This window comes from Rubrobacter sp. M3-4 (genome assembly GCF_059772285.1).
Map to the genome: position 1 here is coordinate 166,887 of NZ_JCBAJP010000003.1, position 109,204 is coordinate 276,090.

119 protein-coding genes, 2 tRNA genes and 1 riboswitch (2 of these 122 only partly in view) are annotated in these 109,204 nt (G+C 65.6%); of the genes, 40 read left to right on the forward strand and 81 right to left on the reverse strand.

What is annotated here, in order from left to right; genetic code table 11:
* The 24 genes from murA to AC6EKW_RS04860 all read right to left on the reverse strand — a co-directional run.
* A protein-coding gene (murA, locus tag AC6EKW_RS04745; protein ID WP_273887455.1) for a UDP-N-acetylglucosamine 1-carboxyvinyltransferase crosses the window boundary here: on the reverse strand, positions 1-474 show its start. It extends 816 nt beyond the left edge of the window; 474 of the gene's 1,290 nt are visible here — the first part of the coding sequence; the start codon lies at positions 472-474; its stop codon lies beyond the left edge, outside the window.
* 46 nt (positions 475-520) lie between these two features.
* Positions 521-976: an ATP synthase F1 subunit epsilon gene (gene atpC, locus AC6EKW_RS04750; RefSeq protein WP_273887454.1), complete on the reverse strand. Its 456-nt coding sequence runs from the start codon at positions 974-976 to the stop codon at positions 521-523.
* Entirely contained in the window at positions 977-2,482 is a 1,506-nt protein-coding gene (gene atpD, locus AC6EKW_RS04755) for a F0F1 ATP synthase subunit beta (RefSeq protein WP_273887453.1), read from the reverse strand.
* A 21-nt stretch (positions 2,483-2,503) separates the two neighbouring features.
* Positions 2,504-3,367 carry an ATP synthase F1 subunit gamma gene (atpG, locus tag AC6EKW_RS04760; RefSeq protein WP_273887452.1) on the reverse strand — a complete coding sequence of 288 codons (864 nt, stop codon included), beginning with the start codon at positions 3,365-3,367 and terminating at the stop codon, positions 2,504-2,506.
* 3 nt (positions 3,368-3,370) lie between these two features.
* Entirely contained in the window at positions 3,371-4,942 is a 1,572-nt protein-coding gene (gene atpA, locus AC6EKW_RS04765) for a F0F1 ATP synthase subunit alpha (RefSeq protein ID WP_273887451.1), read from the reverse strand.
* Between the two features lie 2 nt (positions 4,943-4,944).
* Entirely contained in the window at positions 4,945-5,484 is a 540-nt protein-coding gene (gene atpH / locus AC6EKW_RS04770; RefSeq protein ID WP_273887450.1) for an ATP synthase F1 subunit delta, read from the reverse strand.
* 1 nt (position 5,485) lies between these two features.
* Positions 5,486-6,010 (reverse strand): F0F1 ATP synthase subunit B, encoded by a 525-nt coding sequence (gene atpF, locus AC6EKW_RS04775; RefSeq protein WP_273887449.1) that lies wholly within the window; start codon positions 6,008-6,010, stop codon positions 5,486-5,488.
* 21 nt (positions 6,011-6,031) lie between these two features.
* Positions 6,032-6,340 carry an ATP synthase F0 subunit C gene (atpE, locus tag AC6EKW_RS04780; protein WP_273887448.1) on the reverse strand — a complete coding sequence of 103 codons (309 nt, stop codon included), beginning with the start codon at positions 6,338-6,340 and terminating at the stop codon, positions 6,032-6,034.
* Between the two features lie 79 nt (positions 6,341-6,419).
* Positions 6,420-7,205 (reverse strand): F0F1 ATP synthase subunit A, encoded by a 786-nt coding sequence (atpB, locus tag AC6EKW_RS04785; protein ID WP_273887447.1) that lies wholly within the window; start codon positions 7,203-7,205, stop codon positions 6,420-6,422.
* Positions 7,202-7,633, reverse strand: a complete 432-nt coding sequence (locus AC6EKW_RS04790; protein ID WP_273887446.1) for a hypothetical protein — start codon at positions 7,631-7,633, stop codon at positions 7,202-7,204. The genes atpB and AC6EKW_RS04790 overlap by 4 nt, the downstream gene beginning before the upstream one ends.
* The gene (locus AC6EKW_RS04795) at positions 7,630-7,827 is read right to left on the reverse strand and encodes an AtpZ/AtpI family protein (RefSeq protein ID WP_273887445.1); all 198 of its coding nucleotides are present in this window, start codon (positions 7,825-7,827) and stop codon (positions 7,630-7,632) included. The genes AC6EKW_RS04790 and AC6EKW_RS04795 overlap by 4 nt, the downstream gene beginning before the upstream one ends.
* 101 nt (positions 7,828-7,928) lie before the next feature.
* Entirely contained in the window at positions 7,929-8,402 is a 474-nt protein-coding gene (locus AC6EKW_RS04800) for a deoxycytidylate deaminase (protein ID WP_273887444.1), read from the reverse strand.
* Positions 8,389-9,024, reverse strand: coding sequence for a uracil phosphoribosyltransferase (upp, locus tag AC6EKW_RS04805; protein WP_273887443.1), 636 nt, complete (start codon positions 9,022-9,024; stop codon positions 8,389-8,391). Before upp ends, AC6EKW_RS04800 begins: the two co-directional genes overlap by 14 nt.
* On the reverse strand, positions 9,017-10,237 hold the full coding sequence (gene glyA, locus AC6EKW_RS04810; RefSeq protein WP_337958736.1) for a serine hydroxymethyltransferase: 1,221 nt from the start codon (positions 10,235-10,237) through the stop codon (positions 9,017-9,019). Before glyA ends, upp begins: the two co-directional genes overlap by 8 nt.
* 142 nt (positions 10,238-10,379) lie before the next feature.
* Positions 10,380-10,958 (reverse strand): L-threonylcarbamoyladenylate synthase, encoded by a 579-nt coding sequence (locus AC6EKW_RS04815; protein WP_498513805.1) that lies wholly within the window; start codon positions 10,956-10,958, stop codon positions 10,380-10,382.
* A complete protein-coding gene (prmC, locus tag AC6EKW_RS04820) occupies positions 10,955-11,821 on the reverse strand; it encodes a peptide chain release factor N(5)-glutamine methyltransferase (protein WP_498513806.1) in 867 nt (288 codons plus the stop codon). Before prmC ends, AC6EKW_RS04815 begins: the two co-directional genes overlap by 4 nt.
* A gap of 2 nt (positions 11,822-11,823) precedes the next feature.
* The gene (gene prfA / locus AC6EKW_RS04825) at positions 11,824-12,918 is read right to left on the reverse strand and encodes a peptide chain release factor 1 (RefSeq protein WP_498513807.1); all 1,095 of its coding nucleotides are present in this window, start codon (positions 12,916-12,918) and stop codon (positions 11,824-11,826) included.
* Between the two features lies 1 nt (position 12,919).
* Complete coding sequence (locus tag AC6EKW_RS04830) at positions 12,920-13,837, reverse strand: DUF1385 domain-containing protein (protein WP_273887439.1); 918 nt, start codon at positions 13,835-13,837, stop codon at positions 12,920-12,922.
* 10 nt (positions 13,838-13,847) lie between these two features.
* Positions 13,848-14,063, reverse strand: coding sequence for a 50S ribosomal protein L31 (gene rpmE, locus AC6EKW_RS04835; RefSeq protein WP_273843275.1), 216 nt, complete (start codon positions 14,061-14,063; stop codon positions 13,848-13,850).
* A gap of 125 nt (positions 14,064-14,188) precedes the next feature.
* Entirely contained in the window at positions 14,189-15,652 is a 1,464-nt protein-coding gene (gene rho, locus AC6EKW_RS04840) for a transcription termination factor Rho (RefSeq protein ID WP_273887438.1), read from the reverse strand.
* Between the two features lie 49 nt (positions 15,653-15,701).
* Complete coding sequence (glpX, locus tag AC6EKW_RS04845) at positions 15,702-16,682, reverse strand: class II fructose-bisphosphatase (protein WP_273887437.1); 981 nt, start codon at positions 16,680-16,682, stop codon at positions 15,702-15,704.
* Positions 16,683-16,869: 187 nt separating this feature from the next.
* Positions 16,870-18,207 carry a 2,3-diphosphoglycerate synthetase gene (locus AC6EKW_RS04850; RefSeq protein ID WP_498513808.1) on the reverse strand — a complete coding sequence of 446 codons (1,338 nt, stop codon included), beginning with the start codon at positions 18,205-18,207 and terminating at the stop codon, positions 16,870-16,872.
* Between the two features lie 9 nt (positions 18,208-18,216).
* Positions 18,217-19,026: a metallophosphoesterase family protein gene (locus AC6EKW_RS04855; RefSeq protein ID WP_273887435.1), complete on the reverse strand. Its 810-nt coding sequence runs from the start codon at positions 19,024-19,026 to the stop codon at positions 18,217-18,219.
* A 62-nt stretch (positions 19,027-19,088) separates the two neighbouring features.
* Positions 19,089-20,465, reverse strand: coding sequence for a sugar porter family MFS transporter (locus tag AC6EKW_RS04860; protein ID WP_498513809.1), 1,377 nt, complete (start codon positions 20,463-20,465; stop codon positions 19,089-19,091).
* A 246-nt stretch (positions 20,466-20,711) separates the two neighbouring features.
* Here AC6EKW_RS04860 and AC6EKW_RS04865 point away from each other — a divergent pair, with 246 nt between their 5' ends.
* Complete coding sequence (locus tag AC6EKW_RS04865) at positions 20,712-20,846, forward strand: hypothetical protein (RefSeq protein WP_273887433.1); 135 nt, start codon at positions 20,712-20,714, stop codon at positions 20,844-20,846.
* On the opposite strand, the gene argS is transcribed toward AC6EKW_RS04865, so the two are convergent.
* The 9 genes from argS to AC6EKW_RS04910 all read right to left on the reverse strand — a co-directional run bounded on the left by argS (position 20,814) and on the right by AC6EKW_RS04910 (position 28,241).
* Positions 20,814-22,451, reverse strand: coding sequence for an arginine--tRNA ligase (gene argS / locus AC6EKW_RS04870; protein ID WP_273887432.1), 1,638 nt, complete (start codon positions 22,449-22,451; stop codon positions 20,814-20,816). The genes AC6EKW_RS04865 and argS overlap by 33 nt on opposite strands.
* Positions 22,441-22,674, reverse strand: coding sequence for a DUF3006 domain-containing protein (locus AC6EKW_RS04875; protein WP_273887431.1), 234 nt, complete (start codon positions 22,672-22,674; stop codon positions 22,441-22,443). The genes argS and AC6EKW_RS04875 overlap by 11 nt, the downstream gene beginning before the upstream one ends.
* 33 nt (positions 22,675-22,707) lie before the next feature.
* On the reverse strand, positions 22,708-24,348 hold the full coding sequence (locus AC6EKW_RS04880) for a sensor histidine kinase (protein WP_498513810.1): 1,641 nt from the start codon (positions 24,346-24,348) through the stop codon (positions 22,708-22,710).
* A gap of 79 nt (positions 24,349-24,427) precedes the next feature.
* Positions 24,428-24,901 carry a 23S rRNA (pseudouridine(1915)-N(3))-methyltransferase RlmH gene (locus AC6EKW_RS04885; protein ID WP_273887429.1) on the reverse strand — a complete coding sequence of 158 codons (474 nt, stop codon included), beginning with the start codon at positions 24,899-24,901 and terminating at the stop codon, positions 24,428-24,430.
* Positions 24,898-25,761 (reverse strand): MBL fold metallo-hydrolase, encoded by an 864-nt coding sequence (locus tag AC6EKW_RS04890; RefSeq protein WP_273887428.1) that lies wholly within the window; start codon positions 25,759-25,761, stop codon positions 24,898-24,900. Before AC6EKW_RS04890 ends, AC6EKW_RS04885 begins: the two co-directional genes overlap by 4 nt.
* A complete protein-coding gene (locus AC6EKW_RS04895; RefSeq protein ID WP_273887427.1) occupies positions 25,758-25,964 on the reverse strand; it encodes a Sec-independent protein translocase subunit TatA/TatB in 207 nt (68 codons plus the stop codon). The genes AC6EKW_RS04890 and AC6EKW_RS04895 overlap by 4 nt, the downstream gene beginning before the upstream one ends.
* Positions 25,965-25,988: 24 nt before the next feature.
* The gene (locus AC6EKW_RS04900) at positions 25,989-26,606 is read right to left on the reverse strand and encodes a class E sortase (protein WP_498513811.1); all 618 of its coding nucleotides are present in this window, start codon (positions 26,604-26,606) and stop codon (positions 25,989-25,991) included.
* Between the two features lie 259 nt (positions 26,607-26,865).
* Positions 26,866-27,561 (reverse strand): ferritin-like domain-containing protein, encoded by a 696-nt coding sequence (locus AC6EKW_RS04905; RefSeq protein WP_273887425.1) that lies wholly within the window; start codon positions 27,559-27,561, stop codon positions 26,866-26,868.
* A 14-nt stretch (positions 27,562-27,575) separates the two neighbouring features.
* Entirely contained in the window at positions 27,576-28,241 is a 666-nt protein-coding gene (locus AC6EKW_RS04910; RefSeq protein WP_273887424.1) for a ferritin-like domain-containing protein, read from the reverse strand.
* A gap of 202 nt (positions 28,242-28,443) precedes the next feature.
* Between AC6EKW_RS04910 and AC6EKW_RS04915 the strand changes: the two genes are divergently transcribed.
* The 4 genes from AC6EKW_RS04915 (at position 28,444) to AC6EKW_RS04930 (ending at position 30,828) form a co-directional block, all read left to right on the forward strand.
* Entirely contained in the window at positions 28,444-29,031 is a 588-nt protein-coding gene (locus tag AC6EKW_RS04915; protein WP_273887423.1) for an RNA polymerase sigma factor, read from the forward strand.
* 5 nt (positions 29,032-29,036) lie between these two features.
* Positions 29,037-29,777, forward strand: a complete 741-nt coding sequence (locus tag AC6EKW_RS04920) for an anti-sigma factor (protein WP_498513875.1) — start codon at positions 29,037-29,039, stop codon at positions 29,775-29,777.
* Between the two features lie 67 nt (positions 29,778-29,844).
* A complete protein-coding gene (locus AC6EKW_RS04925; protein WP_273887422.1) occupies positions 29,845-30,048 on the forward strand; it encodes a dodecin family protein in 204 nt (67 codons plus the stop codon).
* Positions 30,049-30,144: 96 nt separating this feature from the next.
* Positions 30,145-30,828 carry a haloacid dehalogenase type II gene (locus AC6EKW_RS04930; RefSeq protein WP_273887421.1) on the forward strand — a complete coding sequence of 228 codons (684 nt, stop codon included), beginning with the start codon at positions 30,145-30,147 and terminating at the stop codon, positions 30,826-30,828.
* Here AC6EKW_RS04930 and queC read toward each other — a convergent pair.
* The 3 genes from queC to AC6EKW_RS04945 are packed head-to-tail and all read right to left on the reverse strand — an operon-like array spanning position 30,825 to position 33,165.
* Positions 30,825-31,499, reverse strand: a complete 675-nt coding sequence (queC, locus tag AC6EKW_RS04935; RefSeq protein ID WP_273887420.1) for a 7-cyano-7-deazaguanine synthase QueC — start codon at positions 31,497-31,499, stop codon at positions 30,825-30,827. The genes AC6EKW_RS04930 and queC overlap by 4 nt on opposite strands.
* Entirely contained in the window at positions 31,499-32,971 is a 1,473-nt protein-coding gene (locus AC6EKW_RS04940; protein ID WP_420542033.1) for a sodium:solute symporter family protein, read from the reverse strand. The genes queC and AC6EKW_RS04940 overlap by 1 nt, the downstream gene beginning before the upstream one ends.
* Positions 32,968-33,165, reverse strand: coding sequence for a DUF3311 domain-containing protein (locus AC6EKW_RS04945; RefSeq protein WP_273887419.1), 198 nt, complete (start codon positions 33,163-33,165; stop codon positions 32,968-32,970). The genes AC6EKW_RS04940 and AC6EKW_RS04945 overlap by 4 nt, the downstream gene beginning before the upstream one ends.
* 132 nt (positions 33,166-33,297) lie before the next feature.
* On the opposite strand from AC6EKW_RS04945, the gene AC6EKW_RS04950 reads away from it, so the two are divergent.
* Positions 33,298-34,785: a gluconokinase gene (locus tag AC6EKW_RS04950; RefSeq protein ID WP_273887418.1), complete on the forward strand. Its 1,488-nt coding sequence runs from the start codon at positions 33,298-33,300 to the stop codon at positions 34,783-34,785.
* Between the two features lie 38 nt (positions 34,786-34,823).
* Here AC6EKW_RS04950 and AC6EKW_RS04955 read toward each other — a convergent pair whose 3' ends face one another.
* Positions 34,824-36,164 carry a citrate synthase gene (locus AC6EKW_RS04955; RefSeq protein WP_273887417.1) on the reverse strand — a complete coding sequence of 447 codons (1,341 nt, stop codon included), beginning with the start codon at positions 36,162-36,164 and terminating at the stop codon, positions 34,824-34,826.
* 164 nt (positions 36,165-36,328) lie between these two features.
* Between AC6EKW_RS04955 and AC6EKW_RS04960 the strand changes: the two genes are divergently transcribed.
* The gene (locus AC6EKW_RS04960; protein ID WP_273887416.1) at positions 36,329-36,745 is read left to right on the forward strand and encodes a DUF4870 domain-containing protein; all 417 of its coding nucleotides are present in this window, start codon (positions 36,329-36,331) and stop codon (positions 36,743-36,745) included.
* Here AC6EKW_RS04960 and AC6EKW_RS04965 read toward each other — a convergent pair.
* The 4 genes from AC6EKW_RS04965 to AC6EKW_RS04980 are packed head-to-tail and all read right to left on the reverse strand — an operon-like array spanning position 36,742 to position 39,737.
* Positions 36,742-38,133, reverse strand: coding sequence for a hypothetical protein (locus tag AC6EKW_RS04965; RefSeq protein WP_273887415.1), 1,392 nt, complete (start codon positions 38,131-38,133; stop codon positions 36,742-36,744). The genes AC6EKW_RS04960 and AC6EKW_RS04965 overlap by 4 nt on opposite strands.
* 29 nt (positions 38,134-38,162) lie before the next feature.
* A complete protein-coding gene (locus AC6EKW_RS04970; RefSeq protein ID WP_273887414.1) occupies positions 38,163-38,762 on the reverse strand; it encodes a PulJ/GspJ family protein in 600 nt (199 codons plus the stop codon).
* Complete coding sequence (locus AC6EKW_RS04975) at positions 38,759-39,265, reverse strand: type IV pilus modification PilV family protein (RefSeq protein WP_273887413.1); 507 nt, start codon at positions 39,263-39,265, stop codon at positions 38,759-38,761. The genes AC6EKW_RS04970 and AC6EKW_RS04975 overlap by 4 nt, the downstream gene beginning before the upstream one ends.
* A 4-nt stretch (positions 39,266-39,269) precedes the next feature.
* On the reverse strand, positions 39,270-39,737 hold the full coding sequence (locus tag AC6EKW_RS04980) for a pilus assembly FimT family protein (RefSeq protein ID WP_273887412.1): 468 nt from the start codon (positions 39,735-39,737) through the stop codon (positions 39,270-39,272).
* 151 nt (positions 39,738-39,888) lie between these two features.
* Between AC6EKW_RS04980 and AC6EKW_RS04985 the strand changes: the two genes are divergently transcribed.
* Complete coding sequence (locus tag AC6EKW_RS04985) at positions 39,889-40,620, forward strand: potassium channel family protein (RefSeq protein WP_273887411.1); 732 nt, start codon at positions 39,889-39,891, stop codon at positions 40,618-40,620.
* 1 nt (position 40,621) lies between these two features.
* Here AC6EKW_RS04985 and AC6EKW_RS04990 read toward each other — a convergent pair whose 3' ends face one another.
* Entirely contained in the window at positions 40,622-41,227 is a 606-nt protein-coding gene (locus AC6EKW_RS04990; RefSeq protein ID WP_273887410.1) for a pilus assembly FimT family protein, read from the reverse strand.
* Positions 41,228-41,344: 117 nt separating this feature from the next.
* On the opposite strand from AC6EKW_RS04990, the gene AC6EKW_RS04995 reads away from it, so the two are divergent.
* Positions 41,345-41,656 carry a hypothetical protein gene (locus AC6EKW_RS04995; protein ID WP_273887409.1) on the forward strand — a complete coding sequence of 104 codons (312 nt, stop codon included), beginning with the start codon at positions 41,345-41,347 and terminating at the stop codon, positions 41,654-41,656.
* Between the two features lie 73 nt (positions 41,657-41,729).
* Here the strand turns inward: AC6EKW_RS04995 and AC6EKW_RS05000 are convergent, their stop codons facing one another.
* On the reverse strand, positions 41,730-42,113 hold the full coding sequence (locus AC6EKW_RS05000) for a VOC family protein (protein ID WP_273887408.1): 384 nt from the start codon (positions 42,111-42,113) through the stop codon (positions 41,730-41,732).
* Positions 42,114-42,207: 94 nt separating this feature from the next.
* On the opposite strand from AC6EKW_RS05000, the gene AC6EKW_RS05005 reads away from it, so the two are divergent.
* Positions 42,208-43,803: an AarF/UbiB family protein gene (locus tag AC6EKW_RS05005; RefSeq protein ID WP_498513812.1), complete on the forward strand. Its 1,596-nt coding sequence runs from the start codon at positions 42,208-42,210 to the stop codon at positions 43,801-43,803.
* Between the two features lie 57 nt (positions 43,804-43,860).
* Complete coding sequence (locus AC6EKW_RS05010; protein WP_498513813.1) at positions 43,861-44,157, forward strand: ATP-dependent Clp protease adaptor ClpS; 297 nt, start codon at positions 43,861-43,863, stop codon at positions 44,155-44,157.
* On the opposite strand, the gene AC6EKW_RS05015 is transcribed toward AC6EKW_RS05010, so the two are convergent.
* From AC6EKW_RS05015 to AC6EKW_RS05030, 4 genes are all read right to left on the reverse strand, one after another.
* The gene (locus tag AC6EKW_RS05015) at positions 44,154-44,384 is read right to left on the reverse strand and encodes a hypothetical protein (RefSeq protein ID WP_273887405.1); all 231 of its coding nucleotides are present in this window, start codon (positions 44,382-44,384) and stop codon (positions 44,154-44,156) included. The genes AC6EKW_RS05010 and AC6EKW_RS05015 overlap by 4 nt on opposite strands.
* A 196-nt stretch (positions 44,385-44,580) precedes the next feature.
* Positions 44,581-44,937, reverse strand: coding sequence for a hypothetical protein (locus AC6EKW_RS05020; RefSeq protein ID WP_273887404.1), 357 nt, complete (start codon positions 44,935-44,937; stop codon positions 44,581-44,583).
* Between the two features lie 140 nt (positions 44,938-45,077).
* Positions 45,078-45,794, reverse strand: a complete 717-nt coding sequence (locus tag AC6EKW_RS05025) for a methylated-DNA--[protein]-cysteine S-methyltransferase (RefSeq protein WP_273887403.1) — start codon at positions 45,792-45,794, stop codon at positions 45,078-45,080.
* Between the two features lie 49 nt (positions 45,795-45,843).
* On the reverse strand, positions 45,844-46,386 hold the full coding sequence (locus AC6EKW_RS05030) for an RNA polymerase sigma factor (protein WP_273887402.1): 543 nt from the start codon (positions 46,384-46,386) through the stop codon (positions 45,844-45,846).
* A 182-nt stretch (positions 46,387-46,568) separates the two neighbouring features.
* Here AC6EKW_RS05030 and AC6EKW_RS05035 point away from each other — a divergent pair, with 182 nt between their 5' ends.
* Positions 46,569-47,720 carry an aminotransferase class V-fold PLP-dependent enzyme gene (locus AC6EKW_RS05035; RefSeq protein ID WP_273887401.1) on the forward strand — a complete coding sequence of 384 codons (1,152 nt, stop codon included), beginning with the start codon at positions 46,569-46,571 and terminating at the stop codon, positions 47,718-47,720.
* A gap of 7 nt (positions 47,721-47,727) precedes the next feature.
* Here the strand turns inward: AC6EKW_RS05035 and AC6EKW_RS05040 are convergent, their stop codons facing one another.
* The 6 genes from AC6EKW_RS05040 to AC6EKW_RS05065 all read right to left on the reverse strand — a co-directional run bounded on the left by AC6EKW_RS05040 (position 47,728) and on the right by AC6EKW_RS05065 (position 50,308).
* Positions 47,728-48,267 (reverse strand): GNAT family N-acetyltransferase, encoded by a 540-nt coding sequence (locus AC6EKW_RS05040; RefSeq protein ID WP_420542032.1) that lies wholly within the window; start codon positions 48,265-48,267, stop codon positions 47,728-47,730.
* A gap of 5 nt (positions 48,268-48,272) precedes the next feature.
* On the reverse strand, positions 48,273-48,521 hold the full coding sequence (locus AC6EKW_RS05045; RefSeq protein ID WP_273887399.1) for a hypothetical protein: 249 nt from the start codon (positions 48,519-48,521) through the stop codon (positions 48,273-48,275).
* A gap of 69 nt (positions 48,522-48,590) precedes the next feature.
* On the reverse strand, positions 48,591-49,238 hold the full coding sequence (locus AC6EKW_RS05050; RefSeq protein WP_273887398.1) for a hypothetical protein: 648 nt from the start codon (positions 49,236-49,238) through the stop codon (positions 48,591-48,593).
* Between the two features lie 16 nt (positions 49,239-49,254).
* Complete coding sequence (locus AC6EKW_RS05055; protein ID WP_273887396.1) at positions 49,255-49,635, reverse strand: response regulator; 381 nt, start codon at positions 49,633-49,635, stop codon at positions 49,255-49,257.
* Between the two features lie 56 nt (positions 49,636-49,691).
* Positions 49,692-49,916, reverse strand: coding sequence for a hypothetical protein (locus AC6EKW_RS05060; RefSeq protein ID WP_498513814.1), 225 nt, complete (start codon positions 49,914-49,916; stop codon positions 49,692-49,694).
* The gene (locus AC6EKW_RS05065; protein WP_498513815.1) at positions 49,913-50,308 is read right to left on the reverse strand and encodes a roadblock/LC7 domain-containing protein; all 396 of its coding nucleotides are present in this window, start codon (positions 50,306-50,308) and stop codon (positions 49,913-49,915) included. Before AC6EKW_RS05065 ends, AC6EKW_RS05060 begins: the two co-directional genes overlap by 4 nt.
* A 137-nt stretch (positions 50,309-50,445) precedes the next feature.
* Between AC6EKW_RS05065 and AC6EKW_RS05070 the strand changes: the two genes are divergently transcribed.
* Positions 50,446-50,517, forward strand: a tRNA-Val gene (locus AC6EKW_RS05070).
* 107 nt (positions 50,518-50,624) lie between these two features.
* Here the strand turns inward: AC6EKW_RS05070 and AC6EKW_RS05075 are convergent.
* The 3 genes from AC6EKW_RS05075 to AC6EKW_RS05085 are packed head-to-tail and all read right to left on the reverse strand — an operon-like array spanning position 50,625 to position 52,233.
* Complete coding sequence (locus AC6EKW_RS05075) at positions 50,625-50,810, reverse strand: type II toxin-antitoxin system HicA family toxin (protein WP_498513816.1); 186 nt, start codon at positions 50,808-50,810, stop codon at positions 50,625-50,627.
* Complete coding sequence (locus tag AC6EKW_RS05080) at positions 50,807-51,028, reverse strand: type II toxin-antitoxin system HicB family antitoxin (RefSeq protein ID WP_498513817.1); 222 nt, start codon at positions 51,026-51,028, stop codon at positions 50,807-50,809. Before AC6EKW_RS05080 ends, AC6EKW_RS05075 begins: the two co-directional genes overlap by 4 nt.
* 59 nt (positions 51,029-51,087) lie before the next feature.
* Positions 51,088-52,233 carry a tyrosine-type recombinase/integrase gene (locus tag AC6EKW_RS05085; protein WP_498513818.1) on the reverse strand — a complete coding sequence of 382 codons (1,146 nt, stop codon included), beginning with the start codon at positions 52,231-52,233 and terminating at the stop codon, positions 51,088-51,090.
* A gap of 362 nt (positions 52,234-52,595) precedes the next feature.
* Between AC6EKW_RS05085 and AC6EKW_RS05090 the strand changes: the two genes are divergently transcribed.
* Positions 52,596-53,849 carry an IS701 family transposase gene (locus AC6EKW_RS05090; protein ID WP_498513876.1) on the forward strand — a complete coding sequence of 418 codons (1,254 nt, stop codon included), beginning with the start codon at positions 52,596-52,598 and terminating at the stop codon, positions 53,847-53,849.
* Positions 53,850-54,092: 243 nt separating this feature from the next.
* Here the strand turns inward: AC6EKW_RS05090 and AC6EKW_RS05095 are convergent, their stop codons facing one another.
* The 7 genes from AC6EKW_RS05095 to AC6EKW_RS05125 all read right to left on the reverse strand — a co-directional run bounded on the left by AC6EKW_RS05095 (position 54,093) and on the right by AC6EKW_RS05125 (position 58,254).
* Positions 54,093-54,317, reverse strand: a complete 225-nt coding sequence (locus AC6EKW_RS05095; protein ID WP_498513819.1) for a type II toxin-antitoxin system HicA family toxin — start codon at positions 54,315-54,317, stop codon at positions 54,093-54,095.
* A gap of 5 nt (positions 54,318-54,322) precedes the next feature.
* Positions 54,323-54,538, reverse strand: coding sequence for a type II toxin-antitoxin system HicB family antitoxin (locus AC6EKW_RS05100; protein ID WP_273888837.1), 216 nt, complete (start codon positions 54,536-54,538; stop codon positions 54,323-54,325).
* 254 nt (positions 54,539-54,792) lie between these two features.
* Positions 54,793-55,122 (reverse strand): hypothetical protein, encoded by a 330-nt coding sequence (locus AC6EKW_RS05105; protein WP_498513820.1) that lies wholly within the window; start codon positions 55,120-55,122, stop codon positions 54,793-54,795.
* A complete protein-coding gene (locus AC6EKW_RS05110; RefSeq protein WP_273888839.1) occupies positions 55,104-55,427 on the reverse strand; it encodes a hypothetical protein in 324 nt (107 codons plus the stop codon). Before AC6EKW_RS05110 ends, AC6EKW_RS05105 begins: the two co-directional genes overlap by 19 nt.
* Before the next feature lie 54 nt (positions 55,428-55,481).
* Positions 55,482-55,889 carry a TubC N-terminal docking domain-related protein gene (locus AC6EKW_RS05115; protein ID WP_498513877.1) on the reverse strand — a complete coding sequence of 136 codons (408 nt, stop codon included), beginning with the start codon at positions 55,887-55,889 and terminating at the stop codon, positions 55,482-55,484.
* Positions 55,889-57,823, reverse strand: coding sequence for a phage NrS-1 polymerase family protein (locus tag AC6EKW_RS05120; protein ID WP_498513821.1), 1,935 nt, complete (start codon positions 57,821-57,823; stop codon positions 55,889-55,891). The genes AC6EKW_RS05115 and AC6EKW_RS05120 overlap by 1 nt, the downstream gene beginning before the upstream one ends.
* A 230-nt stretch (positions 57,824-58,053) precedes the next feature.
* Positions 58,054-58,254 (reverse strand): helix-turn-helix domain-containing protein, encoded by a 201-nt coding sequence (locus AC6EKW_RS05125; protein ID WP_498513822.1) that lies wholly within the window; start codon positions 58,252-58,254, stop codon positions 58,054-58,056.
* Between the two features lie 81 nt (positions 58,255-58,335).
* On the opposite strand from AC6EKW_RS05125, the gene AC6EKW_RS05130 reads away from it, so the two are divergent.
* The 3 genes from AC6EKW_RS05130 (at position 58,336) to AC6EKW_RS05140 (ending at position 62,847) form a co-directional block, all read left to right on the forward strand.
* A complete protein-coding gene (locus tag AC6EKW_RS05130) occupies positions 58,336-59,373 on the forward strand; it encodes a hypothetical protein (protein WP_498513823.1) in 1,038 nt (345 codons plus the stop codon).
* Positions 59,374-59,719: 346 nt separating this feature from the next.
* Positions 59,720-61,273, forward strand: a complete 1,554-nt coding sequence (locus tag AC6EKW_RS05135) for a glycosyltransferase family 39 protein (protein WP_498513824.1) — start codon at positions 59,720-59,722, stop codon at positions 61,271-61,273.
* Positions 61,270-62,847, forward strand: coding sequence for a protein O-mannosyl-transferase family (locus AC6EKW_RS05140; RefSeq protein ID WP_498513825.1), 1,578 nt, complete (start codon positions 61,270-61,272; stop codon positions 62,845-62,847). Before AC6EKW_RS05135 ends, AC6EKW_RS05140 begins: the two co-directional genes overlap by 4 nt.
* Before the next feature lie 25 nt (positions 62,848-62,872).
* Here AC6EKW_RS05140 and AC6EKW_RS05145 read toward each other — a convergent pair whose 3' ends face one another.
* From AC6EKW_RS05145 to AC6EKW_RS05155, 3 genes are read right to left on the reverse strand one after another with little or no spacing between them, the layout of a single operon-like run.
* Positions 62,873-63,715 carry an ABC transporter permease gene (locus AC6EKW_RS05145; protein WP_498513826.1) on the reverse strand — a complete coding sequence of 281 codons (843 nt, stop codon included), beginning with the start codon at positions 63,713-63,715 and terminating at the stop codon, positions 62,873-62,875.
* Entirely contained in the window at positions 63,672-64,475 is an 804-nt protein-coding gene (locus tag AC6EKW_RS05150) for an ABC transporter ATP-binding protein (RefSeq protein WP_498513827.1), read from the reverse strand. The genes AC6EKW_RS05145 and AC6EKW_RS05150 overlap by 44 nt, the downstream gene beginning before the upstream one ends.
* Positions 64,456-64,914 carry a MarR family winged helix-turn-helix transcriptional regulator gene (locus AC6EKW_RS05155; protein ID WP_273887389.1) on the reverse strand — a complete coding sequence of 153 codons (459 nt, stop codon included), beginning with the start codon at positions 64,912-64,914 and terminating at the stop codon, positions 64,456-64,458. The genes AC6EKW_RS05150 and AC6EKW_RS05155 overlap by 20 nt, the downstream gene beginning before the upstream one ends.
* 117 nt (positions 64,915-65,031) lie before the next feature.
* Here AC6EKW_RS05155 and AC6EKW_RS05160 point away from each other — a divergent pair, with 117 nt between their 5' ends.
* Positions 65,032-65,226: a hypothetical protein gene (locus tag AC6EKW_RS05160; RefSeq protein ID WP_273887388.1), complete on the forward strand. Its 195-nt coding sequence runs from the start codon at positions 65,032-65,034 to the stop codon at positions 65,224-65,226.
* A gap of 12 nt (positions 65,227-65,238) precedes the next feature.
* Here AC6EKW_RS05160 and AC6EKW_RS05165 read toward each other — a convergent pair whose 3' ends face one another.
* Positions 65,239-66,213, reverse strand: a complete 975-nt coding sequence (locus AC6EKW_RS05165; RefSeq protein ID WP_498513878.1) for a quinone oxidoreductase family protein — start codon at positions 66,211-66,213, stop codon at positions 65,239-65,241.
* A 134-nt stretch (positions 66,214-66,347) separates the two neighbouring features.
* On the opposite strand from AC6EKW_RS05165, the gene AC6EKW_RS05170 reads away from it, so the two are divergent.
* Entirely contained in the window at positions 66,348-67,496 is a 1,149-nt protein-coding gene (locus AC6EKW_RS05170) for a CaiB/BaiF CoA transferase family protein (protein ID WP_498513828.1), read from the forward strand.
* Between the two features lie 84 nt (positions 67,497-67,580).
* Positions 67,581-68,285 carry a response regulator gene (locus AC6EKW_RS05175; protein ID WP_498513829.1) on the forward strand — a complete coding sequence of 235 codons (705 nt, stop codon included), beginning with the start codon at positions 67,581-67,583 and terminating at the stop codon, positions 68,283-68,285.
* Here AC6EKW_RS05175 and AC6EKW_RS05180 read toward each other — a convergent pair.
* The 3 genes from AC6EKW_RS05180 to AC6EKW_RS05190 are packed head-to-tail and all read right to left on the reverse strand — an operon-like array spanning position 68,282 to position 69,964.
* The gene (locus AC6EKW_RS05180) at positions 68,282-68,713 is read right to left on the reverse strand and encodes a response regulator (RefSeq protein ID WP_498513830.1); all 432 of its coding nucleotides are present in this window, start codon (positions 68,711-68,713) and stop codon (positions 68,282-68,284) included. The two genes, AC6EKW_RS05175 and AC6EKW_RS05180, sit on opposite strands and share 4 nt — an antisense overlap.
* Positions 68,714-68,718: 5 nt before the next feature.
* Positions 68,719-68,919, reverse strand: coding sequence for a hypothetical protein (locus AC6EKW_RS05185; protein ID WP_273887383.1), 201 nt, complete (start codon positions 68,917-68,919; stop codon positions 68,719-68,721).
* A gap of 16 nt (positions 68,920-68,935) precedes the next feature.
* Entirely contained in the window at positions 68,936-69,964 is a 1,029-nt protein-coding gene (locus AC6EKW_RS05190; RefSeq protein WP_273887382.1) for a glycosyltransferase family 2 protein, read from the reverse strand.
* Between the two features lie 204 nt (positions 69,965-70,168).
* Positions 70,169-70,245, forward strand: a riboswitch (cyclic di-GMP riboswitch).
* Between the two features lie 173 nt (positions 70,246-70,418).
* On the opposite strand from AC6EKW_RS05190, the gene AC6EKW_RS05195 reads away from it, so the two are divergent.
* The gene (locus AC6EKW_RS05195; protein ID WP_273887381.1) at positions 70,419-71,330 is read left to right on the forward strand and encodes a glycoside hydrolase family 26 protein; all 912 of its coding nucleotides are present in this window, start codon (positions 70,419-70,421) and stop codon (positions 71,328-71,330) included.
* Here the strand turns inward: AC6EKW_RS05195 and AC6EKW_RS05200 are convergent.
* Positions 71,327-72,121, reverse strand: coding sequence for a cyclase family protein (locus tag AC6EKW_RS05200; protein ID WP_273887589.1), 795 nt, complete (start codon positions 72,119-72,121; stop codon positions 71,327-71,329). The two genes, AC6EKW_RS05195 and AC6EKW_RS05200, sit on opposite strands and share 4 nt — an antisense overlap.
* A gap of 111 nt (positions 72,122-72,232) precedes the next feature.
* Between AC6EKW_RS05200 and AC6EKW_RS05205 the strand changes: the two genes are divergently transcribed.
* From AC6EKW_RS05205 to AC6EKW_RS05220, 4 genes are all read left to right on the forward strand, one after another.
* Positions 72,233-74,119 carry a helix-turn-helix domain-containing protein gene (locus AC6EKW_RS05205; RefSeq protein WP_498513831.1) on the forward strand — a complete coding sequence of 629 codons (1,887 nt, stop codon included), beginning with the start codon at positions 72,233-72,235 and terminating at the stop codon, positions 74,117-74,119.
* 170 nt (positions 74,120-74,289) lie between these two features.
* Entirely contained in the window at positions 74,290-75,600 is a 1,311-nt protein-coding gene (locus AC6EKW_RS05210) for an MFS transporter (protein WP_273887379.1), read from the forward strand.
* A 32-nt stretch (positions 75,601-75,632) separates the two neighbouring features.
* The gene (locus AC6EKW_RS05215) at positions 75,633-77,615 is read left to right on the forward strand and encodes a hydantoinase/oxoprolinase family protein (RefSeq protein WP_498513832.1); all 1,983 of its coding nucleotides are present in this window, start codon (positions 75,633-75,635) and stop codon (positions 77,613-77,615) included.
* Positions 77,608-79,140: a hydantoinase B/oxoprolinase family protein gene (locus AC6EKW_RS05220; RefSeq protein WP_498513833.1), complete on the forward strand. Its 1,533-nt coding sequence runs from the start codon at positions 77,608-77,610 to the stop codon at positions 79,138-79,140. The genes AC6EKW_RS05215 and AC6EKW_RS05220 overlap by 8 nt, the downstream gene beginning before the upstream one ends.
* Here AC6EKW_RS05220 and AC6EKW_RS05225 read toward each other — a convergent pair.
* On the reverse strand, positions 79,134-80,423 hold the full coding sequence (locus AC6EKW_RS05225; RefSeq protein WP_498513834.1) for a phospholipid carrier-dependent glycosyltransferase: 1,290 nt from the start codon (positions 80,421-80,423) through the stop codon (positions 79,134-79,136). The two genes, AC6EKW_RS05220 and AC6EKW_RS05225, sit on opposite strands and share 7 nt — an antisense overlap.
* Positions 80,424-80,521: 98 nt before the next feature.
* Here AC6EKW_RS05225 and AC6EKW_RS05230 point away from each other — a divergent pair, with 98 nt between their 5' ends.
* From AC6EKW_RS05230 to AC6EKW_RS05260, 7 genes are all read left to right on the forward strand, one after another.
* Complete coding sequence (locus tag AC6EKW_RS05230) at positions 80,522-80,908, forward strand: YkvA family protein (RefSeq protein ID WP_498513835.1); 387 nt, start codon at positions 80,522-80,524, stop codon at positions 80,906-80,908.
* A gap of 27 nt (positions 80,909-80,935) precedes the next feature.
* The gene (gene lspA / locus AC6EKW_RS05235; RefSeq protein ID WP_273887374.1) at positions 80,936-81,496 is read left to right on the forward strand and encodes a signal peptidase II; all 561 of its coding nucleotides are present in this window, start codon (positions 80,936-80,938) and stop codon (positions 81,494-81,496) included.
* A gap of 74 nt (positions 81,497-81,570) precedes the next feature.
* Positions 81,571-83,466: a propionate--CoA ligase gene (locus tag AC6EKW_RS05240; protein ID WP_498513836.1), complete on the forward strand. Its 1,896-nt coding sequence runs from the start codon at positions 81,571-81,573 to the stop codon at positions 83,464-83,466.
* A gap of 12 nt (positions 83,467-83,478) precedes the next feature.
* Positions 83,479-84,384, forward strand: a complete 906-nt coding sequence (gene prpB / locus AC6EKW_RS05245; protein ID WP_498513837.1) for a methylisocitrate lyase — start codon at positions 83,479-83,481, stop codon at positions 84,382-84,384.
* Between the two features lies 1 nt (position 84,385).
* Positions 84,386-85,501: a bifunctional 2-methylcitrate synthase/citrate synthase gene (gene prpC, locus AC6EKW_RS05250; RefSeq protein WP_498513838.1), complete on the forward strand. Its 1,116-nt coding sequence runs from the start codon at positions 84,386-84,388 to the stop codon at positions 85,499-85,501.
* On the forward strand, positions 85,502-86,914 hold the full coding sequence (locus AC6EKW_RS05255; protein ID WP_498513839.1) for a bifunctional 2-methylcitrate dehydratase/aconitate hydratase: 1,413 nt from the start codon (positions 85,502-85,504) through the stop codon (positions 86,912-86,914).
* A gap of 23 nt (positions 86,915-86,937) precedes the next feature.
* Positions 86,938-87,144, forward strand: coding sequence for a DUF5683 domain-containing protein (locus AC6EKW_RS05260; protein WP_273843136.1), 207 nt, complete (start codon positions 86,938-86,940; stop codon positions 87,142-87,144).
* On the opposite strand, the gene AC6EKW_RS05265 is transcribed toward AC6EKW_RS05260, so the two are convergent.
* Positions 87,141-88,070, reverse strand: coding sequence for an acetamidase/formamidase family protein (locus tag AC6EKW_RS05265; protein ID WP_498513840.1), 930 nt, complete (start codon positions 88,068-88,070; stop codon positions 87,141-87,143). The two genes, AC6EKW_RS05260 and AC6EKW_RS05265, sit on opposite strands and share 4 nt — an antisense overlap.
* A 9-nt stretch (positions 88,071-88,079) precedes the next feature.
* A complete protein-coding gene (locus tag AC6EKW_RS05270; RefSeq protein WP_498513841.1) occupies positions 88,080-89,480 on the reverse strand; it encodes an APC family permease in 1,401 nt (466 codons plus the stop codon).
* 157 nt (positions 89,481-89,637) lie between these two features.
* Between AC6EKW_RS05270 and AC6EKW_RS05275 the strand changes: the two genes are divergently transcribed.
* The 7 genes from AC6EKW_RS05275 (at position 89,638) to AC6EKW_RS05305 (ending at position 100,543) form a co-directional block, all read left to right on the forward strand.
* Positions 89,638-90,876 (forward strand): SpoIID/LytB domain-containing protein, encoded by a 1,239-nt coding sequence (locus AC6EKW_RS05275; RefSeq protein WP_498513842.1) that lies wholly within the window; start codon positions 89,638-89,640, stop codon positions 90,874-90,876.
* Positions 90,877-91,114: 238 nt separating this feature from the next.
* Positions 91,115-91,187: transfer RNA gene (locus AC6EKW_RS05280), tRNA-Ala, on the forward strand.
* Between the two features lie 306 nt (positions 91,188-91,493).
* Positions 91,494-94,226: a family 78 glycoside hydrolase catalytic domain gene (locus AC6EKW_RS05285; protein WP_498513843.1), complete on the forward strand. Its 2,733-nt coding sequence runs from the start codon at positions 91,494-91,496 to the stop codon at positions 94,224-94,226.
* Between the two features lie 119 nt (positions 94,227-94,345).
* A complete protein-coding gene (locus AC6EKW_RS05290) occupies positions 94,346-95,725 on the forward strand; it encodes an MFS transporter (protein ID WP_498513844.1) in 1,380 nt (459 codons plus the stop codon).
* 31 nt (positions 95,726-95,756) lie between these two features.
* Complete coding sequence (locus tag AC6EKW_RS05295) at positions 95,757-97,223, forward strand: rhamnulokinase (protein WP_498513845.1); 1,467 nt, start codon at positions 95,757-95,759, stop codon at positions 97,221-97,223.
* The gene (gene rhaI, locus AC6EKW_RS05300; RefSeq protein ID WP_420542031.1) at positions 97,220-98,449 is read left to right on the forward strand and encodes an L-rhamnose isomerase; all 1,230 of its coding nucleotides are present in this window, start codon (positions 97,220-97,222) and stop codon (positions 98,447-98,449) included. Before AC6EKW_RS05295 ends, rhaI begins: the two co-directional genes overlap by 4 nt.
* 18 nt (positions 98,450-98,467) lie before the next feature.
* Positions 98,468-100,543, forward strand: a complete 2,076-nt coding sequence (locus AC6EKW_RS05305) for a bifunctional aldolase/short-chain dehydrogenase (protein WP_498513846.1) — start codon at positions 98,468-98,470, stop codon at positions 100,541-100,543.
* Between the two features lies 1 nt (position 100,544).
* Here the strand turns inward: AC6EKW_RS05305 and AC6EKW_RS05310 are convergent, their stop codons facing one another.
* From AC6EKW_RS05310 to AC6EKW_RS05335, 6 genes are all read right to left on the reverse strand, one after another.
* Positions 100,545-101,354: a DeoR/GlpR family DNA-binding transcription regulator gene (locus AC6EKW_RS05310; RefSeq protein ID WP_273887360.1), complete on the reverse strand. Its 810-nt coding sequence runs from the start codon at positions 101,352-101,354 to the stop codon at positions 100,545-100,547.
* Between the two features lie 135 nt (positions 101,355-101,489).
* Complete coding sequence (locus tag AC6EKW_RS05315; protein WP_273887359.1) at positions 101,490-103,745, reverse strand: hydroxymethylglutaryl-CoA reductase, degradative; 2,256 nt, start codon at positions 103,743-103,745, stop codon at positions 101,490-101,492.
* Positions 103,746-104,807, reverse strand: coding sequence for a mevalonate kinase family protein (locus AC6EKW_RS05320; protein ID WP_273887358.1), 1,062 nt, complete (start codon positions 104,805-104,807; stop codon positions 103,746-103,748). It lies immediately after the preceding gene.
* Positions 104,804-105,811 (reverse strand): diphosphomevalonate decarboxylase, encoded by a 1,008-nt coding sequence (mvaD, locus tag AC6EKW_RS05325; RefSeq protein ID WP_498513847.1) that lies wholly within the window; start codon positions 105,809-105,811, stop codon positions 104,804-104,806. Before mvaD ends, AC6EKW_RS05320 begins: the two co-directional genes overlap by 4 nt.
* A gap of 84 nt (positions 105,812-105,895) precedes the next feature.
* On the reverse strand, positions 105,896-106,888 hold the full coding sequence (locus tag AC6EKW_RS05330) for an NADPH:quinone oxidoreductase family protein (RefSeq protein ID WP_498513848.1): 993 nt from the start codon (positions 106,886-106,888) through the stop codon (positions 105,896-105,898).
* A 108-nt stretch (positions 106,889-106,996) separates the two neighbouring features.
* Positions 106,997-108,628, reverse strand: coding sequence for a long-chain-fatty-acid--CoA ligase (locus AC6EKW_RS05335; protein ID WP_498513849.1), 1,632 nt, complete (start codon positions 108,626-108,628; stop codon positions 106,997-106,999).
* A gap of 104 nt (positions 108,629-108,732) precedes the next feature.
* Here AC6EKW_RS05335 and AC6EKW_RS05340 point away from each other — a divergent pair, with 104 nt between their 5' ends.
* Positions 108,733-109,050, forward strand: coding sequence for a hypothetical protein (locus AC6EKW_RS05340; RefSeq protein ID WP_498513850.1), 318 nt, complete (start codon positions 108,733-108,735; stop codon positions 109,048-109,050).
* Here the strand turns inward: AC6EKW_RS05340 and AC6EKW_RS05345 are convergent.
* On the reverse strand, positions 109,025-109,204 hold the 3' portion of the coding sequence (locus tag AC6EKW_RS05345; RefSeq protein ID WP_273888548.1) for a hypothetical protein. It continues 27 nt past the right edge of the window; 180 of the gene's 207 nt are visible here — the last part of the coding sequence; the start codon falls outside the window, past its right edge; it ends in the stop codon at positions 109,025-109,027. The two genes, AC6EKW_RS05340 and AC6EKW_RS05345, sit on opposite strands and share 26 nt — an antisense overlap.

Sequence of the window (109,204 nt, forward strand, 5' to 3'; positions counted from 1 at the left end):
GAAGACCTCCGCCCCCCGCAGCCCGTGGGGAGCCGAGGCCTTGATGAAGCCGTGATCCAGCTCTATGTCCGCCCCGAGACGCCTGAGCCCGTCGAGGTGGAAATTGAACTTCCTCAACCCCAGATTGCATCCGCCCGGGGCGGAGACCTCCGCCTGCCCGAAGCGGCTCACCAGCGGCCCCAGCACGACCAGGCTGGCCCGCATCTGTCGTACCAGCTCGTACGGGGCGGTGTAGGAGGTTATGCTCCCCCCGTATATCTCCAGCGTGCTCCCGTAGAACTCGGAAGGAGCGCCGAGCTCGTCGAGCACGGCGCGCATCGTCTCCACATCCCTTATGTGCGGAACGTTGTGCAGGACCGTCCGACCGGCGGCGAGCAGCGAGGCCGCCATCAGCTTCAGCGCCAGGTTCTTGGCGCCAGAGACCTCGACCTCTCCGTAAAGCCCGCCGCCGCCCTCGACCACGAATCTCTCCAAGATCGATCCTCCCCTTCCTAGAAGCGCGGTAGCCGGTACCCTGCGGCTACTGCTGCTGTCCGTGCCGGCGCGCCACCAACACCAAGTTCTCCCCCACCTTCCGGCGGCGCTCCATCTCCCGTTCGATCCTCTCCCAGCCCGGCCGTTCGCGGTCCAGACTCTCGAGAGATCTGCTGGCCTCCTCGATCCTGTGCTCCGCGGCCTCTACGTCTATGTCCTCGGGTCGCACCGCCTCCTCGACCAGTATCTGCACCAGGTTCTCGGACATCTTGAAGAACCCGTCGGAGACGGCGAAGATCTTTACCTCCTCCCCCTGTCTTATGCGCACCTCCCCGATCTCGACGGTCGAGATCGTCGGAGCATGCTGCGCCATGACCCCGATGTCGCCGTCGGCGATGCGGGTTATGACGAGGTCGGCCGGCTCGTCGAAGACGACCCTCTCGGGGGTTATGACCCGGCAGTAGAGCTGCCGGCTCTCCTCGCTGCGCTGCTCCTGCGTCACCTAGGCCGCCTCGCCCTCTTTCTCCCGCTCCTCGCCGCTTATCTTCCTGGCCTTCTCGAGCGCCTCGTCGATACCGCCGACCATGTAGAAGGCCTGCTCGGGAAGGTCGTCGTGCTTGCCCTCGACGACCTCCTTGAAGCTCTGTACGTTCTCCTCCAGCTCGACGAACTTGCCCTCCTGGCCGGTGAACTGCTCGGCGACGAACATCGGCTGCGAGAGGAACCGCTGCAGCCTCCGGGCCCTCCCCACGATCATCTTGTCTTCCTCGGAGAGCTCATCGATACCCAGGATCGCGATGATGTCCTGCAGCTCCTTGTAGCGCTGCAGGATGCTCTTCACCTGCTGCGCCACCTGGTAGTGCTCCTCACCGACCACCGCCGGGTCGAGGATGGTCGAGGTCGAGGTCAGCGGGTCGACTGCCGGGTAGATCCCCTGCTCGGTGAGGCTCCTGGTGAGCTCGACCGTGGAGTCGAGGTGGGCGAAGACCGTGAAGGGGGCGGGGTCGGTGTAGTCGTCGGCCGGGACGTAGACCGCCTGGAAGCTGGTTATCGCACCCTTCTTGGTCGAGGTGATCCTCTCCTGCAGGGCCCCCATCTCCGTCCCGAGGGTGGGCTGGTAGCCGACCTCGGAGGGCATCCGGCCCATGAGCGTGGAGACCTCGTTGCCAGCCTGCGCGAAGCGGAAGATGTTGTCCAGGAAGAAGAGGACGTCCTGCCCGAGCTCGTCCCGGAAGTACTCCGAGAGCGTGACGCCGGTGAGCCCGACCCTGAAGCGCGCGCCGGGCGGCTCGTTCATCTGACCGAACACGAGGGCGGTGTTCCCGAGAACGCCGGCCTCCTGCATCTCCAGATAGAGGTCGTTGCCCTCGCGGGTGCGCTCCCCGACGCCGGCGAAGACGCTCGTCCCCTCGTACTGGTAGGCGATGTTGTGGATGAGCTCCTGGATCAGGACCGTCTTCCCGACACCGGCACCGCCGAAGAGCCCGACCTTCCCGCCGCGCCTCACCGGGCACAGGAGGTCGACGACCTTGATGCCGGTGACGAACTGCTCGGCCTGGGTGGAGAGGTCCTCGAAGCGCGGCGCGGGACGGTGGATCGGCCAGCGATCCTCGGCGCCGTCGATGGGCCCCTCCTCGTCGACGGGCTCACCGAGCACGTTGAGCACCCGGCCCAGGACGGCCTTGCCCACCGGTACCGCGACCGGACGGCCGGTGTCCCTGACCTCCACGCCGCGCTTCAGGCCGTCGGTGGGGCCCATCGCCACCGTACGCGCCACGTCGTCGCCGAGGAGCTGCTGTACCTCCAGGGTCAACGTGGTCTTCTCACCCTCTCCGGTGTCCATCTCCAGCGTGAGGGCGTTGTAGATCTCGGGGATCTCCTCCGGCGGGAACCTCACGTCCACCACCGGCCCCTTCACCTCTACGACCCGACCGACGCCGCCTTCCACGTGCCCGTCGGCCTCACCACCGACTCGTTCGCGCCTCTTTTCGTTCCCGTCCTCGGTCATGAGATCACCCTTTCTCGCTACTCATCCGGACGTCAGTGCCTCCGCACCGGCGGCGATCTCGCTTATCTCGCGCGTGATCTGCGCCTGACGCGCCTTGTTCATCTGCAGCGTCAGGGTCTCCACCAGCTCGTTGGCGTTGTCCGTGGCGTTCTTCATCGCGGTCATCCGTGCCCCGTGCTCCCCGGCCGCGCTCTCCAGGAGAGCCTGGAAGACCTGCGTCTCCACGTAGCGCGGGATGAGCTTGCCCAGTATCACGTCCGCGTCTGGAACGAACTCGAAGGGGCTCGACGTACTCCGCTCGCCCTCCTCTTCCTCCGGCGCCGCGGGCAAGAGCCGCATGATCACCGGCCGCTGCACGAGCGCGCTCTGAAAGCGGTTGTAGACGAGATATACCTCATCGGCCTCCTCGCCCTCGAACAGGCGGGTGAGGCTCTGGCCGATCTCCTGCGCGTTCTCGAAGGCCGGTGAATCCGTGAAGCCGCTGAAGGACTCCGCCAGCTCTATCCTGCGGAAGCGGAAGAAGGCGATGCCCTTGCGCCCGCTCACCACCTGCCGGACCGGCACGCTCTGCCTGCGCCGGAAATCCATCGTACGACGGATCACCTGCGCGTTGAAGGCTCCGCACAGGCCGCGGTCGGAGGTGAGCGTCGCGACGGCGATCGCGCCCACCTCCTCCCGGCCGACGAGCAGCGGGTTCTTGCTCCCCGAACTCGCCGCGACGGCCCGCATCATCTCCTCGAAGTTCTCGGCGTAGGGGCGCGACCTCTTCACAGCGGCCTCCGCCTTGCGGAACTTCACCCCGGAGACCGTCTGCAGGGCGTCGGTCATCTTGGAGATGTTCTTTATGGAGGCGATCTGCCTCCTGATGTCCCGGACCGAGGCCAAGCCCTATCCCTCCCCGGAGCCGGCCGAGGAGACCCCAGCTATACCGGTCTCCGGCGGCTCGTAGACCTCGTTGAACTGCGTGATGGCCTCCTTGAGGGCCGCGATGCTCTCGTCGGAGAGGTCCTTCTCCTCGCGGATGGTCCTGAGCAGGTCCGCCTTGCTGTCCCGGAGGTAATTCCTGAAGTTCTCCTCCCAGTCCGGGACGTGCTCGACCTCCACCTCGTCGAGGAAACCGTTGGTCACCGCGAAGATGACCGCGACCTGCTCCTCGACCGGCAGCGGCTGGCGCTCACCCTGCTTGAGGATGCCGAGCGTACGCTGTCCGCGGGCCAGTGTATCCTGGGTGGCTTTGTCCAGATCGCTGCCGAACTGGGCGAAGCTCTCGAGCTCCCGGTACTGGGAGAGGTCGAGCCGCAGGGTGCCGGCGACCTTCTTCATCGCCTTTATCTGGGCAGCGCCGCCGACCCGGCTCACCGAGTTCCCGACGTCTATCGCCGGGCGCTGGTTCGCGTTGAACAGGTCGGTCTCGAGGAAGATCTGCCCGTCGGTTATCGAGATGACGTTCGTCGGGATGTACGCCGAGATGTCCCCGGCTTTGGTCTCGATGATCGGCAGCGCCGTGAGCGACCCACCCCCGCGCTCGTCGGAGAGCCGCGCCGCCCGCTCCAGGAGCCGCGAGTGCAGATAGAAGATGTCGCCGGGGTACGCCTCGCGGCCCGGCGGCCGCCTCAGGAGGAGCATCATCTGCCGGTAGGCCACGGCGTGCTTGGAGAGGTCGTCGTAGATGACGAGCGCGTCCTGCCCCTGGTGCATGAAGTACTCGCCGATGGCGCATCCGGCGTAGGGCGCCAGGTACTGCAGCGTGGCGGCCTGCGAGGCCGAGGCGTTTATGACCGTGGTGTACTCCATAGCCCCGGCGTCCTCGAGCACGCTCACCACCCCCGCGACCGAGGAATCCTTCTGCCCGATGGCCACGTAGATGCACTTGACGTCCTGATCGCGCTGGTTGATGATCGTGTCTATCGCGATCGAGGTCTTCCCCGTCTTGCGGTCGCCGATGATCAGCTCCCGCTGCCCCCTGCCGATGGGGATCATGGAGTCTATCGCCTTGATCCCGGTCTGGAGCGGCTCGTTCACCGGCTGGCGTTCTATGACCCCGGGCGCGATTATCTCCACCGGCCGGGTCTCCTCCGCCTGGATCTCTCCCCTGTCATCGATCGGCTGTCCGAGCGCGTTTATGACCCGGCCGAGCATCCCACTCCCCACGGGTATGCTCACCAGCCGTCCGGTCCGACGTACGACGGACCCTTCCTGGATGTAACGGTCGTCCCCGGCGATGATCGCGCCGACGTTGTCTTCCTCCAGGTTGAGCGCGAGCCCGAGCACCTTCTCACCGCGGACGTCCTCGAACTCGAGCATCTCCTGGTACATCGCGTTGGTGAGGCCGTGCACCCGGGCGATGCCGTCGCCGACCTCCAGAACCTGGCCCACCTCCTCGGTGCGGACCCTGTTCTCGTAATCGGTTATGGCTCCCTTGAGTATCGAGGAGATCTCCTCCGGCCTCAGCCTACCCATCGCTATACAACACTCCTCTCGACCATCGCCTCCCGCAGGCTCTCCAGTTGCCCCCGGAGGCTGCCGTCCATCATCCTGTCACCGAACCTGAAGACCGCTCCACCGATTATCTCCGGGTCCACGCTCGTCCTCAGGATCACCTCCCTGCCCGCGAGTATACCCTCCAGCCTCTCCTTGAGACGCCGGACCGCCCCCTCGGAAAGCTCGATGGCGGTGACGACCTCGACCTCGACGCGCCGGAGGTGCTCCTCGACGAGATCCTCGTAACGGAGCAGGATCTCGGGGAGCAGCTCCTCGCGGTCGTTGTCCACGAGCACCTTGAGGAAGTTGCGGGTGGACCGGCTCATACCCTCGGTCAGGGCGTCTATGACCCGCCGCTTCTCGCGTTTCTCGAGCTGCCCCCCGTAGAAGAAGAGCCTGAGCTCCTCGTTCCCCTCGAGCGCCTCGACCAGCTCCTTCAGATCCCCGAGGACCTCTTCGAGCTCGCCGCGCTCCCGCGCCGCCGCAAATAGCGCCTCTGCGTAAGTAGAGACCGCGCTCAAACTAACCTCCGCTCACCGAGCCGGCGACCTCGGCCTCGAGGTCGTCCAGAGCGGCCTGGATGAGCCTCTCGTGCTCCTCCCGGTCTATCTCGCGCCGCAGCACCTGCTCCGCGGCCTGTATGACCATCTCGGCGACCTCCTGGCGCACCTCACGCAGCGCGGCGTCGCGCTCGCGCCCGATCTCCTCCCGGGCCTGCCGGATTATCCGCTCGGCCTCCTGCCGGGCCTCGGCCTTGGTCCGTTCGCGCTGGGCTTCACCCTGCCTCCTCGCCTCATCCAGGATGCGGCGCGCCTCCTGCCGGGCCTCTTCCATCTGCCTCCGGTACTCCTCGAGGAGCTCCCGCGCCTCTTCCCGGGTCCGCTCGGCTTCCTCGATGGCCTGCTCGATGGCGGCCTGACGGCGCTGTATCTGCTCCCGGAGCACCGGGTAGACGAAACGGTAGAGCAGGATGAGCAGGATGGCGAAGCTCACGAGCTCCCAAAAGACGAGGCTCGTGTTGGTCACATCGAATATTCCGCCGCCCATGCTCCTACCTCCTGCCGAAAGCTAGAGGACGAAGGCGAGGAGTATCGCGAAGACCAGACCGTAGAGGGCGAACGCCTCCACGAGCCCGATACCCAGGAACATGAGCCCCCTGGTCTGCTCGAAAGCCTCCGGCTGCCGGTGGATGCTCGCTATGGTCTGGCCGATCAGATACCCCATCCCGGCCCCCGAACCGATGACCGCCGTCCCGGCGGCGATTCCGGTGCCCAAATACTTGAGCCCCTGGTCGGTGATGTTCGACTGCAGCAGCGCGAGGGTGCCGTCGAACCCTCCCGTCTGGGCTAGCTCAAGGATGCTGGTGGCCGATTCCAACACTTCTCGTCTCCTTTCTCTCGCCCCTCTCAGGGACCTTACATTTGCTGCAAAGTTTGCTCGAAGACAGCCAGGAACTCTATCCCTCTCCGTAGATGGCCAGCTCTATATAGACCTGCGTAAGTATAGCGAATATATATGCCTGGATGACGGCCACGAATATCTCGAATGCATAGAACACCACGGCGAGCGGCACCGAAACCACGGCGAAGTAGATGCCGTAGTAGAGGATGAAGCTGAGGAAGACGAAGATTATGAGGTGCCCCGCTATGATGTTCGCGTAGAGTCGCATGGCCAGCGTGAGGGGTTTCGTGAACTCCTGTATGAGGTGCAAGAACCACAGAGCCGGGGCCATGAGCTTCCCGGACCCTTCCGGCACCCAGCTCTTGAGATACTCACGCAGGCCGTGGCGCTTCACCCCTTCATACTGCGTGAGGATGAAGGTGAGGATGGCAAGCGCACCGGTGAAGGAGAGGTTGCTCGTCACCGGGTAGGTATTGGGGATGAGGGCAATGAGGTTCAATACCAGAAGAAGCACGAAGATCGAAAGGGTGTAGGGAAACCACTTCATCCCCTCGGGACCTATCTGGCCTCCGAGCATCCGCCGACCGAAGCCGTAGGTCTCCTCCACGAGGACCTGGTAGGCGCCGGGGCGGTTCCTCAGAGCCCGGCTCCCGAAGAACAGGAACAGAAAGGTCACGGCCACCCCGATGAACAAAAACCACTCGATCTTGCTGATGGAGAGGTTCAGCGGGCCGATATGGATGGGTATGACCCAGGATTTCTCCGCGCTCGACCAGGTATGGAGGATCTTCTCCCTGACCTGCTCCTGGCTCAGCTTCAAAAGCGACAGCGTTGCCGTCAAACCTTTGCCCTCCGCTCTACTATCTCGCCTGCTGCCTGCCTGCCGGGAGTACGCCTCACCGTACCCCCGGCCACGGCCTGGGGCGCGAGCAAGATGGTCTCAACGAGGTAGACCATCGCAAAGCCCGCGAGCATGGCCACGATCGGCCATGCTCCCAGAAAAGCCGGCATCCCCAGAGCCAGCGCGTCAAACCCGTAGCGTAAGAAGAACGACCCGACCCCGAAGGCCCTCGCGAACCACGAACGTCCGGTCAGCAGGGTTACGGTGAGGGCCGTGGAGATCAGACTCACCAACCCGATACACACACCGTACCCGAAGGCTCCGGCGACCATCCCTCCGTAGACGATCAGCAGCACGACTCCCACCGCGAAAGCCGCGAGAGAGACCCGGAGCGCGTACCAGAGAGCGAGCCGCCACTGAGCGGTCATCTCCCCCCCAGGCCCTTCACGGCCAGGTAGACGTAGTAGAGTGCTCCGGCGAACCCCGCCACCAACCCGAGGATGGTGAAAAGGGGCAGGGTCCCGGCGAGCCCGTCCACGAAAAAACCGCCGGCCGCCAGCGCGACGATCATCGTTACGAAAGCAAACCCAATTCCTATGTATCGGGCATAGTTACCGCCCATATCTGCTTCGAAAGAGCCGTTCTCCGCCATTGGGCAAACTATACCTTACTGGTTATATTGCTGCAAAGAAGCAGAATCGTCATATCGTGAGAAAAATCGGCTCACGACCGCTCCCCGTCGAGCCCGAGCCTGACCATCCTGAGCCCGCCCTCTGCCGCCATCTCCAGCGCCAGGGAGTCCGGGTAGCCCGCGTCGTAGTAGACCTCCTCTATACCGGAGTTCATGATCATCTTGACGCAGAGCAAGCATGGCTGGTGGGTGCAGTAGATCGAGGCCCCGCGCACGCTCACCCCGTGATAGGCGGCCTGGATGATGGCGTTCTGCTCGGCATGGAGCGTCCGCTGGCAGCTCTCCCGGCCGTCGACGACCCGGATCAGACACCCCACCTCGTCGCAGTGGGGCATTCCGGAGGGGCTGCCGTTGTACCCGGTGGTGAGTATCCTGCGGTCGCGCACGACGACCGCGCCGACCGCGAGACGCGGGCAGGTCGAACGGGTGGCGACCTCGTGCGCTATGCGCATGAAGTACTCGTCCCAGGAGGGACGGGTTTGGTGCGAGACTTCAGAGCGTGCCATACAGCCTGTCCCCCGCATCGCCCAGCCCCGGTACTATGAACGCTCTCTCGTCCAGCCCCGGATCCACCGCCGCCGTGTAGAAGGAGACGTCCGGGTGCTCGCGCGTGACCCGCTCTATCCCGGGTACGGCGGCCACGGCGTGCACGCACGAGATCCAGACGGCCCCTTCCTCCTTGAGCTTGGCGAGCGTGGCGGAGAGGCTGCCGCCGGTGGCGAGCATGGGATCGAGCACGACGACGAAGTAGTCTTTCAGGTTGCGCGGAAGGTTCACGTAGTACTCGACCGGCTCGGCGGTCCGCTCGTCCCGGAAGAGCCCCATGAAACCGACCGTGGCCTCCGGCAGCAACGCCAGCGCCCCTTCGAGCATCCCCAGCCCGGCCCGCAACACGGGCACCAGGCAGATGGGTCCCGAGATCTCCTCGACCTCCGTCTCGGCGAGCGGGGTGTGCACCTTCACCGTGCTCGTCGGCATCCGGCGTGTCGCCTCGGCGACCAGGATGAGGGCGAGCTCGTGCATGGCCTGCCGGAACTCCCGGTGTCTGGTGCGCTCGTCCCTGAGAACCGAGAGCTTGTGCCGGCTCAGGGGTAGATCGACGACGTGAAGGTTGGGATGGTCAGACATAGAGAGGATAAGACTCCACGAGCTCCCTGACCCTACCGCGCAACCCATCGGTCTCGCCCCGGGCCGCGGCCACTATGATGTCCGCGATCTCGCGCATCTCCTCCTCGCCCATCCCGCGGGTCGTGACCGCCGCGGTGCCGAGCCGGATGCCGCTGGTCACGGTCGGCGGCTCGGGATCTCCGGGGACCATGTTCTTGTTGCAGGTGATCCCGACGCTTTCGAGCCTGGTCTCGAGCTCCTTGCCGGTAACCCCGCTGCCGCGCAGATCGACGAGCATCAGATGGTTGTCCGTCCCGCCGGAGACGAGCTTCATCCCGCCCTCCATGAGCCTCTCGGCCATGGTCCGGGCGTTCGCCACCACCCGCCGGGCGTAGTCCGCGAACTCGGGCCTCAACGCCTCGCCGAGCGCGACGGCTTTGCCGGCTATGGCGTGCATCAACGGTCCCCCCTGCAGGCCGGGGAAGATCCGGCTGTCGAGCTTCCTGGCGAACTCCTCGCGGCAGAAGACCATACCGCCCCGCCCGCCGCGCAGCGTCTTGTGGGTCGTCGTCGTGACCACCTCGCAGTAGGGGATCGGCGAGGGGTGCACCCCTCCGGCGACCAGCCCGGCGATGTGGGCCATGTCCACCATCAGGTAAGCACCCACCTCGTCGGCGATCTCACGGAAGGCCTCGAAGTGCAGCGTGCGCGGGTAGGCGCTCGCCCCGGCGACTATGAGCCGGGGCCGCTCGCGCCGGGCTATCTCACGCACCTCGTCGTGGTCTATGTAGCCGTCCTCACCCACACCGTAGTGGACGAAGTCGTAGGTTCTGCCGCTGAAGTTGATCTTCATGCCGTGGGTCAGATGCCCGCCGTGGGCGAGGTCCATCGAGAGAACCTTCTCCCCGGGCTCGAGCAACACGGCGTAGGCGGCCTCGTTGGCCTGGCTCCCGGAGTGCGGCTGTACGTTGACGTGCTCGGCACCGAAGAGCTTCTTCGCCCGCTCTATGGCCAAGCTCTCCACCCTGTCCACGTGCTCGCAGCCACCATAGTACCTCTTGCCGGGGTATCCCTCGGCGTACTTGTTGGTCAGCACGGACCCCTGCGCGGCCAGCACCGCCGGCGACGCGAAGTTCTCGCTCGCTATGAGCTCTATCGTGCTCCGCTGGCGCTCGAGCTCCGCGTCCAGAGCTTCCTGAACTTCCGCGTCCACCTCGATGTAAGGCCCGATCAAAGGTTCACCTCCGACTCTCTACCGTGGCCCGCCCCACGCCGCCTGGTGCGTCGAAGACGCGAATCCCGGGCGCTAAGAAGCAGCCTCCGGCACGCACGGTCACAGCCAGCCCGGGAGAGTATAAACACAGCAGGCCCAGCCCTCAAACACGTCCCTCACGGACGAGCCGCTCCAGCTTCTCCTGGTCCAGCTCCCCCGAGGGACGTAGCACCCGCAGGTTCTCCCCCGAGAGATCAACCACCGCAGAAGCCGTACCCCCGCCGGGTTCTCCTTCCACGATGAAGTCGACCTCCTCCAGCACCCGGGGGTCAACCTCCTCGAGCGAGGAGGGCGCAGGCTCTCCAGAGATGTTTGCGCTCGTGGCGTAGACCGGGCCACCATAGGCCTCGAGCAGCCGCTGCACGGTGGGATGGTCCGGGACACGCAGCCCTACCGTCCCACCCCCTGGACGGTCCAGCACGAGCGTGAGGCCTCCAGGCCAGTAGAGCTCGGCGAGCTTCCCGGCGAGCGGGGGAACCCGGACCGCAAGACCGAACGCCTCCCGGGCCGAGCGGCACAGAAGCTGCAACGGCTTGTTCGGATCCCGCCGCTTTATCTCCTGTATCCTGCGCACACCCCTCTCCGTGGCCATGAGCCCGACTACGGTCTCGGTCGGAACGAGCCCGACCTCCCCCCGCCTCAGGTGCTCCACGGCTTCCTCTACCTTTACCTTAGCTTTCATCCCACCTCCCACGCGAAGGCGACCACACGTTCGCTGCCGGCGAGATCACGCTCCACCCCGAGCGGGCGGAAGCCGGCTTTCTCCCCGAGGTCTAACACCTCTTGTGCCTGTCCGTCCCCGATCTCCAGGATCACCCCGGCCCCAGGCGCGAGCAGCTCCGGGATCTCGGCGAAGATCCTCCTGTAGAAGGAGAGGCCGTCCGGACCGCCGTCGAGAGCCTCGGGGGGATCCCACAGGCGTACTTCGGGCATGAGAGCGTCGATCTCCCCGCTCTCCACATAGGGCGGGTTCGAAACGAGAAGGTCGATCCGCCCCGCAAGCTCCTCGAGCCCCCTCGAGAGATCGGCCTGCAGGAATGTCACCTCCACCCCAGAGGAAGCGGCGTTGCGCCGGGCAACCTCGAGCGCCGCAGGAGAGACGTCCGAAGCGTAGACCTCGCATCGGGGCCTCTCCAACGCTACGGAGAGAGCTATCGCCCCCGAACCAGTCCCGAGGTCGAGCACCCTAGCCTCCCCCCCACGCCCGTCGATCCAACGGAGCGCCACCTCGACGACGCTCTCCGTGTCGGCGCGCGGCACGAGCACCGAACCGTCTACTTCAAGCTTAAGTTTACGGAAGTACGCGTAACCGAGGATACGCTGCACGGGCTCACGTCCCCTGCGTCGGGAGATCCAGGAACGGTAGCGATCCAGCAGTTCACCGGAGACCGGGATGTCGCGGGCGGCCACCTCCGACCTTCCGAGCCCGAGGAGCTCTGCAAGGAGTACTTCGGCCGAGACTTCGGGCTCGGGTACGCCCGAGGCCCGCAGTTCCTCCGTCGCCTCTCTGACGAGCCGGCGGCTCGCCACCGTACGGTCGAGCAAGCTCAGCTTCTGGCCCCGGCCGCCTCCTCGGCCAGCCGTTCGGCTCTTTCCTTCGCGGCGAGGGCGTGAGTGAATTCTTCGAGTTCACCGTCGAGCACGGCCTCGAGGTTGTGGGTGGTGAGGTTGACCCGGTGATCCGTAACCCGTCCCTGGGGGAAGTTGTAGGTCCGGACCTTCGCCGAGCGGTCGCCGGTCCCGACCTGAGCGAGCCGCATCGCTCCCTGCCGCTCGCGCTGCTCGCGCAGCTCACGCTCGAGCAGGCGCGAGCGCAGGATCCTCATCGCCTGCTCCTTGTTCTGAAGCTGGCTCTTCTCGTTCTGGCAGGTCACGACGAGGCCGGTCGGCTTGTGCGTGATCCTGACCGCCGAGTCGGTGGTGTTCACGCTCTGGCCACCGGGTCCGGAGGAGCGGTAGACGTCTATCTCGAGGTCGTTCGGGTTTATCTCCACCTCGACCTCCTCGGCCTCCGGGAGGACGGCGACGGTCGCCGTGGAGGTGTGGATGCGCCCCTGGCTCTCGGTCTTCGGAACGCGCTGGACCCGGTGGGTACCTCCCTCGTGCTTGAAGATGGAGTACGCCCGGTCGCCGCTGATCTCCAGCGTGATCTCCTTGTAGCCACCGATCTCCGCCGGGCTCGAAGAGAGAACGCGATGGCTGAAGCCGAGTCGGTCGGCATACCTGGTGTACATCTCGTAGAGCTCGCCGGCGAACAGAGCGGCCTCGTCTCCCCCGGCCCCGGCGCGTATCTCGAGGATGACGTCCTTGTCGTCGTTCGGATCGCGCACTATGAGTTCGGCGCGCACCTCCTCCGCGAGCGCCTCGGCCCTCTCCTCCGCCGCAGCGGCCTCTGCGGCGAAAAACTCCCTCTCCTCGGCGTTCTCCGAAGACTCGACCAGCTCTCTGGCCTCCCGGCTCTCCTTTATGGCCCCGAGCATCGCCTCACAGAGCTCGGCTCCACGCTTCAGACGCGCGTGCTCCTTGGCCACCTCCGCGTACCTGCGTTGATCCGAGTACAGCCCGGGGTCGGACAGCTCCTGCGTGAGCGCCCGGAACCTGCCCAGCGTCTCCTCCGCCAGCTTTACGACCTGCTCGTCCAAATTAGATCACCAGCTTGCTCGTACCATCGTCCACACCGCCGCCTCGCACCTCCCGCTCCATGGAGAGCACCTTCTTGAGCGAGGCCATCGCCACCTCGACCATCTCGTCCGTTGGTTCACGGGTCGTCAGCTTCTGCAGCTGCAGCCCAGGCCATATCAAAACCTTGACCGCAGGGTTATCCTGGTGTCTGGCGCTCCACATTATGAACTCGAAAGCTATACCCGCGACCAACGGTATCACGACTATCCTGCTCGCGACCATCGCGGCCCACCCCTGTATACCGAGCAGCGAGAAAGCCAGGATCGAGAGCACGAGCACGTAGAGGATGAAGCTCGTGCCGCAGCGGACGTGGCTCGTGTCGAGATCCCTCGCGTTCTCGGGGACGAGCTCGTCCCCACGCTCGTAGACCTTTATCGCCTTGTGCTCGGCGCCGTGGTAGGCGAAGAAACGCTTGATGTCGCGGCTCACCGCCGTGATCCCCACCAGGTAGGCCAGGAAGATGGCGATGCGCAAAACCCCTTCTACCAGGTTGAAGACCAGGGGGTTCTCGATCCTCCCTCCGAGGAGCCAGCCTATCCCCTTGGTGCCGAGCACCGGAACGGCCAGGAAGAGCACGACCGCGAGCACGAGCCCGAAGAGCATCGTGCCCGCTATCTCCTTCCTGGAGAGCTCCTGCTCCTCACCGAGCGCGATGTTGGTGGAGAGCGTGAGGGCCCGCATGCCCAGCCACAGGGTCTCGGCCAGAGAGACGAAACCCCTTATCACCGGGAGGCGTAGCAGGCGGCTCCTTCCGGTGACCGAACGGAATCGCTCGGCCTTGATGTCCACCTCCCCGTCGGGCGTCCTGACCGCCACCCCCCAGAAGTTGGGGGAGCGCATCAGGACGCCCTCCATCACCGCCTGCCCGCCGACCCGCATGGTGGCCCCGCTACTTCTTGCTCCGCCGGGCCAGACGATCCTGGAAGCGCTGGACCCTCCCGCCGGAATCGACTATGCGCTGCTTGCCGGTGAAGAAGGGGTGGCAGGCGGAGCACACGTCCACGTGCAGCACCTCCTGCTCGGCGGTCGAACGGGTCTCGAACTCGTTGCCGCAGCTGCACCTCACGATCGTCTTCGTGTAGGCCGGATGGATACCACTCTTCATCTTTTTCCTCCGATCTGCAGGATCTCGTCGAACGACAACTAGTTTAATACTTCCCGGCCAGAAAGCCCGGGAAGGCGGGCCCCCGCGGACGAGAGCGGCGCCTTCCCGACCGCCGAAACGCCCCGCTACCGCACCCGCTGCAGCTCGCGCAGGAACTCGGCGTTGGTGCGGGTCTCCTTGAGCTTCTGGATGAGGAGCTCTATCTTCTGGCTGGTGTCCAGCGCGTTGAGGATGTTCCTGACCTGCCAGACCCTCTGCGCCTCGGCGGGCTCCATCAGGAGCTCCTCCTTGCGGGTTCCGGAATCCTCGATGTTGATAGCCGGGTAGATCCTCTTGTTCGCCAGCTTGCGCTCCAGGTGGAGTTCCATGTTGCCGGTGCCCTTGAACTCCTCGTAGATGACCTCCTCCATGCGGCTGCCGGTCTCCACGAGGGCACTCGCCAGGATCGTGAGCGAGCCGCCGTTCTCGATGTTGCGCGCCGCGCCGAAGAACTTCTTCGGCGGATAGAGCGCGGCCGAATCCACGCCCCCGGAAAGGATACGTCCGCTCGCCGGAGCCGCCAGGTTGTAGGCGCGCGCGAGGCGGGTGAGCGAGTCGAGCAACACCACCACGTCGTCGCCTTCCTCCACGAGCCGCTTGACGCGCTCGAGGACGAGCTCTGCCACGGCGATGTGGTTCTCCGGCGGCTGGTCGAAGGTCGAGGCCACGACCTCCGCCTCGGGCACGCTGCGTCGCCAGTCCGTCGCCTCCTCCGGGCGCTCGTCGGCGAGCAGAACCAGTACTTTCACGTCCGGGTAGTTGGCGATTATGGACTGCGCGATCTGCTTCAGGATCGTGGTCTTGCCCGCCTTCGGCGGTGAGACGATGAGCCCGCGCTGCCCCTTGCCGATCGGAGCGACCAGGTCTATCACCCGCGGGGCGATGTCGTTGGGCTTCCACTCCAACCGCAGTCGCTCCATGGGGTAGAGCGGCGTCAGGTCGTCGAAGTTCGGCCGCTGACGGCCCTTCTGCGGCTCACGGTCGTTTATCTTCTCGATGCGCACCAGCGCCGGGTACTTCTCCCCTTCACGCGCCGGTCGGATCTGCCCGACTATGTAGTCTCCACGCCTGAGGTTGAAACGCTTGATCTGCGAGGTGGAGACGTAGATGTCACCCTTGCTCTGAATGTAACCGCGGGTGCGCAGGAACCCGAACCCGTCGGGCAGGATGTCTAGGACCCCGCTCTGCCTGAGCTTCTCGTCCTTCTCCTCCGGGCGCTGTCCTCCCCGCGGCTGCTTCTGCTCGGGCTCCTTCGGCTTCTCTTCCTTCGGCTTCTCCACGACCGCCGTCTCGGCCTCGCCGAAAGAGTCCTGGACGGGCTCCTTCACGGCGGCGGAGCCGTTCGTCTCGACGCGTACCTCGCCGGTAGCCGCCTCGGGCGGTTTGGTCTCCTCCCGGTCACCGTTCCCCGCCTGCTCGGTAGCAACCTTGTAGATCAGGGCCGCGAGCTCGGATTTGCGGTATTTGCGGTACTTCTCGATGCCAAGCTGGGATGCTATCTGGTGCAGATCGCTCAGCTTCTTGCGTTCAAGAGTGGATATGTCGGCCATTTCTTACCTCTCGTCTAGGACACTTCTAGGACAACTTCATGGTGCGGCTTCAGCGCCGGAAACCCTGCAGCCGGACGTCTGGTCCCAGAACATGGATGGTGTCGATAAATCTTACCATACGGGGCCTGGTGGACATCACCACCGTCTGCGTCCTGGCCCCACCCCGGAAGTACTTCACGCCCTCGAGCGTCTCCCCCGGCGTTATACCCGTGGCTGCAAAGATCACGTCCTCCCCCCGGATGAGATCGTCCAGCGTGAGCTTCTGCTCGGGATCGTCGAGCCCGCACTCCCTGAGCTTCTCGACCTGAGAGCGCTGCGTGGGCCACATCCGCGCCTGCATCTCCCCCCCGAGGCACTTTATGGCCGCGGCGGCGAGGATACCCTCCAGCGCCCCCCCGATCCCGATGACCGCGTCGAGATCCGCCCCCCGCAACCCGACGGCGATGGCCGGGGCGAGGTCTCCCTCGGGGCGGATCTGGATCCTGGCCCCGCTGCGTCGGATCTCCTCGATGAGCCCCTCGTGCCGCTCGCGGTCCAGTATGGCGACGGTTATCTCCGAGGGCTCACGGCCCATCGCCTCCGCGATGGCCCGGACGTTCTCCCCCACCGGGGCGTCTATGTCTATGCGGCCCCGCGCTTGGGGACCGACGATGAGCTTGCTCATGTACATGTCCGGCGTCCGAAGCATCGTGCCCCGCGGAGAGACCGCCACCGCAGTCACCGACCCGGACAGGCCTTTGGTAAGCAACGTCAGCCCTTCGACGGGCTCGACGGCGATGTCCACTTCGGGCCCACCGGCCCCCAGCACGTCGCCGACGGAGAGCACCTCCGGATGCAGCAGCCTCCCCTTGCCCGGCCTCTCCTCCCGGAAGACGACCACTTCGGCGGAGACCTCCGCCTTGTCGATCTCCTCCCTGAAGGTCTTGCTGGCCAGCGTGTAGGCCTCCTCCGGAGAACCGGAACCTTCGAGACGGGCCACTCGCAGCGCAACCTTCTCGGTCACGGTCGCAAACTCGATGGCCCTCATCATCCCCCCGGAATGGGGCTCGACCGCGCTAATAGAGGATCACCCACCTCCCGTGCCCGCCGCGGGTCCCTCGCCGGGACCCCTCTCTCAGTGAGGGCGGGGTATTGCGGAATTCGATACGGAGTATCCCCGCGATCGCAAGACCACAGCGGGATACCTCAGCAACGAAATTATACACCAGAGTATGTCTTCAGCCACTTTTCTTCCCGGTGAAACGCCGGAGAGCCCGCCCGGCGGCATCGAGCAGAACGCGATCCAGCCCCTCCGCCACCGGTTCGTTGTCGCAGTAGTAGACCGGCACCCCCTCCTCCAGCCCCCGTCGCACCACCACGTCCACCGCGGCGGCTTTGATCTCGGTGAGGTAGGCCTCCGCCCCGCGGACGTCTTCGAGGTCTCGCTCGAGCGCCCGCCGGTTGGAGAGGTTCCCGGTGGCCGCGACGACCCTGCAGCCGTAGTTCTCCTCGAGGAACCCAGCGAGCCGGCCGAGCATTTTCCGCGGCGCCGTCGAGACGTAGACCAGCCGCACCCCACGCACGTCCATGGCGGGACGCGGGCGGAAGACCACGGGGACGACCTCGATCTCCGGCTTCACCCTCCGAACCTCCTGCCTGAGCCGCTGCACCCTCTCGGGTGAGGCCAGCGGCTCCTCGGCCATCGTGATCAGCAACACCTCCGAGACGAGCAACCGGTAGGCGCCGAGGAACCCGGTCACGTATTCGGGGTCCTGGTTCGCTCCGGCGACGAGCACCCGCGCCCCCGCCTCCACGGGCGGCAAAGCGGCCCCCGAGCCATCGAAGAGGATGAGGCCCCCCTCGAGCCCGGCGGCTACCCTCGCCCCCTCGATCACGTTGGAGACGAAAGGTGCCCCGGCGAGCCCGCCGCCGCAGCGCCGGCATCCCACCGTCGTCACCCGGCTGAGCGCGGCGGTCTCGTAGCAATCGCTCGCCGCATGCGCCCCCCGCCGCAGCGCCTCGAGAAGATAGTCGCTGCCGATCTCCATCCTCTTCCCATCTATCACCTCCGGGCGCGGGGGCCCCCCGCGTCCCATGGAGACGACGATCGGATCGAACCCCTCCCGCGCCAGAAGCCGGGCGAGATACCCCGTCACCGCGGTCTTCCCGATCCTTTTCCCGGTGCCGATGACCGCCAGCGAAGGCTTCCCAAAGACGGGCTGAAACTCCGGCGGGCGAAGCTCGAAGTCACTGCCCACGTAGCGCGCGCCCGCAGCGAGCACCCTCGAGGCTATCCTCATCCGTTCCCTGTAACCGACCACCGGCTCATCGGAGAGATCGACGACGACGTCCACTTCGTAACGTACGATCGCCTCCCTGACGGCGTCTTCCGGATCCTCCCCGAAGACGAGCGGCATCCCGTAGTCGGTTCCCTCCCCGATCTTCTCCGTCCCCCCGAGCAAGACCGCCGCGACCGGTTCCACGCCGAGGGAGGAGCACACCCTCTCCATCGCCTCCAGCACGACCGGAGGGTAGTGTTCCCCGTCTATGAGGAAGAGCGCCCGCCTCCCGCTCAAGGAGATCCCCTACCGCTCGCCGGAGAGCGCGACCCCCGAGTCTATCTTCTCCTCCCGGCGGTAGTAGGCGTGCGTCCTGGGGTTGAAGTCCACCGCGAGTTCGCGTTCCTTGAACGGATACTTCCTGAAAACCCGCACCCGGCGGTCCTCTATCTCGACCACGTTGTAGCAGGGACGGGTGTTACCCCGCAGCCGGGTGGTCGACGCGGTGCCCGCGTTGACGATGAACATATCCTCGAGCTTCCAGGAATAAGGAACGTGCTTGTGCCCGGAGAGCACGAGGTCCACGCCCACCTCCACCAAGAGCTCCAGGATGTCACCCGCGTCGAAGATGATGTTGCGTTCCCGTCCAGTACCGGGGATGGGCACGAGATGGTGGTGGATCACGAAGATCTTCAACCTGTCGCCAGCCCCGGCGAAGGAGTCGCGGATGAACTCGTAGTGCTCGCGTCCAACCCGGCCGTCGTTCAGATCCGGCTCCGAGGAGTCCACCCCGACCATCACCGCCTCGTCGAAATCCAGGACCGAATACCGCTCCCCGAAGAGACGCTCGAAGTGTACGTAGCCTACGTTGCGCGAGTCGTGGTTACCAGGGATGACCATCACCCTCTCACACCGGAAGCGACGCAAGTAGTCCGCGGCGGTCTCGAACTCCTGCCGGTACCCGGCGTCGGTGAGATCTCCGGAGATCACCACGGCCGTCGGGTCCATCTCGTTGACCTCCAGGATGGTGCGCTCCAGAAGGTCGGGAACGAAGTGCGGGCTCCCGCAGTGGATGTCGCTCACCTGACAGATGACCATCCGCTTGCTCGCGCTCATCTCCTCCCCAGGCCCCTCCTCTCGGGATCACACGGGTGCACCCGGCAGTATACCAGAGCGGCTCAACCCGCCTTATCGACCTCGACGTTGAGCTCCTCCTCTATCTCCTCGAGCGTCTTCCCCCTCGTCTCGGGAACGAGCGCGAGCACGAAGAGGAACGAGACCACCCCCATCCCGGCGAACAACAGCATCGAGAGGCCCTGGCCGAGCCCGGCGAGCATGCTCGGGAAGGTGAGCGAGACCAGGAAGTTGGAGGCCCAGTTCCCCCAGGTCGCGAGCCCCTCCGCGGGCCCGCGCACCCGCAGAGGATAGATCTCCGGGAGCATCACCCAGACCGTCGGGCCCCAGGTGGCCGCGAAGGAGGCTATGTAGACGGCGAGGCAGATTATCGTGATGATCCCGATGGCCCCGCCCTTTATCCCGACCGCGAGCGTGAGGAAACCGAGCACCGCCAGGCTGGCGGTCATCCCGACGCTCCCGGCGAGAAGCAGCCGCTTGCGTCCTATGGTGTCGAGCGTCCTTATCGCGACGAAGGTGAAGAGCACGTTGACGACCCCTATACCGACCTGCGCGAGGATGGAGGCCGAATCTCCGAGGCCGAGCTTGGTCAGGGTGGTCGGCGCGTAGTAGATGATGGTGTTGATCCCGACGAACTGCTGCAGGATCGCGAGCCCGAGCCCGACGATGAGCGCCGGCCGGATCCAGGCTTTGACCAGCTCTCCCCAGCCGGCCTGTTCCCTGGCCCGCCGCTCGGCCTCCTGGATCCCCTCTATCTCCTCCTCGATCCTCTCCTCCCCCCGGGTGCGCCCCAGCACCTGCCGCGCCACGTCGAGCCGTCCGTGGCCGACCAGCCAGCGCGGGGTCTCCGGCATGAAGTACATCCCGACGAAGAGCGCCGCCGCGGGTATCACGGCGAGCCCGAACATCCAGCGCCAGGCCGCGTAGGGGGCGAGCAGGTAATCGACTATGTATGCGACCAGGATTCCCAACGTGATCATGAGCTGGTTGAGCGAGGTGAGCCGACCGCGCACCTCGGCCGGCGAGATCTCCGCGATGTACATCGGCACTATCACCGAGGCGAGTCCGACCCCGATGCCGAGCACGATCCTGAAGAGGACCAGAACGGCGACATCTGGCGACGCAGCGGCCCCTATCGCCCCGATCCCGAAGACGACCCCCGCCAGGAGCGTGAGCCTCCTGCGCCCGAGCCGGTCGGCGAGAGACCCGCACACCAGCGCCCCGATCATGGCCCCGATCAGGATCGCGCTCGTCACCAAGCCCTGCATGAAGGCATCATGCTGGATCCCGAGGTCTTTCTTCAGAAAGAGGAGTGCCCCGGAGATGACCCCGGTGTCATACCCGAAGAGAAGCCCACCAAGCGCACTTATGCCCGACGCCACGTAGACGAAACGTCGTCGGGCCGAAGAACCTTCCGACATCTTCCGACCCCCAGAAACCCGAGTTATTCCTGTCCTCTATGAGGAGGTTAACCCGCCACGCCGCCCGGCATCACATGAAAATCGGACCGGAGGTGAACCGGTTAACCACCCCGTTCCCGGCGAGGCTTGAACGATCCGGGCCCGGATGTAGCCTATACCCTGGTCTCCCGGAAACACTCCCTTCCCGACACCGGTGCGCAATGGGGGAGCGTCGTGCTTCGAACCAGCCTAGAAAGGAGGTACGCCATGACCGTTACGCTGCAGGCCATAAAGCGGCTCAGGAGGATGACCAGGGCTCAGAAGGAGCGCCAGGGCAGGCGCGCCCGCTCCGGGAAGCGGCGCCAGCCGCTACATCCTCTCCGGAGCCTCGACCCCGAGTAGCTCGAGTCCCGACCTCAGGACGTTCTTGGTGGCGGCGCACAGCGCGAGCCGTCGCCCGCGCTCGGCTTCGTCGTCCACGAGCACCCGGTGAACCGTGTAGAAGCGGTGGAAGATGGTCGCGAGCCCCTCGAGGTAGGTCGGTATGGGGTGCACTTCCCGCCTCTCGGCGGCGCTGTGCAGCACCCGCGGGAAGTCGAGCAGCTCGAGGACCAGCAACCTCTCCTCCGGAGCAAGCCCACCGGCTTCGACCTCCCCCACCGACTCCGGATCGAGCCCGGCCCGCCGGAAGATGGATGCGATCCTTGCGTGGGCGTACTGCACGTAGTAGACCGGGTTCTCGTCCGACTGTCGGACGGCGAGGTCGAGGTCGAAGTTCATCTCCGTGCGGTGCGAAGAGCGCACGTAGAAGTACCGCGCGGCGTCGACCCCGACCTCGTCGAGCAACTCCTCCAGGGTCACGAAGTTGCCCGCCCGTTTGCTGACCTTGACCTGCTCTCCTTCCCGTACCAGCTTGACCAGCCGCACGAACTCCACGTCGAGGAAATCTCCGGGCACCCCGAGCGCCGCGAGCCCGGCCCGGATGCGCGGCGGATAACCCGCGTGGTCGGCGCCCAGCACGTCCACCGCCCGCCGGAACCCGCGCTCGAACTTGTCCAGATGGTAGACGAGGTCCGGCGCCATGTAGGTGTAGGAGCCGTCGCTCTTCACGAGCACCCGGTCACGGTCGTCGCCGAAGTTGCTCGAGGCGAGCCACAACGCCCCCTCCTTCTCGTAGGTGTGATCGCTTAGCCTGAGCCGCCGCAGAACATCCTCGATCTTCCCAGAGTCGTAGAGGGACCTCTCGCTGAAGTACCCGTCGAAGTCGACCCGGGAGCGGGCGAGGGTATCCTTTATCTCCCGCATGCACCACCGGACGGCGAAGGCACTGATCTCTTCGAGCGCCTCCCTCCGCGAAAGCTTCAGCAGTTCATCGGCACGCGCTTCGGAAAGATCGCGGGCTATGTCGGCGATGTACTCCCCGCGGTAGAGGGACTCGGGGTCTGAGACGGGCCACTCCTCACCGTAGAGGGCGGCGTAGCGAGCGGCGACGGACTCCCCCAGCAGGCGTATCTGATTGCCTCCGTCGTTGACGTAGTACTCACGGAACACCTTCTTACCGGAGGCGGTGAGTATCCTCGCCAGCGAGTCGCCGTAGGCGGCGTGCCGACCGTGAGCGACGGTCAGCGGACCAGTCGGGTTCGCGCTCACGTACTCCAGTATCACCGGCTCGCCCGAGGGTTCCCTCCTGCCGTAGGAGCCCCCCGCCCGCAGCAGATCCCCAACCTCGCCCCACAGCGCATCGGAGGAAAGCCGGAAGTTCATGAAACCGGGCCCGGCGGCCTCAGCCTCCTCGACGAGGTCACTCTCGAGAGCACCGCACAGCTCCTCCGCCACCTCCCTCGGGTTGCGTCGGAAGACCCTGGCGTTGGCCAGCGCCACGTTGCTGGCATAGTCTCCGTGGCTGGGATCGTTGGGTCTCTCGACGTGCACACCCTCGAGCTCCACGCCGTACACCTGGCGGGCAGCGTCCTCTATGGCCGCAGCGAGCCTCTCCTCAATCTTCATCCCGCTCCCCTCTCCCGAGAAGCTCTTCCATGAGCCTGCGCGCCTCCCCGGCGGCCTTCCGACTCTCCGCCTCGTCCGGTACGAACCGCGCGAGGAGTACGTCCCCCGGAGAACACCCCGGTGGAAGCATCTCCCGCGGCACATCGAAGGTTATGCCGCCCCGCGGGTAGGGCGTCAGTACGGCCCATCCACCGTCCTCGAACCTGTCGATCTGCACGCGCACACGCTTATGGTAGCATCCCGGCGCCGGCTCTCCCTACCGCTGCAGGCGCAGCTGGACGGTGGTCCCGCGCTGAGGTGAGGAGATGACGTCCAGCCCCGCACCGATCTCGGCGGCTCTCAGACGCATCACCCGCATCCCCACCCCCTCACGGACCTTCTCCGGCGAGAACCCGTTTCCGTCGTCGCGCACCCGGACGATGAGCACCGATCCCACGCCCCTGCTCTCGAGCCAGACACGGGCAGCCCCGGCGTGCCTCGCAGCGTTCCACATGGCCTCGCACACGACCCGGCAGACGGCGGCCGCCTCACGAGCCTCGACGCCGTCGAGCGGATCCCGCAGGTCCACGCACACCTCCAGCCCGAAACACTCACACAGATCCTCGGCGAAGCTCCGCAGCACGGCGCCGGGATCGAAAGCCTCCCCGCATCTACCCCGCAGCTCCTCGATGGGGAGCGCCACCTGATAACCGACCTGCCGGGCCTCGAACTCCGCCCGGCGGAGCAAATCCTCCGCCCCATCCCCGTCGCCGCCGGTGAGCGCCACCCGACACTCGACGATCCGCTCGCGCAGTTCCTCTACGCTCCGCTCCAGCGATCCCCGCAGCTCCCGGGAGATCCTCGCCTGCTCCTCCCTCCTCGCCAGCCCGACGGTCTCGGAGCGCACGCCGCGGTTGAGCAGCGTGAGAACGGAGACCCTGAACCCAAAGTAGAGAACGAAAAAGACGCCGCCCCACAAAACATAGCGTGGCGCCGGCGGGTGCAGCGATACCCACCAGATCATAAATGCATACTGCAACGCTGGGGAGAGTGGACCGAACCAGAAGGACAATGTCCTCCAGGAGCTTATCCCCACCTTCCTCGCCCGCCCGGTCAGACCGCCACCATCCCGCGCCCCCCGGAGGGCGGCGAGCCCCAGCAGCACCATCCCGAGGCTCCAGACCACCACGGGAAACGCACCGGGGTTCTCTCCGCCGAGCGGCTGGCCGAAGAAATACGTGAGGTCCGCAACGACCAGCGCGAAGAGAGCTCCCGCCAGCCGTCCGGCGAAGGCGGGCCTCTCATCCCCCGAGAGTACCACCAGCGCGAGGAAGAGCAACCCGAAGTCCGCCACCCCGCCCGCGAAGTTCAGTACGGCTCCCCTCAAGAGATCCTGCGAGGCTCCCTCCAACGCCCGCCCGAGCACGAAGTACCAGCCGAGCAACCCGGCGGAGACCATGACGGCGATCGTGTCCAGCGGGATGAGCGGGAAGATCCCCCTGGTGGTCACGGCGACCAGATACAGTAAGGCGGCAAAAAGTAGAAGGTAAGAGAGCACGTACATCGGATCCCGGGGCACGAACCCGAGCTGGTAGGGGGTGCGGAAGCCGAAGATCTCCCAGACGAGATACCCCAGGATCATGAACCCGATCCCAGAGGAGCAAAGCCCCCAGAACCACCTCCCGAGAGCCGTACCGCTCTTTGCCGACGCCCAACCGCAGGCTCCGAGCGCGAAGAGCGCCGAACAACCGTACAGCGCGGAGAGGAGCGCGATCGTGAGTGGATCCTCGGCCCAGAAAACCTCCGGCAACGCGGCCGCCAGGGTCCACAGGGTGAGGATGAGAACGGAGCTCGGCACCCGACGGGCGCCGCGCACCAAGACGACCGAGGCCCCCCTTTCGGCGCTCCATCCCTTCACGATACCCCGATTCACCTCCCCCCGGGGCCAGTTCGAACCCTGCGGCTTCCATGGTAGGGGGAGGAGAAGCTCTGGTCAACTACCAGTGGTAGCTCTCGCCGCGTTCGATCTTCACCGCCCGGTAGAGCTGTTCGAGCAAGACGACGCGCGCGAGGGCGTGTGGAAGCGTAATGCGCCCGAAGGAGAGCACCAGGTCGGCGCGCTCGAGCACCGCCCCGTCGAGGCCCAGCGGACCGCCGACGACGAAGGCCACGTGGCTCCACCCGGAGAGTCCGAGCGAGGAGAGCCTCCGGGCGAGCTCCTCCGAAGAGAGCTCCCTGCCGCGCTCACGATCAAGGACCACCGTGTACGCACCCTGCGGCAGACGACGCAAGAGACGCCCGGCCTCCGCCGAGAGCACCTCCTCCGGGCTCCGCCGGTTGATATCCTCCTCGCGAACCTCGACGACCTCGACCGCGAAGTACCGGCGAAGCCTACTCAGATACTCCTCACAACCCCCGGCGGCCCACCCCCGGAGCTTCCCGACGGCGACGATGGTGGCCCGACGGATCACCGCCCCACGCCGAAGAGTCGGTCCGTCAGGCCGCGGACGCAACCGTCGTCCGGGTGCCCGGAGCAGGGATCGACCTCGACCCAGGGCGTGGGCCGCCCGCGCATCGCGGCCCGGATCCGGACCCGGCCGTAACCGGCCTCGCGCAGCACCCGGGCGACGGTCCCGCAGGCGCGCGCTGGGGAATTGTTGGTCTCGGAGAGGTGTGCGAGGACGATCTCCGAGAGACCGTGCGGAGCCAGGGCGAGCGCCGCTTCGGCTGCCTGCTGGTTGGAGAGGTGCCCGCTGCCGGAGAGGATCCTGCGCTTGAGTTCCTCGGGATAAGGTCCTCGACGCAGCCACTGCGGGTCGTGATTCGCCTCCAGGACCAGCGCCCGCGCGCCGCTCATCCAGCCGAGGGTCTGCGGCGTCACCTCCCCGAGATCGGTGGCGAAAGCCGCCGAAACCCCCTCCGTACGGAGCCTCAGACCACAGGTCGGGGCGTCGTGGGGCACCTCGAAGTAGGTCGCCTCCACCCCGCAGACCTCGAAGGGCTCCGCTACCTCGACGGACGCGACCCCGGGAGCATCCCAGACGCCACGGGCGGCGTAGACCTGCACCCCGCACTTGCGCACCAGCGAACGGATCCCGGAGGTGTGGTCGGTGTGACCGTGGGTGACGAGGACCGCCTCGACGTCATCGATGCCACGTCCGATACGAGCGAGCAAGCGCTCGACCCTGCGGCAGGACAACCCGGCGTCGACGAGAAAACCGCGTCCCGAGGCCTCGACGTAGGCGACGTTCCCCGAGCTCCCGCTCGAGAGGATGCTCAGGCGCAGCCCCGGTTTCGCGGAGCCCCCGCGGGGAGCCACCTCCCCGCTCAACGCTCTTTCTTCCGGCCGCCCTTCTCCCCGCCGGTGAGCGCGGAGGTGACGCCCGCCCGGAGTTCCTGCCGGTATCGGCTCATCTTCCCGAGCCCGTCTCCCACCCCGCGGGCCAGACGCACCGCACGCCGGGGGCCCACGACGACGAGGACGATGGCGAAGAGGATCAGAAGGTGCAGCGGTTGGAAAAGGTCGGTCACCATGGCGTCAATATATCATCATGGGCCTCATCCCTGGGCCCCCCCGACCATTTCGGCCTGCACTATGATCCGCTTGGTGTAGTGCGGGAGGGTGCAGGTCTGAAGGGTGACGAGAGATTTTCCCGGTACCGGGTTCATCACCTGCACGTTCTCAGGCCCCACGGTCTCCTTCCTCACGACCCGGTAGACGTACTCCCTGCCGGCGGAGTCCTTCAGGATCACCTCGTCTCCATCCGTAAGCTGCGGCAGGTGGTAGAAGAGGTAGAGAGATCCCGTGTTCGGGTATCCGAGGCGGTGGCCGGCGATGTAGACGTTTGCTCCCTTCTGCCAGGGGAACCCCGTCGCCGGCACGTGCACCGCTCCTTCGTCGAGCTTCGCCGGATCGACCGAGTTGTAGACCGGCACATCGTGCAACCCTATCTTCGGGATGGAGAGGTAGAGTTTCTTGTCCTTGGGGCCGCCGGGATCGCGGCCGAAATTGAAAGGCCTGACCGCCGGTATGGCGCCGGCCGACGTCCCGACCGAGATCATCTTCTGCGAAGCGTCGCCGGTCCCTTTCTCGTTCCAGCCCCGATAGCCGGGGAACCCGTCAGGAAGCTTCTTCCTGGAGAGCACCTCTCTGGGATCGGCGGGCTTTACGGTCACGCCTCCCTCAGGAGTAGCACCAGTCGTCTTCCGTGCGGTCTTCCGAACAACGTCTGTGCGCCCGGAGTCTTTCCCGACCTGGTGCCCCGCTTTCGTTGCACGGTGCGAGGCGACACTTTCGCCCGCTCCGGGAGCCTTTCTGGCGACGGGCGTGCTCCCACAACCGGCAAGGGAGAAGATCACGACGAGGAGCAGGACGGCCAATAACGCCGTCCTGCTCCTCCGCATAAGAGAGCCCGGGCTCAAGCCTCTCTCCCCGCTAGACGTGCGCGTTGCGGTACCAGTCTCTGCGCGAACCGCCGCCGGTGTTCATCATCGAGCCCATCCCGAGGAACGGGGCTATCTTGGCGAGCACCTCGTCCTTGGTGAGTGCGGCCGGGAAAGCCTCCAGCGTGGCGGCGGCATTACCCAGCAGGTTGTTCACAGCGACGACGTGCTCGCCCTCCACCCCGGCGATGCTCCCGGCGGCGGCGAGCACGTCGGGGCTCTGTATGGCCGGAGCGGCACCCAGGTAGGCCCCCACACCAACCGGTTCAAAGGTAGCCGCGAGGTTCAGGATGGAGCTCTCGCTCGAGGTAGCCCCCGAGGGGAAGGTGAACTGCGGCTTGGAGACCGGGGTCCCACCGGCGCTCTTGATCAGAGAGATCAGGGCATCCACGTGCGCCTGCTCGTGGTCACGCAGCGCCGTCACCACCTTGAGCGCATCCCCCGAGAGCACCCCAGAGTCGACGGCGTTCTCGTAGAACGTGGCCTCCAGATACTCCAGCGTCAGCGCGAAGTTGGCGATGTCCAGGTCGCTCCCGTAGTTGCTCGTTCCCTGGGCGAAGGCCTTCGGAGCGAGGGCGACCGAGCCCATCACCGCACCCGCCCCGGCGAGACCGGCCAGCTTGAAGAAGTCTCTGCGGCTGCGGGTGCCTTCGAGCACCGCAGCCTCGGTGCCTGTCTGTTCTTTCATTCTCTACCTCCCCTTCAGCCCGTGATCCCGAACGGCTTGACCCTAGACTGAACCGTCTGCAGCGTCAGCGCCTTCTCGAAGGGCACGTTGTTCGGCGGCACGATGCCCTGCAGGATCTTGATCGCATCCCAGTGGCGGCACTCGGCGTTGTGGATCGAGAGGGCCGCCGCCAGATAGTCTTTGTTCTTTATCGCGGGCGCCGCTCCCTGGTACGCCCCGATTCCGGTCGGCTCGAAGGTCGCCGCGAGCTTCAGGAAAGCCCCCGTGTCGCTGAAGGTCCCGTTCGGGAAGGTGAAGTTCGGCGTCTGGGGCACCGGTGCACCGGCCTTCTGCAACGTCGAGGCCAGGGCCTGGGCGTGCGCCATCTCGTTGTCGCGGATGTCGGTTATGAACGTGAGAGCCTCGCCGCTGAATATGCCAGACTTCACTCCCTGGTCGTAGAAGGTCCCCTCCAGTTCCTCGAGCAGGTAGGCGAAGGAGAGGATCTTGACGTCGCCGAGGCCCTGGTAAGTCGTGTACTCCTTGCTCTGTGCCTGGGCCTGCCGCACGGCGACGCCGAAGCCGCCGACGCCCGCAGCAGACAGCGCCGCCCCAACCGCCACGGCGGTCTTCAGGAAGCCGCGGCGCGAGACCTCCCGATCAAGCACCACAGGACCTCCACGGTCCTCGACACCACTCATCCGTAAACGCTCCTTTCCTAATCACCAGCACGGACGTCCATCAAGCCAACCGCTTTTTCTCCGAACCTCAAACCCCCTCAATCGATCTTCACTGTTCTTCACCGGCTCTTACGGAAGCGGGTGGTGCCCGGATCACCAATCCCCCGGAAATTTCCGACGCCGGCGTCTGATCTGGGCATCCGGCACCTGCGTATACTGTGGTATGGGCGACGTCCCGAGAAGATACCTGCTGCTCGCAGACGAAGACCTCATCTCGCTCGCCGCAGCGGGTGACGCCGACGCCTTCGCATGCCTGTACGACCGGCACAGCCGGGCGGCGTACTCGCTCGCCTACCGGATGATGGGTGAGCGACAGGCAGCAGAAGACCTCGTGCAGGAGTCCTTCTTCAAGGCGTGGCGTTCGGCGGGGAGCTACCGGGCGGAGCGCGGCAGCGTGAGGAACTGGCTGCTCACGATCGTCCACAACGGCGGCATAGACCAGCTGCGATCCGCGGCCAGCCGCCGCAGGACCGAGGACCGGGCGCAGGCCGCAACATCCGGTGCGCAACAAAGCGAGGCCTTCACCGAGACCTGGCAGAACACCCAGCGGGAGCAGGTGCGCGAAGCCCTCAAGAGCCTGCCGCCGGAGCAGCTGAAGATACTGGAGCTCGCGTACTTCTCGGGTTATACCCACACGGAGATCGCCGAGCTGCTCGGGCTGCCGCTCGGAACGGTGAAAGGCAGGATGAGGCTGGGCCTCAAGAAGATAAAAGATTACTTCGACGCGAGGGATCTGAGGCTGCCACAGTGAGCGGGATGGAACACGAACGTTTCGAGGAGCTGAAAGAGGCCTACGTCCTCGGCGCGCTCACCGAAGAAGAGCGGCGCGAATTCGAGAGCTACCTGGCTCGCCACCCGGAGAAGCAGGCCGAGATAGAGGAACTCGGCGCGATAGCGGGCCTGCTCGCCCTCTCGCCTCCCGAGCAGGAACCCTCCCCCGAGTTGCGCCGCAGGGTGCTGGCCAGAGTGCGCTCCGAGGCAACCTCCGGCGGCGAAGCGCGCAACGCCCTGAAAGACAGGTTGGGGTGGATCCTTCGTCCGCGCACCCTGGCCGCGGCAGGGGCGGCGCTCGCGGTGGCGGGGCTCCTCGTCTGGAACGGGCTCCTGCAGAGGGAGCTCGGGAACCTCCGGAGCGAGAACCACAACCTGCAGGGACAGGTTGAAAACCTCAAGGCATACGCGATGCGGAGCTCCGGCCCGGCGAAGGGAGCCTCGGCTGAGGTACTCCGGATGAGGAACGGGAAGATGATCCTCACGGCGAGCAACCTGCCGCCCGCCCCAGACGGCAAGACCTATCAGATATGGGTCATAGAGAACGGCACCCCGAAGCCCGCCGGGCTCTTCACGCCGAGCGGTAAGGCGGTCGCCGTCCCCGTTCAGGTCAGGGCAAAGAAAGCCCAGGCGGTCGCCGTCACCATCGAACCGGCCGGAGGATCGAAACGGCCTACCAGCAGCCCCATACTGGTGAGCCACCTCTCAGCTCAAAGTAACGTTTAGTATTTTCTCGGGCGGGTAAGACTCTTTACCCCGAAGGTGGGTGAAGAGCAAGGAGGAGAGGAAAGCCATGTCGGTAGCCAGGGTCACCGAGATCAGCGCGACCTCGCCCGAGAGCTTCGAAGGCGCCATCAGGGAGGGCATAGCCCGCGCCACGAAGACGCTGCGCAACGTGGAGGGCGCCTGGATCAAGGACATGAACGTCACGGTCGAGAACGGCGACATCACCGCCTACAGGGTGAACATGGAGGTGACCTTCGTCCTGGAAGACTGACCGGAACCCCTCCGGACGAGCCCCGACTCCGCCTGAAGGGCCGGGGCTCGCTCCGTTTCGAAGCTGTTATCCTCTCTAGGGCAGCAAGAGATCCCGATGGAGGAGATAGCGATGCCGGAGACCCTGGCTTTCGACATCTACGGAACGCTCGTAGATCCATTGAAGATGGAGGAGAAGCTCGAGCCGTTCGCCGGAGAGAAAGCCGGGCACCTCGCAAAACTCTGGCGTGAGAAGCAGCTCGAATACACCTTTCGGCGGGCGCTGATGCGCCGCTACGAGGATTTCGGGGTCTGTACCCGCCAGGCACTCGCCTTCGCCACGCAGAGCGTGGGCCTCGAGCTCTCGCGAGAGGACGAGAGAAACCTCATCTCCGCTTACCAGAGCCTTCCCGCCTTCGAAGACGCCCTGCCTGGACTCCGGGCGCTGCGTTCGCAGGGGCACGAAATGTCCGCCTTCTCCAACGGCGTGGAGGAGAGTGCACGGAAGGTACTCGAGCAGGCCGGCCTGTTCGAGTACCTCAACACTGTGATAAGCGCCGACGAGGTGAAGAGCTTCAAACCCGACCCGGAGGTCTACCGCCACGCCTGCGAGAGGCTCGGGGGTGCACCGGAAGAGGTGTGGCTCGTCTCCAGCAACCCGTTCGACGTGATCGGAGCGAAGTCCTTCGGGATGCGGGCCGCCTGGGTGCGGCGCGACCCCAAAACGCTCCTCGATCCGTGGGACATCGAGCCGGACCTCGTGGTCCGGGACCTGCTGCACCTCGCAAAAGAGCTGGGTTAGCCCCGGTACTCCGTCGGGTCCTCCACGCCGGCGAGCTCGAACGCCTCCCTGCGCTCGGTGCACGTACCGCACAGCCCGCAGTGGAGCTCGCCCCCCTCGTAGCAGCTCCAGGTCTCCTCGAAGGGCACGCCGAGGGAAGCCCCGATCCCTACTATCTCCGCCTTGGTCTTGCGGATGAAAGGCGTGTACAGGCGCAATCCCGGATACCCCAGCCCTTCTATCGCCCGGAGCTCCATCTCCTCGAAGCTCCGGACGAACTCCGGGCGGCAGTCCGGGTAGACGGGGTGGTCGCCCGCGTGCATCGCCGCCGCCACCAGCACCGAGCCCCGCGCCACCGCGGCTCCGTAGGCCACGGACAAAAAGATCGCGTTGCGGTTCGGCACGACCGTCACGGACATGCTCTCCTCGTCGTAGCGACCGTGGGGGACTTCGACCTCGTCGGTTAGCGCCGAGCCCGAGAGCAACCTCCCGACTCCGGAGAGGTCCACGACGTCGAAGGAGGCCCCGAGCCGCTCCGCGCAGCGACGGGCGTACTCGAGCTCCTTTCCGTGCCGCTGTCCGTAGTCGAAGGAGAGCAGATGCAGCGAGTAGCCCTCGTCCGCGAGAAGATGGGCCAGCGTCACCGAGTCCAGCCCGCCGCTCACCACGGCGAGCGCCTCACCCCGCTCCATCACGTCGTCGGTGCCGAGGACCGGGCGACGAAGGGACGGGTCGCCAGGCTCACACCGACCGTAACTATCGCGTTGGCGACGAGCGCCACCACCCCGTTGTTTATATCGGCGAGCGCCGGCGGGAGGAAGGGCAGAAGGTCACCGGTCCCGAGCCCGCCCACGGTCGCGTAGGTAACGATGGCCACCCCGACGATGATCCCGGCCGCCGCCCCCCACTTGTTCACGAAGTTGTTCGGCAGGAGGCTCGAGATCAGGGACGGGAAGAGCTGGGTGACGAAGCTGTACCCGAGGAGCAGCAGGATCACGATGGTCTTGCCGCTGTTGATCGTGAAGTACCAGGCGACCAGAGCCACGACGGGAACGAGCGCCTTGGCCAGCCGGTTCACCCGCTCCTCGCTCGCGGAGGGTACGAACGCCCGGTAGACGTTCTTAGAGAGGATCGTCGCCGAGGTCATCAGGAGCATCGAGCCCGGCACGAGCGCGGTGAGGAGCCCCGCCGCCCCGATGAGCCCGACGAGCCATGGGTCGAAGGAGCTCCGGGAGAGCCTGAGCAGGGCCAGGTCCACCTGGTCTCCCTTGAGACCCGGCACCGCCAGGATCGCAGCGAAACCCACTAAAAAGACGAAGAGCAGGATGAGCTGGTAGAGCGGCAGGTAGACCGCGTTGCGCCGGAAGACGCGCGCTTCCCTGGCCGAGAAGATCGAACCGAACGTGTGCGGCCACATGTAGAAGCCGAGGGCGGTCAGGAGGACCGTCGAGACGAACCAGACGACGTTGTATCCCGTGTGCGGCAACGCGAGGAAGCCCGGATCGTGCTGCTGTATCCTGTGGAACATCTCCCCCATCCCGCCGTAGAGTTTCAGGGGGAAGTAGATCCCGAGGAAGACCGCCACCGAGAGGACCATTATGTCCTTTATCACGGCGGTCCACGCCGAGCCGCGGATGCCGCTGATCATGACGTAGAGCGTCACCGCCGCCGCCCCGATGGTTATGGCCACGTTCGAGGAGATCGCGCCGTAGGAGGCGACCGAGACTATGAGCCCGAGTCCCTTGAGCTGTAACACCAGATACGATGGCACCATCGCGACCACCGCGACGATCGAGACGAGCACGCCCAGGGAGCGGCTCTCGTACTTGCTCGCGAAGAAGTCCGCCTGGGAGTGCAGCCGTTTCTCCCTGCCGTAGCGCCAGATCGCGGGCAGGAGCCAGTAAGAGATGACGTAAGCCAGCGACCCGTAGGAGAGGATGTAGAACGCCGGCCCGCCCTCCCCGTAGGCCCAGCCGCTCCCGCCCAGGAAGGTGAACGTCGTGTAGATCTCCCCGGCCAAAAGCAAAAAGACGAAGATCGTCCCGAAACCCCGCCCACCGACGGCCCACTGCTCGAGGTCCATGTCCTTGCCGCGCCGGGCGCGGATGCCCAGGTAGATCGCGAGCAGCAAAAAGACCAGTATGATCGCGAGCGCCACGTTCAACGCTCTTCCTCCCTGTTCTGCGGGTCGAGCCTGTAGATGATCGCCATCACCACCGAGGTCAGGACGACCCACAGCACGATCCAGAACAGTATGAACGGCATCCCGAGCACGAAAGGCTCGATTCGGTTGGCGAAGAATATGCCACCGAGTATCCCGATGAACGGCACCAGGGCCAGCAGATACAGCGGCCTCAAGGAAACGACCTCCCCCCGTCTCTCTCGTACGGCCTTCCAACGGGGATTCTACATCCGGAGCCGCCGGAGTTGAACGGGGCACCGTGCTGCTAAACTGATCTGCAGCGAGACGAACGGAGGGTTTGGGAAGAGGTGAACGAAGAGAGCGGCGAGACGCGGGTTCTGGCGGTGGACGTGGGATCCTCCTCGGTCAGGGCCTCGCTCTACGACGAGAAGGCAGCGTACGTCGAGGGCACAGAGACGAAGCTCGAGCACACCCTCGAGTACACCCCGGACGGTGGGGCAATAAAGGACCCGGACGATCTCTTCTCGCTCGTCGTCCGCGCGGTGGACGAGACGCTCAAGCACGCCGGGGATGCAGCGGTGGCCGGGGTGGCATTCAGCACCTTCTGGCACGCCGTCCTCGGGGTGGACGGGTCGGGGGAGCCCACCACGGACATCCTCACCTGGGCCGACCGCCGCTCCGCCGGCGCCGCGAGAAAGCTGCGCGAGAGGCTCGACGAACGCGAGGTGCACCGCAGGACGGGGTGCGTGTTGCACTCCAGCTATCTACCGGCCAAGCTCCTGTGGCTGAGCGAGGAGCACCCGGAGCGCTTCGAGAGGACGGCGCGTTGGATCTCCCCGGCCGAGTACTTCTACAGCCGCTTCTTCGGCAGCGACAACCTCACCATAGGCACCTCGATGGCATCGGCAACCGGCCTCCTCGACCAGAACGAGAAGCGCTGGGATGAAGAGCTGATCGAAGCCCTCCCCATAACCGAAGACCAGCTCTCCCCCATCTCCGACGATCCCGCGCAAGGCCTCGCCGAAGAGTGGGCGAAGCGGTGGCCGCAGCTGGCAAACGTGCCCTGGTTCCCCGCGGCCGGGGACGGAGCCTGCTCGAACATCGGCAGCGGCTGCACCACGAGGGAGAGGCTCGCGCTCATGGTCGGCACCAGCGGCGCGATGCGCGCGCTCTGGAAGGCAAAGAGCGTGGAGATCCCGGACGGCCCCTGGTGCTACCGGGCCGACGCGGAGCGTTTCGTGATGGGTGGAGCGCTCTCCAACGGGGGCAACCTCGTAAGCTGGCTCACGCAGACGCTGAGGCTTCCAGAGATAGAAGAGGCGGAGAAAGAGATAGCGAAGATGGAGCCCGACTCGCACGGGCTCACCTTCCTGCCGCTTCTGGCCGGGGAGCGCGGCCCCACCTGGTCCGACGACGCGAACGGCGCGATCCTCGGCCTCTCGCTCGCCAGCCGACCCGGGGACATCCTGCGGGCCGCGCTCGAGGCCGTCGCGCTGCGCTTCTCGCTCATCGCCCGGGCGCTCGAAGAGGCCATCCCGGGAGAGAAGGAGGTCATAGCCACCGGCGGCGGCCTCCTCTCCTCGCCGGTGTGGACCCAGATCATGTCGGATGCGCTCGGGCGTCCGGTGACGCTCTCGGGGGTGGAGGAGGCCTCGAGCCGGGGGGCGGCGCTACTGGCCCTCGAACGCCTCGGCGTACTGAAGCTGGAAGAGGCAGAAGTACCGCTCGGCGAGACCTTCGAGCCCGACGAAGGCAGGCACGAGGCCTACCGCGAGGCCCTCGCCCGGCAGCAGCGCCTCTACGAGGCGGTGATGGAAGAGGGCGGCCCGGGATAGGCCGCCCTCCTTTCCACCGCGGCTGCGAGAAGCCCGCTCTATCCGCGCTCCTCGATCGGCACGTAGCGCTGGTTTAGCTCTCCGGTGTAGATCTGACGCGGACGCGCTATCTTGAGCTCCGGATCGTGGAGCATCTCCAGCCACTGGGCGATCCAGCCGGAGGTCCGCGGGATGGCGAACATCACGGTGAAGGCGTCGGTCGGGATGCCGAGCGCCTCGTAGATGAGCCCGGAGTAGAAATCCACGTTCGGGTAGAGCTTGCGGCTGGTGAAGTACTCGTCGTCGAGCGCCCGCTTCTCCAGCTCGACGGCGATCTCTAGCCAGGGGCTGTTCTTGCCGGTGACCTCGAGCACCTCGTCGACGTGGCTCTTGATGATCCTGGCGCGCGGGTCGTAGTTCTTGTAGACCCTGTGGCCGAAGCCCATCAGGCGCTCCTTGCCCTGCTTGACGGTCTCGAGGAAGTCCGGGATGTTCTCCACCTTGCCGATGCGCTGCAGCATCTTGAGCACGGCGACGTTCGCCCCACCGTGCAGCGGGCCGTAGAGTCCGGCGACCCCTGCGGCGATGGCGGTGTATGGGTCGACGCGCGAGGAGCCGACGACCCTGACGGCGGCCGCCGAGCAGTTCTGCTCGTGGTCGGCGTGCAGGATGAAGAGGGTGTCGAGCGCCTTCTCGAGCCTGGGATCGGGCTCGTAACGCGGCTCGGCCATCTTGAAGAGCATCGAGAGCAGGTTGCCGGCGTAGGAGAGATCGTTGTCCGGATAGACGTAAGGCAACCCGAGCGAGTGCCGGTAGGCGAAGGCAGCGAGCGTGGGCATCTTCGCGATCAGACGCACCGCCGCCAGGTGCTGCTGCTCCTCGTCGTCTATGTTCTTGGCCTCCGGGTAGAAGGTGGAGAGCGCCCCCACGCTCGCGAGCAGCATCCCCATCGGGTGGGCGTCGTGCCTGAAGCCCTGCATGAAGCTCTTCATGTTCTCGTGCACGTAGGTGTGGTGGGTTATCTCGTAGACCCACCCGTCGAGCTCCTTCTGCGTGGGGAGGTGCCCGTGGATCAGAAGATAGGCCACCTCCAGGTAGGTGGACTTCTCACATAGCTCCTCGATCGGGATGCCCCGATGCTGCAAAATGCCCCTCTCGCCGTCTATGTAGGTGATGGCGCTCCGGCAGCTCGCGGTGTTGGTGAACCCGGGGTCGTAGGTCATGAGCCCGAAGTCGTCATCGTCCACCTTGATCTGACGGAAGTCCATCGCCCGCACGGTGCCGTCTTTTATCTCTATGTCATAAGTCTTTCCCGTGCGGTTGTCCGTGACCGTGAGGCTGTTCTTGCCTTCGACGGCGGTGGCCTTGCCGTTTCCCTCGCTGCGAGACTGCTCGGACACTTTTGCGTAACCCCTTTCCATGAGCTCGCTTCAGAAGGACACTATATGCCTTTTTCACCCTCCATTTTACCCGTCACCGCAAGAACCGAAAGCCAGTCCGTGAAACCTCCCGCCGTGCACGGCGTATCTGGTGGAAGTATCATACGTTCGGAAGGTGACGGAGAATGGGCCCGGAAGACCGCCTGAACTACGGAATGCAGAGGGACTACGATCCTCCCGTCTACCGTCCATCTGGCCTCTTGGAGCGCCGGGACGAGCGGACGTGGGCCGCGCTGGCGCACCTCTCGATCTTCCTGAACCTGGCGACCGGCTTCCTCGGCCCCGTAGCCGCCTTCGTCATGTGGCTCGCCTTCCGTGAGCGTTCCCGGCTGGTCGCTTCGAACGCCATCCGCTCGATGTGGTACCAGATCGCCTGGGGCATAGCCCTCTTCACCGGATGGGCGCTGACGGGGTTTTTGACGCTATTCCTGATCGGGTTCCTGCTCTGGCCGGTGATGATCCTGCTCACGATCGTCCCGTTCGCCCACTCGGCCTACCGGGCTTACCGGGTGTACCGACACCATTATTATCCCTACATCTAAGGAATACCGCACCCCACGCTGTAACACTCCCGCCAGCTCCAGCGGTGGAGGGCTACCAGACCCGGGATGCCATTGACGAGCGAACCGGGGAGCATTCCCTCCAGGTTCCCGCTCAGGTTCATATCCCCCTCGACGTTGGCGAAACCGTGCAGCGTGAAGTTGCCACTCATGGTGAAGGTCGGTACGTTCGGGTCCGACGCCTGGCCATTGGGATTGCCGTCACGCACGATGACGGCTCCCTCGAAACCCTTCAGCTTCCCGGCGTCGCTCATGGTCAGGTTGCCGTTCACGACGACTATCGTACCTTTGACCCAGCCGTCGGGGTTCGAGGTGGAGGTCACCTTGTAAGTGGCATTGCCGAGTGAAGTGCCGGTGAAATCTATATAGATCACGGTGTTGGGGTTGGATAGAGCCGGGTAGTTGCTCGAATCGATCGTGAAACCCTGGGAGGAAGGGACCGAGAAGTAGAGCCCCTGGGCCTTCGCTTTGTATTCCAGATCCGCAAGCGCCTGGTTGTCGCTGGCGGTATCACCGAGCCTGAAGGGGAAGGTTATCGTATCCGAAGGTTGTGGCTGCCCGGCTGCGGTCCACGTATCCGCCACAAACCTGGGGGTAGAGGTGCCATCGTAATCCCGACACCCTTTCACCTGGGTCCCGCACCCGGTCACGTTGGCCTTACCCGGCTTGTAAGTTACCGTACCCAGGGCTGCGACACCGGCGGCATCGGTCGGCCTCGCGGTAGCGTTGTACTGGTTCTTCCAGTTGCCGTAGGCCTGGTCCACACCTCCGATGTTGTCGGCGCGCACGTCGGTTATGTTGCCCCGGGCAAACAGGCTTATACCTTCGACCTGAAAAGAGTTGCCGTTGAAGTCTATGTTTCTCGTGGCGTAATAAGCGACGGGAATATCAAAATTCTCCGTGTAGTAGATCGCCTGGTACCAGCGTACGGCACCGTTGGCCTGAGCACCGACGGTGACCTCGAAGTAGTTCCTGTCGTTCGGATAAGAAGTCTGTCCGGAAGGAAGCGGTTCGGGAGCGTAACCCGGCTGGGAGGTCTGGTTCGGATCCGCAGGCCGGAGATACCTGATGCCCACGTAGACCCTCCCGTCACCGAAGGTGAGTTGCTTCCAGTCACGCCAGCCCTGCCCTCCAGCATCAGACCACCGGGATTCACCGTTTGATGGATCACCGTCGTAGTCGGACGGCCTGGAATCGATGATGGCGAGCTGATACGCAGCAGCCTGCATGCCAGCGTCGGCCATGTCCGCAGCAGCCTGTCCCTGATTGCTCGTGGCAACGCTTTGCAGGTCCCGCATGGTGAAGACGAGAAGACCTGCGCCCATCACGCCGATGATCACCATCGTCATGATCACGAGCACCATGGTCATACCGCTCTCTTCTTCAAACAGCGTGTGTCTCACTGGCCGGGTCCGTTCTGAAGCGTTACATCGGTCGTGAGCGTCTGGGTGCTGGTCCCGAGAGAGCCGTGGTCCACCTCCGCTACGAGCGTGACCTGCACCACCGCAACCTCATTTGCGAAGCCGGGAGCAGTAGGGTCGAGCAAAGACCCATCGGCTGCGTAGTAGTGAAAAGCCAGGGTTTTTATATGTTCCGCAACCGCGTGCGCACCAGATCCATCGCAGTTCGTACTACGCAGCAGGGTGGTGCCGCTCAGCCTGTAAGTTATGTATTCACCGGGGTCAGAACAGGTGAGCCGGCGATCCCCGTTGATGTCGTTTCCAAAAGTGATGTGGTCCTGTCCCGCGCTGAGTAGAAGGGAATCGTCACCGCTGGCTTTGTCAGCCGGGTAGGCGGCCCTTATCTCCCGAGACATCTTGTCGAGAGCGATGCGAGCGTTCTCCACGGCGTTCACCTTGTCGTTACCCAGGGTATAGACCCTCATGCCCATGTCGAAGAGGCCGTAGAGGGCGGACATGACCACGAGCATCATGACTATGGTCACGAGCATCTCGACGAGGGTGAAGCCGCGTTCATCTTTCAGAGCAGCTCTTCTCACGAAGATGCCTTTACCGTCTGTACCTCGTAGGCATGTCCGTCTCCCCACCTCACGATGATTGTTATACGCATCAGCCCGAGATTCTGACTGCTGTCGCAAGCACTGCTCGTAAGATCGCCTCCGCAGTCATCCGGAGGTTTGAGGAACTGTTTTTTCACCTCGTAGGTCATGCCGGAGAAGTTGGGGTCCGTACAACCCGTGGTGTCCGAGAGACCAGACGAATCAAACGCAGCAGGTGCGTTCGCGGATCCGGCACAGTCCGGAAAGTACGGCGTAAGCGGTGGTCCGTCGGAGCTGGATTCTTTGAGTAAGTTCGGATAGTAGAGCACCTGTGCCTGCGCGAGTTCCTTCTGCGCCAGCGCACGAGCTCGATCGTAGTTTCCTCCAAGCAAGGCCGTCTTGAGCCCCGTATCGAACATGGCGGCCATGGGGATGATGGCGATGCTCAGCAGCAGTATGGACACCAGGACCTCGATCATCGTGTAGCCGGACTCTTCCTTCATGCGTCTAGCCGCCGGCCTTGACCTCGGAGGTCGCGGGATCTATGTGTATGGTCTGCGAGGGTGATCCACCAGAGGCGGCAACGCCTATCGACGTCGGGCTGCCGGAACTCAGGCTTCCGTCGGGTTGGAAGGTTATCGTACCCGTCGTCGTGACCTCGGCACCGTCGAGTCTGTGAGTGATGGGAGGGTTGGTCGAACCGGAGGCTTCCATCTGGTAGCTAGGGCTGCCGGACGTCAGGCTCACCGCCCACGGCGTGAGCTGATTCGCCGCCTTCGTGCTGGCGAGCCTCAGGTCCCCGACGAGCTGACCGGTCGCGGAATCCACCTGGCGCTGGCGCATGATCCCGTTCCAGGCCGGGATAGCTATCGCAGCGAGTATCCCCATGATGACGATGGTGATCATGAGCTCCGGCAGGGTGAAGCCGCGCTGGCCACACCTGGCATCTCTCCCCCGGGAAGATTTCTCTCTCACGGTGGTTTTATCGGCCGTCGAGAGAGCCGGCTTTAGCCGGCCCGAACGTCGCCGGCGGGCTTTTGCGGTAAAGTAGCCCACGATCAGGGTGAACGGGCAGAGAAGACCGCAAGTTCGACGAGCGGAATCTTCCGGCGCACGCGCCGAGCGGATGGCCCGGCGTTTCGAGGTGCCGATGCTGGTCGCCGCGCTGCTCGTCATCCCGACGCTCGTGATCCAGGAGTCGGAGCTGGGTAGGACGTGGCAGCTCCTGGCACAGGTGCTCGACTGGCTGATCTGGGGTGCGTTCGCCACCGAACTGCTCGTGATGCTCTTGGTGGTCCCTGACAGGCTGCGGTGGCTGCGCGAGAACCCGCTGGAGGTCATGGTCGTGGTGCTGACCCCACCGTTTCTACCCACCACGCTGCAGGCGGCGCGGCTGCTCAGGCTCCTGAGGGTGTTGAGGCTCCTGCTGATCATCAAGCGGGCGCGGCGCGTCTTCTCCACCGAGGGACTGCGCTACGCCGCGCTGATCCTCTTCGTCGTCGTCGTGGGAGGCGGCACGGCGTTCGCCGCCGTAGAACCGAGACAACACATCAGCGCCTGGGACGGGGTCTGGTGGGCGGTAGAGACGGTCACGACCGTGGGCTACGGAGACATCTACCCCAAGACGACGGCTGGACGCATGATCGGCATCGTGGTGATGGCGAGCGGGATCGGGTTCGTCGCGCTCCTGACCGGCGCCATGGCCCAGCGCTTCCTGCAGGGAGAAGATGAAGACGCTCCTCCTGAGACCGAGCTGATGAACAAGCTGGAAGAGGTCTCGAAAAGGCTTGAGGAAGTCTCGGGAGAGGTCTCGGAACTGCGCGAGGAGTTGCGCCGCCGGGAGGAGGGAGGACGGTAGATCAGGGCCAGAGCTTTATCCTGGAGGTCGCCGAGAGGAACGTCAGTTTGCGCTGCGGGTCTCCGTCCACGGTGACCCGTATCCTGCCGGACGGCCCGATGAAAGCAGCCATCGAGCCATCCGGGTTGAACTCTAGTGTGCGTGTGGCCGCGGAGCAGGGGTTCTCCTTCCCCATGCACCATTCCTGGTCCGGGTCGTCGCGCATGGGGGCACCGGAGCCCCCGATCCGTTCGTCCATGACGTAGACGTCGGCGGGCAGGTGGCGTTTGATCACCTGCTGCACATCAGGCTCTGGTCCGTTCGGACCGTGCGGCCCCTCGAGCCTGACCAGGTAGTAGTCGGGCCCGTCCTCTTCGTCCCCCACCCCCGGGACCAGCACCACCCGCCAGTCGGTGAGCTGGTTGACGGCTCGTGTGTGCGCCAGCCGGAGATCTGCCGCGAGCTGGTGCGCTGCGGCATCCACCCGCCAGCGCTCCAGAAGGGAGAGCAGTACCAGCACGGCGATCAAGAGCAGTATCCCGAAGATAGACACGGCCGTCAGAAGCTCGGGCAGGGTGAACCCGTTCTGTTCCCCGGCGATCCGAATTCTGATCGCACCCCGCCGCATTCCACGTGGTTTATCGGACGGGACCGGAACACGCTTTAACGGCCGGCACTAAAGAACCCGTATCCCACGACCGATAATCCTTCCGCCGTATTTCTCGGACGAAGGAGGAATCCTACCTTGAAGAGGCTGGCAGTGGTGCTCGTCGCGACGGCGCTGATCGCGCTCGTGGTCGGAGCGACCGTCGCCCAGGCCAGGAGCCCTCACCCCCCGGCCGCGCGGTCTCAGTACGCCCCGGGAACGGGACACCACGGAGGCAAATGCCTGGCGAAGGGACATACCAAGAACAAGGCCCACGGCAAGGCCAAAGGGCACTACAAGGACAAGCCGTGCGGCAAATCCCACGAGCCCCACGGCAAAGCCGGAGGCACCCACGGGAAAGGGCACGGCAAGGGCGGCGGTCACCACGGCAGGGGGCACGCCAGAAGCTGACGGAACCGAGGGACGCTGCGGACCTCCCCGGTGCGGGCGAGTGGAGGGGTATCCCCCACTCGCCCGCCAACGCTCAGCCGCGGCGCTCGATGAACTCTATGCGGTAGCCGTCGGGGTCCCTGACGAAGAAGATGCGCGAGCCGGTGCTTATGGGGTGCGGCTTGCTCTCGAAGTCGACCCCGCCGGCCTTCTCCAGCCTCTCCGCGAGCGCGTCCAGGTCATCGACGACGAACGCGATGTGGCTGTAGCCTTCCCCCAGCTCGTAGGGTTCGGTGCGGCCATGGTTCAGGGTCAGCTCGAGACGGGGCTCCGGATCCCCCGGCACCCCGAGGAAGGCGTTGGTCGCGTCATCCCCTATCGGGCTCTTGCGCACGAGCTCGAGCCCGAGCTTGTTGACGTAGAAGTCTATGCTGCGATCGAGGTCCAGCACCCTGTAACAGGTATGCACGTACTGCATCAGATCCGATCTCCTTCCATCCTCCGTCTCTCCGCGGGCATTCTATCAAAGAGACACCGCCCGACATTTCCCCCGCGGCTGATATGCTTCTTGCATGGCCAGGGGAAACCAGAAGCCGCACCCGGCAGAGAGCCCGGCCTCCCGGGTGGCGCACGTGGCACGCGTCGGAGCCCGCTACGGGTTCGGCTTCATCTTCGCCCGGAGGCTGACCAGCCGACGCAAGCGGGTGGATCCCGCGCGGGTCGGTACGCGCCTGAGGCTGGCCTTCGAAGAGCTGGGTCCCACCTTCTGCGAGCTCGGTCGCTTCCTCGCGGCCCGACGCGACAGGATACCGCCCGGGGTGACACGGGAGCTCGAGCGTGCGACTTCGGTCCCGAAACCAGTACGCTTCGAGTCAGTACGGAGGCTGATCGAGCGGGAACTGGACAACGATCTGGAGCGGCTCTTCGTAAGCTTCGATGAACACCCTCTGCGCACGGGGGTATTCACCCAGTCACACCGCGCCGTCCTCCCGGGAGGCCACCACGCGCTGGTCGTCGTGAACCGTCCTGGCATAAGGAGAGAGCTGCTGACGATGCGTCCGGTGGCGGAGCTGGTACGCCGCCGCACCGCAAACCGTCTGCCGCTCGACCCGTCGGAGGAGGTGGTGGAGTTCATCGCCCACACCACCCAGCGCAGGGACATGTACGCCGCCGTGCGCAACGTCCATCGGATGCGGGCCTTCGAGCAACCAGGTGTGGTGGTACCCACCTCCTACAAAGGCTACTGCTCTGCCCGGCTCGCGACCTTCGCCTTCCCGCAGGACCCACACCCGCCGGATGCCGGAGAGCTGCGCGCCGTCACCCGATACATCATCCGGCTGGCGCTCTTCGAGGGGCTCTTCCCGGCCGACCTCCGCGCCGAACGACTGTTCGCCGGGGAGGGCGGGATATGGGTGGCCGATCCCACGGAGTTTCTCTCCGTGGACCCGGAACGCCTGAGAGGACTGGCAGAGTTGCTCGACGCCATAAGCAGGGACGACGTCGAGGCGACGTTGCGGGCGCTCCCCTCCGCGGGCTGCACCGCCCCGGAGGACGACGCCACCCTGCGACGAGAGCTCAGGGATACGATGGGATCGCTCGGCGGGCCATTCTGGCGGGAGCGTACCCTCTCCGAGGTCGTCGCGCGGGGGCTGGAGACCGCGCGGCAGGGAGGGGTGAAGGTGCCGCTCGAGCTGGTCCTGCTCTTCCGTTCCCTCGTCGCGGCGGAATCGCTCGTCAGGGAAAAAGACGAGAGCTACACCGCGATGGGAGATTTCTCTGAGGCCGCCCGGGAGATGATCTCACGCTCCCGCGATCCCCGGGAAGTCGCATCCCGCACGGCGAGAAAACTGCTCCAACCGGAGACCTACGCGGATTACCCGCGTCAGATCCACGCGGTGCTCACAGAACTCAAGGACGGTGAGGTCGAGGTGCGCTTCAACCACGAGGGTGTCGAAGACCTTATCTCGAAGGTGGACATCCTGGCCAACCGGCTGGTCTTCGCCCTGCTCATCGCAGCGCTCGTGGTGAGTTCCTCGGTCATCGGGATCTTCGTCAGAGGAGGAGCACACTTCCTGGGGATGAGCGTCTTCGGGTTGGCCGGGTTCGCGGTAGCCGCGGTCCTGGGGCTGGCCCTCCTCGTCGGGATAATCCGTTCCGGCAGGCTCTGAAAATGGGCCGCGAGGCCGATGTCCGGACGCCGCCTGCCGGGGAACAATTATCCTGAGATGCCACGAGAAGCCACCAAAACACGCCGGAGACCCGTCTCCCAGAGCAGGCCCCGCCCCGATCCGCCCTGGAACGTCGTGCTGCACAACGACTGGGTGAACTCGATGCCGCGGGTCGTCGTCATCTTGCGCCGTACGATACCGGGCATGACCCTCAAAAAGGCGACCCGGATCATGTGGGAGGCTCACACTACGGGACGCGCCGTCGTGAAGAGCTGTCACCGCGAGCTCGCCGAGCTATACGCGGAACGGCTGCAGGGTCAGGGCCTGACGGCCACGGTAGAGAGGTCTTCCTAGGCCGTCTCCTGTATGGTCTGGACGCCGGCGCCGAGCATCTGACGTACCCTTCGACCCTCGCGGTGTCCCCGGTAGTACGCCAGACGTTCGAGGTCGGACCAGATCATGTAGCTGCTCTCGAGCGAGAGCACGGGCATGCCGAACCGGCCGTCCTTCCATCCGCTGCGGTAGGCCATGCTCTCCCGGATGGCCGCCGATGATACCCGCCTGTTCTCAGCTCCGTCCATCTGCCACCTCCCCGGCTGCGTCTCCACGGGGCGTATTCAACCCCTCGTCCAGCGTCCGTGTCAATAGAATTTAACGTTGTTCGGGCCCGCTTCTGTGAAAACTCACCCTGGGCCACACCGGTGCAGGAAGAAAACGCCAGCAACACCCCGAGCAGAGCAGCCCCGCAAAGCCCGGCAAGGAATCTATCTGGGCGCGCTACCGCGGCGTTCCACTCACCCGTATACCCTTCAGACGCAAACCGAACTCTATCTCGGAGGCGACCTCCCGACACCAGCTAAGGCGGCTCTCCAACACCCACATCCCGAACAGCAGACACATCTCCCGCCTCAGCGCCCGCCAGTAGCGACGCGGCGACTTCAGCCAGCGCATCTTACCCCCGGGCAGTGTTCCTCTCTCCTCCCGCACCAGCTCCCGCTCCAAAGCCAGCATCGCTCGCTCGAGGACCAGTTTCTCCTCACGCCTCCAGATCATCATGAGCTCGAACTCGTCCTCGAGCGCCGAGATAAATCTCTCCGCCTCGGAACTCCCGGACCGTTCGACACGAGCAGACATGGGACCTCCGTCCCCACCCTCCGATACCCACCACTTATGTCTCCGTACGTACCTCCTGGCCGATCGCGACCATCGAAACGATTATAACTAACACCTCCGAGGAAGGTGCCCTGGAGGGAGTCGTTCGCGGCCTTCGGAGATCACACTGCCGGGCGGCACACCCGGCACGGCCGGTACCCGGCGGCGACCGCCTCCTGCGCCGAGCGGAAGGGCCTGCGGTTCTCCGGTTTTATGCGGCGGGCGTGGTGGCAGGTCGCGTGGCAGAAGACGCCGGTGGTGGGCGTGGCGACGTAGGGGGTCCGGGATATCTCCGAGACCGGGACGCCTTCGTCCTCGAGAAGGCGCACCTTGATCGGAGAGCCGAAGGCGTAGTTCCCGGTGCTGCCGTCGTTTCTCACCACCCGGTGGCACGGGATGATGAGCGGTACCGGGTTGGAGGCCATGACGTTTCCGACCGCGCGGGTGGCCCGCGGGCTACCCGCCTCCCGGGCCACCCAGGAGTAGGGACGCACCTCGCCGCGGGGGATCCCGCTCACCACCTCGAGCACCCGCCGCTGGAAGGAGGTGGTATGCGAGATGTCCACGGGGACCACCCCTTCTCCGGCGAGGGCCGCGGAGACCATCCGCCCAAGCCGTGCATCGTCGGCCCACCGCAGCAGTCTCCCGAAGCGCCGCCGGTAGCAGGCGGCGAACTCCTCCGCGGGGACGTCGGCCCGGCGCACGAGACGCACCCCGCCCCTTCCCAACCCGACGAAGACCTCACCAACAGGGGACGGGCAGAGGAGAAGCGCGTCCGTCCCGGATTCGAGGATGCTCTCAACCACGTCACCGGCGTCCAGGGGGGGTGAGAAAACCACACCCAATCGCCCGAATCGTGTACGAATCTCAGCCTCGTATTCCATCGGTCTACACCTCGCTCCTCAGTCTGGTCGCAAGGCGGGTCTTCCCCCGCCGCACGAGCGTCTTGCAGGTATTCACGGGCCATCCGGTCGCCTCCGAGAGCTCCGCGTAGGAAAGCCCCTGGAGGTAGCGGAGCGTCACGGCCGTCCGCTGGCGTTCGGGGAGGGAGGCCAGCGCGTCGAGCACGTCCATCACTTCCTCGCGGGCAGGCCCGCGCCACCCGTCCTCACGCTCGGGCATCTCCGCCACCGCGATCTCCCGGCGTCCGTCCCGGCGGTGGTTGCGCGAGACGTTGAGCAGGATGCGGTAGAGCCAGGGACGAAGCGCGAGAGCCCGGATCCTGCCCTCCGAATAGCGTCCGAGCGCCACGAAAGCGCGAGCGAAGCACTCCTGCACGGCATCCTCCGCCTCCCCGGGGCCCAAAAGGAAGGCGGCGTAGCGGTAGAGCTCCACGTAGTGTCTGCGGACGAGCTCGCCGGGGGCCGAGGGGTCGCCGGCGGCGAGCCGGGCGGCGAGAGGGTCCGCTGTTCCGTTCTTTCCCACACCCATAGAACACCCCGCGACCACGAAAAGTTTCAGCCACCATACCAATCTTCCCTCCGGAAGGTTATGGCAACTCACGTCCAGTATGGCCAGGAGCCGCTCGTATGCCCGGCCGTACTGGGCGGCGTTATGATCTCAGCAGGACGCATGCTCCGAACGCTCGGTTAGAGAGAGAAGGAGGAGAGCGGATGAAGATTAGCCCGCAGAGAGACCTCTTCGACATCCCAGAGGGGGTGGCCTACCTGAACTGCGCGTACATGGCGCCCACCCTGCGCGCCGCCCGCAGGGCCGCGGAGGAAGCGCTGGAGCGTACCTCCCACCCCTGGCAGATAACCCCGCCGGACTACTTCACCGGCTGCGAGGAGGTACGCTCGCTATTCGCCCGCCTCATAGGCGGAGACCCGGATGGGGTAGCGATCGTCCCCTCCGTGAGCTACGGGATGGCCGTCGCGGCGGCGAACGTCCCGGTCGAAAGGGGAGAGAAGATCGTGGTGCTCGAGGAGGAATTCCCTTCGAGCTACTACTGCTGGAGGGAGCTCGCCCGGCGAAAAGGTGCCCGCCTGTCGGTCGTACGTCGCCCCCCGAACGGGGAATGGACGCCGGCCGTCCTGGAAGAGATCGACGAGAGCACGGCCGTGGTCGTGGCGACCAACTGCCACTGGACCGACGGCACCCTGCTGAACCTCGCGAAGGTCGGGGGAGAAGCACGCTCCGTCGGGGCGGCCCTGGTGGTGGACGGCATCCAGTCCCTGGGAGCCATGCCCTTCGACGTGAAGGAGGTGCGTCCGGCCTTCCTCGCCACTGCCTCGTACAAGTGGCTGCTCGGCCCCTACGGGGTGGGCTTTCTGTGGGTCTCTGAGGAGTATCGCTCCGGCACCCCGATAGAGCACAACTGGATCAACCGTGCGGGCAGCGAACGGTTCTCGCACCTGGTCGACTACCGGGACGACTTCCAGCCCGGCGCCCGGCGCTACGACGCTGGTGAGAGGAGCAACTTCGTCCTGCTGCCGATGGTCGCGGAGGCGCTGCGCCAGATCCTCTCCTGGGGGGTCGGAAACATCGCGGAGACGCTGGCCTCCATCACGGCCCTCATCGAGGAAGAGGCCGTCGAGCGCGGCATGGAGCCCACGCCCTCGGCCCTTCGCGCCCCGCACATGCTCGGGATAAGGCTCGAACCGCCCATCCCGGAGGATCTCCCGGCACAGCTCGCCTCACGCGGGGTGCACGTCAGCGTGCGGGGAGACTCCCTGCGCATCTCCCCGCATCTCTACAACACCGGGGAGGATATCTCGCTCCTCTTCTCGGTCCTTGAGGAGCATACCCGGGCGAGGTCCGTATGAGCTCCGGCTAAAACGAAAACTCCCCGCGCAACATCGAGTAGAGCTTCAGGTCCCGGTACGCTCCCTTCACGAAGACGTGCTCCCGCTGGGTGCCCTCGAATGTCATCCCGGCCTTCTGCATCACGCGTTCTGAAGCCCTATTCTCGGCGAAGCACCGGGCGATGACGCGGTTGAGGCCCATGTGCTCGAAGCCGTAGCGGATCATCTCGAGCACCGCCTCGGTCATGTATCCTTTCCCCCAGCAATCCCGGGAGAGGACATACCCTATCTCGGCCCGGCGGTGCTCCCGCACCCAGGAGCCACCGTATCCGCAGGAGCCGACGAGCCTGCGTTCCTCGCGGAGGACCACGCCCCACAGAAGCTCTCCCCTCGTGTACCCCTCCACCACCTGCTGCAGAAACCGTCTGGAGTCCTCGGGTGAGCGGTGCGTCTCCCACATGACGTGGCGGGTCACCTCCGGGTCCGAAGCGTAGAGGAAGACGTCCCGTGCGTCTTCGAGGGTCATCGGACGCAGGATCAGACGCTCCGTCTCGAGCAACGGGGGCATCCGGGTCACGGCTCGATGGTCACACGCTCGATGCTGCCCCAGGGCAAGAACTGATACCCGATCGGGTCCCCACTCGGATCCCGAACGTCGATGAGTATCCCGGAGGCGTCCCGGTCGCAGATGAAGCCCGCCACGTCGTTGCCGAGCTTGGCCGTGATGGTCACGAAGCTGTTACGAGCCAGCGCGCGGGAGAGGTCCGGAACGTCCTCGCGCGGCCCCTGCGAGGCCCTCTCACTGAAGCGTCTGTTTTCCAAGCGTACCTCCTCCGGAGCGTAGGGAACACACCTCCACCGAAACCACAGAGTACAACACCTTCGTCGGCATCAGGTGATCAGCTCCTCGATGGGTATGGCCTCCGAAGAGCCGCCCTCGGGATCCACCACCGCGTAGTCGGCCCCCGCCCGGCGGGCTATCATGGCATGCCGGGAGAGTCCTTCGGGGTTTTGGATCTTTCCCACGTACTCCGGCAGCTCGAGCCGGGGCACCCGCTCCCGGAACCCCAGAGCCTTCTCGGGAGAGCTGAAGAGGGCGGCCACGAGCACGTCCCGCCCCCCGCTCTGTACCGAGACGAGCGGGGATACGCCCTCCTCGTCGGTGAGCACGTACAGCGGGAAAGGCAGCTCGGCTCTCCTCTCCGCCACGAGGTGCAGAACGTCTTCGGCGAAGAAGATGCCGGCCCCCGCCTCCGTGACGACCAGCAGATAATCCTCCCCGGCCGAGGCATACTCTTCTACCTCCCCCCACCCTTCGAGAGGCTCCGGCCAGAGCCCGGCGAAGGCATCGAGCTCGCTGCCCCGCGCACAGGCGGCGAAATCCCCCGCGAGATCCCTCCCGGAGAAGAGCGCCCCCACCCTGGCAGGCCTGCCGCCGACCTCCGTCTCGGCGAACACCTCCTCACCGTGCCGCCCGACGAGCCTGAAGAGCGGGGGGTAGGGAAGTTCGTCCAGCGAGAGTTCCCGTCCGAATTCCACGGCAGTGGCGGGATGATCAGAGCAGCAGTTTGGGACGAACCAGCCCGCGCACGGTCTCGACGAGCTGCTCCGCCGAGAACGGCTTGCGCAGGATGCGCACCGACCCGTGCGTCCTCTCGGAGATGGCCTTCGCCGCGGGGTCCTTCTTCGCGGCCGTGAGGACGACCGGTATCCTCGCGGTCTTCGGCATGGCCTTGAGGCAGTGACAGACTTCAAGTCCGCCAACCTGGGGCATGGAGACGTCCATCACGACGAGGTCCACCCTGCGGCCCAGAGCCTCCTGCAGGGCCCTCTGTCCGTCGGGGGCCTTGACGACCTTGAACCCAGCATCCTCGAGGGCCTCGGCCCCCATCTCGAGCACCTCGGGATCGTCGTCAGCGAGCACTATGGTAGCCATAATGTCCGAGATTGTACACCTGTAGCGAGCGCCTGTAAGCTCCACCGGCCGGCTCGTCAGACCCCGACCTCCAACACCCTGTCGGCCATACCGGCCAGCTCCCGGCTCTCCGGGGAGCCTGGGTCCGGGAGATACGTCGTGCCGTCCTCGAAGGTGATCTCGACCTCCTCCCCGGCGACCTCGCCCTTCGATCGGAGCCTCCCGATCGCCGCCAGCCCGACCAGGGCGCCGCCGGCCAGCGCGCCGGCGAGCAGCAACCTCAGTCCCCTCCGACCGCTCAACCCCGGCCTCCTCTCATCGCCTTCACCAACTCCCCTCTGATGCTGCGCATGTCGTAGAGCACGAGCCCGGTGCGGGCCTGAGGAGAGGTGGTCGCGAACAGGGCTCCACCATTCTCGAGCGACACCATGAGCAGACACCCCAGCTCTGTCCTGATCCTGACCTGCTCGGCCCGCTCTTTGCCGTGGCGCCGCGCCGCGTCCTCCACAGCTCCGGAGAGTGCCTGCAGCACCGCCTCGATCCTCTCACGCTCAACTCCCTCCCGGTGGGAAGAGTAGAGAAGCTCACCTCCCGGTGAGAGCACGGCGCACGACTCCACCTCTCCGGAGAGCGAGCGCAGCCCCTCTACGACCTGCTCCAGGCTCCCGGATTCCGGACCCTCTCCTCTCTCCATCGTCTCACGCTCCTTCCCGCCGCAGATTCAAGGGATCCGGGGCATTATATCTCCGCGCCGTACCCCGTATCCGGCACACGGGGCTCTGCGCGAGCTTAACAAAAGCACCTTCGGATGGTATATTTTCACGGTCCAAGGGGCGATTAGCTCAGCGGGAGAGCGCTGCCTTCACACGGCAGAGGTCGCTGGTTCGACCCCAGCATCGCCCACTCTGTAAAGGCGCTGATTTGCAGGAAAAATTCAGCGAACGGCACAGAGGCCCCGGTTCGAACCGGGGCCTCTGTGCAGCAACCGTGCAGCAACGCGGAGAATGATCTCAGGGGGCCGGGATCCCCAACTGCTCACAGATCTTGCGCGCCGTGAGGTTGTCTATCTCCGTGTGGCGCGGGACGCTGGTACGCTTGCCCGTGCGGGGGTTCTGGTAGATGGAGTGCCGGGTCCCTTCTCTTCTCAAGATGCAGCCGTGCTCGGAAAGGTGCTTGATGAGCGCGCGGCGCTTCAAACTTCCAGGGTCTCGCGGATCACGCCTTCCTTGCCCTCAAGTTCACGCTCGGCATCCTCCCGCATGACCTCCAGCACGAGCTCTATGGCCTCCTTGAGATTCTCGCGGGCCTCCTCGATGGTCTCCCCCTGGGTGATGGCGCCGGGGACCTCCGGGCAGGTGGCGACCCACCATCCGTCTTCCCCGCGCTCGAATATGGCCGTGAAAGTCCCGTGCATCTTTGTTTCCCTGTCGTTTCTCATGGTTTCTCGCCGTTCATTGTAGCGCAAGGAGATGGTCAGCCGAGCGCCTCTTCGAGGGCTTTTGCGGCCTTCTCCTGCATATCCGGCAGAAGGTGGGAGTAGATGTCCAGGGTGATGCTGATGGAGGAATGCCCGAGCATCTCGGAGACGATCTTGGGGTTGACGTCCTTCGAGAGAAGAAGCGTGGCGCACGTGTGCCTGAGATCGTGGAACCTCACTCCCCGGTTCGCCAGCCCGGCGCGTTTCAGGAGCCGGGCAAAGGAGCGGTTACGCAGGTTGGAGGGGCTGATGATGGTGCCTACTTCCGTGGCGAAGACGAGCCCGCCGGGCTCGTAGAGGGCCCCCATCCGCTCCATCTCCTCCAGCTGGCGGGAGAGGTGGGCCCTGAGCGCTGAGGCGGCACCGGACGTGAGCCGGATGGTGCGCCGGCTCTTCTTTGTCTTTGTCTCCCCAAGGATGAAGGATCCGTTCGCCTGGGTGAGGGTGCACCGGACATGCAACAGGCCGCGCTCCAGGTCTACATCCTCCCACTTGAGGGCCAGAAGCTCGCCCATGCGCATCCCGGTGGAGAGGGCGAGCACGTAGAGGGCTTCCAGCCTGTCTCCACGGGCGGCTTCCAAAAGGCGGCGGGCCTCCTCTTCTGTCAGGGGGTTGATCTCTTCCCGGTGGACCTTGGGCAGCTTCATCCCGGAGGCCACGTTGCGGGGTATGAGACCATCGGAGACGGCCTGGGAGAGCGCCTTGTGCAAGACGACGTGCAGCTTGTGCACCGTGGCGGCACTGAGTCCAGAGTCCAGCCGCTCCCGGTAGAACCAGCGCAGGTGTGCCGGGGTGAGATCTTTGAGTTTCATCTTGCCAAGCGCGGGCTTTATATGGGGCCGTACGGCATATCCGTACCTCTCGAAGGTGCTCCGGCGCACCGTGCCTTCCACGTCCTCGAGCCACCGCTCCAGATATTCCCCGACCGTCATGGCGCCAGCATCGAAGAGGAGACCATCTGCACGCTGGCTGAGGGCTTTGGCGAGTTTCTCGGAAACATCCTTGCGGGTCTTACCGGAGACGTAGCGCCTCTTGGGCCCCTCCGCCGTGTGCACGAAGTAGGCCCCGCGGTAGCCTTTTACCCTGCCGCTTCTGTCCCTGACGGGGTAGATAGAACCCTCCCCGTTGCCGCGCTTACCCATCTTTGCCCCTGCTCCTTTCCCACTCCCTGACGCTTTGTTCGTACCAGATCGGTCCCATGGCCAGCTTCCGGTTCGGACGAGGAACCAGATGCCACCAGCCACGAGCCATGTAGGCCTGTACCGTTTGCCTCCTCAATCCCAGACGCCGGGCCAGCGCCTCCGCATCCAGGACCTCGAACTGCTCCGGCACCTCCACCTTATTCAGATCAGCCTCCTTGACCATCGCCGCAGTTTACCGGATTTTCCAGGATTCTATCAAGTATCTATTGATTAATCAAGTGTTATTTGATAAGATTAGGGAGTCAGAAGATAAAGAGGTACTTAGTACTACAGTTGTAGATAGTATAGGATGGTCTGGCATCATGTTCCCTTTAACGAAGGAGGATGTGGTGCCACAGACGGTGGATCGAAAGACGGTGCGCTCGTGGACTGAGGAGTTGGACGCGCTCGGCGAGCGGATCGCCCCCCGCTTCGCCCGCTCCGAACTGCGCGAGCGAGCACGATCCTACCTGCTGGGGTTGCTCTCCGAAGTAGAGCGCAAGAACTCCTGGCAGTTGGCCGAGGTGGCGGGTGATGCTACACCCTACGGCCTCCAGCACTTGCTGGGTCGAGCCAACTGGGATGCCGATCTCGTACGTGACGATCTCAGAGAATACGTACTCGAGCACCTGGGCGACGATGAGGGTGTTCTTATCGTCGATGAGACGGGCTTTATCAAGAAGGGAGATAAAAGCGTTGGGGTCAAGCGCCAGTACACCGGAACGGCCGGCAAGACGGAAAACTGCCAGGTTGGGGTGTTTTTGTGCTATGCCTCCCGTAGGGGCCAGGCTTTCATCGACCGGGAGTTGTATCTGCCCGAGGAGTGGGCCGAGGATAGAGAGCGCCGCGAACAAGCTGGGGTACCACAAGAGATCGTGATGCGCACCAAGCCCCAGCTTGCCAAAGAGATGCTAGGTAGGGCTCTTGGTGCGGGCGTGAATGCAGCGTGGGTGGTAGCTGACAGTGTCTATGGGGACACGAGGCGTCTTGGGATGTTTCTCGAGGAGCACAAGCAGCCCTACGTTTTGGCCCTCTCGGGCAAAGCCTACGTGTGGGCCGGTTTCTACCAGCATCGCATAAGCGTGGTACTCGAAGCCTTGCGCCAGGGAGATCTGGTGTCCGGGGAAGGCTTCAAGCCTCTGTCGGTCGGAGAAGGTTCCAAAGGCCCGCGCCTCTACGACTGGCTGAGACTCCCGCTAAACCCTCCCATGCAAGAAGGATTCGAGAGATGGCTACTTGTGCGCCGCTCCATCGAAGATCCGGACGAACTGACCGCCTACACGGTCTTCGCTCCCGAGGGTACGACGCTCGAAGAGCTTGCAAAAGTGGCCGGCATGCGCTGGCGGGTGGAGATCGGCTTCGAAGAGGCCAAGGGGGAGGTGGGCCTCTCCCACTACGAGGTAAGAAGCTGGCATGGATGGTACCGACACATAACCCTTGCCCTCTTCGCACATGCTTTTCTCGCCGTCATCCGGGCCAAAGGGATAGACATCGAATCATCACAGGAAAAGGGGGCTCCGAAACCGGAGGGCACCGACAGCCTGCTGGCCTTCAAGAGAAAGCGAGGTCTCTCGTAGAGTTGACGGTCTCCGAAGTGCGTAAGCTGCTGTGGCGGTTGGTGCTGGGCCGACGACCGCCGCGCTGGGAAGAAGTGCTCTCTTGGTCGCAATGGCGTCTTCATCATCAGGCTGTAGCCAGGCGCTGCCATTACAAGCGGAGGGGTGCGTCTACGGCATGAACTACAACATGAACTACAACTGTAGTATTAGAGGAGATAGCCCCTTTCTACCGGGCGCGTGCTCGAGGGCCTACGGCGTCGTCTACAGAAGCTCTATGAACTCCTCGACGGAGATCCCGGCGTCCCGGATCAGGGAGCGGAGCATACCCCGCTTGAGTTCCTTCTTTCGCGGCACGGTGAGTGGTTTTCTCCCGGGCTCGTTGGAGACGAGACGGATGTGGGATCCTTTTTGCCTCACCCTCTCATAGCCGAGCTTCTCGAATGCTTTTACCGCCTCATCGCCGGAGAGCTGTGGAAGCGGCGGCAAGGCTTCTAGACTGCCAGCTCGCGGACGATCTCATCTCCGGCAGGGAGCTCCTCCCCGCGTTCGGCCATACTCTCCAGAGTGAATTCGAGGGCGGCTTTGACGTCTTCGAGCGCCTCCTCTTCGGTCTCTCCCTGCCCGTAGACGCCGGGGAGAGAGGGTATGGAGGCGACAAAGCCGCCATCCTCGGGGTCTGGGTGTATGGCTACCGCGAACCTTCTCATTGTTTCCGAGCGTTTCTCCACGTTTCATATTGTAGCTCAATGCGAGACGTCGAAGCCCCTCTTTCCTCTCTCATTGGGGAGCCTGATCATCGATCTTTTTGTCTCCGAGCTTCAGCGTGACGGGAACCGTGCATAGAGGGCAGTAGTCTTCATCGTCGCCGGCAAGGCGGACGATCACCTCACCGGTGAGTCGTCTGCCGCACACCGGGCACGTACGCGGTGTGCTTCCGAGCTCACGCTCCAGGCGCCCGAGCCTATCCCTGAGCGTCATGTGCGCTCCTCTCATATTCCTCTACACGTTCTTTGACTTCTTTCACCCACTTACTGAGGAGACGCTGCGCCTCCTCGCCCCGCCACCCCGACTCGTTGCGGTACTTCGGGATGACCGAGCCCAGCACCCACCGCGAGGCCTCGGCGCGGGCCTCGAGCTCCTCACTCGTCCATGGCTCTTCCTCCTCACCCCGCCAGCGCGCCTGTGCATTGCGAAGCTCCTTGTGGATCGCCTCCTTCACAGGAGGGATGCGGTACGTCTGCCTGCGGCGCTCGAGCGCTCTGAGTCGCCTTATCAGCTGGTCCTTGTCCATCCATAGCCTCCCTGCTGCTCGAGCGCCGCGATGCGGGCCTCGAACTCCTCGGTCTCTTTGACCTTGCGCTCGGTCTCGATGGCGCGCAGGTAGGTGTTCCAGATCTGCGCGACCACGGCCGCGCTCCGCGGGTCGAACGTGCCACGCTCCACGAGGTCTGCGAGCAGGCGCAAACGCGCTTTGACGTCCTGAATCTCCCGGCGAGGACGTCCCCGGCCTCCGAGTTTGCCTCCACGGCGGGATGCCGCCAGCCTGCGCTCCCTGTAGGCGGGATTGTGCGCGTAGCAGAAGTTCTCCCCGCGCATAGGTTGTGCTTTACACCGCTGTCCATCCGGCTTTATATAGCTGCAAACGGCCATTTAGGTAGTGCCCTCCTCCCTTCCTTTGCCTCTTCCTCTCTCTCGTGTGCGCTCGAACTCCCGGACAGCGGTACGCACGAATTTCTGCACCGCAAGGTAGAACTCCTCCGGCGTGCCATCAGCGTATAGCTGCTCCACTGCTTCTTCGTAAGCGTCGAGCAGGGAAAGATCCGCGCCCTCGACGTAGCGGCCGGCGAGGTAGGAGAGCGCACGCTGAAGAAGCCGGTAGCGCCCCCCTTCGGTCTCGCAGGAGATGATGCTGATCAGGCGGTGTTTGTTCTCCCTCAGGCGCTCCAAGATCCGCGGCGTGATGGCCTCCTCGGGCCCCTCGTACTCCAGATCCTCACCATGCACCCTGAGAGAGACACCGAGCGCTCCCAGCTCTTCGAGCAGCGCGTGCACACCCATCACACGCGCCCCCGCACACGGCTCTTTTGTTCATCAAGATGGCCACCTACCCCCGATACACGGCCGCCCTGGCCATCTTGAACGTGTCGTGCAAGGCGGTCACCCTGGCCATCTTGAACATTCCGCTTATCTATGCGGGATTCTCGGATTTCTCGTTCAAGATGGCCACCCTCTTCAAGATGGCCGCCCTGGCCATCTTGAACGTTGATCTCCGGCAGTCGCCACAGCCACCGTCCGGCTCCGCGTTTCTCTCCTTCGGTGTTCTCCCGATACACCAGGATGCCGAGTTCTTTCTTTGCCCGGCGCAGGGTCTTCTCCGCTATCCCTGCGCCGTCCGCCTCTTCGATCACTTTTTTGGCCGGTACGGGACCACCCGCGAGGATCTCCCGGAGGAAAAGGACGGCTTCGTCCCGTGCATCCGCGTGCTCCTCACGTGCTGGAGCGAGAAGGTCTTTTGCAGAGACCTCGGAGGATCCGAGCCACCTGACCCTCACGGAGCCGTTCTCAGCTTCCTCGAGGGAGAACACGAGGCTCTGTGGCGCAGCAGCAAGGTTGTTCTTCGTTGCTGCCAGCACACGGCGGTTCTCGTCTTGCGGGTCCTTGCCGACCACGAACGCCATCCGCGCCGCACCGATGATCCCTATCGATCCGCCGCCCCGGTAAAGCGGGTTGTGCGCGGCGGATTTGTTCAGGTGCCGGATCACGACCATACACACTCCACATCCCTCGGCGAGAGCAGCGAGGGGCGCAAGAGCACGCCTCACGTCCTGATCCTTGTGCGAGTTGGTCTCACCCGACAAAAACGCCATCAAGGGGTCCACGACCACCAGACGCGCTCCCACGCGCCGGATACCCCGCTCGATGAGCCCCAGGTCCTCGGGTATGCTGAGCATCCTCTCGCGACCCTCCTCGTCCGGCACGGTGGCGAGGGCGAGTATCCTCGACGTGTCCGCTCCGGCTGCGTCCAGACGCGGCCGGATCGTGTCGGCGAGTCCATCCTCGGCAGAGAGCAGCACCACCCCGCCAGCCTCACACGCTGCGCCGTCCGGCCAGCGCCCGCCGGCCGAAACACGCGCTGCGAGGTCCAGCACCATCGCGCTCTTGCCCAGTCCCGGGTCCCCGTCCACGAGCACGATCTTGCCGAGCGCCAGCCGCCCCGGCCAAAGCCACTCCACACGCTCCGGCTCGACACTGGAGAGAAGCTGGCCTACCTCTTCGGGCAGAGAATCGCGCCGGTGACCGTTCGTGAGTGCGATGCTCTTCTGTGGCGTGTAGAACTCCGTCCTGCCTTTGAGGACCTCGGTAATGGTCCGGTCCCGGTAATCCTCCCGCTCCCACTTATCGCGGTAGAGTCCGGACTGACGGAAGAGCGTATCTATCCTCGCGGCGTCTCCTCCGGTCCAGAAAGCCAGCATCCCACACAAAGCGAGGTCCGCCTCAGAGGGAGACCGGTAGTCGCTCGTATCCCCCGCCCACAGCCGCCGGAACTTCTCGCCGTTCTTCGCTCTCCCCGCACGCTCCACCAGCTCCGCGTCCGGGAGACTTCCAGAATCGCCCTCAGAAGCCGCCGTGGGCTCTCTGTTACCGTTCATGCTCTCCGCCCCGAACATGCGCTCCAGGACGCGTTCCAGCGCTTCCTGACGCTCTTCTATCGTCTTCGGAGTGCCTGAGAGGTGGCGCCCCGTGACGGTGAAGAAGCGGCCCCGGTCGTAGGCCTCGAAGCGGCCCTTGCGGTTGCGGCCTTCAGGCAGCCGAGCCCGGAGCAGGATGTGCACGCCGGTGCCCGACGGAGAGATCTCAGTGTAGGAATCCAGCTCCTCGACGATCTCTTGCACCCAGCGCTCGATCTCCCCGGTCTCGGGATCGAGGCAGCCGTCCAAGTCCACGCCGCAGAGATCGTCTTCGGCGGTGAACACGAAGCCGACTCCGCTCATGCCGCGCTCTTTTGCTGCCCGCACGGCTTCCTCATAGCCACCCCACGTGGAGGGGTCTCTGGAGCTCGCCCGGCGGCCGGTCACAGGCGCGTAAGGAACCTTCGTCTTTTTGCCGTCGCGCTCCTCGTAGCGCCAGCATACCCACTGCCTCCTTTGTACGTCTGGTATCATTACCCCGTGTCCTCGAAAGCGCGGGGCGGGGCTACCACCCGCCCCGCTTGCTTCGTTCTTCACTTTCGCGAGTTTTCTGCGACACGCTCTTCCATGAACTCACGCAAACTCGGAAGATGAATCCGCACACTCCGCCCGACACGCGCGCTCTTGATCTCGCCAGAAGAAACATATCTCCAGAGCGTCGTGTGACTGAGTCCAGAGAAGCGCTCGGCTTCCGGGTAGCTGATCCACTCTTGCTCTATGTTTTCTTTCAGCATGGAGTCTCCTAAAAATTTCGTGAGTGTTCCTGCACGCGCGTGCTTTATACTGTGTCCATTAGATATAAATTAAATGGACACATGAACGAAAAGGCGCTGTGGGAACTGGTAGAGAAGCGACTCAGGGCTTCGAAAAAGGGTGATGGCAAAGTTCCTGAGCCAACAAGGGACTACCTGCGGAAGCGGGGTTATGTTGAAGATGCCTGCCTTCAGGACGACCGGGATAGGGCTGTCGAGATCATCATCAACGAGATAGACGCGCTGACTCGGGCTTACCCCGGCGGGACGGGGAGTGGAGGGGAGATAAAAAAGCGTACCATCCCGGCGGAGATCGAAACCATAGAGGATGGTCATGCCACGAGCCTGGCGGAGATCCAGGCGATGTGGGCGGAGAGGGACGTGGCACCCCTGCGGCCGCTCCTGCGTGAAACGGGTCTATCCGACCACCCGGAGGAAGTCATGCGGCTCATCGCGGCTGCGGACAAGTCCCCAGAAGAAGGCCAAGACGACCTCGCAAGCTGGGTAGCCCGGGCTGCACACGAGCTTCGTAAGGTCTGTAACTGGTTTGCAGAGGAGTACGGCTGGGAAGAAGAAGCTGCCGCGCGGTTCATACTCACCGGCGAACCTCCGCATGCGAACCAGATCCGGGTTAACCAAATCCGTGTGACTTACGAGCTGACCAACAAGAGCGCAACTTCAGTTCAACCCGGTCACGGCGGACGTGTTTTGGGCCGGATAATCCTGGATGCCTCACCTGCTGTGCCGCCGGAAGCGGTAGAGCGCGTATACCGCAACGCACAGCGAAAAGTGCGCGGGAAGCACTACCGCCCCCTCTCGCTGCGAAGACTGGAAGTCTTGAAGTTCGTAGAGAGCCACACCGACAAGAACGGCAACCGGCCTCCATACGAAGAACTACTGCGATCGTGGAACGAGAGAAATCCGGACTGGAGTTACGCGAGTTACCGGAGTTTCGCCAAAGCGCACAGAGAGGCCCTCCGGGAGCTTCGGTCTGCTCCATCTCCGATCCCCTCCCTGACGATCGCAAGCGGTGCACGGGTGCTTTTCGACCTGAAAGAGGCCGGAGGATGGGGTGCAGCAACCGTGCAGCAACCGGGGTGAATAATCTGAAAACTCAGGAAGAGCCGTAGCCTGCAAATATCGCGTTTTTGCAGGCCTTTTGTAAAGTGCAGAGATCTCCTGAAAACTCCCGCACCGCTTTCACACGGCAGAGGTCGCTGGTTCGACCCCAGCATCGCCCACTCTCCATGTTCCTGTGAACGGCAGGAACGGGAAGTCTCCGCTCAACGGCGTATCCATCGCCGCCTTTCTTCCGCGACTCGGTCGGGTGAAACCCTCGGAGTTCGGGTTCGTATACGCCAGCGTTGTCGTCTCACGTTTCAGGCCGAGCGAACGGGAGGAGGTTCTCGAAACGGGCGCGGAGCCTGAGAGCACCATCTTCGGGAGGATGAAGACGCCGGCGGCGCTCCTCGCGGTGATCGTTTTGGCCACCGGGCTGCGCTTCTACCACCTGGGGGCGCAGTCGCTGTGGGGGGACGAGCTCTCGAGCTGGCGGTTGAGCGGCCACAGCGTGCTCGAGGCGGTGCGCGGCGCATACGTAGATACCCAGCCGCCGGGTTACTACGCGCTCTTGTACCTGGACCGTCAGATCTTCGGGGAGAGCGCCTGGGCGCTCAGGCTGCCCTCGGCGGTAGCGGGGGTACTCTCGGTGCCGGCCATCTTCCTGCTAGGACGGCGCCTCTATTCCGACCGGGAAGGGCTCGCGGCGGCGCTGCTCGCCGCGGTGTCCTGGGCACCCGTGTACTACAGTCAGGAGGCGAGGGCATACTCGCTCCTGCTCTTCCTCTCCATCCTCACCGTCTACTTCTGGTGGGGGATGCTGCAGGAGCTGAGGACGAAGGGCGAACTCCCACTCCCGGACACCGCGGGTTATGTGGTCAGCGCCGTCCTCTGCGCCTACGTACACTACTTCGGACTTCTGCTCGTCGCCCTCGAAGGAACCGCACTCCTCGTCCTCGCCCGCAGGCGGGTGGTCAGGGCGCTGGTGCCCTACGTCCCGGTCGCGCTCGCCTACGTACCCTGGCTCCCCTTCCTCGCCCATCAGTTCGCCAACAACCGTGGAGCCGTCTCCTGGATGCCCAAGCCGGAGGCGGGGTTCTTCGCGCAGTATCTGACCTTCGCCTTCGGAGGGTCGCTCCTCGTCGCTCTCGTCGGCTGGGGACTCATCTGCTACCTGCCGCTCGGGTGGTGGGAGCGTGGGGAGAGAAGGAGAATCCCCCCGCAAGGCTCGCTGCTGGGGGCGTGGCTGCTAGTTCCCTTCACGGTCACCTCCGTCTTCTCCGCCCTCTCTTCCACCTCGCTGCTCACCGAGCGCAACCTGATAGGATCGCTGCCCGCCGCCTACCTGCTCGTGGCGAGGGCGCTGGTACGTATCACCTCGGGACCGGGACGGAGCTTCGTGCGTCCGGCGGCGGTGCTGTGTTTCGGGGGGCTGCTTCTGGGAGAGCTCATCTTCGGGGTCCACTACTACACGGCCCCCCAGAAGCAACAGCTGCGGGAGGCGGTCTCCTATGCCGTGCGCGCCAGCAAGAACCACCCCCGATCGCTGCTCGCCTACTGCTCCAGCGCCGACCTCTCCTACTACCTGAAGCGGCACCCGTCGGTGGGGAGCACGGCGCTCGACGTCTGCCGGACCTCCCCCGGGGCCCTGCGCGGGATCGTACGCCACGGAGGATACCGGTACCTCGTCTACCTGAACAATGCGCGCGGTCGTCACAGCCCACACCTGCTCCCCTATCTCCGAAGCTTCTACACCCCCCTGTACGAGAAGCTCTTCTACGGCGGGTCCCCTCTCTACGAGAGCGTGCACGTGGCCGGCGAGTTCTCGAAGTCCAGGGTGATCCGGAAACACGGAGGCCCGGAGGTGTACGTCTTCCGCACCCGGGTCCCCGGCCACACTTCCAAGACATCGAACGCGGGAGGTGCATCCGTCACGAGATGAAGGAACACCATCAGAACCTGCGCCAGGGCACATACCGGTTGCTTCCGGGGCTGCTGGCCGCGATGATCCCTTTCTTCCTGTACCTGAAGACGCTGGCCCCGGGTCCCCTGCAGCGCAACCTGGCCGACGGGCTCGCGGACTCCGGGCTCTTCCAGATCAGGATCCCCTACCTCAGCATTCCCCTGCCAACGGGCTATCCCACGTACATGCTGCTCGGCAAGCTCTTCACGTATCTACCCTTCGGGAACGAGGCCTACCGCATCAACCTGGCCTCCGCGGTCTACGCGGCGGCGGCCATCTTCGTCCTCTTCCTGGTGGCGCACCTGCTGACCGGGCGCGTCCTCGCCTCCGCCGCGGCGGCTCTGCTGTTCGGGGTGAGCCCGGCCTTCTGGAGCCAGGCCGTGATCGCGGAGGTCTATACCCTGAACGCCCTCCTCATAGCCCTGGTGCTGCTCGCGCTGCTCCACTGGCACCGGAAACGCCGGGATCGCAGCCTGCTCGCCGCCGCGCTGCTCTCGGGGCTCACCCTGACCAACCACCTGACGAGCGGCATGCTGCTTCCCGCGGGGCTCGCGCTCGTGTACTCGGCGGACCGCACGAGGCTGCGCAGCCTCAAGCTGTGGCTCGGAGGAGCGGGCCTGTTCTTCCTGGGCCTGCTCCCCTACCTCTACATCCCGCTGCGGGCTGCCTCTCATCCCCCACTCAGCACCTACCCGCTCTCAACGCCGCAGCAGATCCTCTCGTTCATGACCGGAGGACCGTTCCGGGCCCAGATGTTCGTCTTCGGCCCCGGACAGCTCCCCGGGCGTCTCGAGTACTACCTCTCGCACCTCCTGCACCAGTTCCCTCCGGGGCTCCTGCCCGTCGCCCTGATCGGCCTGCTGAGCCTGGCCCGCCGGGATCGTCCCGTGCTCGCGATGTTCGCGGTGCTCTTCTGCGGGTGGCTGCTCTTCGATCTGGAGTACGACATCCCGGACATCTGGGTCTATTTCATAGAGACCTACCTGGTCGCGGCCCTGCTCATCGCGGAGGGCCTGGCGAAGATCACGGACCTCCTGCACGGGTTGCGGCGGTTCAGACTCACGGCCGGGAGGTTCGTGTGGGCACCGGCGGCTCTGGTCCTGCTGCTGACGGTAGCCCCTGCTGCGACGGCCGCCTCTCACACCTACCATGCCGTGAATCTCTCGAAAGACCACATAGTACAGAAGAAGATAGAGGTCCTCTCCACAGAGCTCCCCCTTCACTCCACGCTCATAACCGACGGCGTGAGCGCCTGGTACATGCAACTCATCGAGCACAGGAGGAAAGACGTGCGGGTAATCTCGCCCTTCCTCGAAGAGGACCGTCTCGGCACGTACGAAGCGCACCTGTGGCGGGATCTGGCCAGACGTTACCTGATGAAGGAAGGGAAGGGGCCGGTATACATCGAGTTCCCGGACGGAGCAGAGGACGAGTACGTATCCTCCTTCGAATCCTACGGGATGAAGCTCCTCCCCTGCGCGGGCGGCGAATTCTACCAGGCCGTGCGCCTGGACGACCACTCCCGCGCCTGCAGGGTACGCTCCGAAGGCTGAGCCCTTCCGACGCCCGAGCACCGGTTCAGACGAGGATCCTCCGGTAGGTGCGCGCGGCGACGACCTGGGCCAGAACCAATGCCCCCAGCAGGACCGCCCAGTCCGTGGCGGCCCCGGGAACCCGCCCCGAAACCAGATATCCTCGCAACAGATCCACCAGATAACTCAGAGGGTTGATCGTGGCGAGCGCCTTCAGCCAGCCCGGCATCATCCCGATCGGGTAGATCGCGTTGCTCGCGAAAAACAGCGGCATCGTGATCACCTGCCCGAAGCCCATGAAGCGCTCCCGGGTCTTCAGGACTATCGCCACGAGCATCGAGATGGTCGAGAAGAGGCTCGCCCCGACCACCACCGCGGCGAGCGTCCCGGCGACGCCCGGCACGCTCCAGTGGATCTTCACGCCGAGGACGAGCGCGACGATGAAGATCACCACGGCCTGGCTCGTCGCCCGCACCCCTGCTCCGAGCCCCTTGCCGGTCACGAAGCTCGCCCGCGGCACGGGCATCACCAGCAACTTCTGCAGGATACCCTGATCCCGGTCCCAGATTATGGTGAGCCCGTAGAAGATCGAGATGAACATCAGCGACTGCGCGAGGATGCCGGGAGCCATGAAGGTCAGGTAGTCGACATGTCCCGTGGGTATCGCCCGCAGGTGGGAGATGGCCTGCCCGAAGACCACGAGCCACAACACCGGCTGCACAGCCCGCGTGAAGATCTCCGTGGGATCGTGGCGCAGCTTCCTCATCTCTATCTCCGCCACCACCGCCGCACCCCTCAGATAGCGCCACATGGCATCCAGAAAGTCCGCCGGCGGCGGCCCCCCCTCAACCGAAGCGCCGGATCCTCCGGCGTAGCTGCCTCGTCTCACGATAGCTCCCTCCTGATTCGGCCTGATCCCGGGTGAGCGCGGTGAAGACGTCCTCCAGCGTACCGTCGGGACGTCCCACGCCCCGCTCGAGCTCCTCCGGCGTGCCGATCGCAGCGATCCGGCCGTGGTTCATTATCGCGACCCGCTCGCAGTTGGCTTCTGCCTCCTCCATGTAATGGGTGGTGACGAGCACGGTCATCCCGGAAGCCTTCCGAAGCTCCTCTATGACCTCCCACACCGAACGTCGGGCCGTGGGGTCGAGCCCGATGGTGGGTTCGTCCAGCACCAGCAGTCGCGGCTGGTGCAGGATGGCCTGCCCTATCTCGAGACGGCGCACCATCCCACCGGAGTACTGCTTCACCAGCCTCCCGGCGGCATCCTCGAGCCGCATCCTCCGGAGCGCCATCTCGACGCGCTTTTTGCGCTCCTCCCGCGGGAGCCCGAGCAGCTTCGCGAAGACGAGCAGGTTCTCATATCCCGTCAGCGAACCATCCGCGGAGAGTGCCTGCGGAACGTACCCGAGCATCGAACGTACCCGAAACCCCTCCCGCACGACGTCGAGCCCGCCGACGAGCACCCTCCCGGAGGTCGGGGGAACCAGCGTGGTCATCACCTGGATGGTCGTCGTCTTCCCAGCCCCGTTGGGCCCGATCAGGCCGAAGATCTCCCCCTCTGAGATCTCGAAGCTGACCCCTCCCACGGCGACGACGTCCCCGTAGCGCTTGACGAGCCCCCTCACCTCAACGGCGGTCTTCTTCAACCCTCTCCTCCGCGGCCTCGAGAACCCGCTCTATGAGCCGGCTGAGCTCTCTTTTCTCCCCCTCATCCAGAACCGAGACGAGCCCGGAGAGCACCTCGCGCCGCCGCCTCTTCCACCCCTCATACTGCTCGCGCCCCTTCTCCGTGAGCTCCACCAGAACAACCCTCTCATCCTCCGCCTGACGCTCCCTCCTGACCATCCCCGCCCTCTCGAGCCTCTGACAGGCGCTCGTCGCAGAACCCTGCGTGATCCCGAGGGATCTCGCAATCTCCCCGATGCTCATCGGCCCCTCCCGCCACAGCTGACGCAAGAGCCAGTACTGCTGCGGCGTGATCTCACCTCGCTTCATCGGGTTGGTCACCCCACGCAGAATGCGCCAGAGCGACATCAGATCCTCGACCAGACGCTCCGAAAGGGCTTCTCCACCTTCGATATTCATGTCAATATATTTAAAGCCAATTTATATTGTGCGTCAATGTAAATCCCACCAAAATGGGTGGACGGCTGGTGCTAACATGTTTTGGAGGGAGTAAGAGAGAAGCGGAGGATCAGAGCCGTGGAGATGGAGCGGACCGAGGTCAAGGAGGCGGTCGAGGAGGAGCGGCGTGTCGTGCCGCGGGCGGGGTTCGCGCAGAGCAAGGCTCATGCGCTTGTGATCCGCATGTTCGACCTGCGGCGCGGTGGGGGTGTGGGGTATGTCGCCCTTTATGCCCTCTGTCGGATAGTGCGGGCGATCTTCCACACCGGCTGAGCCGGGCGTTCTCTAGGGGTTCAGGATAAGCTTGCCGGTGGTTTTGCGTCCCTCGAGATCTGCGTGGGCCTTCGAGGTGTCTTCGAGCCGGTAGCGTCCGCCGATGATCAACCTGAGGTCTCCGGTCGAGAGCCAGTGGAGCATCTCCTGCAGGCTCGGGGCGAAGATCTCCGGGCGGGACGTTATACGGGGGAGGTAGAACCCGGTGACGGTCTGGTTGCGGTACATCAGGCTCGCCGGGGTCAGGCTTCCCCGCTGGCCGCTCGCCGCGCCGTAGACGACCATCCGCCCGAAGGTCGCCAGGCAGGAGAGGTTCTTCTCGGGGAAGTCTCCGCCGACCATCTCCAGGATCACGTCCGCCCCGCGCCCGCCGGTGGCCTCCCTCACCCTCTCCGGCCAGTCTCCGGAGGTGTAGTCGATCAGGACGTCCGCGCCCAGAGAAGCCGCGAGTTCTAGCTTCTTCCGGCTGCTCGCGGTGGCGATGACGGTCCCCGCCCCCATAAGCTTCGCCATCTGGACCGCGAGGCTTCCGACCCCTCCGGCGGCGGCGTGGACCAAGACGCTCTCTCCCTCAGCGAGCCGGCCGGAGGTCTTGAGGATGTGGTAGGCCGTCAGGCCCTGCAGCGGGACGGCGGCGGCCTCATCGAAGCCCAGGCCGTCGGGGATGGGAATCAGTGAACCTGCCGGGGCGGTGACGTACTCGGCGTAGCCGCCGGTCCCTACGAGCGCGACGACCCGGTCGCCGACCGAGACACCCCGCACACCCTCTCCGACCCCGGCGACGATCCCGGCGACCTCCGAGCCGGGGATGAAGGGCAGCTCCTGCGGCACCAGGTAGGTGTTTCTGCGACGCATGGTGTCCGCGTAGTTGACGCCTGAAGCACGAACCTCGATCAGGACCTCCCCCTCGCCGGGTGAAGGACGTTCCACCTCGACGTACTCCAGAACCTCCGGACCGCCGAACGTTTCGACGAGTACGGCATGCATTCGTTCCAACGCCATATCTCCTCCCGCGGGACCTTCGAACGAGCCTGCGGAAGAGACTATATCCCAAAGTCAGCCGCGGACATCATTCCCTCGGGTAAACTCCGGGGCCGAAGGCACTGGAAGGAGCTCTACCCATGCCCCACGAGAAAGAAGAACTCCCGCTGGAAGGACTCAGGGTGCTGGACCTCTCGCGCGTTCTCGCAGGACCGTTCGCGACGATGGTGCTCGGAGATCTGGGCGCCGACGTCATCAAGGTGGAGCATCCCAAGCGCGGCGACGACACCCGGCAGTGGGGCCCGCCGTTCGCCGGCGGGGAGTCGGCGTACTTTCTCTCGGTCAACCGCAACAAGCGCTCGGTAGCGCTGGACCTCAAGACCGAGAAGGGCCTCGGGCGGGTCAGGGAGCTCGCGAGCACCGCCGACGTGCTCATCGAGAACCTGCGGCGGGGCGCCCTCGCAAAGCTCGGGCTCGGCTACGATGCGCTGAAAGAGAAGAACCCCGGCCTCGTCTACTGCTCGATAGTCGGCTTCGGGCCCGGTCCGGACGAGAACGAGCCGGGCTACGACTTCCTCGTGCAGGCGCGGGCCGGGATCATGGGGATAACCGGACACCCCGACGGAGAGCCGACGAAGGTCGGGGTGGCGGTCGCGGACATCGTGTGCGGGCTGTACGCGGCGGTGGCCATACTGGCGGCCCTCCGCCGGCGCTCGGAGACGGGAGAGGGAGCACGCATAGAGGTGCCGCTCTTCGAGAGCACCGTCTCCTGGCTCGCCAACCGCGCCCAGGAGTACCTGATCTCCGGCGAGGACACCGGGAGGATGGGCAACGAGCACCCCACGATAGTCCCCTACCAGACCTTCCACGCCTCCGACCGCCCGATAGCCCTCGCCGTCGGCAACGACGCCCAGTTCGAGAGGATGTGCCGGGCGATAGACCGGGAAGACCTCTCCCGCGACGAGCGCTACGCGACCAACCCGAAGCGGGTCGAGAACCGGTGGGAGCTGGTCGCGGAGCTGCAGCGGGTGTTCGAGAAGCGAAGCGCGGAGGAGTGGGTGCGCAGAATCCGGGAGGCAGGAGTACCTTGCGGGCCGGTCAACAGCCTCACCGAGGTCTTCCAGGATCCGCACGTGCTCGCCTCGGGAATCCTGCGGGAGGTGGATCACCCCACCGCCGGGCGGCTCCGGACCGTCGGCTCCCCCCTCGTCCTCGACGGCAAAAGACCCAGCATCCGGCGCCATCCGCCGCTCTTGGGGGAGCACGACGAGGAGGACAGCTGGGAGTGAGGCATGGCCCTTCGGCTCCCTAGCGGATAGAATCCCTTCCACAGTCCGTAGTACACCCGGCACGTCGGGTGTGGGGGGAGAAACATGGAAGCCGAGCACGGTCAGAGACCCGTAAGGGTGGTCATAGCGGACGACCACGAGTTCATACGGGTCGGTCTCAAGAGCATTATCTCCTCCGAGCCCGGGATGGAGGTAGTGGGAGAGGCGGGGAGCGGAGAAGAAGCGCTCAGGCTCTTCCGCGAAACAAACCCCGACGTCGTCCTGATGGACATCGAGATGCCGGGGCTCGACGGCATAGAGGCCACCCGACGCATAAAGCAGGAGAAGCCCTCGACGGTGGTCATGATCGTCACGGCCTACGACAGACCGGACTATCTGCTCGAGGCGATCCGGGCCGGGGCCTCGGGCTACCTGCTCAAGGAGCACGCCTTCACACGGATAAGAAGTGCGCTGCAGCGTGTGATCCGGGGCGAAGCCCCGCTGGATCAGGAGCTGGCCATGCGCCTGCTCAAACACCTCTCGGAGGATCCGGTGGCAGGATCCGGAGATTCATCGAAGGAACGCGAGAGGTTGCTCGGAGAACTGACCGACAGAGAGCGTGAGATCCTGGGACGCATCGCCGCGGGACAGAGCAATCAGCAGATGGCCGATGAACTACACCTGAGCGTCGGCACCATCAAGACCCACGTCCACCGCATAATCTCCAAGCTCGGCGTCTCCGATCGAACACAGGCCGCCGTGCTGGCCATACGCCTGGGGCTCATCCCTCCCGGTCGAGATGAAGGTTAGCCATCCCGAAGGCCTCTATCTCCTCCGGCCAGCGCCGCCTTACCGTAGACGGCGCTGACCCTTTCGGCCGCGATGAAACCGATCTCGAGGGATTCCGGTCCGAGGGGCTCCCAAAGGATCCCGTCGGCGCCCGCCCGTACGGCATCCCGCCCGCAGGGTATTTCGTCCTGCCCGCAGACCACGAGCAGGTAGGGGTAGAAGGCCAGTCCCTCCCGCGGGAGCTCACGTATCCTCCCGCACAACTCGGCGCCGCTCATGTCCCGTAGCCGGGTTCCACATACGACACAGTCGAAGGCGCTGGAGCTCCTGCAGAGCTCCATCGCCTCCCTACCGCTATCGGCCGAGGACACATCATGCCCGCGTCTTCCGGCGAAGCGGCCCAGTATGGTACACGAGATCGGATCCCCCAGCGCGAGCAGCAGCCTCATGCGCTCTACCGTTCCCGACGCGGGAGGATCCTCCAGATGGCACCCACCACGCACACGAGCGCGAAGAGCGCGATCCAGAAATAGATGCTCGTTGGGTCGGTCACGAGGCCGAGCGCCGCGAGCGGTGATCCCCCGGTCTCCGGGAGGGTCTGGATGGCCGCGGCCCCTCCCGCTCCGGCTCCGATTCCAGCAGCTTTCCCATACATGTCTTTCTCCTTTCTTTCACCAATCGGTAGAGGGCCTGAACACGGCCCTGTAGTAGCTGTAGGCGTGTGCGGCGAGCAAGAACAGCTCGTAGGGCATCTCGAAGAGCAGGGTAGCCCCCACGAGCGCCCTCACCGGCCCTCCCCGCCGATACACCGTCACCGCGTGCTCCAGCGCGAAGATCGCGCTCGCCGCGATCCATATCGGGTAGAGCCTGAAGTGTCCCGTCCCGATACCCCAGATGAGCGTGGCGAAGTAGGCCGCCACGGCCAGCATCCCGAGCGCACCCCACGCGAGCATGAGCGTCAGCGTCCTGGTGCCGCGCACCGGCCCGTACTGCATCACGGTGCGCACGGCCCCCTCCTTCCACCGCACCCGCTGCTTCCAGAGCTTCCTGAAACCGCTCATCGTCTCGGTGGTGAGCGAGCAGGCGACGGGGGCAACGACCCGGTGTCCGAGGTTGACGAGGCGTACCGAGATCTCGAGGTCCTCGACCAGACTCGAACGGGTGTAGAGCCTGCGGTAGGGTCGGGAATCACGCACCTCCCTGGCCGCCGCCACCCGGATCATCATCGCCGTACCCGTGAGCGTGAGCGCCTTCCCACCCTTGCGGGCCACGTCACGCTCGTAGCGCAGGTACTCCTGCTGCTCGCAGAAGGCGACGTAGCGGCTCACCAGGCCGCCCCTGACGTCATCGCGTCCCCGGAACACCCCACCCACCGCCGAGTATCCTTTCTCCAGCCAGGCGGCGCCGTTCGCGACGAATCCGGACGAGAGATATGAATCGGCATCGACGACCATGAGGACGTCCTCCGGAGCGAGCGCGTCGTCCAGCCGCTCGAACGCCTCGTTGAGCGCGTCGGCCTTGCAGCTTCCCCCCTCCACCTCCATGACCTCCGCCCCGGCTTCTCTGGCCTGCTCCGCGGTTCCGTCGGAGCAGTTGTGGGCTATGACCACGACCCTCTCCGGAACCCGACTCTGGGCGAGAACGTGCTCCACGCAACGCGCTATAGCTTGCTCCTCGTCGTGCGCCGGGATGAGTACCACGATTCTTCCGAGAGGCGATACATCCCGTCCCGTGCTTTGCTTCAGCTCTATCATCACGGGAATAAGTCTGCCCCGCGCAGGGTTCGAAAACGTCTACCCGGGGTGCATTTCGGGATCCTCCGAAGGGCGGATCTTTTCGTATATCCCGGGATGTACGAGGCTCAAGTTATTCTCTCCCCCATCCGATAACCAGGGTTGCAGGGAAAACCGAAAGAGCAAACCCGCCGCGAGGCGGGGACGCAAAGCCACGGGCCTCCCCATGAGGCAGCCGGGTTGCCGAAGGTCCCGCACGGCGTGCGGCAGAGCGTTCCCGCCACCGGAGCGGCCGGAGGAAGGAGCGCAGGTGGCAGCAGCGGTCTCGACATCCGGGTCAAACGCACCCTCCAGCCATCCTCTACGGATGAGCCGAAGGACTTTTCTCAAGACCGGGACGGCAGGACTGGGAGCACTGGGGGTGTCCGCTGCGCTCCCGCCGGTGCCGGCCCTCGCGGCCCAACGCCACATCGCCCTCGGCGCCTTCACGGCCACCCTGCCATGGGACTTCAGCAGCATAGACGAGTACACCCGTCTCTCGGGGAACCCGCCACGCATAATCCACTGGTTTCAGGACTGGAAGATGCCCTTCAACGCCTCGTACATGAACCAGGCCCGCCGACGGGGCGCGATCCCGATGGTGAGCTGGGAACCCTGGGACTGGAACGGCAACAGGACACACCAGCCCCGCTACTCTTTAAAACGCATACTCTCCGGAGCACACGACCCCTACATCCGGCGCTGGGCGCGGCGAGCCGCCGCATGGGGCAGGCCGTTCTACCTGCGCTTCGCGGCGGAGATGAACGCCGACTGGGACACCTGGAGCCCCGGAGTCAACGGCAACACCGCGCGGCAGTACGTAGCGGTCTGGAGGAAGGTGCACAGAATGTTCCGGCGGGCAGGGGCCAGCAAGGTGCGGTGGGTGTGGTGTCCGGTCGTCTACTACGAGGGCTCGACGCCCTTCGAAAAGGTCTTCCCCGGAGACGCCTACGTGGACTGGGTCGGGCTCGACGGATACAACTGGGGCAACACACAGCCCTGGTCGAGCTGGCAGAGCGCGGCCGAGATCTTTTCCCGCTCCTACCGGATGGCGGGCAGGTTGAGCAAAAAGCCCTTCATGATCCCGGAGATAGCCTCGACCGAGCACGGGGGCAACAAAGCACGCTGGATCAATAGGGCGCTCCTCGATGAGATCCCGTCTCGCTTCCCGCGGGTGAAGGCCGTCGTATGGTTCGACGCGGACAAGGAGACCGACTGGCGCATCAACTCCTCGCCCTCAGCACTCAGGGCCTGGCGGAAGGCCGCCGCGAGCCCCCTCTATCGCAGGCGCTAGACGACGGCGAGCGGCCTGACAGGGGCACCGGTCGCACCGACGAACTTGGGTGGGGCACACACGAAGAGGAACTCGTATATCCCCTCGGAGGAGGGCTCCTCGAGCGTGAGGTTCTCGACTATGTAGATTCCTCGCTCGACCAGCAGAATCAGATGCCCGGGCAGCAGGCATCCCAGCTCGGGGTCCCTCCGTCCCGGCACGTCCCACGCCACGTTGTCGGCTCCCACCGCCGCAACGCCCCTGTCCGCCAGCCAGCGCGAAGCCTCCGTCGAGACCCCCGGTCCGGCGAGGTAGTTCTCGACGTCATCCCAGCGACGGGCGTTTCCGGTGCGCACCAGGACGACCCCGCCCTCCGGCACCTCCACGTCCTGCCGCCGGCAGCACTCCACCAGATCCTCCGCGGTGACGGCGTAGCCGGGCTCCAGAGCCCCGGCCTCCTCCTTGGCCGCCACATCGAGGAGGACACCCGGGGCGACTATGGGTGGGATCTCCTCGACCCCGAGGGTGGAGAAGCCCCGCGTGCCCTGCGCCTCACCCACCGGGATGCCGCCGTGGAGCCTCAGATCCTTCGACTGGTGGCATATGGCGTCTATGTGGGTGCCGGTGTGGTCGGTGCAGAAGATGATCCCGGAGGCGCTCGAGCGTGGACCGGAGGTCTGTGGGTCGTACTCGTCCTCGTGACGCCGGTGCAGCAGGTAGGAGTATCCGGGACGGTGCGCGGGGTAGACCGGCATCGCCTCCGTCCGCGGCTGCTCCAGGTCGAAGATGCGGGCTCCTTCGGGCAAACGCATCACGCATTCCTCCCTTCTCGCTCCGGTGAGAGTCTCCATCCTCTCGGACGACCAGTCAATCCCGGACAGCCCTGAAGTTTCGTTCAAAACGCGCTAGCATCCGACGAACAGATGGATAACCCTGATCTCACGGGCGGAGCGGGCGCGAAAACCGGCGATCATACGGGGCGAACGTTCAGGGACCTGCTACGTGCCCTCAGGTCGATCTCGAAATCACTCAACCTCATCCAACCCCTCTCCGTCACGCTCAACCTCATAGCGGAGAAGGTCTCCCAGACAATGGGGCACAAGTACTGCGCGATACTGCTCGCCAACGAGGAGACGGGAGACCTGCTGATAGAAGGCCACTTCGGTCTCAGCGACGAATACGTCAGCGCCCTGAACACGACCCTGAAGCAGAAGATAAGAGGTGAGAGCCCGGCTGCACGGTCGGTAACGGCACAGGCTTACAGGACACGCATGCCCGTCTACGCACCCGACATAGTAGAAGACCCGAGGTTCAAACCCTGGCGTCAGGCCGCGTTGAAGGCAGGCTACAAATCCATCGTCGCGCTCCCGCTGGTGTTCCGGGACGAAGCCATAGGAGTCCTCAACTGCTACGACGAACCGAGGAGCTACTCCGAAGACGAGGTGGAGACCCTCATGATCGTAGCGGAACAGGCGGCAACCGCCGTCGGCATCGCACGCCTGATGGACGAGCAACGCCGCACCATCAAAGAACTCAACGCGCTCAACGAGCAGATCGCCTCCCGCAACGCCCTCCTGCAGAGATCGGAGACGGCACATGAACTTCTGACGGGACTGTTGCTCGAAGAGGACTGCTCATTGCAGAAGATCACCGACACCCTCTCGGGTTTGCTGGGAGACGTCCCGGTCGTCCTTCAAGATGAAAACCTCAAGCCCATCTCGACCGCGGCAGGCGGGTTCCATGGACTGACCAAGGCGGAGAAAGATAGATTCTCCGGGATCAGGGAAACGGGCAGGGCTTACCGACTAAAAACGGCCACCGGAAAGCCCGGTGAAACCATCATCGTCACACCGATAGACCTCGGAGGCTCCGAGACAGGCTATCTCTCGACACCACTCCCGTCAGACACCCAAAGCAGCTTCTTCTCGAGGACCCTGGAGCAGGCGGCCACCGTGTACACGCTCTACACGACCCGTCGGCGCATAGCCCGAGAGGCAGAGGAGCGCATCAGAGGTGATCTACTCGCGGAGCTTCTCAGCCCGGACTCCGGGGACGAACCGGCTCTGAAAGAGAAGCTTCGTGGCTACGGAGTAGACCACGAAGGTCCGTACAGGCTCTTCGTAATCCAACACGAATCTCTCTGGGGATATCTCGAACGGCGGAGGATTGCCCCTGAAGCATCGGGACAGCTGGCTGGAAGACTCCTGGGGATCGTTCGAGACTTTGTCTCGGGCGGCTCGTGTGGAATCGCCCGTCGCACCGGGATGCAGAGTATCACCGCCCTACTCACGCGCCCGGAAGAAGACCTTCGCGGTATGGCCGCGAGGCTACTCGAAATCATGAGAAACAGGGCACCAGGGCTCCAGGTGCGCATCGGCATCAGCGCCCCCTGCTCCAGCCTGAAGAAACTACCCGAACATCACCGGGAGACGACGAGGTTGTTGGATCTGACGGAGGCGCTCGATGCAGCAGAAAGGGTAGTCTGCCAAGACGACTGGAGAGCATACAGCTTGCTGCTGCGTAGCAAAGACAGGGAGTGGCTGGTCAGGTCCGCCCGCGAGACTCTGGCCCCCCTCTCAGGCCGGGATGACCTGCTGGATACCCTTCGTTCTTACCTGACAAATGGCCTCAGCCCATCGAGGACATCACGGGCCCTCCACGTACATCACAACACCGTCAGATACCGCCTGGAACGTATATCCAGCCTGCTCCAGAGGGACCTTACAGACCTCGACGACATCCTGGAGATAAAGCTGGCCATGATGGCAAGAGCCCTCAGCACCGATCATCAGGAACCGACCGGCGCTTGATGCGAGCATCCATCACGAGCTTTCAGACCTCAGCCTCACAAGCCTCGTAATATTTCACAAAATCAAACCGACACATTGGTTATTCCCCTATACACGTCCCTCTGCACCCAGTCCTATACTCCGCTCGAGGCAGATTTCTACAGGGGAATCGGTTGTCGAAAAGGAGGAGTATGGCGGCCGGGAACCAGACGCAGAACACCTCTCTCAAGGACACGTTCAGCTTCGAGTGGTACCGCTCTCTCGGGGAGAAGGGCCGCCCGGCGTTCTGGGCGAGCTTCGGAGGATGGGCCTTCGACGGGTTCGACTACATGATCCTCTCGCTCGCGCTCTCCGGGATCGCGGCCACCTTCGCCCTATCCAAAGGGGAGACAGGGCTCATCGCGACCGTGAGCCTCGTCGTCTCGGCGCTCGGGGGTGTTCTGGCCGGGATCCTCGCCGACAGGATAGGCCGGGTCAGGACGCTGGTGCTCGCGATCGCATTCTACTGCGGCGGGACGTTTCTGAGCGGTCTCTCGCCGAACTACGAGGCGCTGCTGTTCTTCCGGGCGCTGCAGGGGCTGGGGTTCGGCGGTGAGTGGGCCGCCGGCGCGCTTCTGGTCTCGGAGATGTCGGATCCTGCGCAGAGAGGCAGGGTGCTCGGCTGGGTGCAGAGCGCCTGGGCGCCGGGTTGGGCGGGGGCGGTGGTCGCCTTCACCGTCGTCTTCAGCATTCTCCCGCAGAACGTGGCCTGGCGGGCGCTCTTCTGGATCGGGATACTCCCCGCCCTCTTCATCCTCTACGTGCTGCGTAAGGTCGACGAACCGGAGGTCTACCTGAAGACCCGTCGTGCCCGCGAGGCCCGCAGCCGCGAAGCCGTGGAGAGCGGTGCGACCAGGAGCCCGCTCGTCCAGATCTTCCGGCACGACCTCATAGGGAGAACGGCAGCGGCCTCCCTGCTCGCCATCGGAGCGCAGGGCGGATACTACTCGATCTTCACCTGGCTCCCCTCGTATCTGGAGAAGGCCCGGGGCCTGAACGCGGTGGGCACCGGCTCCTACCTGGCCACGGTGATCATCGGCTCGTTCCTGGGGTACGTGATCAGCGGTTATCTGCACGACCTGATCGGGCGCAGGAAGACCTTCGCGCTCTACGCCATCCTCAGCGCCGTGCTCCTCATCGGCTACACCCGGATACCCGAAGGCGCGAACGGGCTGCTCGTCGTCCTAGGTCTCCCGCTAGGCTTCTTCGCCTCGGGCATCTTCAGCGGCTTCGGATCCTACCTGGCCGAGCTCTTCCCGAGCCGCGCCCGGGGGGCTGGACAGGGATTCACCTACAATTTCGGGAGGGCCGTGGGCGGGTTCTTCCCGCTCGTCATCGGCATCCTCGCCGCGAAGGTCGGGCTGGCGGCGATAGCCCTCGGCGCGGTCGGATACGCCGCCTGCGTCGTCGCGCTCCTGCTCCTGCCCGAGACCCGCGGCAAACGGTTCGTCCCGATAAACTGAACGAGGTGCGAGACCGGAGAGAGAGGGGCAGCTTGCGAGGCAACGGGCTCAGGCTGGGCGTGGACGTCGGGGGAACCTTCACCGATCTGGTGGCCCTCGTGGAAGGGGGCATCGTCACCGCGAAGGTTCCCTCCACCCCGCGCGACCAGTCGGAGGGCGTGATGGCAGCGATCCGCGCGGCGAACCTCCGGGAGAGGGAGGTCACCGCGTTCGCCCATGGGATGACCGTGGCCACCAACGCCCTGCTCGAGCGGCGCGGGGCGAGGATGGCCCTCCTCACGACCGAGGGCTTCCGGGACGTGATCGAGATCGGCCGCCAGAACCGCCCCTCGCTCTACGACCTCTCGAAGGACCGCCCGCCGCCCCTGGTGCCGCGGGAGCTCAGGTTCACCGTGCGCGAGCGGATGGGGCCGGACGGGGAGATCGAGCCGCTGGACGAAGAGAGCCTGAGGCAGGCCGTGCGGGCGCTGCGCGAGGCGGAGGTGGAGGCCGTTGCGGTGTGCCTGCTCTTCTCGTTCTCGCATCCCGAGCACGAGCGGCACGTCGGCGAGGTGCTGCGGCGCGAGCTTCCGGGGGTGCACGTCTCGCTCTCGAGCGAGGTTTTGCCCGAGTTCCGGGAGTACGAGCGCTTCTCGACGACAGCGGCCGACGCTTACCTCGCCCCCAGGCTGACCTCCTACCTGGAGAACCTCTCCCGGAAAGCGAAAGCGGCGGGACTCCCCTCCCCGCTGGTGATGCAGTCCTCCGGCGGGGTCGTGGAGATCGGACACGCGGCCCGAAACGCGGCGGGGTGCGTGCTCTCGGGGCCGGCGGGCGGGGTCGTCGGCGCGGCGTATGTGGCCCGGGCGAGCGGCTACGAAAACGTCCTCACGCTGGATATGGGCGGGACCAGCTCTGATGCCGCCCCGATCCTCGACGGCGAGGCGCTCACGACCACCGAGTCGGTGGTCGCGGGGGTGCCGATCAAACTGCCCATGGTCGACGTGCACACGGTGAGCGCCGGGGGAGGATCGGTCGCCTGGGCGGACGCCGGAGGGGCGCTGCGGGTTGGTCCGCACTCCGCCGGGGCGGACCCGGGACCGGCCTGCTACGGGCTCGGCGGAGAAGATCCGACCGTCACCGACGCCAACCTGCTCCTCGGCTACCTGCGCGACGGGGCGCGGCTGGGAGGCGAGGTCGTCCTGAGGCGGGAGCTCGCGGAGAGGGCCCTTGCGAAACTCGGCCGCAGGCTCGGTCTCGACGCGCACCAGACGGCCCTCGGCGTCATAAGGGTCGCCAACACCGAGATGGTGCGCGCCCTGCGCGTGATCAGCGTGGAGCGCGGGCTCGACCCGCGGGAGTTCGCCCTCGTCGCCTTCGGGGGGGCGGGGCCGCTGCACGCCTGCGCGCTCGCCGAAGAGCTCGGGATGCGCACGGTGCTCGTCCCGAAGGCGGGGGGCGTGCTCTCCGCGCTCGGTCTGGCCATCTCGGAGCTCAGGCGGGACTACGTCTCCCCCTTCCTCCGCCCGCTCGCGGAGGCCGACCCAGAGGAGATCGAACGCATCTTCGTGGAGATGGAGCAGGGAGCCGCCTCGGATCTCGAATCGCCCCGTCTCCGCCGCCGGGCGGACCTGCGATACCGGGGACAGGCGTTCGAGCTGGCGGTCGAGGCGGATGTGGTGGAGAAGCTCGAAGGGAATTTCCACGAGGCCCACGAGCGGCGCTACGGCTACCGGATGGAAGAAGAGCCGGTCGAGCTGGTCAACCTGCGCCTGACGGCCATCTCTCCGGTAGAGCGACCGCTGCTCGAAGAAGGAGAGGCGCAGGGAGATCCCGTGACCGAACGCCGCAGGGTAGAGTTCGAGGAGGGATGGGAGGAAGTTCCGGTGCTGAAGAGGAGCAGGATGGGGAAAGGCTCGCGGGTCGAAGGCCCCGCGGTGGTCGAGTTCGACGAGGCCACGTGCCTGGTGCGCCCGGGATGGCGCGGGGAGGTGGACGGTGCGGGCACGCTCGTGCTGGAGCGAGAGGATGGTTAGCGGGATGGACCCGGTCACGCTCTCGGTGCTCACCAGCGCCCTCTCCGGCATCGCCGAAGAGATGGGGGCGCTCCTGATCCGCGGCTCCTACTCCTCGAACATCAAGGAGCGGCGCGACTGCTCGGCGGCGATCTTCGACGCCGAAGGCCGGATGGTCGCCCAGGCCGAGCACATCCCGGTCCACCTCGGGGCGATGCCCGAGGCGGTCGCGGCGGTCATGGCGCTCGGCGCCGCGCCGGGAGACGTCTACGTCCTGAACGACCCCTACTCCGGAGGAACCCACCTGCCGGACATAACCCTCGTCTCCCCCATGGCCCACGAAGGCAAGATCCTGGGCTACGCCGTCACCCGGGCCCACCACTCCGACGTGGGCGGGATGAGCCCGGGATCCATGCCGGCGGCTTCGCGGGAGATCTTCCAGGAAGGGCTCATCATCCCGCCGGTGAGGATCGTGCGGGGAGGAGAGTACCAGGACGAAGTCCTCGACCTCATCCTGGCCAACGTCCGCACCCCTGCCCTGCGGCGTGCCGACCTGCGGGCCCAGATCGCCGCGAACGACCTCGCGGAGCGGCGTCTGAACGAGCTCATCGAGCGGCGCGGTGAGGAAGTCGTCCTCTCCGCCTTCGAGGAGGTCCTCGCCTACACCGAGCGGCGCACCCGAGAGGCGATCCGGGCGCTCCCAGACGGCGTCTACACCGCGACCGACTACCTGGAGGGCGACGGCGTGACGGAGGAGGACATCCCGATCCGGGTCACCGTAGAGGTACGCAACGACGAGATGAAGATAGACTTCTCCGGCACCGCCGCGGCGGTACCGGGCAACGTGAACTGCCCGCTCGCCGTCACCCGCTCCGCCTGCTACTTCGCGCTCCGGCTACTCTTGCCCGAGGACGTCCCGGCCAACGCCGGCACATACGCCCCGCTCGAGATCTCGGTGCCCGAAGGCAGCCTGCTCGACGCGAGGAGCCCCTCGGCCGTCGTCGCCGGCAACGTCGAGACCTCCAACCGCATCGCGGACACGGTGATCTCGGCGCTCTCGCAGGTCGCGGATCTGCCGGCGCAGGGACAGGGAACGATGAACAATCTGATCATCGGCGGCCGCGGCTGGACCTACTACGAGACCATCGGCGGCGGGCAGGGCGCCAGCGCGAAGGGTCCCGGTCCCTCGGGCGTCCACGTCTCGATGAGCAACACGCTGAACACCCCGATAGAGGCGCTCGAGCTCGAGTACCCGATGCGGGTGACCCGCTACGAGATCCGACGCGGCACCGGCGGAGAGGGCCTTTACCGCGGCGGCGACGGGCTCGTCCGGTCGGTGAAGGTACTGGAGGCGGCCACCCTCTCGCTCCTCACCGACCGCAGACGCCATCCTCCGCAGGGCAGGCGCGGGGGGCATCCCGGCGCAACCGGCAGAAACCTCCTGAACGGGGAGGAGCTGCCGCCGAAGAAAAGCCTGGAGCTCGCCCCCGGCGACGAGGTCACGGTCATGACCCCGGGGGGCGGCGGCTACGGCGAGCCTCAGTAGGGGAAGATGCGGTTGATCTGGAACGTCCTTATGTACTCTGGGTGGTTCCAGCTCAAAAGCCACAGGTGGTCCTTCAGGCTGACCGGGCTCATCGGCAGCCCCATCGTCATCGGCAGGAAGTAGATCGCGACCCCTATGACCACCGCGCAGTAGCCCACCACCAGCCACGGCCGACGCCGCCAGATCACGAGGGCCCAGTAGGCGAGCGCCAGCAGCGCGAACGCGTAGGCCGGGAAGTAGTTGTAGACGAACGGGATGCGGGTCCCGGGCACCCAAGGAAGCAGCAGGAAGATCCACCCGAGCACTATCGGGACCAGTGGATGATCGGCCACCGGGAGCCGCAGCAGCAGGCGGCGCCCCAGCTCGTAGATCCCGGCGAGCACCGAGAGTGTCGCGGGCCACCAGATCGCCAGGTTCCCCAGCGCGAGAACGGTCCTCACCGGCTCACCCGCCGCGGCCGGGCGGTAGAAGAACAGGATCGGCCGGGTCATCAGCGGCCAGGCCCACCACGGCGAGGCCTCGGTGTTGGGCACGGCGCGGGTGATCTGCTCGGCAGCCTTTATGTGCCAGAGCCACACGTCCACGAACGCCCGCCAGGGGTTGTGGTCGTGGTTTATGAGCTGGCCGAGGTAGACCACGATCAGGTACGCGACGACCGAGATGTACAGGCTCCCGATGAACGGCCTCAGGTACCCTTTGCGCCACATCACGTACCCGGCGGGGATGACCAGCGGTGCCGTGGCCCATTTGATCGCCACGGTGAGCCCGAACAGGAGCGCCGTGAAGGCCACCCCGCGCAGCGTCTTCGTCCGCCAGGCCGCGGCCATCGTCGCCAGGACGAAGAAGGTGAGGATGCCGTCCATAAGCCCGGCCCGCGAGTAGACGATGAACATCGTCTCCGAGGCGACGAAGAGCCCCATCAACAGGGCCGCCGCCCGGTCCCTGAGGAAATACCACCCCGCCCCGACTGCGATGAAGATCATGCCCACCCCGAAAGCGTCGGACATCACCCGCCAGCCGAGCGGGGTATCGCCGTAGATGAGCAGCCCCACCGCTATGATGAACTTGCCGAGCGGCGGGTGCAGATCGAAGAAGTTCTTGCCCACCAGGTAGTTGCGCGCGAAGACCGGGAAGTAGACCTCGTCCCACATCCTCTTGTCCGGGAACCCCAGGTGGTAGACGCGCGCGGCCACCCCGAGCGCCACCGCGAGCAGGGTCAGGAGCACCAGCGCCCCAAAGGCCCATCGGTATGACCTGCCCGGGATGTCCATCCTGGATTTCACAACCGCGAACGTTACTACGTTTTTGACCTCTTTACAGTCTCGGCCCCGCACCGCGTGGTAAAGTCGCGGCGGGCAATCCCCCGGAGGTGTCCACGGCGGTGCCGAGAAAAGCCCTGCGTCATCTGAGAGACCGCGCCCGGGCTCTCGGGCAGGAGGTGCACGCCCTGTATCTGGCCTACCGCGACCCCCGGGTGCCGCTGCACGCACGGCTCTTCGCCGCCTGCGTCGTAGGCTACGCGCTGAGCCCGGTGGACCTGATCCCGGACCCGATCCCCATCCTCGGTTATCTGGACGATCTCGTGCTCGTCCCAATCGGCGTGGCGCTGGCGATACGCCTCATCCCGAACGAGGTGCTCGCGGAGTGCCGCGAGCGGGCCCGCAGCGCAGATCCTCCGGCCGGTAGCCGGGTTGCCGCGGTCGTCGTGGTCTGCCTCTGGGTCGCAACGGTGGTAGCCCTGGTGCTGTTCATCCGGGCGCTTCTCTGACCAGACGAGAGCAACCTCCACGGAGCCGTGCCGTCCGGGCGACGACCGCCCGGCGAGGATGGTACGATCTTCCCGAGGACATTGGACGCGCAGAAGAAGCACCCTGGACACCAGAAGACGAGCGCCGCCCGCTCCCTTCTCGCGGCGTTCGCCGTCGCGGCACTCGTGCTCGCGCTCGATCAGACGGTAAAGAGCATCGTGCGCGGCTCGATGCGACTCGGTGAGAGCCTGGTCGCGATCCCCGGCGTGCTCGACATCACCTACATCGAGAACTCCGGCGGAGCCTTCGGCATCCTCGCCGGCCGTAGCGTGCTGCTCGTGGCCGGCAGCGCGGTCGCGGTGGGGTTCGTGCTCTGGATCCTCTTCTCTTTAGGCCCTTCGAAGGTCGTCACCCTCGGGTGCGGCCTCGTGCTGGGAGGCGCGGCAGGGAATCTGACCGACCGTCTTCTGCGCGGCGAGGTCACCGACTACCTCGACCTGCGCTTCTGGCCGCTCGAGCACTGGCCCGTCTTCAACCTCGCCGACACGGCCATCGTGGTCGGTGCGTTCCTACTCCTGATAGCCTCTTCCCGTAAGGAGCGGGCCTAGGACGGAGAACCCCCTCCTCGCGTTGTATCCTTCATCCGTGTGGAGGAAGCTCCCGCGAAGGGAAGGGAGGAGAGATGAGCCTTGAGAAGTACCGAGCCTTCCATCGCCGCTCGCTCGAAGATCGGGACGGCTTCTGGGCCGAGCAGGCACGGCTCGTGGACTGGCACACCGAATTCGAGCGGGTGCTCGACTACTCACGTCCGCCGTTCGCCCGCTGGTTCCCGGGCGGCGAGACGAACCTCTGCCACAACGCCGTAGACCGCCACCTCGAATCCCGCGGCGACCAGAAGGCCCTCGTCTACGTCTCGAGCGAGACCGGCGAGGAGAAGTCCTTCACCTACCGCGAGCTTCACGCCGAAGTGAACGCTTTCGCCGCCTCGCTCAGAGAGCTGGGCGTCGGGCGCGGCGACCGGGTGGTCGTCTACATGCCGATGATGCCCGAGGCGATCTTCGCGATGCTGGCGTGCGTCAGGATCGGAGCGATACACTCGGTCGTCTTCGGCGGGTTCGCTGCCGAGAACCTCGCCAGGAGGATAGACGACGCCCGGCCGAAGGCCCTGATCACGTCGGACGCCGGGATGCGCGGCGGCAACGTCATCCGCTACAAGCCGCTCGTGGACCAGGCGCTCGGGATGACAGAACACCCGCCCGGACACGTCGTGGTATGCAACCGGCACATCGACGAGAACCTGAACCTCGAGGAGGGCCGGGACCTCGACTACGCCGCGCTCAGAGAGAAGCACTTCGGCGAGGAGGTCCCGGTCGAGTGGCTGGAGTCGAGCGAGCCGAGCTACATCCTCTACACCTCCGGGACGACCGGCACCCCCAAAGGCGTCCAGCGCGACACCGGAGGATACGCGGTTGCGCTCGCCGCCTCGATGAGGCACGTCTTCGCCACCAATCCCGGCGAGACGATGTTCACCGCCTCGGACATCGGGTGGGTCGTGGGACATTCGTACATCGTCTACGGCCCGCTCCTGTACGGCCTCACCACCATCGTCTACGAGGGGCTCCCGGTGAGGCCGGACCCCGGGATCTGGTGGAGCATCGTCGAGGAGCACGGCGTGCAGACCATGTTCACCTCCCCCACGGCGATAAGGGCGCTCAGGAAGCAGGGCACCTCGTACATGGAGGAGCACGACACCTCCTCGCTCAGGAACCTGTTCCTCGCCGGAGAGCCGCTCGACGAGCCGACGGCCCGCTGGATCTCCGGGGCGCTCGGCGTCTCCGTGCGGGACAACTACTGGCAGACGGAGACCGGCTGGCCGATCCTGAGCGCGATGCTCCCCGGGCTCGAGGACGAGCCGGTGGTGCCCGGCAGCGCCGGCTTCCCCTGCTACGGCTACGACCTCCGGGTGATGCACGAGGTGAGCGGCGAGGAGGTCGGCCCAGGCGAGCGCGGTATCCTCGCGATCAAGGCACCGCTGCCGCCGGGGTGCATGTCCACCGTCTGGGGCGACGACGAACGCTTCGTCTCGACCTACTTCTCGAGCTTCCCGGATAAGGAGCTCTACTCGACCTTCGACTGGGCGATGCGCGCGGAGGACGGCCGCTACTACATGATGGGTCGCTCCGACGACGTTATAAACGTCGCCGGCCACCGGCTCGGGACGCGGGAGATCGAGGAGGCGCTGAGCGCCCATCCGGCGGTGGCGGAGGCCGCGGCCGTCGGCGTCGCCGACGAGTACCGGGGGCAGGCGATCTTCGCCTACGTCGTGCTGAAGGAGGACGCCGAGCCCTCCCCCGGGTTAGAGTCATCCATAAAGCAACTCGTCGCGGAGAAGGTCGGCACGGTGGCCCGCCCGCAGCGGGTACACTTCGTGGGGGCGCTCCCGAAGACGCGCAGCGGGAAGCTGCTGCGGCGCGGCATCCAGGCCGTGGCCGAGAGCCGGGACCCGGGCGACCTCTCGACGCTGGAAGACCCTTCGGCGCTCGAGGGAATCCGGGCCGCCGAACAGGAGAGAGCATGAGAGAGGAGTAACATGAGCCTGACGGAGAACGGGGCGGCACCCTCGCCGGGGGCCCGTTTGAGGCGGGCCTGGAGCGAGGAGAGGCCGCTGCAGGTCGCGGGCGTCATAAACGCCTACGCGGCTCTTCTGGCCGAGAGCGCGGGCTTCAAGGCCCTTTATCTTTCGGGGGCAGGGGTGGCGAACGCCTCGTACGGCCTGCCGGACCTCGGCATGACCAACCTGAACGACGTACTCTGCGACGCGCGCAGGATCACGGGGGTGACCGATCTGCCGCTTCTGGTCGACGCGGACACGGGCTTCGGGCCGGCGTTCGTGATCGGGCGGACGGTGCGCGAGATGATCCGGGCCGGCGTCGCCGGGATCCACATCGAGGACCAGGTGCAGGCCAAGCGCTGCGGGCACCGGCCCGGCAAGGAGCTGGTCGAGCCGGAGGAGATGGCCGACCGGGTGAAGGCGGCCACCTCGGCGAAGACCGACCCCGACTTCGTGGTGATGGCCCGCACCGACGCGGTGGCCGTCGAGGGGCTCGACGCGGCCGTCGGGCGCGCGAAGCTCTACCAGGAGGCCGGAGCCGACGCGATCTTCGCCGAGGCCGTAACCGGGCTCGAAGACTACCGGCGCTTCACCGAGGCGCTCGACGTCCCGGTCCTCGCCAACATCACGGAGTTCGGGAAGACACCGCTGTTCACCACTGCGGAGCTCGCGGAGGTAGGGGTCGGGCTAGCGCTCTACCCGCTCTCGGCCTTCAGGGCGATGAGCGCGGCGGCCCTGAAGGTCTACCGGACGATCCGCGAAGAGGGCACCCAGAAGGGCGTCGTCGGGGAGATGCAGACCCGCAGCGAGCTCTACGACTTCCTGGGCTACGAGGAGTACGAGAGGGAGCTCGACCGGCTGTTCGCGAGAGGCAGGGAGGGATAAGTTGGCAAAGAAGAGCGTCGGGCTGTCGGGGGCGATCGCCGGGGACACCGCGATCTGTACGGTCGGAAGCTCGGGCGACAGCCTGGAGTACCGCGGCTACCCCATAGAAGACCTCGCAGAGAAGGCCACCTTCGAGGAGGTGATGCACCTCCTCATCCGCGGGGAGCTCCCGAACGAGAGGGAGCTCGAGGAATACAAGAGAGAGCTCTCGGGGCTGCGGGGGCTGCCGGACGAGCTGAAGACGGTCCTGGAGAGGATCCCGGCCTCCACCCACCCGATGGAGGTATTGCGCACCGGCTGCTCGATGCTCGGGACGCTCGAGCACGAGGGAGAGGAGCGGGACGCGCGCCGGATCGGGGAGCGGCTCATCTCCTGCTTCCCCTCGATGCTCCTCTACTGGCACCACTTCGCCCACAGCGGCAAGAGGATCGAGACCGACACCGGGGAGGACTCCCTCGCCGGGCACTTCCTGCGCCTGCTGCACGGCCGCGAGCCCGAAGAGGAGCAGCGGCGGGCGGTCGACGTCTCGCTCATCCTCTACGCCGAGCACGAGTTCAACGCCTCGACGTTCACCGCCAGGATCATCGCCTCCACCGGCTCGGACTTCTACTCCGCGATAACCGGCGCGATAGGCGCGCTGCGCGGCCCGCTGCACGGCGGGGCGAACGAGGCGGCGATGGAGTTCATCGAGCGCTTCCGCACCCCCGAGGAGGCCGAGGAGGGCCTTTACGAGGCTCTCGCGCGCGGCGAGCGGCTGATGGGCTTCGGACACCCGGTCTACACCCGCGTCGATCCCCGCTCGGACATCATAAAGGGCTGGTCCAGGCGGCTCTCCGAGGGACACGAAGAGGGCTACCTGTACGCAGTGAGCGAGCGCATCGAGACGCTCATGCACGAGGAGAAGGGTCTCTTCCCCAACCTGGACTTCTACAGCGCCTCGGCCTACCGCTTCTGCGGCATCCCCACGGAGATGTTCACCCCGCTCTTCGTCTTCTCCCGCACCTCCGGGTGGTCGGCGCACGTCATAGAGCAGCGGGAGTCGGGGAAGATCATCCGCCCCTCCGCCAACTACACCGGCCCCGAAAGACGCGAGTTCGTCCCCCTGGAGGAGAGATAGATGGCGGATGAGGTCATAGATAGGATCTCGGAGTACGTCTGCACCTACGAGCCGGCCAGTCCGCTCGCGCGCGAGACCGCCCGCTACTGCCTGATGGACTCTTTGGGCTGCGCCCTCCTCGCGCTGCGCTATCCGGAGTGCGCCAAGCTGCTCGGGCCGGCGGTGCCGGGGACGGTGGTGCCGCACGGCGCGCGGGTGCCGGGGACCCCCTATGAGCTCGACCCCGTCAAGGCCGCCTTCGACATCGGCGCCTCCATCCGCTGGCTCGACTACAACGACACCTGGCTCGCCGCCGAGTGGGGCCACCCCTCGGATAACCTCGGCGCGATCCTGGCCGTCTCCGACCATTTGAGCCGCAAGAGGCGCGCGGAGGGCGGAGATCCCCTCCACGTGCGCGACGTGCTATCCGCGGCGATAAAAGCGCACGAGATACAGGGCGTCCTGGCGCTCGAGAACGCCTTCAACCGGGTGGGCATCGACCACGTGCTGCTGGTGCGGGTGGCCTCGGCGGCGGTGGCGACGCGCCTGTTCGGCGGCGGGCGCGAGGAGGTCGAGAGCGCCGTCTCCGGGGCGTTCATAGACGGCGGGCCGTTGCGCACCTACCGCCACGCGCCGAACGTCGGCAGCCGGAAGTCCTGGGCGGCCGGGGACGCCACGAGCCGGGGGGTGAGGCTCGCGATGATGGCCATCTCCGGCGAGATGGGCTACCCGAAGGCGCTCTCCGCCGAAGGGTGGGGCTTCCAGGACGCTCTTTTCGGGGGGAGGGAGATAAAGCTCGCCCGCCCGTTCGAGAGCTACGTCATGGAGAACGTGCTCTTCAAGATCTCCTTCCCCGCCGAGTTCCACGCCCAGACGGCGGCCGAGGCCGCCATCCGGCTGAACCCGGAGGTGAGGGATCGGCTGGAGGAGATCGAACGCGTCGAGATCACGACGCAGGAGTCGGCGATGAGGATCATCGCCAAGGAGGGGCCGCTCAACAACCCGGCCGACCGCGACCACTGCATCCAGTACATCACGGCCGTCGGCCTGATCTTCGGCGAGATCACCGCCGACTCCTACGAGGACTCCTTCGCCGAAGACCCCCGCATAGACGAGCTGCGGGCGAAGACGACCGTGAAAGAGGACGAACGATACAGCCGGGACTACCTCGACCCCGAGAAGCGCTCGATCGCGAACGCCGTGCAGGTCTTCTTCCGCGACGGCACCTCGACGCAGAAGGTCGAGGTCGAGTACCCCATCGGCCACCGCCGCCGCAGGAAGGAGGGCATCCCGCTGCTGGAGGAGAAGTTCCGCGCCAACGCCGCGACCCGGCTCCCCAGGAAGAAGCTCGCGGCGCTCGAGGAGCTCCTCTCGGAGCAGGAGCGGCTCGAGGAGACCCCGGTCGACGAGCTGATGGGTCTGCTCGCGCTGTAGGCGAGTGTGGTAGAGTACGGCGCATGCGCGATCCGGGACTTGCGGCGGTCTTGAGCCTCATCATCCCGGGGGTGGGCCAGTTCTACAACGGGCGTATCCTCGCGGGCATCCTGTGGCTGATCATCACGCCCGGGCTCTGGATCGGGACGGGCGGCCTCCTCGGGTGGGTCGCTCACGTCGTCTCGGCCTACACCGCCTACAGCTACGCCAGAAAGAACCCGGTCCGCTAGAGCCGGAACGGGCCCGGCAGCGCCTCCAGCTTCGGCACGACGACGCGGGCGATGCTCGCGAAGGGAGAAGGCTTGCAGGATTGTGCCACCCCCACGTCGGCCCGCACGCTGAGGAAGATGAAGGCGTCCTCGTAGCTCATCCCCCACTGCGAACGCAGGAGGGCGGCCGCCTCCCGGCACGCCTCGCGCATCGCCTCCGGGTAATCCGGGACGGTTCCGTGCGAGATCCAGGCGTCCCCGGTCTCGGAGACCGGCCAGTTCGCCTGCCGGCCCTCGAGGAGATCGAAGCGCACGGTCACCTCCCCGGCTATCTCGATGCCGGTGCCGCAGATCTCGCCGTCGCCCATGCTCGCGTGCATGTCCCCCACGGCGAACATCGCTCCCCGCTGGCGGACGGGGAAGTAAATCTTCGTCCCGACACCGTGCAGGTGGTCGTCGAGGTTGCCGCCGTGCCTGCCGGGCAGGGCGTTCTCGAGCGTCTCGCCGCCGGTGGCGACCCCCACCACCCCGACCATCGGCCTGGCGGGGAAGCTTATCCGGTCGTCGAAGCGCACGATGCCGTCCTCCACCGGCAGGATCTTCGTCACCGGTGCGTCGACCAGGTCTATGAGCTGACCGTAGCCGGGGATGATCGTCGCGACCCCCTGCCCGGCGGTCCGGATGTCGAGGATCTCGACGATCAGGCTGTCCCCCGGCTCCGCACCGCGCACCGCGACCGGCCCGGTGGCCGGGTTGACGCGCGAGAAGTCTATGTCGGTCACCAGATCGCCCTCGCTCCGTATCTGCCCGGAGAAGCAGTCCTGCGTCTCGAAGGTCACGACCTCTCCCGGGGACACCTCGAGCACGGGCTTCATCTCGGGCCCGAAGCTGAAGACGACCTGGTCCCGCGGGACGACGTGATCCACCGTGTAAGCCTGCTGCGCCATACTCCTCCTCTATTCCTTCCCTTCCTGACCGTCGGAGAGCCCGGAGAGCTCGACCCGCCTTCCCGTCATCCTGAGTACGATCACCACGACGACGCCTATCGCGAGCCAGATGAGCCCCACGGTCTTCGCCGAGGGGAACGCCTGCGAGAGGACGTAGCCGATGATCACGAGCCCTATCGCCGGGGAGAGGAGGTGCCTCCCCCACTTCCCGCTGCGCCGGCGCACCCCGAAGTAGTAGATGACCGATGCGTGCAAAAGCAAGAAGGCGAAGAGCGCCCCGAAGTTGACCAGCGTGCTGAGGAGCGTGATGGCGTTGCTCTGCGCCGAGGCCCACAGCCCCACGACGACGGAGACGCCCGCCACCAGGAACATGGCGTTCTCCGGCACCCGCCGGCGCGGATGGACGCGCGAGAGGATCCGCGGCAGCTGCCCGTCGCGGGCCATGCTGTAGAGCAGCCTGGAGGTGGCCGCCTGCGCCACGAGCGCGTCGGCGAACCCCCAGGCCACGGCGGTGGCGACCGCCGTGAGCACGGCGAGCCAGCGTCCGCCGGCGAAGCCCGCGACGTCGTAGAAGGCGCTGTCCTGCGCCGAGGGGGTGTTGATCAGGTGCTGGGGGTTCTGGACCAGGAGGGCCGCCACCCACGTCTGCACTATGAAGAGCGCCCCCGCGAGGAAGAGCGCGAGCAGGATCGAACGCCCTATCTGCCGCGCGTCCTCCCGGTTCTCCTCGGCGAGCGTCGAGATCCCGTCGAAGCCGAGGAAGCTCAGCACCGCGACCGAGACGGCGCCGAAGACCAGGTGCAGTGAGAACCTCCCGGGATCGTAGAGCGGATCGAACGAGAAGTGCACCCCGCCTCTGCCCGAGGCGATCGCCAGGATGCCGAAGACGAGGAAGATCGCCAGCACGATGAGCTCGGCGACGAGCATGATGCGGTTGGTCCGTGCGGTCATCTCGATGCCCAGGTAGTTGATGATCGTGTTGAAGACGATGAACGCGAGCACCCACGCCCAGATCGGGACGCCGGGGATCACGCTCTGCATTGCGGCCCCGGAGACCACGTAGAGCAACGTGGGCACGAGGACGTAGTCGAGGAGTATCCCCCACCCTGCGAGGAACCCCAGTGGCTGGGCGATCCCGCGCCCCACGTAGGTGTAGACGGAACCCGAGAGCGGGAAGGCCCGCGACATCTCGGAGTAGCTCATCGCGGTGAACACCATCCCGACCATGCCGATGACGTAGGCGAGGGCGACCATGCCCTTGGAGATGGCGTAGACGCTCCCGAAGATCCCGAAGGGGGCTATCGGGACCATGAATATGAGGCCGTAGATCACGAGATCCCACAACCCCAGCGAGCGCTTGAGCTCCTGCCTGTAACCGAACGACTCGACCCCTACCCTGTCTTCACTCATACGACCCGAAACCTCCCGCCTCCGGACGAAACTCCGTAAAACCCGGGCATCTTAGCACGCCGAAACACGCATCATCCATGGCCGAAAGCTAAAGTAATCTTCCTGCGCAGCCGAAAAGCTCCGTGAGTGCCCCGAGACGAGAACGAGAGGACCCTGCATGAAACCTATCCTCCGTCTGAGAGCCGCGACCATGACGGCGATCACCCTGCTCGCTTCGGCCCTGTTCACCCTCCAGGTCTCAGTCCCTGTACGGGCTACGACCGGCATCCCGGTCTGCGGGTCGGGCTACGGACACGGGGTCGGCCTCTCCCAGTACGGCGCCTACGGGCGGGCCGTCTCAGGCCAGGGCTATGCGCGGATCGTAAAAGCCTACTACCACGGCGTCCGCCTCACAAGATACGGAAACAACCCGCTGGTGCGGGTGCTGCTGGCAAGGAAATCCAGCGGTGGAGCCTATACCATCTGGGTCGCTCCGGGCGGCACGGCGAGGCTCGCCCCGTCCGGGACCGGCGTCTCCCTCACGCTCGGTCCCGGCGACTACCGGGTCGGGTACCTGACGAGCAAAGGGCTCTATCGGGTCACGAACCTCTCCTCTGGCAAAAAACTCGGTGACTACCGGGGTCCGATCATCTTCCGGAGAGCCTCGGGAGAATTCCTGCATTACGGGGGGAGAAGCTACCGGGGAGCGCTCATCGTCAGAGTCTCCGGCGGGAGCTTCTACCTGGTGAACCGGCTCGGACTGGAGGGGTACGTGAGAGGGGTCGTCCCGAACGAGATGCCCCCATCCTGGCCCCAGGCCGCGCTCGAGGCCCAGGCGGTCGCGAGCCGCTCCTACGCCCGCTCGGCGCTGGAGGCCCACGCGAGGGTCTTCGACCTCACCGGGAGCGACGAGAGGTACCTCGGAGCCTCCTCCGAAACTCCCTCGACGAACCACGCGGTGTCCAAGACGCGCGGGGTCGTGGCGACGTACGCCGGCAGCCCCATAAAGGCCTTCTACTACTCCTCCGACGGTGGCTACACCGAGGCTTCCTCCTACGTCTTCGGGCCGGAACCCTACCTGAAGGCGATGAAGGACACGACCCCCGCCGGTCGGCCGTACGACGCGATCGGCGGCTCTCCCTGGATGCGCTGGAGCGGCACGATCTCGCCGTGGAGCTCCCCAGGCCTCGGCATCGGCGCCATAACCGGCGTGCGGGTACTCGGCCGCTCCCCCTCCGGCAGGGTCACGAAGGTCGAGGTGGACGGAACGCAGGGCAAAAGGATCGTCTCCGGCGAGTACGCCGTGCGCTACGCCTTCTCCCCCGGAGATCTGATCCGCGCCGACGGCTCGATCTACCACGCCACATCACTCCCCAGCGCACGCGTCTCCTTCGGAGCCGCGTGCAGGGGCGGCTGAACCCCACCCCCATGTTTGAGCCCCACACCACCCGGGTACTCGTATGACAGGAACTGCCCCTCCGAGTGGGAGGTAAGGTCCGATGGACAGGAGAGGTTGACATAGGCTTTCCGGCATAGTCATGTGCTGCGGCGTATTGTCGCAGCGGGGCTGGGAGAGGGATCCCTTTCCCAGCCCTTTTCGTTCTCTCCAAACCCCCTGATGGATCTCCGGTTCTGTGTTAGGATAACCGCGTCCTGGGCCCGTAGCTCAGCTGGGAGAGCGCCGCCTTCGCATGGCGGAGGTCACGAGTTCGAGTCTCGTCGGGTCCACTCGAAAATCCCGGTAAACCAACCAGATTCTCCACCGTAACGGCAAGCCCCCGGAGGACTCCGGGGGCTTTGACAGCCCTCCCGAGATGAACCCCGGGACGTCTGTCCTCATCACCTCCGATTCACATCCTTTCACCATGACCGCACTCCCAACGAGTTCATCACACCCGCACCAGCAAGGATCAATCCCCCCGATCAGGCTTCGCTTGCACCCGCACACCAGCTGTGCTAATAATGATCGAAAATAATAATCTGTGGGGGATTTAGGGACATAAACGATATATAAAGACCAGCAAAAAGATCATGATGCAAGCGAGGTTACAGGAGGTCGTGGGGAAGGTGTCAGATCTCGTACCGGTAAGGTTGAGGTGTGGGGGTTTGGGCGAGCCGCTTGGCGTGGACGACCCGGCACCCGTACTGAGCTGGTCGATCGAAGCTTCCGGGAGAGGGAAACTGCAGAGCGCCTATCAAGTTCAGGTGGCTGGGAAGAGAGAAGACTTCACAGACGGAGAAAGTTCTCTTCGCTGGGATAGCGGCAGGGTGGAGACGGATGCTCCGCTCGCCACTTACGAGGGTCCGCACCTCGTCTCCGGCACACGATACTTCTGGAGGGTGCGCGTCTGGGACGAAAACGGGGAGCCCTCTGGATGGAGTGATATTTCGTACTGGGAGACCGGTCTTCTCGAGAGGAGGGACTGGGGAGGCTGCTGGATAGGATTAGGAGAAGACCCTTCCGCGGCGCACGAGCCCCCTACCGGAGAGAAGTTCGACGAGGTGGCCGCAGGACTCGCTCCGTCGCCGTACCTGAGGAAAACGTTCACGCTCGAGAAACCCGTACGGAGGGCGAGGCTCTACGCCACCGCTCGCGGGCTCTACGAAGCACATCTGAACGGGGAGCGGGTCGGAGATCATGAGCTGGCTCCTGGATGGACGGATTACCACAGGCGCATCCAGTACCAGACCTACGATGTCACGGGGTTGCTGAGGAAAGGCGAGAACGCCATCGGGGCGATACTGGGCGACGGCTGGTACTGCGGGTACGTCGGCTTCGACCCCAAGCGCCGGGGAGCGCACTACGGAGAGAGGCCGCAGTTCCTCGCCCGGTTGAACGTCGAGTACGAAGACAGCACCACGGTGAGCCTCACGACCGACGGCTCGTGGCGGAGCACGACCGGGCCCATCCTCCACTCCGACCTCCTCATGGGAGAGTGCTACGACGCCCGGCTGGAGATGGATGGTTGGGACGAGCCGGGCTTCGACGATTCGGGGTGGCTCCCGGTGAAAACGGAAGAGCTCGGGGACGAGATGCTCGTAGCCGAGCCCTCCCAGCCGATCCGGGTCACCCAGGAAGTAGGGGCGAAATCCGTGACCGAGCCCGCTCCCGGTGTCTACGTCTTCGACCTGGGGCAGAACATGGTCGGGCGGGTGCGGCTCAAGGTGCGCGGAGAAGCGGGGACCGGCGTGAGGCTGCGCCACGCCGAGGTGCTGAACCCCGACGGCACGATATACACCGAGAACCTGCGCACGGCCCGCCAGACCGACACGTATATCCTGCGAGGCGGGGGCGAGGAGGTCTACGAGCCGCGTTTCACCTTCCACGGCTTCCGCTACGTCGAGGTCAGCGGGTATCCTGGAGAGCCCCCTCTGGAGGCCGTGACCGGGCGCGTACTCCACTCCGACACACCGTTGGTGGGCAGCTTCGAGTGCTCGGACGAGACGGTCAACCGCTTGCAGAGCAACATCGTCTGGGGTCAGAGGGGGAATTTCCTCTCGGTCCCGACCGATTGCCCGCAGCGGGATGAACGCCTCGGGTGGCTGGGTGACGCCCAGGTCTTCATCCGTACTGCCTCCTTCAACGCCGACGTGCAGGCATTCTTCACCAAGTGGATGCGGGACGTCGTCGATGCGCAGTCAGCGAAGGGTGGCTTCCCCGACGTCGCACCCCGGGTCGTCACCCTGCGCGACGGAGCCCCGGCGTGGGGTGATGCTGGGATCATAGTCCCCTGGACCATCTACCGGGTCTATGGTGACGTCCGCATGATCTCAGCACACTACGGAGCGATGGAACGCTGGATGGACTACATCCGCGAGGCCAACCCGGACTACCTGCGCAAGAACCGCCTCAACAACAACTACGGCGACTGGCTCGCCCCCTTCGGCGACGACACGCCGAGGGAGCTCCTCGCCACCGCCTACTGGGCCTACGACGCGAAGCTCATGGCCGAGATGGCAGAAGCTATCGGCAGAGAAGAGGACGCCGCGAAGTACGAAAAGCTCTTCGAGAAGATAAAGAGGGCCTTCAACGAGGCTTACGTCACCCCCGAAGGGAAGATAAAGAGCGACACGCAGACGGCCTACGCGCTGGCGCTACACATGGATCTCCTGCCCGACGAGAAACGAGAGGGCGCGGCCTCACACCTGGTTGCGGCGATCGAGCGGGAGGACTGGCACCTCTCCACCGGGTTCGCCGGGGTGGGATACCTCCTGCCCGTTCTAGCGGAGACGGGACACGCCGACGTCGCATACCGGCTCCTGCACCAGGAGAGCTTCCCATCCTGGCTCTACACCATAAAGCACGGGGCGACGACCATCTGGGAGAGGTGGGACGGCTGGACCGAAGAGAAAGGCTTCCAGTCGCCCAACATGAACTCGTTCAACCACTACTCGCTGGGGTCGGTGGGCGAGTGGCTCTACAGGTACGTGGCGGGCATCGACGCCGCGGATCCCGGCTACGGGCATGTCGTGATCCGTCCGCGTCCCGGGGGGAAGCTGAGATGGGCCCGCGCGTCCTACGAGTCGGTGCGTGGTCCGATCACGAGCGCCTGGGAGCTCTCCGACGGCACGTTCCGCCTGCGGGCATCCATTCCTCCCAACACCACCGCGACCGTACATCTCCCCGCCACACCGGACCGGATAGAGGAGAGTGGCGTCCCCCTGCAGGAAGCCGAGGGTATCGAGGTGGTGAAGAAAGGAAAGGGCCACACCATCCTGAAGGTCGGATCCGGCGAGTACGAGTTCACCGCATCGTCGAACCAATGACGAGGGCACACATGCCCTCGGGGAAGGAGGAGACAACAAGAAACACTGTTTAAACCACAAGAAGGTTTGACGGGCCTCCCTGTTGAAAGAGACTGGGGAAAGGAAGGAGTCGAACTATCATGTCTGGCCCCGAAGAAGGGAACGGAAGGGTAGAAGAGCGGGTAACCCGCCAGCACTGGAGATGGACGGTCCTCGCCGGGATGGCTTCGTATCTCGATGCAGGATCCATCGTGGCGCTGGGTTCTGGACTGGCGCTGTGGCAGCAGCACCTGCACCTGAGCAGTTCAGCGATCGGAGCACTCGCGGCGATAGGTCCCAACGCCATAGGAGCGGCGATCGGCTCGTTCATCGGCGGCCGGCCCGGGGATCTCTTCGGGCGCAAACGTATATATCAGTACGACCTTTTGGTCTATGCGCTGGGCATTCTGCTGATCATTATCTCCGCCAACGCGCCGCTGCTGTTCATCGGGACCGTGCTCATAGGAGTCGCGGTCGGGGCCGATGTGCCGACTTCGCTCGCGCTGGTCGGAGAGTTCGCCCCGAGCAAAGCCCGGGGCAGGCTGATGGGGCTCACCCAGGTGGCGTGGAGCGTGGGGCCGGTAGTCGTTCTGGTACTGGCGTTCATATTCGCACCTTTCGGACTTACGGGAACCAGGATAGTCTTCGGACACCTCTTCGTAATAGCGCTCGTCACCTGGTATCTGCGACGAGGGCTCGTCGAGTCGGCCCGCTGGACCGCCGCCTCCGGCGCGGGCCAGACGCGCCGCACCTCGGCAGCCTCCGAACAGCCAGAGCTGGCGCCCATACCACAGCACGTCCAGAGCCATCTGCGCGGCCTGTTCAGCAGGGCGAACCTGGGAGCCCTCGCCTACACGGGCATCTTCTATACGTTCTGGAACCTGGCCGCGGGAACCAACGGTATCTTCTTCCCCTACATAGTGAGGACCCTCGGTGCAGAAAGTCAGGCATCGAGTGTCGGGCTGCAGGCGGTCGGCTTCGTGCTCACGGCGATATCCGTCTTCTTCATTTTCATGCCGTTCAATGATCGCAGCGACAGAGCACGGCGCGTAATATTTGGCACTGGAGCCATCATGTCGGTGGCTGCATTTCTGGCCTGGGTCATCTTCCCGCTCAACACCCCTACCGTCATAGCCAATATCGTCCTCTTCGGTCTCGGGGGCACGATAGCGGGAGAAGCCTTCTACAAGACTTGGTCGCAGGAGCTCTTCCCAACGCTGCTCAGGGGAACGGCGCAGGGGATCACGTTCGGGGTTGCCCGGGTGGTACTCGGGATATGGAGCTTCTTCTTGCCTACCATTGCGGCCACCGGCATCAAGCCCGCCGCCCTTCTGCTCACGGTCTTCCTCTTCATCAGCGGCGTCGTTGGCTTCTTCTTCATGCCGAAGACGGCCGGGAAGTCGCTGGAAGAGATAGAAGCAGAACGCAGTGACAAGGCGGCAGGCACGAAGGAAACCACACAAAGCGAGGTGAAGGGCTGATGCCACACGCCGGCCTTACAATCGGGTAGCGATGCCATCAGGGACCACGACATACCTCGCGGTGGACCTCGGGGCCGAGAGCGGGCGCGTCTTTCGCGCCCGCCTCAATGGAGGCCGCCTTTCTCTGGAGGAGGTCCACCGCTTCCCCAACGTCCCGGTCCGGCTGCCGGACGGGCTCTACTGGGACGCACTCCATCTTTTGCAGGAGGTGGAGCGGGGGCTCGCCGCGGCGGGCGGGAACCCGGCGAGCATCGGGGTCGACTCCTGGGCGGTGGACTTCGGGCTTCTCGCAGGAGGCCGGCTGCTTTCCTCCCCCCGGCACTACAGGGATCCGTACACGGACGGCACGGTAGAGGAGGCCTGCCGCAGGGTGCCGAAGGAGGAGATCTACCGCACGACCGGCATCCAGTTTCTGCAGATAAACACCCTCTGCCAGCTGCTCGCGCTGGAGGGCTCTCCCCTGATGGAAGCCGCGGAGACCCTGCTCATGATCCCTGACCTCATGAACTACTGGCTCTGCGGGGAGACGGCCTGCGAGGAGACCAACGCCTCGACCACCCAGCTCTACGACCCTTCGAAGAGAAGCTGGGCACGGGGGCTGATGGAGAGGCTCGGGATCCCGGAGCGTATCTTCCCGGATCTGGTACCTCCAGCCACCACGCTCGGTCGCCTCCTGCCCCACGTCCGGGAGGAGACGGGACTCGGGGAGGTCCCGGTGGTCACCGTGGCTTCACACGACACGGCCTCGGCGGTGGCGGCCGTCCCGGCGGAGACGGAGAGCTTCGCGTACGTCTCCAGCGGCACCTGGTCGCTGGTGGGCGTGGAGCTACCGTCGCCGGTGATGAGCGAGGAAGCGATGGAGGCCAACTTCACCAACGAGGCAGGCTTCGGCGGGAGGGCGCGCTTCCTCAAGAACGTGATGGGGCTGTGGCTGCTGCAGGAGTGCCGCAGGGAGTGGGCGCGCAGGGGAAAGGTGTACTCCTACGAGGAGCTCTGCCGTCTTGCGGGGGAGGCTCCTCCAGGTGGAGCGCTCGTGGACCCGGACGACCCTCTCTTTCTCACGCCGGGAGACATGACGGGGCGCATCGAGCGCTTCTGCGCGAAGAGCGGACAGAATCCACCCGAAGGAGTCGGCGAGGTGTGCCGGTGCATCTTCGAGAGCCTGGCGCTCAAGCAGGCGCTGGTGATCGAAGAGGCGGCGGGGATCACAGAGCGGGACCTCGAGGTGGTGCACGTGGTGGGCGGCGGCTCGCAGAACGAGCTTCTGTGCCGGATGACGGCGGAGGCCTCGGGACTTCCAGTGGTCTCAGGTCCGGTCGAGGCCACGGCCGCGGGTAACGCGCTCGTCCAGGCGTACGCCGCCGGAGAGGTGGAGTCCCTCGCACGGATGAGGGAGGTCGTCGCCCGCTCGTTCGGCCTCAGACGGTACGAACCGCAAGAGCCCGAGAGGTGGCATGCTCTGAAGGAACGCTTCGTGAAGATCGCAAATCGGAGATGAGGGAGGGTCTCGTGCAGGGTAGATCCAGGGAAGCCTACGAGAGGCTCGTAAGCTCCATCGCGGAGCGCGGGCTGGACCCGGAGGGGATAGAGGGGCGGCTGAGGGCGCAAAGGGTGGAGACCCCCTCGTGGGGCTACGGAAACTCGGGGACGCGCTTCAAGGTGTTCTCTCAGCCGGGGGTTCCCCGGGATCCGTTCGAGAAGATCGCGGACGCCGCGCAGGTGCACCGCCACACCGGCATCTCACCCTCGGTGGCGATACACATCCCGTGGGATGCGGTGGAGGACTACGGGGCTCTCCGGGAGCACGCGGAGTCTCTTGGAATGCGGATAGGAGCCGTGAACCCGAACCTCTTCCAGGATGAAGACTACAGGCTCGGGAGCGTCTGCAACCCGGACGAGAAGATAAGGAGAAAGGCGACGGACCACCTGCTCGAGTGCGTCCGGATAGCGAAAGAGGTGGGCTCGGAGGAGATCTCGCTCTGGCTCGCCGACGGGACCAACTACCCGGGTCAGGACTCGTTCTCGGAGCGCAGGGGCAGGATGCTCGGGTGCCTCTCGGAGCTCTACGACGCGATGCCGCGAGGGATGCGGCTTCTGGTCGAGTACAAACCGTTCGAGCCGGCCTTCTACCACACCGACATCCCGGACTGGGGGGCCGCGCTCACGATATGCCAGCGCCTCGGCGAGAGGGCGCAGGTTCTGGTGGACCTCGGTCACCACCTGCAGGGGACGAACATAGAGCAGATCGTCTCGCTGCTCCTCGCTGAGGGCAGGCTCGGGGGCTTCCACTTCAACGCCCGCAGGTACGCCGACGACGACCTGATCGTGGGCTCCACCAACCCGTTCGAGCTCTTCCTGATCTACGTCGAGCTCCTCGAGGCCGAGGAGGAAGGAAGGCACATCTCTTACATGATAGACCAGTCGCACAACGTCGAGCCGAAGATAGAGGCGATGATCCTCTCGGTCGTGAACCTGCAGGAGGCCTACGCGAAGGCCCTGCTGGTGGACCGCCGGGCGCTGCGCGAGGCCAGGCTCTCGGGGGACGTCCTCGGCGCGCACCGCATCCTGCAGGAGGCCTGCGCAACCGACGTGAGGCCGCTGTGCACGAAGGTGAGGGAGGATCTCGGGGCCTCGCCGGACCCCGTGGGCGCCTTCCGGGAGAGCGGGTACATGCAAAAGGCAACCGAGGAGCGCCGCGGGGGCACCCCCGCGGGCTGGAACTAGAGGGAGCGGAGGGAAGACATGGAGACGAGAATCGCAGCGACGACGGAGAACCTCTGGAGAAAGGAGGAAGCGGAGGGGCTCTCGCCCCTCGAGGAGCTCGCCTACCGCTCCAACCTGCTCGGCAGAGACCGCGCCGTGGCCAACTACGGCGGGGGCAATACCTCGGTGAAGACGAGGGAGCGCGATCACACCGGCCGAGAGATCGAGGTCATGTGGGTCAAGGGCTCCGGGTCGGACCTGGCCACCATAACGGCGGACCGTTTCACCGGCCTGAAGCTGGAGGAGGTCCTGCCCCTCTACGAGCGGGAGGAGATGGCCGACGAGGAGATGGTCTCCTACCTCTCCCGCTGCCAGCTCGCCCCGGAGATGCCCCGCTCTTCGATAGAGACCCTGCTGCACGCCTTCATCCCCCACCCCCACGTCGACCACACCCATCCCGACGCGATAAACATGCTCTGCTGCGCCAGAAACGGGAAGGATCTCGCCGCGGAGTGCTTCGGGGAGGAGGCGATCTGGATAGATTACATCCGCCCCGGCTTCACCCTCTCGAAGCAGGTCGGTGAGGCCGTGCGGGAGAACCCACGCGCCCGCTTCGTCCTTCTGGCCAAGCACGGGCTCGTCACCTGGGGCCAGTCCGGCGAGGAGTCCTACGCGAACACGATCGAGGCGGTAAACCGCGCCTCCCGGTTCGTCGCGGAGCGTGCGGCCGGTACGGAGCCCTTCGGCGGAGAAGCCATCCCCCCGCTGGAGGAGAGGGCGCGCGAGGAGCTGCTCTACCGGGTGCTCCCCGTCCTGCGCGGGGCGCTCTCGCAGGACGGACCGAAGATCCTCCGTTTCGACGCCTCGGACGAGGTACTCGAGTTCGTCTGCGGACGGGACTCGGCGGAGCTCTCGCAGGTGGGTGCCGCCTGTCCAGACCACCTGGTCAACACCAAGATGCGCCCGCTCTGGGTAGATTTCGACCCGCGGACCGGGGACGCGGACGAGCTCGCGGCGAAGCTGCCCGAGGTGGTGAGGAGCTACCGCGAGGAGTACAGGGAGTACTTCGAGAAGAACTCTTCCGGAGAGGAGAAGATGTTCGACCCCTCACCGCGGGTCGTCCTGATAGCGGGCGTCGGGATGGTCGCCTCGGGCGCGAACCTCAAGGCCGCCTCCCTCTCGAGGGACCTCTACTACCGGGCGATAGCCGTGATGCGCGGCGCCTCCGCCGTGGACGAGTTCGTCTCGCTCACGGAAGAGGAATCCTTCGCGGTCGAGTACTGGCCGCTCGAACTGTACAAGCTCACCCTGGCTCCCCCACCGGGGGAACTGGAAGGTCGCGTCGCGCTCGTCACCGGCGGGGCGGGCGGTATAGGGCGTGCCACGATAGACGAGCTCGCCGCAAAAGGGGCGTGCGTCGTCGCGGCGGACCTGGACGGGGCGGGTGCCGAGGAGGCCGTCGCGGAGCTCGACGGCACCGGCGAGGCGGTCGCGGTGGACGTGACCGACGAGGACGCCGTGGAGAGGGCCTACAGGAAGACCGTCCTCACCTACGGCGGGGTGGACATCGTCGTCTCGAACGCCGGGCTCGCCTCCAGCGCGCCCATAGAGGAGACGAGCGTCGAGCTGTGGGAGCGTGACCACCGGGTGCTCGCCAAAGGGTACTTCCTGGTCGCACGCGAGGCGTTCCGGGTGCTGAAGCGGCAGGGCGTGGGCGGGAGCCTCGTCTTCGTCGCCTCCAAGAACGCCCTCGCCGCCGGCAAGAACGCCTCGGCCTACTCCTCGGCGAAAGCGGCCGAGCTGCACCTGGCGCGGTGTCTCGCGGAAGAGGGCGGGGAAGCGGGCATCCGGGTGAACACGGTCAACCCGGATGCGGTGCTCCGGGGCTCGAAGATCTGGGGCTCGGAGTGGCGGGAGGGCCGGGCGCGCTCGTACGGCATCCCGCCGGAGAAGCTCGAGGAGCACTACCGCGAGCGCACCACCCTCAAGGTCAACGTCCTCCCCGAGGACGTGGCGCAGGCCGTCCTGCACTTCGCCTCGGAGAAGCGTTCGGCCAAGAGCACCGGCAACGTCCTCAACGTCGACGGCGGGGTGAGGGAGGCCTACCCCAGGTAGGCTAGACCCGCCTCACCCTGGTTCCGCCGGCGGCGATCTCCTTGAGCCTCTGCTCCGGCGCATCGGCGGCGAGGACGGTCGAGACCTCCGAGATGTGGGCGATGCGGTTCAGGCCCCTCTGGGAGAACTTGCCGCCGTCCACGAGCAGGATAGGCTCCTCGGAATGCAGGATCATGGCGCGCTTGACCTCGGCCTCCAGGGGGTCCGGGTCGGTGAGGTAGCCGTCGGGCGTGACGCCCTTGACCGAGACGAAAGCCCGGTCGGCAAAGTGGGCCTCGACATCCTCGGTGGCCCGTGGTCCCACGAAGGAGAGCGTCAGCTTGCGCAGGGTGCCTCCCACCCCGATCAGGGAGACCTTCGGAGCTTCGTCGGTGGTGAAGAGGGACATCACCGGCAGCGAGTTGGTCAGGATGGTCGCATCGAGCCCCTCGCGCAGGATGAGGCGCGCGGCGTAGTAGGCGGTGGTGGAGGAGTCCACGAAGAGCGTCTCGCCCGAACCCAGCATCCCGAGCGCCGCCCGTGCGAGCCTCTCCTTGGCCTCCCGCTCCTCTTCCAGCCGCCGCTGGAAGGAGTCCTCCCGCCGGGCGAAGCCGGGCAGCACGGCCCCGCCGTGGATCCTCTTCACCCTCCCCTCGTCCTCGAGGATGGCGAGGTCCCGGCGCGCGGTCATCGGGGAGATACCGAAGGTCTCCTCGAGCGCGGCGACCGTCACGCTCCCGGATTTGCGCACCATCTCGGAGATCATCTCCCGCCTCTCGGCGGGCATGACCCTGCGCCGCCTCTTCCCGTTCGCGTCTCCCCGCACGCTCATCCTACGACCACCACGGACGCGGACATCCGATGCTCCATGCACACATTCTACCGGATGCCCAGTGCCCTCACGTCTTCTCGAGCAGCCGAGAAAGCCCGGGGACGGGGTGTTCGATCAGGCAGGGGCCAGGCCCTGCTAGCCCACCGAGACCTCGAGGCTCTGGTATCCGGCGTCCCGGAAGGCGCCCACCACCCGGTCGGAGTCCTCGGGACAGAGGGCTATGACCGAGCCACCCCCGCCGGTGAGCTTGGCGCCGAGCGCCCCGTTGGAGCGGGCGATCTGGACGAGCTCCTCCATCTCCCAGCTCGAGACCTGCAGGGCGTTGAGGTAGCCGTGGCAGACGTTCATCAGCTCACCGAGGCGCTCCAGGTCGTAGGAACGGAGGGCCTCCAGGCCGTCGAGCGCCAGGCGGTCTATCTCGGCGAAGATGCTCTCGTAGAGGGTACGGTTCCTCTGCCAGGCCTCGCGCACCCTTCCGACGGTCCTGGCGGTGAGGCTCTCCTTGCCGGTGAGGCCTATGACCAGCGGCAGCGGCCTCGGCACCTCGACCTTCTGCATCAGCGGCGGCTCGCCCTCGCGTCCGCGCCGGTAGAGGAGGAACTCCCCGTAGGTGGCGAGCGTGTTGTCTATCCCGGAGGGTGTGCCGTGGGCCACCTTCTCGCACTCGAAGGCCAGCTCGTTTATCTGCTCGTCCGAGAGGCCGAGCGAGAACTGGTGGTCGAGCGCCCGGATGATCGCGACCGCCATCGCCGCCGAGCCGCCGAGGCCCATCGCCCGCGGGATCGTCGGGAAGACCTCGATGCGCATCGGTCGTCCGGTGAGCCCGAGACGTCCCAACACCACCTCCAGCGTGTGCTCGAAGGTGTCCTCCTGGCGGTCGTGCGGCCGCCGATCCGGACGCATGTGGTACTCGACGCCCCAGCGCGGGATCAGCAGGTCCACCCCATCGGAGGAGGTCTCGCGCACGCGGGCCCGGACGGCGAGCGGGATGGGGGCTGCGATCGCGTGGCTGCCGTAGACCACCGCCTGCTCGCCGAGCAGGATCACCTTCCCATGCCCCGAGAGGCGCGGGTCGGGTTCCTCCTCGGACTTCGCGCCGCCCGGCGTGCCGCCCAGGCTCGAGATTATCTCCTCCGCCTTCCACACCTTGATCTCGCCGGAATCGATCAGACGCTCGACGACCTCGTCGAAGATCTCGGGCGTCGCCCCGGCGGCCATCGCCACGCTCCTGGCGTGCAGCGTCATGTGGCCCCGCTGGATGCCCTCGGTCCCGAGCGCCCGGAGCGCCGAGAAGTTCTGCGCCAGCCCCACCGCACCCATCACCTCGGCCAGCTCCCGCGCGCCGCCGATCCCGAGCAACCGGTGGTTTATCCCGACGGTCGGGTTGGACTGCAGCGGCCCTCCGACCGTGCCAACCTTGAGCGGGATCTCGATCTCCCCGACGAGCTCACCGCCCTCTCCCTTGTACCAGCGGGTGAGCGAGCTGTAGCGCCCGCTGCGCGCCGCGTAGGCGTGGGCCGCGGCCTCTATCGCCCGCCAGTCGTTGCCGGTGGCGATCGCCACCGCGTCTATCCCGTTCATTATGCCCTTGTTGTGGGTCGCCGCCCGGTAGGGGTCCACGCTCGCGAAGTCGTTGGCCAGGATGATCGCGTCGCGCACGTCCTCGCCCCGGAAGCCCTTACCGGTGAGCCGCTCGGCCGGTATCTCGCAGCGCGCCCGGACCATCGAGCGGTCGGTGAGGTTCGAGAGGATGCGCAGGAAGACCCTGCCGCCGGTCATAGACTCGACGAGCCCGGCCACCCCCTCGCACATCGTGTTGACCAGGTTCGCCCCCATCGCGTCGCGGGTGTCGACCAGCAGGTGAACGACCAGCATGTCCCGACCGTCCGGCAGCCGGTGCTGGTGCACCTCCATGTCGCGGCACCCCCCGCCCCGTGCCACCATCTGCGGGTGCAGGCTGTCGGCGAGGTCCATGACCTCCCGCTTGCGCGAGAGCAGCTGGGACTTCGCCCGGGCGACGTTCGGGATGTCCACCACCTGCACCTGACCGATCAGGATAGGCTCGGTGGACTCCGCGGTGAAACCACCGGAGGCGCGCGCCACCTTCGCCGCCGAGGAGAGCGCGGCGACGATCGAGGGCTCTTCGACGACCAGCGGCACCACGTACTCACGGCCGTTGATCAGGAAGTTCAGCCCCAGCCCCACCGGGAGCCCCATCACCCCGATGACGTTCTCGATCATCTTGTCCGCCTTGTGCGGCGTGAGGGTGTGCTCCCCGCTCAAAAGAGCTTCGTAGTCCTCCTCGCCGATCCAACCGCGCTCCCGCAGAAGACGCAGCCGGTCGGATATGGAAAGCTTGTAGAATTCGGGAAAACGTGCCCGCTCACTCATCTATTCCTCCCCGATCACCTCGAGCCTGAGCCCGTCGTAGTCCGGCGCCAGCGGAGGGCAGAGGAAGCCAGCCCGCTCGAGCTTTCCGCGCGCGATCTCCAACCGCCCGGCCTCTCCGAACAGCGCCACGCCAAAATCCCCACCTCCGGCGCCGCAGGGCTTGTACACCCCGCCGGCACCCTCGACCACCTCCGCTATCTCGCGATGCTCGGCGGAGTAAATAGGGATTTTAGCCGCCGCCCCGAGCTCCTGCAGGGCACGAGCGTAGGCCGAGAATGCCTTCAAAGCCCCGTCCACCCCACCGTCGGCGATGGAAGCGGCCCCGGTCTCCGCGAGAGACCGCAGCTCGCGAAGCATCCTGCGGTATTCGTCGGGATTCTGCCTCCGCCAGGCATCGAGACGCGCCAGATACTCCCCGGTCGAGGACGGCGTCCCGGTCCAAACGAAGAGCCGGTGCAGGCCCTCCGGCCATCCGCAGCCCTCAATGCGAGGGTTGTCCTCGTCCAGGCGGTAGCGCAGACATCCGCCGTAGATGGCGGCCGCGAGATCCGCCCCGCTACCGCGCCCGTCCTGCAGCGCTCGGTGGATGTGCAACAGCTCCCCCATCCACGCCCCCCGGTCCTTCACCCTCACCCTCCGCCCCGACGCCGCCGTCAGCGCGGAGGCGAGCGCCACCGTCAGAGCCGCGCTCGAACCCAGCCCCAGCTTGCGCCTCTTGCCGTCGCGCACCGCGAAGAAGTCCGAGGTGTCGAGGGTGACCCTGATCCCACCCTCCGGCAAAAGCCCGCGCACGGCGAGGCCCTTGAGTACCTGATCCACGAGCGAGAGGCGCTTGCCCATGTCCGCCTCGGGCCAGACCGGCAACCCCGCCTCATCGAAGCGAAAAGCCACGCTCTTTTGCAGGACGTCCGGCGCGACCAGCTCCCATCCCGGCGTCGTGGCGGGCTCGACGACCGCCGAGGCCCGGGCATCGACCGCGAGCACCAGCGCCGGAGCCCCCTCCAGCACCGCGTACTCTCCGAGCAGGAAGAGTTTTCCGGGCGCCTCGGCGCGTACCTTCAACCTCTCACCACCGATTCAGGCTCTACGACCCGGGCGCCCTCCCCGATCCCGCTCCGGATCACCTCGAGCACCCCCCCGACCCCGCGCAGGGCCCTCTCGACTTCATCCGAGGCTCCGGGGAGACAAACGGCCTTGACCTGCGGCCCGGCATCGACGGTGAAGAAGACGGGAACCCCTTCATGCCGCAGGCCGCGTATGGCGTGGATGGCTTCGACGGTGGCACCGCTCCAGTATAACAACCCGGGGGAGGATGCCATCATGAGCGCGTGCATCTTCAGGCAGGAGCGCTCGGAGACCTCCGCGAGGGCTTCGAAGTCCTGCCGCAATATCGCCCCGCGCGCCGCGGCGAGGTCCTCCTCCTGCCCCTCCACCCAGGCCTCCCAGTAGGGTGAGGTGCGCGCGGTGTGCTTCATGCCCTCCGAGGAACCTTTCGGCTTGCTCCGGCGGGTGGTGATCGCGACGAGCACCGCAAGCGGCCACCCCCCGGGAGGAAGGAGCTGATGGGCGACCGAGTCGCTCCCGTCGGGTCGCTCCCCCCGGGGCCACTCCACATAACCCCCGAAGATCGAACGAGCGGCAGACCCCGAACCCCGTCGGGCTATCCCCGAGAGCTCGCGCTCGTCGAGACCCAGCCCGAGCGCTGCGTCGGCGGCCCGGACGAGCGCGGCGAACCCGGAGGCGGAGGAGGCGAGCCCGGCCCCGGTGGGGAAGTCGTTCTCCGACTCGACCCGGGCACACCAGCCCACCCCGGCCTTCTCTCGCAGAAGATCGAGACAAACGCTCACGCGCGCGGCGTCGGCCTCGCTGCCCCCGAGCCTCAGCTCGTCCCTCCTCAAGGCGGGATCGAACGTGACCCGCGTGCGCGTCGTGAGCGCGTCGAGGGTCACGGAGATCGACCCCACCGCCGGCAGGTTGAGCTTCTCGTCGCGCTTGCCCCAGTACTTGACGAGCGCGATGTTCGGGTGTGCCTCGGCGCACCCGATGATCGCCCCCTCAGAGGACATGCCCGCCCGCCACTCGGATCGTCCGGTCGATGATCCCGCAAATCTCCACCATGGAACCTTCTATACCCCCAAAGCGCGCGACGCTCAACCAGAGAGCCCGGCGACGAGCTTCCCCCAGGTACGCCTGCCGGCGAGATCTTCGAGCGCCCGGGGGATCTCCTCGAACGGTACGGTCTCGTTTCGGTACAGAAGGGGGTCTACGTCACCCTTCTCGAGCAGGCGGAAGATCTCCGCGCCGACCTCGGCCACCAGCCCCGGCATGACCCGGCCGTAGAGCCCCCAGTACAGCCCGAGGACCGAGTAGTTCTTCAGCAGGAGGTGGTTCGCCGGGATCTCGGGTATCCCGCCGGAGGCGAACCCGATCACCACGATCCTCCCCTCGAAGGCCACGCACCGGCGCGAGCGGTCGAACACCTCCCCGCCGACCGGGTCGATCACGACGTCCGCCCCGCGGCCTCCGGTGGCTTCCTTCACCGCCGCGACGAAGTCCTCCCCGCGGTAGTCGATCGCCACCTCCGCCCCCAGCCGGCGGCAGATGCCGGTCTTCTCCTCCCCACCCGCCGTGGCCAGGACCCGGGCGCCGGCGGCTCTCGCGAGCTGTATCGCCGCAGACCCCACCCCGCCGGCCCCGGCGTGCACCAGCACCGTCTCCCCCTCCCGGACGCCCGCCCGGCGGTGCAGGGCGAAGTGCGCCGTCCCGTAGGTTATGGGGACGGCGGCGGCCTTCTCGAAGGGAACCGCCCCGGGGACCGTAAAGACCTTCTCAGCCGGCACCACGACCCGCTCGGCGAACCCGCCGCGCGGCACGCCCGGCAGCGCCACCACCCGCTCTCCAGGCTCGAAGCCGGCCCCCTCGCCCGCCTCCACGACCACCCCGGCGACCTCTCCGCCGGGCGTGAAGGGCACATCCGGCTTCTCCTGGTACTCCCCGCGGCACAGCAGGAAGTCGAAGAAGTTGAGCGCGGCGGCCCGCACCTCGATCACGACCTCCCCCGCGCCGGGTTCGGGCGAAGCCTCCTCGACGAGCTCCATCGCCTCCGTCGGTTCGCCCAGCTCTCTTACCTGCCACCTGCGCAACCAAAAACCTCCGGTCTTCGTCTACCGGCGGAAATACTAACTCTCTTTCGCCGAAACCTCACGGCGAACGCACCGGTAGACGGCCCGCCGCAGGCTCTACCCTCACTTTCAGCGGGAGGCGGCCTCACGTTCCTCGCCGGCCAGAACCCGCCGCAGGATCTTCCCGACCGTGCTCTTGGGCAGCTCCTCCCGGAACTCGACGGCCTTCGGCACCTTGTACGCGGCGAGCCGGTCGCGGCAGAATTCGATCACCTCTTCCCCGGTGAGCTCGCTCCCACCCTCTTTGACGACGAAAGCTTTGACCGTCTCCCCGCGGTAGGGATCGGGGACCCCGATCACGGCCGCCTCGGAGACCCCGGGACACTCGTAGAGCACCTCCTCGACCTCCCGCGGGTAGACGTTGTAGCCCGAGGCGACGATGAGGTCTTTCTTGCGGTCGACGATGTAGAAGTAACCTTCCTCGTCCATCCGGGCTATATCCCCGGTGTACAGCCAGCCGTCGCGCAGCAACCGCCCGGTCTCCTCAGGCATGTTCCAGTAACCCTTCATCACCTGGGGCCCCCTGACGACGAGCTCCCCCTCCTCGCCGGGAGCAAGCTCCCTCTCCCCGCTCTCGACGTCCACTACCCTGGCGTCTGTCGCGGGCAGCGGGATGCCGATGGACCCGTCCCTCCCTTCCCCGAGGAAACGCGGGTTGGCGTGGGTCGTCGGAGAGGCCTCGGAGAGCCCGTACCCTTCGAGCAGCGGCACCCCGACCCTCTCCTGGAAGGCATGCTTGAGGCCGACCGGGAGCGGCGCCCCGCCGGAGTTGTAGAAGCGTATCCCCCCGAAGCCGCTCTCCCGCAGATCCTCCCCGCTCGCGACGAGTGCGGAGAACATCGTCGGCACGCCGGGGAAGAGCGCCGGCCGCTCGCGCCGTACGAGCTCCACCACCGCCTGCGCCTCGAAGCGGGGCACGAGCAGCTGCTGCGTGCCGGCCTTGATGCCGAAGAGCATGACGCACGTGAGCCCGTAGACGTGGAAGTAGGGCAGCGCGGCGACGGCCTTCTCCCCGACGTACTCCCCGGGCTCGACGGTCGCTATGGCCAGGTTCTGCAAGACGTTGGCGACGAGGTTGCGGTGGGTGAGCATCGCCCCCTTCGATCGCCCCGTGGTCCCGCCGGTGTACTGCAACGCGGCGAGGTCCTCCGCCGGGTCCATCTCCACCTCCGGCGCCGCCCCCGCATTCTCCTCCAGCAGCTCTTCCAGATACACATCCCCCCGCTCGAGCCCGGGGCGCCCACCCTGCAGCGGCGCGACGATCACGGTCTCGAGCGGCACCTTCCCACGCACCGCCCGCACCCTCTCGTAAGCCCCGTCGTAGACGATGGCGACCCTGGCCCCGGAATCCTTCAGTATGTGCTCGAGCTCCCGCTCCACGTACATCGGGTTGAGCTGGGTGACCACCGCCCCGAGCCGCATCGCCGCGAAGAACCCGATAACATACTGCGGCACGTTGGGGAGCATCAGCCCGACGCGATCGCCCTTTCTCACCCCCAGCCCGTGCAGCGCACCGGCGAGCCTCTCGGCCATCTCACGGAGCTCGTGGAAAGTGACCCTGCGCTCCCCGAGCACGAGCGCAACCCTCCCGCCATGCTCGCCTACGGCATCCTCGAAGAGCTGCCAGAGCGAGACATCCGGCACCTCGAACCGCTCTGGAAGGTACCCCCGGTACAGCCCGAGCCAGGGCATCTCGCCCATACCGCCTCCTCTCCCCGACAGGGACCTCTCCCGCCAGAGGTTAGCAACCGGCGGTGGGATTATCAACGTGTGTTTCATTTTCCTCGACACAAGCATTCAACCGCGTGCGCTCTGTTAGAATCGCGGGCCGGGATGATCGGGGCGCACGCCGCAGGGGACCGTACAGTGCGGACCTGCGGGAGGAGGCGCTGCTCGGCACGCTGGAGAGGCTTCTCCGCCAGAAACCGCTCGAGAGGATCGAGGTAGGAGAGCTGGCGCGGGCCCTGGTCTGGATGAACGAGCGGTGCTTCTACGCGAGCACGCTCGGTTCCCGGGTGGCCCCATCGGAAGAAGAGCTCGTGGACACGCTCTCTACGATCTGGTACCGCGCCATCTACTATGGGGAGCCCGCCGGATCTAACGGTCCTTCTTCTGGAGCTTGATCCTGCTCTCTATCGAGAGGGCGAGCGCGAAGAGGATACCGGCCCAGAGCACCACCGTCGCGACCTCCTTCAGCCCGAACCAGCCGAGCACCGCGCTCACCACGAGCGCGAGGACCACCGTCCAGACCAGACGCCCGTCGTCGGCCACGAGCCC

Bases quoted from the DNA above. Each gene is read 5' to 3' on its own strand.
- atpD (WP_273887453.1), bottom strand. From the start codon at position 2,482: ATGACCGAGGACGGGAACGAAAAGAGGCGCGAACGAGTCGGTGGTGAG.
- atpA (WP_273887451.1), bottom strand. From the start codon at position 4,942: ATGGGTAGGCTGAGGCCGGAGGAGATCTCCTCGATACTCAAGGGAGCC.
- atpF (WP_273887449.1), bottom strand. From the start codon at position 6,010: ATGGGCGGCGGAATATTCGATGTGACCAACACGAGCCTCGTCTTTTGG.
- AC6EKW_RS04790 (WP_273887446.1), bottom strand. From the start codon at position 7,633: ATGACCGCTCAGTGGCGGCTCGCTCTCTGGTACGCGCTCCGGGTCTCT.
- AC6EKW_RS04795 (WP_273887445.1), bottom strand. From the start codon at position 7,827: ATGGGCGGTAACTATGCCCGATACATAGGAATTGGGTTTGCTTTCGTA.
- AC6EKW_RS04800 (WP_273887444.1), bottom strand. From the start codon at position 8,402: ATGGCACGCTCTGAAGTCTCGCACCAAACCCGTCCCTCCTGGGACGAG.
- upp (WP_273887443.1), bottom strand. From the start codon at position 9,024: ATGTCTGACCATCCCAACCTTCACGTCGTCGATCTACCCCTGAGCCGG.
- AC6EKW_RS04815 (WP_498513805.1), bottom strand. From the start codon at position 10,958: ATGAAAGCTAAGGTAAAGGTAGAGGAAGCCGTGGAGCACCTGAGGCGG.
- AC6EKW_RS04830 (WP_273887439.1), bottom strand. From the start codon at position 13,837: ATGCGGGTCGGCGGGCAGGCGGTGATGGAGGGCGTCCTGATGCGCTCC.
- rpmE (WP_273843275.1), bottom strand. From the start codon at position 14,063: ATGAAGAGTGGTATCCATCCGGCCTACACGAAGACGATCGTGAGGTGC.
- rho (WP_273887438.1), bottom strand. From the start codon at position 15,652: ATGGCCGACATATCCACTCTTGAACGCAAGAAGCTGAGCGATCTGCAC.
- glpX (WP_273887437.1), bottom strand. From the start codon at position 16,682: ATGATGAGGGCCATCGAGTTTGCGACCGTGACCGAGAAGGTTGCGCTG.
- AC6EKW_RS04855 (WP_273887435.1), bottom strand. From the start codon at position 19,026: ATGAGCGCGAGCAAGCGGATGGTCATCTGTCAGGTGAGCGACATCCAC.
- AC6EKW_RS04860 (WP_498513809.1), bottom strand. From the start codon at position 20,465: ATGTCGGAAGGTTCTTCGGCCCGACGACGTTTCGTCTACGTGGCGTCG.
- AC6EKW_RS04865 (WP_273887433.1), top strand. From the start codon at position 20,712: ATGACCGTTACGCTGCAGGCCATAAAGCGGCTCAGGAGGATGACCAGG.
- argS (WP_273887432.1), bottom strand. From the start codon at position 22,451: ATGAAGATTGAGGAGAGGCTCGCTGCGGCCATAGAGGACGCTGCCCGC.
- AC6EKW_RS04895 (WP_273887427.1), bottom strand. From the start codon at position 25,964: ATGGTGACCGACCTTTTCCAACCGCTGCACCTTCTGATCCTCTTCGCC.
- AC6EKW_RS04905 (WP_273887425.1), bottom strand. From the start codon at position 27,561: ATGAAAGAACAGACAGGCACCGAGGCTGCGGTGCTCGAAGGCACCCGC.
- AC6EKW_RS04910 (WP_273887424.1), bottom strand. From the start codon at position 28,241: ATGAGTGGTGTCGAGGACCGTGGAGGTCCTGTGGTGCTTGATCGGGAG.
- AC6EKW_RS04915 (WP_273887423.1), top strand. From the start codon at position 28,444: ATGGGCGACGTCCCGAGAAGATACCTGCTGCTCGCAGACGAAGACCTC.
- AC6EKW_RS04920 (WP_498513875.1), top strand. From the start codon at position 29,037: ATGGAACACGAACGTTTCGAGGAGCTGAAAGAGGCCTACGTCCTCGGC.
- AC6EKW_RS04925 (WP_273887422.1), top strand. From the start codon at position 29,845: ATGTCGGTAGCCAGGGTCACCGAGATCAGCGCGACCTCGCCCGAGAGC.
- AC6EKW_RS04930 (WP_273887421.1), top strand. From the start codon at position 30,145: ATGGAGGAGATAGCGATGCCGGAGACCCTGGCTTTCGACATCTACGGA.
- queC (WP_273887420.1), bottom strand. From the start codon at position 31,499: ATGGAGCGGGGTGAGGCGCTCGCCGTGGTGAGCGGCGGGCTGGACTCG.
- AC6EKW_RS04960 (WP_273887416.1), top strand. From the start codon at position 36,329: ATGGGCCCGGAAGACCGCCTGAACTACGGAATGCAGAGGGACTACGAT.
- AC6EKW_RS04965 (WP_273887415.1), bottom strand. From the start codon at position 38,133: ATGACCATGGTGCTCGTGATCATGACGATGGTGATCATCGGCGTGATG.
- AC6EKW_RS04975 (WP_273887413.1), bottom strand. From the start codon at position 39,265: ATGAAGGAAGAGTCCGGCTACACGATGATCGAGGTCCTGGTGTCCATA.
- AC6EKW_RS04985 (WP_273887411.1), top strand. From the start codon at position 39,889: ATGGCCCGGCGTTTCGAGGTGCCGATGCTGGTCGCCGCGCTGCTCGTC.
- AC6EKW_RS04990 (WP_273887410.1), bottom strand. From the start codon at position 41,227: ATGCGGCGGGGTGCGATCAGAATTCGGATCGCCGGGGAACAGAACGGG.
- AC6EKW_RS05000 (WP_273887408.1), bottom strand. From the start codon at position 42,113: ATGCAGTACGTGCATACCTGTTACAGGGTGCTGGACCTCGATCGCAGC.
- AC6EKW_RS05005 (WP_498513812.1), top strand. From the start codon at position 42,208: ATGGCCAGGGGAAACCAGAAGCCGCACCCGGCAGAGAGCCCGGCCTCC.
- AC6EKW_RS05010 (WP_498513813.1), top strand. From the start codon at position 43,861: ATGCCACGAGAAGCCACCAAAACACGCCGGAGACCCGTCTCCCAGAGC.
- AC6EKW_RS05015 (WP_273887405.1), bottom strand. From the start codon at position 44,384: ATGGACGGAGCTGAGAACAGGCGGGTATCATCGGCGGCCATCCGGGAG.
- AC6EKW_RS05020 (WP_273887404.1), bottom strand. From the start codon at position 44,937: ATGTCTGCTCGTGTCGAACGGTCCGGGAGTTCCGAGGCGGAGAGATTT.
- AC6EKW_RS05030 (WP_273887402.1), bottom strand. From the start codon at position 46,386: ATGGGTGTGGGAAAGAACGGAACAGCGGACCCTCTCGCCGCCCGGCTC.
- AC6EKW_RS05035 (WP_273887401.1), top strand. From the start codon at position 46,569: ATGAAGATTAGCCCGCAGAGAGACCTCTTCGACATCCCAGAGGGGGTG.
- AC6EKW_RS05040 (WP_420542032.1), bottom strand. From the start codon at position 48,267: ATGCCCCCGTTGCTCGAGACGGAGCGTCTGATCCTGCGTCCGATGACC.
- AC6EKW_RS05055 (WP_273887396.1), bottom strand. From the start codon at position 49,635: ATGGCTACCATAGTGCTCGCTGACGACGATCCCGAGGTGCTCGAGATG.
- AC6EKW_RS05065 (WP_498513815.1), bottom strand. From the start codon at position 50,308: ATGGAGAGAGGAGAGGGTCCGGAATCCGGGAGCCTGGAGCAGGTCGTA.
- AC6EKW_RS05080 (WP_498513817.1), bottom strand. From the start codon at position 51,028: ATGCACGGGACTTTCACGGCCATATTCGAGCGCGGGGAAGACGGATGG.
- AC6EKW_RS05085 (WP_498513818.1), bottom strand. From the start codon at position 52,233: ATGGGTAAGCGCGGCAACGGGGAGGGTTCTATCTACCCCGTCAGGGAC.
- AC6EKW_RS05090 (WP_498513876.1), top strand. From the start codon at position 52,596: ATGTTCCCTTTAACGAAGGAGGATGTGGTGCCACAGACGGTGGATCGA.
- AC6EKW_RS05100 (WP_273888837.1), bottom strand. From the start codon at position 54,538: ATGAGAAGGTTCGCGGTAGCCATACACCCAGACCCCGAGGATGGCGGC.
- AC6EKW_RS05105 (WP_498513820.1), bottom strand. From the start codon at position 55,122: ATGGACAAGGACCAGCTGATAAGGCGACTCAGAGCGCTCGAGCGCCGC.
- AC6EKW_RS05110 (WP_273888839.1), bottom strand. From the start codon at position 55,427: ATGCGCGGGGAGAACTTCTGCTACGCGCACAATCCCGCCTACAGGGAG.
- AC6EKW_RS05115 (WP_498513877.1), bottom strand. From the start codon at position 55,889: ATGGGTGTGCACGCGCTGCTCGAAGAGCTGGGAGCGCTCGGTGTCTCT.
- AC6EKW_RS05120 (WP_498513821.1), bottom strand. From the start codon at position 57,823: ATGAGCGGAGTCGGCTTCGTGTTCACCGCCGAAGACGATCTCTGCGGC.
- AC6EKW_RS05125 (WP_498513822.1), bottom strand. From the start codon at position 58,254: ATGCTGAAAGAAAACATAGAGCAAGAGTGGATCAGCTACCCGGAAGCC.
- AC6EKW_RS05130 (WP_498513823.1), top strand. From the start codon at position 58,336: ATGAACGAAAAGGCGCTGTGGGAACTGGTAGAGAAGCGACTCAGGGCT.
- AC6EKW_RS05135 (WP_498513824.1), top strand. From the start codon at position 59,720: ATGAAGACGCCGGCGGCGCTCCTCGCGGTGATCGTTTTGGCCACCGGG.
- AC6EKW_RS05140 (WP_498513825.1), top strand. From the start codon at position 61,270: ATGAAGGAACACCATCAGAACCTGCGCCAGGGCACATACCGGTTGCTT.
- AC6EKW_RS05155 (WP_273887389.1), bottom strand. From the start codon at position 64,914: ATGAATATCGAAGGTGGAGAAGCCCTTTCGGAGCGTCTGGTCGAGGAT.
- AC6EKW_RS05165 (WP_498513878.1), bottom strand. From the start codon at position 66,213: ATGCATGCCGTACTCGTCGAAACGTTCGGCGGTCCGGAGGTTCTGGAG.
- AC6EKW_RS05170 (WP_498513828.1), top strand. From the start codon at position 66,348: ATGCCCCACGAGAAAGAAGAACTCCCGCTGGAAGGACTCAGGGTGCTG.
- AC6EKW_RS05175 (WP_498513829.1), top strand. From the start codon at position 67,581: ATGGAAGCCGAGCACGGTCAGAGACCCGTAAGGGTGGTCATAGCGGAC.
- AC6EKW_RS05180 (WP_498513830.1), bottom strand. From the start codon at position 68,713: ATGAGGCTGCTGCTCGCGCTGGGGGATCCGATCTCGTGTACCATACTG.
- AC6EKW_RS05185 (WP_273887383.1), bottom strand. From the start codon at position 68,919: ATGTATGGGAAAGCTGCTGGAATCGGAGCCGGAGCGGGAGGGGCCGCG.
- AC6EKW_RS05200 (WP_273887589.1), bottom strand. From the start codon at position 72,121: ATGCGTTTGCCCGAAGGAGCCCGCATCTTCGACCTGGAGCAGCCGCGG.
- AC6EKW_RS05205 (WP_498513831.1), top strand. From the start codon at position 72,233: ATGGATAACCCTGATCTCACGGGCGGAGCGGGCGCGAAAACCGGCGAT.
- AC6EKW_RS05210 (WP_273887379.1), top strand. From the start codon at position 74,290: ATGGCGGCCGGGAACCAGACGCAGAACACCTCTCTCAAGGACACGTTC.
- AC6EKW_RS05220 (WP_498513833.1), top strand. From the start codon at position 77,608: ATGGTTAGCGGGATGGACCCGGTCACGCTCTCGGTGCTCACCAGCGCC.
- AC6EKW_RS05240 (WP_498513836.1), top strand. From the start codon at position 81,571: ATGAGCCTTGAGAAGTACCGAGCCTTCCATCGCCGCTCGCTCGAAGAT.
- prpB (WP_498513837.1), top strand. From the start codon at position 83,479: ATGAGCCTGACGGAGAACGGGGCGGCACCCTCGCCGGGGGCCCGTTTG.
- AC6EKW_RS05255 (WP_498513839.1), top strand. From the start codon at position 85,502: ATGGCGGATGAGGTCATAGATAGGATCTCGGAGTACGTCTGCACCTAC.
- AC6EKW_RS05260 (WP_273843136.1), top strand. From the start codon at position 86,938: ATGCGCGATCCGGGACTTGCGGCGGTCTTGAGCCTCATCATCCCGGGG.
- AC6EKW_RS05265 (WP_498513840.1), bottom strand. From the start codon at position 88,070: ATGGCGCAGCAGGCTTACACGGTGGATCACGTCGTCCCGCGGGACCAG.
- AC6EKW_RS05270 (WP_498513841.1), bottom strand. From the start codon at position 89,480: ATGAGTGAAGACAGGGTAGGGGTCGAGTCGTTCGGTTACAGGCAGGAG.
- AC6EKW_RS05275 (WP_498513842.1), top strand. From the start codon at position 89,638: ATGAAACCTATCCTCCGTCTGAGAGCCGCGACCATGACGGCGATCACC.
- AC6EKW_RS05285 (WP_498513843.1), top strand. From the start codon at position 91,494: ATGCAAGCGAGGTTACAGGAGGTCGTGGGGAAGGTGTCAGATCTCGTA.
- AC6EKW_RS05290 (WP_498513844.1), top strand. From the start codon at position 94,346: ATGTCTGGCCCCGAAGAAGGGAACGGAAGGGTAGAAGAGCGGGTAACC.
- AC6EKW_RS05295 (WP_498513845.1), top strand. From the start codon at position 95,757: ATGCCATCAGGGACCACGACATACCTCGCGGTGGACCTCGGGGCCGAG.
- rhaI (WP_420542031.1), top strand. From the start codon at position 97,220: ATGAGGGAGGGTCTCGTGCAGGGTAGATCCAGGGAAGCCTACGAGAGG.
- AC6EKW_RS05305 (WP_498513846.1), top strand. From the start codon at position 98,468: ATGGAGACGAGAATCGCAGCGACGACGGAGAACCTCTGGAGAAAGGAG.
- AC6EKW_RS05310 (WP_273887360.1), bottom strand. From the start codon at position 101,354: ATGAGCGTGCGGGGAGACGCGAACGGGAAGAGGCGGCGCAGGGTCATG.
- AC6EKW_RS05315 (WP_273887359.1), bottom strand. From the start codon at position 103,745: ATGAGTGAGCGGGCACGTTTTCCCGAATTCTACAAGCTTTCCATATCC.
- mvaD (WP_498513847.1), bottom strand. From the start codon at position 105,811: ATGTCCTCTGAGGGGGCGATCATCGGGTGCGCCGAGGCACACCCGAAC.
- AC6EKW_RS05335 (WP_498513849.1), bottom strand. From the start codon at position 108,628: ATGGGCGAGATGCCCTGGCTCGGGCTGTACCGGGGGTACCTTCCAGAG.